Source organism: Martelella sp. FLE1502 (assembly GCF_053484255.1).
This window is the reverse complement of record NZ_JBAKFQ010000018.1, coordinates 1-101986: the sequence shown is the minus strand read 5'-3', so window position 1 is coordinate 101986 and position 101986 is coordinate 1. Positions and strand designations below refer to the sequence as shown.

Annotated in this window: 88 protein-coding genes and 1 tRNA gene; 39 read left to right on the top strand and 50 right to left on the bottom strand. The window is 63.2% G+C overall.

All coding sequences use genetic code 11. From position 1 onward, the window contains the following. Nucleotides 1-288 precede the first annotated feature (288 nt). The 6 genes from V6767_RS15700 to V6767_RS15675 form a co-directional block, all read right to left on the bottom strand. Nucleotides 289-828, bottom strand: a complete 540-nt coding sequence (locus V6767_RS15700; RefSeq protein ID WP_448427335.1) for an adenine phosphoribosyltransferase — start codon at nucleotides 826-828, stop codon at nucleotides 289-291. A gap of 88 nt (nucleotides 829-916) precedes the next feature. After that, the gene (locus tag V6767_RS15695; RefSeq protein WP_448474343.1) at nucleotides 917-1777 is read right to left on the bottom strand and encodes a cytochrome c1; all 861 of its coding nucleotides are present in this window, start codon (nucleotides 1775-1777) and stop codon (nucleotides 917-919) included. Between the two features lie 17 nt (nucleotides 1778-1794). Continuing rightward, entirely contained in the window at nucleotides 1795-3072 is a 1278-nt protein-coding gene (locus V6767_RS15690) for a cytochrome b (protein ID WP_448427334.1), read from the bottom strand. A gap of 17 nt (nucleotides 3073-3089) precedes the next feature. Beyond that, on the bottom strand, nucleotides 3090-3668 hold the full coding sequence (gene petA / locus V6767_RS15685) for a ubiquinol-cytochrome c reductase iron-sulfur subunit (RefSeq protein ID WP_448474342.1): 579 nt from the start codon (nucleotides 3666-3668) through the stop codon (nucleotides 3090-3092). A gap of 222 nt (nucleotides 3669-3890) precedes the next feature. After that, on the bottom strand, nucleotides 3891-5813 hold the full coding sequence (locus V6767_RS15680) for an ABC transporter ATP-binding protein (protein WP_448474341.1): 1923 nt from the start codon (nucleotides 5811-5813) through the stop codon (nucleotides 3891-3893). A 95-nt stretch (nucleotides 5814-5908) separates the two neighbouring features. Further along, nucleotides 5909-7768, bottom strand: coding sequence for an ABC transporter ATP-binding protein (locus V6767_RS15675; RefSeq protein ID WP_448474340.1), 1860 nt, complete (start codon nucleotides 7766-7768; stop codon nucleotides 5909-5911). Between the two features lie 446 nt (nucleotides 7769-8214). Between V6767_RS15675 and V6767_RS15670 the strand changes: the two genes are divergently transcribed. Next, nucleotides 8215-10104, top strand: coding sequence for an FUSC family protein (locus tag V6767_RS15670; protein WP_448474339.1), 1890 nt, complete (start codon nucleotides 8215-8217; stop codon nucleotides 10102-10104). Between the two features lie 12 nt (nucleotides 10105-10116). Here V6767_RS15670 and V6767_RS15665 read toward each other — a convergent pair whose 3' ends face one another. Further along, a complete protein-coding gene (locus tag V6767_RS15665; protein ID WP_448474338.1) occupies nucleotides 10117-10935 on the bottom strand; it encodes an AraC family transcriptional regulator in 819 nt (272 codons plus the stop codon). A gap of 65 nt (nucleotides 10936-11000) precedes the next feature. Here V6767_RS15665 and V6767_RS15660 point away from each other — a divergent pair, with 65 nt between their 5' ends. Both V6767_RS15660 and V6767_RS15655 read left to right on the top strand, forming a co-directional pair. After that, on the top strand, nucleotides 11001-12380 hold the full coding sequence (locus tag V6767_RS15660) for an SLC13 family permease (RefSeq protein ID WP_448474337.1): 1380 nt from the start codon (nucleotides 11001-11003) through the stop codon (nucleotides 12378-12380). Nucleotides 12381-12418: 38 nt separating this feature from the next. Next, entirely contained in the window at nucleotides 12419-12889 is a 471-nt protein-coding gene (locus tag V6767_RS15655) for a tRNA (cytidine(34)-2'-O)-methyltransferase (protein ID WP_448474336.1), read from the top strand. A gap of 6 nt (nucleotides 12890-12895) precedes the next feature. Here V6767_RS15655 and V6767_RS15650 read toward each other — a convergent pair whose 3' ends face one another. After that, nucleotides 12896-13147 (bottom strand): hypothetical protein, encoded by a 252-nt coding sequence (locus V6767_RS15650; RefSeq protein ID WP_230722005.1) that lies wholly within the window; start codon nucleotides 13145-13147, stop codon nucleotides 12896-12898. Nucleotides 13148-13254: 107 nt separating this feature from the next. On the opposite strand from V6767_RS15650, the gene hemF reads away from it, so the two are divergent. The 3 genes from hemF to V6767_RS15635 all read left to right on the top strand — a co-directional run bounded on the left by hemF (nucleotide 13255) and on the right by V6767_RS15635 (nucleotide 14750). Further along, on the top strand, nucleotides 13255-14166 hold the full coding sequence (gene hemF, locus V6767_RS15645; RefSeq protein ID WP_448474335.1) for an oxygen-dependent coproporphyrinogen oxidase: 912 nt from the start codon (nucleotides 13255-13257) through the stop codon (nucleotides 14164-14166). A gap of 120 nt (nucleotides 14167-14286) precedes the next feature. Continuing rightward, nucleotides 14287-14457 (top strand): hypothetical protein, encoded by a 171-nt coding sequence (locus V6767_RS15640; RefSeq protein WP_448474334.1) that lies wholly within the window; start codon nucleotides 14287-14289, stop codon nucleotides 14455-14457. A 110-nt stretch (nucleotides 14458-14567) separates the two neighbouring features. Then, complete coding sequence (locus V6767_RS15635) at nucleotides 14568-14750, top strand: DUF1059 domain-containing protein (protein WP_230722002.1); 183 nt, start codon at nucleotides 14568-14570, stop codon at nucleotides 14748-14750. Here the strand turns inward: V6767_RS15635 and V6767_RS15630 are convergent. Genes V6767_RS15630 through V6767_RS15620 form a run of 3 tightly spaced genes read right to left on the bottom strand, consistent with a single transcriptional unit; the run spans nucleotide 14747 to nucleotide 17258 of the window. Continuing rightward, the gene (locus tag V6767_RS15630; protein WP_448474333.1) at nucleotides 14747-16012 is read right to left on the bottom strand and encodes a CCA tRNA nucleotidyltransferase; all 1266 of its coding nucleotides are present in this window, start codon (nucleotides 16010-16012) and stop codon (nucleotides 14747-14749) included. The two genes, V6767_RS15635 and V6767_RS15630, sit on opposite strands and share 4 nt — an antisense overlap. Next, complete coding sequence (locus V6767_RS15625; protein ID WP_448474332.1) at nucleotides 16009-16653, bottom strand: NUDIX hydrolase; 645 nt, start codon at nucleotides 16651-16653, stop codon at nucleotides 16009-16011. Before V6767_RS15625 ends, V6767_RS15630 begins: the two co-directional genes overlap by 4 nt. Next, nucleotides 16650-17258 carry a DUF1285 domain-containing protein gene (locus tag V6767_RS15620; RefSeq protein ID WP_448474331.1) on the bottom strand — a complete coding sequence of 203 codons (609 nt, stop codon included), beginning with the start codon at nucleotides 17256-17258 and terminating at the stop codon, nucleotides 16650-16652. Before V6767_RS15620 ends, V6767_RS15625 begins: the two co-directional genes overlap by 4 nt. 161 nt (nucleotides 17259-17419) lie before the next feature. Here V6767_RS15620 and V6767_RS15615 point away from each other — a divergent pair, with 161 nt between their 5' ends. The 4 genes from V6767_RS15615 to V6767_RS15600 are packed head-to-tail and all read left to right on the top strand — an operon-like array spanning nucleotide 17420 to nucleotide 24187. Next, entirely contained in the window at nucleotides 17420-18421 is a 1002-nt protein-coding gene (locus V6767_RS15615) for an AAA family ATPase (RefSeq protein ID WP_448474330.1), read from the top strand. 11 nt (nucleotides 18422-18432) lie between these two features. After that, nucleotides 18433-19341, top strand: coding sequence for a DUF58 domain-containing protein (locus V6767_RS15610; RefSeq protein WP_448474329.1), 909 nt, complete (start codon nucleotides 18433-18435; stop codon nucleotides 19339-19341). Continuing rightward, nucleotides 19341-22121: a DUF4159 domain-containing protein gene (locus V6767_RS15605; RefSeq protein ID WP_448474328.1), complete on the top strand. Its 2781-nt coding sequence runs from the start codon at nucleotides 19341-19343 to the stop codon at nucleotides 22119-22121. The genes V6767_RS15610 and V6767_RS15605 overlap by 1 nt, the downstream gene beginning before the upstream one ends. Next, the gene (locus V6767_RS15600) at nucleotides 22121-24187 is read left to right on the top strand and encodes a hypothetical protein (protein ID WP_448474327.1); all 2067 of its coding nucleotides are present in this window, start codon (nucleotides 22121-22123) and stop codon (nucleotides 24185-24187) included. Before V6767_RS15605 ends, V6767_RS15600 begins: the two co-directional genes overlap by 1 nt. A gap of 238 nt (nucleotides 24188-24425) precedes the next feature. Here the strand turns inward: V6767_RS15600 and V6767_RS15595 are convergent, their stop codons facing one another. Continuing rightward, a complete protein-coding gene (locus tag V6767_RS15595) occupies nucleotides 24426-24923 on the bottom strand; it encodes a GNAT family N-acetyltransferase (RefSeq protein ID WP_448474326.1) in 498 nt (165 codons plus the stop codon). Nucleotides 24924-25193: 270 nt separating this feature from the next. Between V6767_RS15595 and V6767_RS15590 the strand changes: the two genes are divergently transcribed. Together V6767_RS15590 and V6767_RS15585 are read left to right on the top strand one after the other, a co-directional pair. Beyond that, complete coding sequence (locus tag V6767_RS15590; RefSeq protein ID WP_448474325.1) at nucleotides 25194-26165, top strand: glutathione S-transferase family protein; 972 nt, start codon at nucleotides 25194-25196, stop codon at nucleotides 26163-26165. Nucleotides 26166-26211: 46 nt separating this feature from the next. After that, the gene (locus tag V6767_RS15585; protein ID WP_448474324.1) at nucleotides 26212-27129 is read left to right on the top strand and encodes a metallophosphoesterase family protein; all 918 of its coding nucleotides are present in this window, start codon (nucleotides 26212-26214) and stop codon (nucleotides 27127-27129) included. A 12-nt stretch (nucleotides 27130-27141) separates the two neighbouring features. On the opposite strand, the gene V6767_RS15580 is transcribed toward V6767_RS15585, so the two are convergent. After that, nucleotides 27142-27831: a CerR family C-terminal domain-containing protein gene (locus V6767_RS15580; RefSeq protein ID WP_448474323.1), complete on the bottom strand. Its 690-nt coding sequence runs from the start codon at nucleotides 27829-27831 to the stop codon at nucleotides 27142-27144. Between the two features lie 275 nt (nucleotides 27832-28106). On the opposite strand from V6767_RS15580, the gene V6767_RS15575 reads away from it, so the two are divergent. After that, a complete protein-coding gene (locus tag V6767_RS15575; protein ID WP_448474322.1) occupies nucleotides 28107-28754 on the top strand; it encodes a hypothetical protein in 648 nt (215 codons plus the stop codon). A 59-nt stretch (nucleotides 28755-28813) separates the two neighbouring features. Here the strand turns inward: V6767_RS15575 and leuA are convergent, their stop codons facing one another. The 3 genes from leuA to glyS all read right to left on the bottom strand — a co-directional run bounded on the left by leuA (nucleotide 28814) and on the right by glyS (nucleotide 34593). Further along, a complete protein-coding gene (gene leuA, locus V6767_RS15570) occupies nucleotides 28814-30514 on the bottom strand; it encodes a 2-isopropylmalate synthase (protein WP_448474321.1) in 1701 nt (566 codons plus the stop codon). 292 nt (nucleotides 30515-30806) lie between these two features. After that, nucleotides 30807-32000, bottom strand: a complete 1194-nt coding sequence (locus tag V6767_RS15565; protein WP_448474320.1) for a benzoate/H(+) symporter BenE family transporter — start codon at nucleotides 31998-32000, stop codon at nucleotides 30807-30809. A 478-nt stretch (nucleotides 32001-32478) separates the two neighbouring features. Further along, nucleotides 32479-34593 carry a glycine--tRNA ligase subunit beta gene (gene glyS, locus V6767_RS15560; RefSeq protein WP_448474319.1) on the bottom strand — a complete coding sequence of 705 codons (2115 nt, stop codon included), beginning with the start codon at nucleotides 34591-34593 and terminating at the stop codon, nucleotides 32479-32481. A 295-nt stretch (nucleotides 34594-34888) separates the two neighbouring features. On the opposite strand from glyS, the gene V6767_RS15555 reads away from it, so the two are divergent. Continuing rightward, nucleotides 34889-35473 carry a hypothetical protein gene (locus tag V6767_RS15555; protein WP_448474318.1) on the top strand — a complete coding sequence of 195 codons (585 nt, stop codon included), beginning with the start codon at nucleotides 34889-34891 and terminating at the stop codon, nucleotides 35471-35473. 5 nt (nucleotides 35474-35478) lie between these two features. Here the strand turns inward: V6767_RS15555 and V6767_RS15550 are convergent, their stop codons facing one another. The 9 genes from V6767_RS15550 to V6767_RS15510 form a co-directional block, all read right to left on the bottom strand. Beyond that, on the bottom strand, nucleotides 35479-37437 hold the full coding sequence (locus V6767_RS15550; RefSeq protein ID WP_448474317.1) for a DUF2207 domain-containing protein: 1959 nt from the start codon (nucleotides 37435-37437) through the stop codon (nucleotides 35479-35481). A 323-nt stretch (nucleotides 37438-37760) separates the two neighbouring features. After that, a complete protein-coding gene (locus V6767_RS15545) occupies nucleotides 37761-39008 on the bottom strand; it encodes a 3-phosphoshikimate 1-carboxyvinyltransferase (protein ID WP_448474316.1) in 1248 nt (415 codons plus the stop codon). Nucleotides 39009-39051: 43 nt separating this feature from the next. Then, a complete protein-coding gene (locus tag V6767_RS15540; RefSeq protein WP_448474315.1) occupies nucleotides 39052-39612 on the bottom strand; it encodes a LemA family protein in 561 nt (186 codons plus the stop codon). A gap of 50 nt (nucleotides 39613-39662) precedes the next feature. Then, a complete protein-coding gene (locus V6767_RS15535; RefSeq protein ID WP_448463095.1) occupies nucleotides 39663-40613 on the bottom strand; it encodes a glycine--tRNA ligase subunit alpha in 951 nt (316 codons plus the stop codon). Nucleotides 40614-40717: 104 nt separating this feature from the next. Beyond that, nucleotides 40718-42205 (bottom strand): sodium/proline symporter PutP, encoded by a 1488-nt coding sequence (gene putP, locus V6767_RS15530; protein ID WP_448463093.1) that lies wholly within the window; start codon nucleotides 42203-42205, stop codon nucleotides 40718-40720. Between the two features lie 384 nt (nucleotides 42206-42589). Further along, complete coding sequence (locus V6767_RS15525; RefSeq protein WP_448474314.1) at nucleotides 42590-42778, bottom strand: hypothetical protein; 189 nt, start codon at nucleotides 42776-42778, stop codon at nucleotides 42590-42592. An 18-nt stretch (nucleotides 42779-42796) separates the two neighbouring features. After that, nucleotides 42797-43663 (bottom strand): S49 family peptidase, encoded by an 867-nt coding sequence (locus V6767_RS15520; protein WP_448474313.1) that lies wholly within the window; start codon nucleotides 43661-43663, stop codon nucleotides 42797-42799. Between the two features lie 87 nt (nucleotides 43664-43750). After that, on the bottom strand, nucleotides 43751-44557 hold the full coding sequence (locus V6767_RS15515) for a tRNA1(Val) (adenine(37)-N6)-methyltransferase (RefSeq protein ID WP_448474312.1): 807 nt from the start codon (nucleotides 44555-44557) through the stop codon (nucleotides 43751-43753). Then, nucleotides 44554-44784 (bottom strand): putative signal transducing protein, encoded by a 231-nt coding sequence (locus V6767_RS15510; protein ID WP_448474311.1) that lies wholly within the window; start codon nucleotides 44782-44784, stop codon nucleotides 44554-44556. The genes V6767_RS15515 and V6767_RS15510 overlap by 4 nt, the downstream gene beginning before the upstream one ends. 102 nt (nucleotides 44785-44886) lie before the next feature. On the opposite strand from V6767_RS15510, the gene V6767_RS15505 reads away from it, so the two are divergent. Genes V6767_RS15505 through moaB form a run of 4 tightly spaced genes read left to right on the top strand, consistent with a single transcriptional unit; the run spans nucleotide 44887 to nucleotide 49176 of the window. Then, entirely contained in the window at nucleotides 44887-45903 is a 1017-nt protein-coding gene (locus tag V6767_RS15505; RefSeq protein WP_448474310.1) for a polyprenyl synthetase family protein, read from the top strand. A gap of 53 nt (nucleotides 45904-45956) precedes the next feature. Continuing rightward, on the top strand, nucleotides 45957-47744 hold the full coding sequence (locus V6767_RS15500; protein ID WP_448474309.1) for a tetratricopeptide repeat protein: 1788 nt from the start codon (nucleotides 45957-45959) through the stop codon (nucleotides 47742-47744). Then, nucleotides 47741-48646, top strand: coding sequence for a 4-(cytidine 5'-diphospho)-2-C-methyl-D-erythritol kinase (locus tag V6767_RS15495; RefSeq protein ID WP_448474308.1), 906 nt, complete (start codon nucleotides 47741-47743; stop codon nucleotides 48644-48646). The genes V6767_RS15500 and V6767_RS15495 overlap by 4 nt, the downstream gene beginning before the upstream one ends. Continuing rightward, nucleotides 48643-49176: a molybdenum cofactor biosynthesis protein B gene (gene moaB / locus V6767_RS15490; RefSeq protein WP_448474307.1), complete on the top strand. Its 534-nt coding sequence runs from the start codon at nucleotides 48643-48645 to the stop codon at nucleotides 49174-49176. Before V6767_RS15495 ends, moaB begins: the two co-directional genes overlap by 4 nt. A gap of 26 nt (nucleotides 49177-49202) precedes the next feature. On the opposite strand, the gene V6767_RS15485 is transcribed toward moaB, so the two are convergent. Then, on the bottom strand, nucleotides 49203-49721 hold the full coding sequence (locus V6767_RS15485) for a glycosyl transferase (RefSeq protein ID WP_448474306.1): 519 nt from the start codon (nucleotides 49719-49721) through the stop codon (nucleotides 49203-49205). A 181-nt stretch (nucleotides 49722-49902) separates the two neighbouring features. Here V6767_RS15485 and V6767_RS15480 point away from each other — a divergent pair, with 181 nt between their 5' ends. Further along, complete coding sequence (locus tag V6767_RS15480) at nucleotides 49903-51015, top strand: PA0069 family radical SAM protein (RefSeq protein WP_448474345.1); 1113 nt, start codon at nucleotides 49903-49905, stop codon at nucleotides 51013-51015. Nucleotides 51016-51143: 128 nt separating this feature from the next. After that, complete coding sequence (locus V6767_RS15475; protein WP_448474305.1) at nucleotides 51144-51800, top strand: ribonuclease HII; 657 nt, start codon at nucleotides 51144-51146, stop codon at nucleotides 51798-51800. Between the two features lie 46 nt (nucleotides 51801-51846). Here V6767_RS15475 and V6767_RS15470 read toward each other — a convergent pair. From V6767_RS15470 to V6767_RS15445, 6 genes are all read right to left on the bottom strand, one after another. Next, nucleotides 51847-51923, bottom strand: a tRNA-Pro gene (locus tag V6767_RS15470). Nucleotides 51924-52090: 167 nt separating this feature from the next. Next, nucleotides 52091-52906, bottom strand: coding sequence for a 5-deoxy-glucuronate isomerase (iolB, locus tag V6767_RS15465; RefSeq protein WP_448474304.1), 816 nt, complete (start codon nucleotides 52904-52906; stop codon nucleotides 52091-52093). Between the two features lie 30 nt (nucleotides 52907-52936). Next, nucleotides 52937-53839, bottom strand: coding sequence for a myo-inosose-2 dehydratase (gene iolE / locus V6767_RS15460; protein WP_448474303.1), 903 nt, complete (start codon nucleotides 53837-53839; stop codon nucleotides 52937-52939). Nucleotides 53840-53841: 2 nt separating this feature from the next. After that, nucleotides 53842-55665, bottom strand: coding sequence for a 3D-(3,5/4)-trihydroxycyclohexane-1,2-dione acylhydrolase (decyclizing) (gene iolD / locus V6767_RS15455; protein WP_448474302.1), 1824 nt, complete (start codon nucleotides 55663-55665; stop codon nucleotides 53842-53844). Further along, nucleotides 55662-57572 carry a bifunctional 5-dehydro-2-deoxygluconokinase/5-dehydro-2-deoxyphosphogluconate aldolase gene (locus tag V6767_RS15450; RefSeq protein WP_448474301.1) on the bottom strand — a complete coding sequence of 637 codons (1911 nt, stop codon included), beginning with the start codon at nucleotides 57570-57572 and terminating at the stop codon, nucleotides 55662-55664. Before V6767_RS15450 ends, iolD begins: the two co-directional genes overlap by 4 nt. Nucleotides 57573-57700: 128 nt before the next feature. Then, nucleotides 57701-58510, bottom strand: coding sequence for a MurR/RpiR family transcriptional regulator (locus V6767_RS15445; protein ID WP_448474300.1), 810 nt, complete (start codon nucleotides 58508-58510; stop codon nucleotides 57701-57703). A gap of 110 nt (nucleotides 58511-58620) precedes the next feature. Between V6767_RS15445 and iolG the strand changes: the two genes are divergently transcribed. Together iolG and V6767_RS15435 are read left to right on the top strand one after the other, a co-directional pair. Then, nucleotides 58621-59613 carry an inositol 2-dehydrogenase gene (iolG, locus tag V6767_RS15440; RefSeq protein WP_448474299.1) on the top strand — a complete coding sequence of 331 codons (993 nt, stop codon included), beginning with the start codon at nucleotides 58621-58623 and terminating at the stop codon, nucleotides 59611-59613. A 177-nt stretch (nucleotides 59614-59790) separates the two neighbouring features. Beyond that, nucleotides 59791-60798, top strand: coding sequence for a LacI family DNA-binding transcriptional regulator (locus V6767_RS15435; RefSeq protein ID WP_448474298.1), 1008 nt, complete (start codon nucleotides 59791-59793; stop codon nucleotides 60796-60798). 7 nt (nucleotides 60799-60805) lie between these two features. Here V6767_RS15435 and V6767_RS15430 read toward each other — a convergent pair whose 3' ends face one another. Continuing rightward, on the bottom strand, nucleotides 60806-61282 hold the full coding sequence (locus V6767_RS15430; RefSeq protein ID WP_448474297.1) for an Lrp/AsnC family transcriptional regulator: 477 nt from the start codon (nucleotides 61280-61282) through the stop codon (nucleotides 60806-60808). Between the two features lie 105 nt (nucleotides 61283-61387). On the opposite strand from V6767_RS15430, the gene putA reads away from it, so the two are divergent. Next, nucleotides 61388-64816 carry a bifunctional proline dehydrogenase/L-glutamate gamma-semialdehyde dehydrogenase PutA gene (gene putA / locus V6767_RS15425; RefSeq protein WP_448474296.1) on the top strand — a complete coding sequence of 1143 codons (3429 nt, stop codon included), beginning with the start codon at nucleotides 61388-61390 and terminating at the stop codon, nucleotides 64814-64816. A gap of 14 nt (nucleotides 64817-64830) precedes the next feature. Here putA and V6767_RS15420 read toward each other — a convergent pair whose 3' ends face one another. The 6 genes from V6767_RS15420 to V6767_RS15395 all read right to left on the bottom strand — a co-directional run bounded on the left by V6767_RS15420 (nucleotide 64831) and on the right by V6767_RS15395 (nucleotide 72441). Next, nucleotides 64831-65472 carry a nucleoside triphosphate hydrolase gene (locus V6767_RS15420; RefSeq protein ID WP_448474295.1) on the bottom strand — a complete coding sequence of 214 codons (642 nt, stop codon included), beginning with the start codon at nucleotides 65470-65472 and terminating at the stop codon, nucleotides 64831-64833. Nucleotides 65473-65692: 220 nt separating this feature from the next. Beyond that, entirely contained in the window at nucleotides 65693-67684 is a 1992-nt protein-coding gene (locus tag V6767_RS15415) for a TRAP transporter permease (RefSeq protein ID WP_448474294.1), read from the bottom strand. Between the two features lie 13 nt (nucleotides 67685-67697). Next, nucleotides 67698-68831: a TAXI family TRAP transporter solute-binding subunit gene (locus tag V6767_RS15410; RefSeq protein ID WP_448474293.1), complete on the bottom strand. Its 1134-nt coding sequence runs from the start codon at nucleotides 68829-68831 to the stop codon at nucleotides 67698-67700. Between the two features lie 242 nt (nucleotides 68832-69073). Further along, entirely contained in the window at nucleotides 69074-69937 is an 864-nt protein-coding gene (locus tag V6767_RS15405; protein ID WP_448474292.1) for a helix-turn-helix domain-containing protein, read from the bottom strand. Between the two features lie 157 nt (nucleotides 69938-70094). After that, nucleotides 70095-70502, bottom strand: a complete 408-nt coding sequence (locus V6767_RS15400) for a lipocalin-like domain-containing protein (protein ID WP_448474291.1) — start codon at nucleotides 70500-70502, stop codon at nucleotides 70095-70097. A 1-nt stretch (nucleotide 70503) separates the two neighbouring features. Further along, nucleotides 70504-72441 (bottom strand): flavin-containing monooxygenase, encoded by a 1938-nt coding sequence (locus V6767_RS15395; protein ID WP_448474290.1) that lies wholly within the window; start codon nucleotides 72439-72441, stop codon nucleotides 70504-70506. A 157-nt stretch (nucleotides 72442-72598) separates the two neighbouring features. On the opposite strand from V6767_RS15395, the gene V6767_RS15390 reads away from it, so the two are divergent. After that, entirely contained in the window at nucleotides 72599-73528 is a 930-nt protein-coding gene (locus V6767_RS15390) for a DUF6282 family protein (protein ID WP_448474289.1), read from the top strand. Then, complete coding sequence (locus V6767_RS15385) at nucleotides 73525-74421, top strand: DUF6282 family protein (RefSeq protein WP_448474288.1); 897 nt, start codon at nucleotides 73525-73527, stop codon at nucleotides 74419-74421. The genes V6767_RS15390 and V6767_RS15385 overlap by 4 nt, the downstream gene beginning before the upstream one ends. A gap of 87 nt (nucleotides 74422-74508) precedes the next feature. Here the strand turns inward: V6767_RS15385 and V6767_RS15380 are convergent, their stop codons facing one another. From V6767_RS15380 to V6767_RS15370, 3 genes are read right to left on the bottom strand one after another with little or no spacing between them, the layout of a single operon-like run. Beyond that, nucleotides 74509-75426: a DUF6282 family protein gene (locus V6767_RS15380; RefSeq protein WP_448474287.1), complete on the bottom strand. Its 918-nt coding sequence runs from the start codon at nucleotides 75424-75426 to the stop codon at nucleotides 74509-74511. Nucleotides 75427-75437: 11 nt separating this feature from the next. Further along, nucleotides 75438-76352 (bottom strand): hypothetical protein, encoded by a 915-nt coding sequence (locus V6767_RS15375; RefSeq protein WP_448474286.1) that lies wholly within the window; start codon nucleotides 76350-76352, stop codon nucleotides 75438-75440. A gap of 11 nt (nucleotides 76353-76363) precedes the next feature. Beyond that, nucleotides 76364-77149 (bottom strand): HpcH/HpaI aldolase family protein, encoded by a 786-nt coding sequence (locus tag V6767_RS15370; RefSeq protein ID WP_448474285.1) that lies wholly within the window; start codon nucleotides 77147-77149, stop codon nucleotides 76364-76366. 179 nt (nucleotides 77150-77328) lie between these two features. Between V6767_RS15370 and V6767_RS15365 the strand changes: the two genes are divergently transcribed. From V6767_RS15365 to V6767_RS15355, 3 genes are all read left to right on the top strand, one after another. After that, nucleotides 77329-78072, top strand: a complete 744-nt coding sequence (locus tag V6767_RS15365; protein ID WP_448474284.1) for an SDR family NAD(P)-dependent oxidoreductase — start codon at nucleotides 77329-77331, stop codon at nucleotides 78070-78072. Nucleotides 78073-78104: 32 nt separating this feature from the next. Continuing rightward, nucleotides 78105-79100, top strand: a complete 996-nt coding sequence (locus tag V6767_RS15360) for an alpha/beta hydrolase (RefSeq protein WP_448474283.1) — start codon at nucleotides 78105-78107, stop codon at nucleotides 79098-79100. A gap of 256 nt (nucleotides 79101-79356) precedes the next feature. Next, nucleotides 79357-80034 (top strand): ceramidase domain-containing protein, encoded by a 678-nt coding sequence (locus V6767_RS15355; protein WP_448474282.1) that lies wholly within the window; start codon nucleotides 79357-79359, stop codon nucleotides 80032-80034. Nucleotides 80035-80403: 369 nt separating this feature from the next. Here V6767_RS15355 and xth read toward each other — a convergent pair whose 3' ends face one another. From xth to purD, 4 genes are all read right to left on the bottom strand, one after another. After that, nucleotides 80404-81216 (bottom strand): exodeoxyribonuclease III, encoded by an 813-nt coding sequence (gene xth / locus V6767_RS15350; protein ID WP_448463121.1) that lies wholly within the window; start codon nucleotides 81214-81216, stop codon nucleotides 80404-80406. An 83-nt stretch (nucleotides 81217-81299) separates the two neighbouring features. Beyond that, a complete protein-coding gene (locus tag V6767_RS15345) occupies nucleotides 81300-82025 on the bottom strand; it encodes an outer membrane lipoprotein carrier protein LolA (protein WP_448474281.1) in 726 nt (241 codons plus the stop codon). A 99-nt stretch (nucleotides 82026-82124) separates the two neighbouring features. Then, nucleotides 82125-84797, bottom strand: a complete 2673-nt coding sequence (locus V6767_RS15340) for a DNA translocase FtsK 4TM domain-containing protein (RefSeq protein ID WP_448474280.1) — start codon at nucleotides 84795-84797, stop codon at nucleotides 82125-82127. Nucleotides 84798-84973: 176 nt separating this feature from the next. Continuing rightward, nucleotides 84974-86245 (bottom strand): phosphoribosylamine--glycine ligase, encoded by a 1272-nt coding sequence (gene purD / locus V6767_RS15335; protein ID WP_448474279.1) that lies wholly within the window; start codon nucleotides 86243-86245, stop codon nucleotides 84974-84976. A 181-nt stretch (nucleotides 86246-86426) separates the two neighbouring features. Here purD and V6767_RS15330 point away from each other — a divergent pair, with 181 nt between their 5' ends. From V6767_RS15330 to ubiA, 3 genes are all read left to right on the top strand, one after another. Then, entirely contained in the window at nucleotides 86427-88712 is a 2286-nt protein-coding gene (locus V6767_RS15330; RefSeq protein ID WP_448474278.1) for a Tex family protein, read from the top strand. Nucleotides 88713-88990: 278 nt separating this feature from the next. Then, the gene (locus V6767_RS15325; protein WP_448474277.1) at nucleotides 88991-90253 is read left to right on the top strand and encodes a class I SAM-dependent methyltransferase; all 1263 of its coding nucleotides are present in this window, start codon (nucleotides 88991-88993) and stop codon (nucleotides 90251-90253) included. Nucleotides 90254-90277: 24 nt separating this feature from the next. Further along, entirely contained in the window at nucleotides 90278-91231 is a 954-nt protein-coding gene (ubiA, locus tag V6767_RS15320) for a 4-hydroxybenzoate octaprenyltransferase (RefSeq protein ID WP_448474276.1), read from the top strand. A 3-nt stretch (nucleotides 91232-91234) separates the two neighbouring features. Here the strand turns inward: ubiA and V6767_RS15315 are convergent, their stop codons facing one another. Then, entirely contained in the window at nucleotides 91235-91795 is a 561-nt protein-coding gene (locus V6767_RS15315; protein ID WP_448474275.1) for a DUF6101 family protein, read from the bottom strand. Nucleotides 91796-92011: 216 nt separating this feature from the next. On the opposite strand from V6767_RS15315, the gene V6767_RS15310 reads away from it, so the two are divergent. Continuing rightward, the gene (locus tag V6767_RS15310) at nucleotides 92012-92179 is read left to right on the top strand and encodes a hypothetical protein (RefSeq protein ID WP_448474274.1); all 168 of its coding nucleotides are present in this window, start codon (nucleotides 92012-92014) and stop codon (nucleotides 92177-92179) included. A gap of 58 nt (nucleotides 92180-92237) precedes the next feature. Here the strand turns inward: V6767_RS15310 and lepA are convergent, their stop codons facing one another. Beyond that, nucleotides 92238-94064 carry a translation elongation factor 4 gene (gene lepA / locus V6767_RS15305; protein ID WP_448474273.1) on the bottom strand — a complete coding sequence of 609 codons (1827 nt, stop codon included), beginning with the start codon at nucleotides 94062-94064 and terminating at the stop codon, nucleotides 92238-92240. A gap of 289 nt (nucleotides 94065-94353) precedes the next feature. Between lepA and V6767_RS15300 the strand changes: the two genes are divergently transcribed. The 6 genes from V6767_RS15300 to V6767_RS15275 all read left to right on the top strand — a co-directional run bounded on the left by V6767_RS15300 (nucleotide 94354) and on the right by V6767_RS15275 (nucleotide 98717). Continuing rightward, nucleotides 94354-94929, top strand: coding sequence for a helix-turn-helix domain-containing protein (locus tag V6767_RS15300; protein ID WP_448474272.1), 576 nt, complete (start codon nucleotides 94354-94356; stop codon nucleotides 94927-94929). 8 nt (nucleotides 94930-94937) lie between these two features. After that, complete coding sequence (locus V6767_RS15295) at nucleotides 94938-95468, top strand: N-acetyltransferase family protein (RefSeq protein WP_448474271.1); 531 nt, start codon at nucleotides 94938-94940, stop codon at nucleotides 95466-95468. Between the two features lie 81 nt (nucleotides 95469-95549). Then, on the top strand, nucleotides 95550-95999 hold the full coding sequence (locus V6767_RS15290; RefSeq protein ID WP_448474270.1) for a carboxymuconolactone decarboxylase family protein: 450 nt from the start codon (nucleotides 95550-95552) through the stop codon (nucleotides 95997-95999). Next, on the top strand, nucleotides 95996-96865 hold the full coding sequence (sigJ, locus tag V6767_RS15285) for an RNA polymerase sigma factor SigJ (RefSeq protein ID WP_448474269.1): 870 nt from the start codon (nucleotides 95996-95998) through the stop codon (nucleotides 96863-96865). The genes V6767_RS15290 and sigJ overlap by 4 nt, the downstream gene beginning before the upstream one ends. Before the next feature lie 60 nt (nucleotides 96866-96925). Continuing rightward, nucleotides 96926-97957, top strand: a complete 1032-nt coding sequence (locus V6767_RS15280) for a histone deacetylase family protein (RefSeq protein ID WP_448474344.1) — start codon at nucleotides 96926-96928, stop codon at nucleotides 97955-97957. A 112-nt stretch (nucleotides 97958-98069) separates the two neighbouring features. Beyond that, nucleotides 98070-98717, top strand: a complete 648-nt coding sequence (locus tag V6767_RS15275) for a BA14K family protein (protein ID WP_448474268.1) — start codon at nucleotides 98070-98072, stop codon at nucleotides 98715-98717. A gap of 69 nt (nucleotides 98718-98786) precedes the next feature. On the opposite strand, the gene V6767_RS15270 is transcribed toward V6767_RS15275, so the two are convergent. After that, nucleotides 98787-99272, bottom strand: coding sequence for an acyl-CoA thioesterase (locus V6767_RS15270; RefSeq protein ID WP_448462809.1), 486 nt, complete (start codon nucleotides 99270-99272; stop codon nucleotides 98787-98789). Between the two features lie 210 nt (nucleotides 99273-99482). Between V6767_RS15270 and clcA the strand changes: the two genes are divergently transcribed. After that, nucleotides 99483-100835, top strand: coding sequence for a H(+)/Cl(-) exchange transporter ClcA (gene clcA, locus V6767_RS15265; RefSeq protein WP_448474267.1), 1353 nt, complete (start codon nucleotides 99483-99485; stop codon nucleotides 100833-100835). A gap of 10 nt (nucleotides 100836-100845) precedes the next feature. On the opposite strand, the gene V6767_RS15260 is transcribed toward clcA, so the two are convergent. After that, on the bottom strand, nucleotides 100846-101790 hold the full coding sequence (locus V6767_RS15260; RefSeq protein ID WP_448474266.1) for a formylglycine-generating enzyme family protein: 945 nt from the start codon (nucleotides 101788-101790) through the stop codon (nucleotides 100846-100848). Nucleotides 101791-101986: the final 196 nt, after the last annotated feature.

Sequence of the window (101986 nt, the reverse complement as noted above, 5' to 3'; positions counted from 1 at the left end):
TGGAACTACTTCAAATCAACAGCATGCGTTGCAGACTAATCGCCCGATGCTCTAATCCCGCATCGACACGAGCGGTGTTCGCGGGCAACAAGACACTGATCGCCACTCGCTCTCTGCCTCAAGCGCCAGTCGTTTTGAAAGGTGCTTAGACCCTCGGGACAAGCCCGAGGGTGACGGAGAACGTGGGGAGAAGCAGTCAGACCGATCTGTTGGGCTTTATGCGTCGGGCCGAACCGGCGGTGACGCCAGCCCCGCCAAGCGTTCCTCAAAAAGGAAGCGCAACCGGCCTCAGTGCCCCTCATACTCCACGAGCGAGCGCACTTCGACGTCCATCGCTTCGAGTTTCTTGCGGCCCGGCAGGTCCTTCAGGTCGATGATGAAGCAGGCCGAGACGATTTCGGCGCCCATCTGGCGCAACAGCTTGACCGCGCCTTCCGCAGTGCCGCCGGTGGCGATCAGGTCGTCGCACAGGATCACCTTCTCGCCGGGCTTGATGGCGTCGACGTGCATCTCCATCGTATCCTCGCCATATTCGAGCTGATAGGCCATGGAGACGGTCTTGTCGGGCAGCTTGCCCTTCTTGCGGATCGGCACGAAACCGGCCGAAAGCTGGTGCGCCAGTGCGCCGCCTAGAATGAAGCCGCGCGCCTCGATGCCGGCGATCTTGTCGATCTTCATCCCGACATAGGGCTGCACCAGTTCATCCACGGCACGCCGAAACGCGCGGGCATCGCCCAGCAACGTCGTGATATCGCGAAAGATGATGCCGGGCTTGGGATAATCCGGGATCGAACGGATGGCGGCGGCCAGTTCGGGGTTCGATTTCATTTTCAGGGGTCCTTTCGTCGTACCAGACCGAACACATTAAAAAGGCGGCTGCCGCCGCCTTTTCCTGCTTATTCAAACCATCAAGAAATCAATGCGGCTTGCGCGCGTAGATCGATTTCTTCGTCAGGTAGACCAGAACCGTCAGGATCACAAGAAAGACCATGACCGTAAGGCCGGTCTGCTTGCGCGCCTCGAGCTTCGGCTCCGCCGTCCACATCAGGAATGCCGATATATCCTTGGCATACTGATCAAGCGTTTCCGGCGCGCCGTCATCATAGGTGACAATCCCGTCGGAAAGCGGCGGGGCCATGGCGAGCGCCGCGGCATTGGCGAAGTACGGGTTGTAATGGCCGCCCGCCGGAATCTCGACGCCTTCCGGCGCTTCCTCATAACCGGTCAGCAGCGAGTAGATATAGTCCGGTCCGCCTTCCTGATACTGCGTGAACATGTCGAACACGAAGGTCGGGAAGCCGCGGGTAATGCCGCGCGCCTTCGCCATCAGCGAAAGGTCGGGCGGGGCCGCGCCATTGTTGGAGGCGGCCGCCTGTTCGGCATTCTCGAACGGGGCCGGGAAATAGTCCGACGGGATGCCCGGCCGCATATACATGTTGCCGTCATTATCCGGCCCGGCCTCGATCTCGTAATCGGCGGCGAAGGTCTTTACCTGATCTTCGGAATAGCCGAGATCGGTCAGCGTGCGGAAGGCCACGAGGTCCAGCGAGTGGCAGGCCGAACAGACTTCCTTGTAGACCTTAAGCCCACGCTGAAGCTGGGCGCGATCATAATTGCCAAGCGGGCCGGAGAAGCTCCACTCCATGTTGTGCGGATGCTTCAGCGGATAATGCGGCGTGCCGCCTTCGTGTCCCTCTTCCTCGGCCGCCATGGCGCCCGTCAGACAGACGGGCGACATCAGCGCGACGAGCAGGATGCGGGTAACAAGTTTCTTCATGATATTTCCCCCGCCCTTCACACGCCGGAACCGGCTGGCTTTTTCCGGGCGGCTTCCTTTTCAAGCACCGCCTCGGTGATGGAATTCGGTATCCTTGTCGGCTTCTCGATGAGACCCAGAACCGGCATGATGACGAGGAAGAACCCGAAATAGTAGAGCGTGCCGAGCTGCGACAGCACCACGAAAATGCCTTCGGCAGCCTGCGAGCCGAGCCAGCCGAGCATGATCGCGTTGGCGACGAACACCCAGAAGAACAGCTTGTACCACGGACGGTAGGCGGCGGAACGCACCTTGGACGTATCCAGCCAGGGCAGGAAGAACAGGATCAGGATCGAGCCGAACATCACCAGCACGCCGCCGAGTTTGGAGTCAATCGGGCCGATATTGAAGGTGATGGCGCGCAGCATCGCGTAGAACGGCAGGTAGTACCATTCCGGAACGATATGCGACGGGGTCTTCATCGAATCGGCCGGAATGTAGTTGTCCGGATGACCGAGGAAGTTCGGCATGTAGAAGATGAACCAGGCATAGACGATCAGGAACACGGTCACACCGAGCGCATCCTTGACGGTCGCATAGGGCGTGAAGGCGACGGTGTCGCTCTTCTGCTTGACCTCGATCCCGGTCGGGTTGGTCTGCCCGGTCACGTGCAGCGCCCAGATATGCAGGATCACAACGCCGGCGATCATGAACGGCAGCAGGTAGTGCAGCGCGAAGAAGCGCTGCAGCGTCGGCTCGCCAACGGCAAAACCGCCAAGGAGGAGCTGCTGCACCCAGTCGCCGATCAACGGGAAGGCGGTGAAGAAGCCGGTGATGACGGTGGCGCCCCAGAACGACATCTGCCCCCAGGGCAGAACATAGCCCATGAAGCCGGTGGCCATCATCAGCAGATAGATCACCACGCCGAGCATCCAGAGGATTTCGCGCGGCGCCTTGTAGGAACCGTAATAGAGCCCGCGCGCGATGTGCAGGTAAACGGCGATGAAGAAGAACGACGCGCCATTGGCATGCATGTAGCGCAGCAGCCAGCCGTAATTGACGTCGCGCATGATCTTCTCGACCGAGAGGAAGGCGGCGCCGGTGGAGGCGGTATAATGCATGGCCAGCACGACGCCGGTGGCGATCTGCACGATCAGCATCACCGACAGCATGGCGCCGAATGTGTAGGCGTAGTTCAGATTACGCGGTACCGGATAGGAAACGAAGCTGTCGTAAAGCATGCGGGGCAGCGGCAGACGCGAATCCACCCATTTCGACACGCCGTTCGACGGCACATAGCTTGAGTGTCCACTCATGAAACAGTCTCTCCCCCTCAACCGATCCTGATCACGGTATCGGCCGTAAATTCGTATAGCGGAATGGCGAGGTTCTGCGGCGCAGGCCCCTTACGGATACGGCCGGCCGTATCGTAATGCGAGCCATGACAGGGACAGAACCATCCGCCGAAGTCTCCGGCCTGGCCGAGCGGTATGCAGCCGAGATGGGTGCAGGAACCGATCATCACGATCCAGTTTTCCTTGGATTCTCCAGCCGAGCGATCGACGTCGGTCGCGGGCGAGCCTGAGGGCAGGTTCTCGTTGCGCGCTTCCGGATCCTTCAGGTCGGAAAGCGGGACGGCCTTGGCCTCCTCGATTTCCTTCTCCGTGCGATTGCGGATGAAAACCGGCTTGCCGCGCCACTTCACCGTCAGCGACATGCCGGGTTCGAGGCTCGATACATCCACTTCCACGGTCGATAGCGCAAGGGTCGACGCGTCGGGTCGCATCTGGTCGATAAACGGCCAGGCGACCGCCGCGGCCCCGACGGCTGCGGCCATTCCGGTAGTCAGATAAAGAAAATCGCGCCGGGTCGGTTCGCCGGAATGATCCGTCGAAACAATCTCGTCTTGCACCGCTGTCCCTCCATAGCTGATGCCGCTGCCACCGAGGTCCGTCCGTCCTCCGCATGTCTACCAGCGAAGGCGCGTGGCAGCGTCCATTTGATCCGCCAAGTTTTATGCATGTTCATCAACGATGTCCAGTGTTTGACAGATTTCAATCACAAGCAAAAGGACAAGCCTTCGCGCGCCCCCAAAATGCGAGCGGCAAAGACGCGACTGACGCGCCCCGAAGCATCACTCCTCCGTTTCGAACGATGGCAGAAACCCGCCGGACTGCCGGTCCCACAGCGAGGCGTAAAGCCCTTTTTTCTCGATCAGTTCGCCATGGGTGCCCTGTTCGACGATGCGGCCCTTGTCCATCACGATCAGCCGGTCCAGCGCCGCGATCGTCGACAGCCGATGGGCGATCGCCAGCACGGTCTTGCCCTCCATCAGCTTCATCAGATTGGACTGGATCGCCGCCTCCACCTCCGAATCAAGCGCCGATGTGGCCTCGTCGAGCACCAGGATCGGCGCGTTCTTCAGCATCACGCGCGAAATCGCGATGCGCTGACGCTGGCCGCCGGAGAGCTTGACCCCGCGCTCGCCGACATGGGCGTCGAGCCCCTTGCGGCCGCGCAGGTCGGAAAGATCGGCGATGAAGCTGTCCGCCTCGGCCCGCTCCGCCGCCTCCCACAGCCTGTCATCATCGGCCTCCTCGCGGCCGAAGCGGATATTGTCGCGGATTGCGCGGTGCAGGAGGCCCGTGTCCTGCGTCACCATGCCGATCTGGGCGCGCAGGCTTTCCTGGGTGACATCGGCGATATTCTGGCCATCGATAAGGATGCGGCCGCCATCGACATCGTAGAACCGCAGCAACAGGTTCACCAGCGTCGACTTGCCGGCGCCGGAGCGCCCGACAATGCCGACCTTCTCTCCGGCCCCGATCGTGAGCGACAGATTGCGGATCACCGGCCCGGCCCCGTCATAGCCGAAGGCCACGTTCTCGAAGCGGATTTCGGGATGGCTGACCGTCAGCGCTTTCGCATCGGGCCTGTCCGTCAGCCCGATCGGCTGGGCGATCATCTCGGCGGAGTTCTGCACCGTCCCGATCGCGCGCATGATGCCGTTCAACTGCATCATCAACCGCCCGAGCAGCATCGAGAGCCTCAGCGCTAGGCCGAGCGTGAAGGCGACCGCGCCGGAGGAAATATCACTGGTGAACCAGAGCTGCACCGAAAGCGCTGCAATCGCGGTGATCATCACCCCGGAAAGCAGGTTGAGAGCCGCCCGCACCCCGGTGATCAGTCGGGTGAACTTCTGGATCTGCGCGATCAGCCGGAGGAAGCCCTGGCGGATATAGGTGTCATTGCCCTCATCGCTGCCGAACAGTTTCAGCGTCAGGATGTTGGAAAACGAATCGACAAGCCGGCCCGACATCATCGAGTTGACCTCGGCCAGTTCCTTCGCGTTGTGACGAATGCGCGGCACGAAATAGCGGGCAAGCAGTGCAAAGATCGCGATCCAGAGTGCAATCAGCGCGGCCAGCCGCCAGTCGAGCGAGGCCACCAGCGCCATGGTCGAGATCGTGTAGATCGCCATGAACCAGACCACCTGCAACAGCGACGACATCAGGTCGCCGATCGACTGGCCGGCGGCCGAGACCTTGGTGACGATCCGGCCGGCGAAATCATTCTGGAAGAAGGTCAGCGACTGGCGCGCCACATAGCGATAAGACTGCCAGCGCACCATGTTCTGGAAGCCGGGCGTGATCGTCTGTTCCTCCACCAGCATGGACGCCGAGAGCAACGTCACGCGCACCACGATCATGGTGAAGGCCATGCCGATCAGCGCCCAGCCATGGGCCGCCATCAGACCCGACCAGCCGGCCTCGCGCGAGGTTTCGTCGAGAATGTTGATCAGCACGCCCATGAACCAGAACGACGCCGTCTCCATCAGCGCGGTGCCGCCGCCAAGCACCAGCATGGCGAAGAACGGCCATTTCGCCTGCCGCAGATAGAACCAGATGAAACCGAGCAGCGTGGCCGGCGGCTGTTCCACCGGCCGGTCGGCAAGCGGATCGATCCAGTTTTCGAAGATGCGGGCGATGCGACGGAAGATCATGATGCAGCCATACACGGATTCGGGGCGGCGCGGAAACGTGCGTTTATCAAACATGTGTGGCTGTCAGCCTGCATGACCGTTTTCTTCCAGGCGACCGGCGTGGAGGCTCATAAAAAACCAGGCCCGCCTTTCAGCGGGCCCGGTTCATCTTATTCAGCGGCGGTGTCGGCAATGAGGTCTTCGTCACCGCCGAGGAAGCCGCCGGACTGGCGGCGCCACAGGTCGGCGTAGATGCCATGGCCATTGGCGAGTTCCTCATGGGTGCCCATCTCGACGATATCGCCCTTGTCGAGCACGACCAGCCGGTCCATCTCGGTGAGCGTCGACAGCCGGTGGGCGATCGCGATCACCGTCTTGCCTTCCATCAGCCCGAACAGGCTTTCCTGGATGGCGGCCTCGACTTCCGAATCGAGTGCCGAGGTCGCCTCGTCCAGCACCAGGATCGGCGCATCCTTCAGGAACACGCGCGCGATCGCGATGCGCTGGCGCTGGCCGCCGGAAAGCTTGACGCCGCGTTCGCCGACATGGGCATCGAGCCCGGTCCGGCCATGCATGTCGCTCAAGCCCTGGATGAAGTCCCAGGCATTGGCGCGCTTGGCCGCCGCAATCACCGCCTCGTCGCTCGCGCCGGGGCGGCTATAGGCGATGTTGTCGCGGATCGAGCGGTGCAGCAGCGAGGTATCCTGCGTCACGACGCCGATATTCTCCCTGAGGCTGTCCTGCGCCACCTTCGACACATCCTGGCCATCGATGGTGATCCGCCCGCTCTCCAGATCGAAGAAGCGGAGCAGCAGGTTCATCATCGTGGTCTTGCCCGCCCCGGAGCGGCCGACGAGACCGACCTTTTCGCCCGGCTTGATGGTCAGCGACAGACCTTCGATCACCCCGCCCTTCTTGCCGTAATGGAAGGAGATATCGTCATAGACGATCTCGCCTTTGGTAACGGTCAGGGCCGGCGCGTTCTCGACATCGGTCAGCTCGTGCTTCTTGGTCATCATCTGCATGCCGTCATAGACGGTGCCGATGTTTTCAAAAAGCCCGGTCACTTCCCACATGATCCACTGCGACATGCCGCCGATGCGCATGACCAGACCGAGCGTCAGGGCAATGGCGCCGACGGTGATCGTGTCCTGCATCCAGAAATGGATCGCAAGCGCGCCGACGGAGAACAGGGCGATGGCGTTGTTGATATAGACGAGGATCTGGAACTGGGTCACCCGGCGCATCTGCCGGTAGACGGTATCCAGAAAGCCGTCCATGCCTTCCTTCGAGAACTGCTCCTCGCGGCCCGCATGGGAAAACAGCTTTACCGTGGCGATATTGGTGTAGCTGTCGACCACGCGGCCGGTCATCAGCGAACGGGCATCGGCCTGCTCCGCCGAGATCCTTCTGAGCCGGGGGATGAAGTACCACAGCAATATGCCGTAGATCACCAGCCAGACCAGAAGCGGAATCACCAGACGTCCATCGGCCGCCGCGACGACAAAGATCATCGACCCGAAATAGCTCACCACATAGACGAACATGTCGAGCGTCTTCATCACCGTTTCGCGAACGGCAAGCGAGGTCTGCATTACCTTCTGCGATACCCGTCCGGCGAACTCGTTGGCGTAGAAGTTCATCGAATGGCGCAGAACATAGCGATGCATCTGCCAGCGGCCGATCATCGGCAGGTTGGGCATCAGCGACTGATGGATCAACAGCGAACCGAATGCCGTGAGCAGGGGCAATCCCACGAGCACCAGCGCGCCCATGAAGAAAAGATGCCAGCCCTCATCCGCCAGAAAGGTCTCGCGGTCGGCCGTCGACAGCCAGTTGACGATGTCGCCGAGAAACTGGAACAGATAGACTTCGGCAAAGGCAATCGTGGCCGCAACCACCGACATCAGAATAAGCCAGGGCGCTGCCGGCTTGGAATAATGCCACAGAAACGGGAACAGACCCTTGGGCGGCGTATCGGGCAATTCCGCAGGATACGGATTCAGGCGGGTTTCAAACCAGCGAAACATGATCGGACTCCAATATGTCTCCTCGAACCCCAAACGGCGGCACACAGGCGCACAGACACGGGACGAGACGGAGACTGGAACAGCGGCCAAACGATGAGGACCGCAACAGTTGGGATTGATTATCTAGGAATTATAAGAGGCGTGTGAAAGGTCACGCGAGCCGGCGTGGTGGGACGCGGAGCAACACACTGCTGCAGATATTCATCATGCTGTCGCTCCTCTTCCGGCGTTGAAAACGGAGCCGCTTATACGCCCGGCACAGGAATTTGACCAGCCTCAAACGGCTTTCGAGAGATCGTTTACACGCTGGTGTTGCCGCCGGGCAACGCAGGTGATCGCACCTATCAGCTCTGGTTGTGAATGGCAGGCGCTTGAAAGTTACGGTTCCAAATAAGCAGAACCCCGGCAATAATCGCCCAACCGTCACGTCGCGAAGAAAGACTTGCATGCAGGGTTTGAAAACCGATTGGCACCATAAGCTCGGGCTTTTGGCCTATGCGCCCTACAAACCGTGGCATCATTGCCTGCGCATTTCTCTCGGCACCGGCCTGCCGCTTCTTGCCGGCGTTCTTTCCGGCAACATCGCGCCGTTTCTCTATGCCGCCCTCGGCGCGTTCCTGACCGAGGTCACGATCCGGCTCGGCCCCTATCGCGAACGGTTCCGGATGATCGCGATCTCCACGGCAATCGGCGCGGCCGGGTGCCTGATCGGACCGGCAATAGCCGGTCACGGCTTGGTCACCTTGATTGTCCTTGTGCTTGTCGGCTTCGCATCCGGCATCATCAGCAGCTATGGCGCCGCGTTTTCCACCGGCGCGCTTTACATGCTGGTGCTCGCCATCGTTCACGCTAGCACGCCAGGCGCGATGCCCGCATGGGCGGTCGGCGTCTGTTTTGCCGCGGGCGCCGCCCTTGTCACGGCCATGCTCGCCATCGACGCCCTTGCCGACCACGACAGACCCGAACGCATAGTGCGCGCAAACCTCATCCGCGCGCTGGCGGATCTGGCCCGCGCCAGGGACCGTGCCGCTGCCGAGACCGCCCGCCGCGCCGTGACCGACCAGACCAAGGCCGCTTATGACATGCTGATCGAAAAGCGCAGTCACGACGCCGGCCGCACGCGGGACATGGAACGGAGCGCCAACATGCTGTCGCTTTCCCACCAGTTGACCATGGCGATCATCGGTGCGCACCGCGACCGCGAGGATCGGCAGACCGCAGCCAACATGCTCGACGCCGTGGCAGACGCGCACGAGGCTAAGGCGCGCCAACCCTCGCTTAAGGGCGATGGCGAACTTGCGCGGCTTTGCCGCCAGCTTTCCGATACGCTCTGGCGAACGAACACCGCCGAACACGGGCCTGGCGATGTGACCCGCCGCCACGCGCTGCGTCTCTCTCGCGCCGCCTTGCAGACCGGCCTCCGCAAGCTGGTGGTCGGGCGCGAGGTCATCGACGCCGCGCTGCGGCTGGCGCTTTGCATCGGCATTGCGGAGATCGCCGGGGGCTTCATCCCCGGCGATCATGCCTATTGGGTGCCGATCACCGTCGCCATCATCATGAAGCCCGATTTCGGATCGGTGTTCGTGCGCGCCGTCCACCGCAGCATCGGCACCGTCATCGGCGTGCTGATCGGGATGGCGCTGATCAAGCTGATCCCCGACCGGCTCGGGCTGGTCGCCGCCATCGCCGTGCTTGCCGCGCTCCAGCCATTCGCGGCATTGCGCAGCTATGCTGCGAAGGTCGTGCTGCTGACCCCCGTGGTCCTGCTCATGATCGAGATCGCGGTCCCCGCGGCGCCGTTTCATTATGGCCTGCAGCGGCTTGACGACACCCTGGTCGGCGCGGCGATCGTGCTCGTTTTCGGCTATCTCATCTGGCCCCGCTCCCAAAATGTCACGCTGGCGAGCGCCTTTGCCGCATCAAACGGGGCCGTCGCGGCGTTTCTCGCCGCAGCCTCTGGCAACCCCACGGAAGGCGTTGGCGAAGATATCGGAGAGAGGGAGTTTGCCGCCTATCGCAAGCTCTCCGACCTGCGCACACAGCTTCAGAAATTCAGCGCCGAACCGCCGCCGGCGGGCCGCGAGGCTGCTTCATGGTTTCCCGCCGTCGTTGGCGCGGAACGCCTATGCGATGCCATTGCCGCCTATGCCGAAGGGCAAAGGCTCGGCGATCCGCCGCCGGACCCGGAACGGATCACGCGCGCCGCACAGGCGATGGCCGACCTGAATGCCCACGTGCCGCAAACAAGGCACACCGAGAAAACCGACCGATTCACCGCCGTGGAAGCCGAAATCGACTGGCTTGCCGACTATCTGCGCAACCTGCCCTCAGCCTGATCGTTTCGCCGGTCAGAAGTGGCCGTCCTTCATGTAAGATTGCGGCGGCACACCGAAATGGCGGCGGAAGGCGGCAACGAAGGCGCTTACGCTTTGATAGCCGAGCCGCCCGGCGATCTCCGTGCTGCTTCTTCCGTGGCCGAGGTCGTTGACCGCCTCCATCAATCTGAGCCGGCTGCGCCATTCGGAAAAGCTGAACCCGGTCTCGCGGCGGAACAGACGCTCGAGCGTACGCACGCCCGCGCCCGAAGAGCGCGCCAGTTCCTCCAGGCTAGCGTGATCGTCCGGACTTTCAAGCAGGCGCCCGGTGACGCGCTTGAGGCGCGGATCGCTGCCGGCGGGCAGGCTGAGGGGCGCGGATGGCAGTGTCGCCAGTTCATCAATGATGACCTCCGACAGCCGCGAAAGCCGTTCGCTGTCGGCCGCTTCCTCCAGCGCAAGCGCGCGAAACTTGAGGATCAGATGCCGCATCAGCGCGGTCATGTGCAGAACCTCGCAGGCGCTCTTGTCGACGCGGGTCACGGAGGGGTCGATGTAAATGAAGCAGGCCGCGACATCGGTTTCCATCGCCACCGCATGCACGACCCCGCCCGGTATCCAGACGCAGTGGCTGGAGGGCGCGAGCCAGTGCGTGCCGCCGGAGCGCACCCGCAATATCCCCTCCTCCGCCCACAAAAGCTGGCCGCGCGGATGAGAATGCGATTCGCGGCCGACCTCGCCCGCCTTCCAGCGCCGCACCCGCGCCATGACGGGGCGCTCGGGGTCGAGGACCGAGCCCGGCGCCTCATCCTCGAGGAAAATTGTCGGAAACGCGATATCGTTTGGCATCATGTAGCAGTTCCGCAGTTCTTTCCGATCTCATACACTGACCGAAAGAACAATCCAAAGGCTCAATCATGCCGACCTACAAGAAACTTATCGTCGCGGGCATCGCCATACTGGCGATCATATTCGCATTTTTCCCCGTCTCCTTCATGACCCCGGATCAGGCCCGCACACTTGGCCTGGTGCTGGTGACGCTCAGCCTCTGGGCAACCGGCCTGGTGCCGCCCTATCTGGCAAGCCTGCTGTTCTTCGTCATCGCCCTGGTGCTGAAACTCGCGCCGCCCGACGTCGTGTTCTCGGGCTTCCATTCGGCCGCCATGTGGCTGGTGTTCTCGGGACTGCTGATCGCCGCGGCCATCAAGAGTTCCGGTCTCAGCCAGCGGATCGGCGGGGCGCTACTCGGACGCCTTTCGGGAAGCTATGTTGTCCTGATATCCGGCATATTCGCGATCTCCATCGTGCTGACCTTCGTCATGCCGTCGTCTCTCGGACGGTTCTTCCTGCTGTGGCCGATCGCCGTCGCGCTTGCCGACAGCCTCGGCTTCGAAAAGGGGACGACGGGCCGCACCGCGATTGCCATCGCCGTGACCTTCGCCTGCCATATTCCGGGCTTCGCGCTGCTGCCATCCAACGTGCCGAACCTCATTCTCGCCGGCGCGGCCCAGACGATCTACGGCATCGATCTCACCTATGCCTATTACATGGTGCTGCATTTCCCGCTTCTGGGCGTGGTGAAAAGCATCATCATGATCGCGCTGATCGTGCGTATCTTTCCCGATACGCCGCGCCCGCAGAGCGCAGGCAAGGCCGAGGCGGTTTCCACGCCGCTTGGCTGGCGTCAATGGTATGTGGTCGGCATTCTGGTCACGACGCTCGCCTTCTGGATGACCGACACGTTCCACGGCATCAATCCCGCCTGGGTCGGCATTGTCGCCTCCGTCGCGCTGCTGTGGCCCGGCGTCGGACCGGTCGGGCCTGCCGAATTCGACAAGCATGTGAATTTCAGCGTGCTGCTGTTCATGGGCGGGTTTCTGGCGCTCGGCGCGGTCGTCAACTATACCGGGCTCGGCATCGTGATCGCCCACGGCATGGAACATATCCTGCCGCTGGAGCCGGGGCGCGATTTCCTGAACTTCATGTCGCTGTCGCTGATCGCCTTCGTGGTCGGGGTGATCTCGATCCTGCCCGGCGTGCCGGCCGTTCTGACCCCGATGGCGGGCGAACTCGCGGAACTGACCGGCTTCAGCGTGATGGCGGTTTTGATGACGCAGGTGATCGGCTTTTCGACGATGCTGTTTCCCTACCAGTCCGGCCCGCTGATGGTCGGCATGCAGGTCACGGAGCAGCCGGTTGCCAAGCTGATGAAGATACTGGCGCCGCTGACCGCGATCACCGCGCTGGTGCTGATCCCGCTCGACTTTCTGTGGTGGAAGCTGCTCGGGGTCATCTGAGGCTTGAGGCAGGAAGCGTTCCGACATAGACAACGCCCATGACCCTGCGCATTGCCCTCTACCAGCCGGATATCGCCGGCAATACCGGCACGATCCTCAGGCTTGCCGCCTGCCTCGGCCTCGCCGTCGATATCATCGAGCCGGCGGGCTTTGCGCTGTCCGACAGGAACCTCAAGCGGGCGGGACTGGATTACATCGCCGCCGCCGTAATGACCCGGCATGTCGACTGGGAGGCCTTCGAGGCCTTCCGGAGCGAAAGCGGCCGGCGTCTCGTTCTGGCCTCCACCAAGGCAAGCGTCGGCCATACAGAAGTCGCCTATCGTCCGGACGATATCCTGCTGTTCGGCCGCGAGAGCGCTGGCGTGCCGGACCATGTCCATGAAGCCGCCGACCATCGGGTGCGGATCCTGATGGCAGAGGGGCAACGGTCTATCAATCTCGCAGTGTCGGCGGGCATCGTCGCGGCCGAGGCGATGCGCCAGACCGGCGGCTTCGCACAGCTTTCCTGATAGCGCTCAGTCAGCGGAGGAGAGCCGCCGCATGGTGAACTCGATCCGGTCGTCGCCGGTCACGCGCCAGCTTTCGACCTCGGTCCAGTATGCGGCCTTGGGATAGCTCTGAAACCACTCGCGCGCCTTGGCGCGGGCATCCTCGCGGGCAAGGCAATAACGTTCGCGCACGAACCCGTCGCTCTTTTCCTGCGCCCGGTGCTCCCGGATGCGCTTTTTAAGCCCCGCCATTGAAGGCGGCTTTGGAACATTGGCCATCACGCTATCCTTCATTCTTCAAAGAAGATAAGGTTTTCATCTGAAGTTTGCGAGTCAAATCAAAAGCCCGGGTCAACGGGCGTTTCAGTTTTGAGTGGAGTGCATCTATGGAACGGCCGCAATTGCCCGTGGGTCTGCCGGACGACATCGAAGAGAAAAAAGCCGCCTCGAAAGCCTGGTTCGAAAGCCTCCGGGATACGATCTGCGCCGGCTTCGAGGCGCTGGAGCGGGAACTGACCGGACCGATGAGCGATCTGGAGCCCGGCCGTTTCGAGGTCAAGGACTGGACCCGCGAGAACGGCGAAGGCGGCGGCCGGATGTCGACCATGCATGGCCGCGTGTTCGAGAAGGCGGCGGTCCATACCTCCACCGTCGAGGGCACGTTTTCGCCGGAGATGGCCGCCAATATGCCAGGCGTCGATGAGGAGACGCGCTATTGGGCGAGCGGCATTTCGCTGATCGCCCATCCCGTCAACCCGCATGTGCCGGCCGTGCATATGAACACCCGCATGATCGTCACCAAGAGCTGGTGGTTCGGCGGCGGCGCGGATCTGACGCCGGTGCTTTCCCGCAGGCGCAAGCAGGAAGACCCCGACAGCATGCTGTTTCATCGCGCCATGGAGATCGCCTGCAACCGCCATCAGGCGGTGATCGACTACAAGAAACTCAAGTCTTGGTGCGACGAATATTTCTACCTGCCCCACCGCAAGGAAGCGCGCGGCATTGGCGGGGTGTTCTTCGACTGGCAGCATTCGGCGGATGACAAGGGCGGGCTCGATGCCGATTTCGCCTTCGTTCAGGATATCGGCCGGGCGTTCAATCTGGTCTATCCGCGGATCGTGCGCTCCAACTTCAATCACGAATGGACGTCGGAAGATCGCGACGAGCAGTTGATCCGCCGCGGGCGCTATGTCGAGTTCAACCTGCTCTACGATCGCGGCACCGTTTTCGGGCTGAAAACCGGTGGCAATATCGAGGCAATCCTGTCCTCGCTGCCGCCCGTCACGAGATGGCCTTGATTTAAATCGTTACAGTTAATTTTTCATCAAACAATCGCCTTGTTCACCTTGCATTCATAGGGTCGTTGCACCACGTTTCTATAAGACTTGATTGTAAGCTTGTTCGGGAGGAGCTGAACAATGACGAAGAAAGTCGACATCAAGGAATACAGGCATAAACAGCACGACCAGAAGCCGAAACCGCGCAAGGTTACGGCGCCTGAGGAGAATGCACGTCCGGGCCATGTGGCCCACGGGCACCGTCGGCCCTGCGAGGGTTCGGCCGTGTTCGAAACCTGGGCCCAGCATTGACATGAGGAGCCGTCAATGACGGCTTCGATCGGGCCAGCCGCGATCGTGCGGCACTCTGCAAAGACCTCCCGGTCCTTGCCGGCTGGGAGGCCAACCACAAGGAGGAAACAATGAAACGCTTTGATTGCGGTTCACTCGTACCCGGTTGCACCTTTCATGCCAGTGCGGACGAGGAGGCGGAAGTCGTTCGTCGCGCCGTCGAGCATATGAGGACAACCCACGGCGAGACCATTATTCGCGAGAACATGGTCGAAAACATCAAGGCGCGCATCAAGGACGAGGAAAAGGTTTAGGCCTTGTCTTTACGAAGCGCATCAAGCCGGGCGGCCAGCGCTGCCCGGTCAGCCTTGAAGTCGCCTTCGATCCACCAATCTTCCAGCTTTTTCATATAATCGCCGACCGTCGGTCCCGCCGGCACCCCGGCCGCCACGATATCGCCGCCCGAAAACGGCATTTGCGGCTTTTCCCACCTCTCCGCCAGATCAACCAGTTGCCCGAGCTTGCCGGCCTCGCCCGCCGCGTTGAGATCGCCCGCGCCGGCCTTGCCGCGCGCGACCGCCAGCGCCAGTTTCAGCCTGATGAAAATGCCACCCCTGCCATTGCGGTAAAGCAGCTTGCGCAATGCCGGCGCGGTGGTCGCGCCGCTGATGGCGGGCGCGGTCGCGAAGGCGAGGAAGAGCGCGCGCTCCGCATTGGAGAATTTCAGCCGGTCGGCGAGTTCCGTGACGCGGACGTCATAGGGCGGGATGATTGCGGCGAGGCGCAGATAAGGGTCCGGCTGCCAGCCAAGCGCGGCTTCGCAATCGATCAGAGCGGGAACGGCGTCGATCCCCCATTTCTCGCTTTCCGGCACGATGGCGGTCAAAATCCCGGTCTGGCGCATCCACAACAGCGCGCGCGAGGGATCGCGGGCGGCAAGCAGTTTCTTGGTCTCCGCCCAGACCCGCTCGGCCGAAAGCGAGGCGAGACCCTCGCGCGCGCGGACCGAGGCGCGCAGCCCGTCCGCATCCGGCCTGCCGCCGCCATACCAGGCGAAGAACCGGAAGAACCGCAGGATCCTGAGGTAATCCTCCCGGATCCGCGTTTCCGCCTCGCCGATGAACCGCACCGTCTTCGTCTCGATATCGGCAAGCCCGCCGACCGGGTCATGGATATTGCCGTCGGCATCGGCATAGAGCGCGTTGATGGTGAAGTCGCGCCGCGCGGCGTCCTCGGCCCAGTCGGTGCCGAAGCGCACGGTCGCGTGGCGGCCAAAGGTCTCGACGTCGGCGCGCAGCGTGGTCGTCTCGAAGGGCTTGCCATCGCAGACCACGGTGACAGTGCCATGATCGATCCCGGTCGGGATCGCCTTCATGCCGGCGCCCTTCGCCCGGGCCATGACGGCGTCGGGCAAAAGCGTCGTCGCAAGGTCGATATCGCCGACCGGCTGGCCCATCAGCGCATTGCGCACCGCGCCGCCGACGATGCGGGTTTCGCCGCCCTCGCCGTTCAGGATTTCAAGAACTCTCTTCAGCCGATCGTCTTCGAACCAGTCCTGATCGCAGAGCTTGGTCAAGCGTAAAGCCTTTCGTAAATTGTCCTGACGATGCCGGCGGTGATGCCCCATATCCGGTGATCGCCGAACTTGATTTCGTAATATTGCCGCACCTTGCCGCCCAGCATGGCGGAGCCGCGAGCATGGTTGGCGGGGTCCATGATGAAGCCGAGCGGAACCTCGAACACCGCGTCGACCTCGTCCGGGTTGATCTTCAGCGAAAAGCCGGGCCGCACCACCGAAAGCACCGGCGTGATCCGGAAACCGCTGCCCGCAAGATAATCCGGCAGCCGCGCGACCGGCTGGACGAAATGGCGGGCCAGCCCGATTTCCTCCTCGCTTTCGCGCAAGGCCGCATCCTCCGGCGAGCGATCGTCCGGATCGATCGAGCCTCCCGGAAAGGCGATCTGGCCGGAATGCTTGCGCAGCTTGGTGGTGCGCCGGGTAAAGATCACCCGCGCCTCGTCGCCATAATCGACCACCGGCACCAGCACGGCGGCGGCGCGCATGTCGAGGTCCTCGTAATAGGCGAACAGGTCGGGATTGAGCTTGTGATCGCCATGATCGCGTATGGCGTGCTCCCGCGGCCGCCCGCGCTGGCTGAGCGCGCGCTCTCGGAAAGCGCCTGCGGCAAAGGGCGTTTCCTTGACGGTTTCCCTCACAGGCGCTTCTCCAGTTCCGCCATCGCCATCACCGGAAATGCCGCGCCGCCGGCGCGGATCGCGAACATGGCCTTGCCGTCGATCTCGATCTCCTCGCCCAACGCCATCAGATCATAGGTCAGCGCCCGCGAAAACAGCGCCTCGAGACGCCCGCGCACCAGCACATAGGGTCTCAGCCCGTCATCACCGTCGCCGACGGCAAAGCGTAGGGGATGATCGGGACCGGCCTCGACCACGTCACCCATATTGGTGCGAATCACGAGCGTCCGGCCGTCGCCCTCCCCCTCGATTTCCATGCCGACGGCGATGAACGGCGCATCCTCCACCCTGATCCTGAGCTTTTCCACCGGCGTCACCAGATAGGTCTCGCCGTCCTCATCCTTGCGCAAGACCGTCGAAAAAAGCTGGGCCATGGCCGCGCGGCCGATGGGACTGCCCTGATAGAACCAGGTCCCGTCCGCCTTGATTTCCATGTCGATGTCGCCGCAAAAGTCCGGTTCCCAACGGTCCACAGGCGCGGGATTGCGCAATTTGCCGCCATCAAGCTGGCGCGTAATGGCCGAAGCCAGCCCGCCGACATCGCCCGCCATATTGCCTTGCGTCATTTTTCCGTCTCACTTTCAGCGCCAAAATGGCCACCTCTCGAAATAGTCATTTCAAACCGGCTTGTCAGCCGCCCGCAGGTGATTATCCTTTCCCGACAGGCAGCGTTCCACCTTTTCGCCGCCTGAGACCCGAACCGGCCATGGGCCTTGGAGACATGTAAATGGGCGCGATTGACACGAAGGAAACGCACGAGATCGTGGCGGAGGCCGAAAAGGCGCTCGCCGACATCAAGATCGTGCGCGAGGAAGTGTCGAAAGTCATCTACGGGCAGGAAAGCGTTGTCGAAAACGTGCTGCTTTCGATCCTGTCCGGCGGCCACGCGCTGCTGGTCGGCGTGCCCGGCCTTGCCAAGACCAAGCTTGTCGCAACGCTCGGCACCGTGCTCGGCCTTGACGGCAACCGCATCCAGTTCACCCCCGACCTGATGCCCTCCGATATTCTCGGCTCGGAAGTGCTGGAGGAAAGCGAGGCCGGCCGCCGCGCCTTCCGCTTCATCAAGGGGCCGGTGTTCGCGCAATTGCTGATGGCCGACGAGATCAACCGCGCCTCGCCGCGCACCCAGTCGGCGCTGCTGCAGTCGATGCAGGAATATGCCGTCACCATTGCCGGCCAGCATTACGATCTGCCGCGCCCGTTCCATGTGCTAGCCACCCAGAACCCGCTGGAGCAGGAAGGCACCTATCCGCTGCCGGAAGCCCAGCTCGACCGGTTCCTGCTGCAGGTCAATGTCGATTATCCCGACATCGCATCCGAACGCCGCATTCTGCTGGAAACCACCGGCGCGGATGAGGGAACCGCAAGCCCGATGCTGAGCGCCGCGCGGCTGATGGAAATCCAGACGCTGATCCGCAAGATGCCGGTGAGCGAAAGCGTGCTGGAGGCAATCCTTGCGCTGGTGCGCGCGGCACGCCCCGGCGAAGGCCACGCCGATACCGACCGCGACGTCGCCTGGGGCCCCGGCCCGCGCGCCGGCCAGTCGCTGATGCTGACGGCCCGCGCCCGCGCGCTTTACCAGGGCCGGCTTGCGCCGTCGGTCGACGATGTGCGCGCCCTTGCCGGTCCCGTGCTGCAGCACCGCATGGCGCTGACCTTCGCAGCCCGCGCCGAAGGAAAGACCGTGACCGACGTCATTGCCGCAATCGCCCAGCGCGATTTCAACTGACAGGCTTGCCATTGGCTGCAATCGGACAAACGACATCGCCGACCGCCCGCAATTCGGCCCTTGCCGAGGGCCGGCGACGCGCGGCCCTGCTGCCGGATTGCCTGATCGAGGCAAGACGGATCGCCAATACGGTGATCACCGGCTGGCATGGGCGCAGGCGGCGGGGTCCGGGCGAGAATTTCTGGCAGTTCAGGCCCTATTCGCAGGGCGAATCGATGGCGCGCATCGACTGGCGGCGCTCGGCGCGCGACGATCACACCTATGTCCGCGACATGGAATGGGAGGCGGCGCATACCGTCTGGCTGTTCGCCGATCTCAGCCCGTCCATGCATTTCCGCTCCGAGCTTGCGCCGGTTTCCAAGGAACACCGCGCGCTGGTGATCCTGCTTGCGCTTGCCGAGACCCTGCTGCGCTCCGGCGAACGCGTCGGCTATCCCGGCCTTATGGAGCCGGTCTCCAACCGCAATGGCGCGGAAAGGCTTGCCCATGCGCTCGCATCGGCCACCGATCTGCCGATGGAATTGCCGCAGACCCGGATGATGCGCGGCCCGTCGGAACTGGTGATGATCGGCGATTTTCTGGACGCCCCGGACGCCCTGTTTTCGCAAATCATGCCGCTTTCGGAGCGCGGGCTCAGGGCACATCTCATCGAGGTGGCGGACCCGGCGGAGGAGAGCTTCCCCTATAGCGGCCGCACCGCATTCGCCGATCCCGAAACCGGCCGCGAACTGACGCTCGGCCGGGCCGAAAGCCTGAGGGACGCCTATCTCGCCGAATATCATGCCCGCCGGGCGGTACTCGCTGATACCGCGCGCCATGCCGGCTGGTCGTTCGTGACCCATCATACCGACCATCCCGCCTCCGAAGCGCTGACCGCGATCCATACGCGCCTTGCAGGTCCTGGCAGAGGGGTGCGGTGATGGAGTTTGCAAGCCCCCTCATCCTGGCCGCGCTTGTGGTTCTGCCGGCAATCTGGTGGCTTTTGAAGCTCACGCCGCCGCGCCCGCGCCGCGAGGTGTTTCCGCCGCTGGCGATCCTGCTCAGGCTTGCCAAGCGTGACGAGACGCCGGCCAAAAGCCCGTGGTGGCTGACATTGCTGCGCATGACGCTGGCCGCGCTGGTGATCCTCGCGATCGCCAATCCGGTGATCGACCCCGAACGCACCACGATCGCGACCGGCGGCCCGCTGGCGCTGATGATCGACAATGGCTGGGCCAGCGCCGAGGACTGGCGGGCGCGCACCCGCGCGGCCGAAAATCTCATCGATGCCGCCGCCGATGCCGACCAACCGATCATGATGGCGTTCACCGCCGAGACCGTGAATGATCCGACCCCGGTTTCCGCGACCGAGGCGCGCCAGCGCCTTGCCGCCGCCGAACCGCGCGCCGCGCGCCCCGACCGGCTCGCCGCCGCGACCGCGCTTTCCGAAGCCTTCGGCGAGACCCCGCCGGCAACCGTCGCCTTCATTAGCGATGGTCTCGCGGGCCCGGATGACGTGGCGGCCTTCTCTATGCTGTCCTCTGTCGAGGACAATATCGTGCTGAGCGCCCCGCGCGCCCTGCCCGCGGCCCTCACCGATGTCGAGAATGACGCAACCGCGAGCCGCATCACCGCAAGCCGCGCGGAAGCCGCTTCGCCGGCGGAAATGACGGTCAACGCCTACGACCTCCAGGGCCGGGTGATCGCCTCCGCCCCGCTGGTCTTCGAGGCCGGCGCCGGGGCCGCGTCCGCCGAAATCCGCGCGCCGTTCGAGGTCCGCAATGATTTCGCCCGGGTCGCGATCGACGGCGCGGCCAATGCCGGCGCGGTCCATCTGCTCGACGACGGCTTCAAGCGGCGGCGGGTGGGGCTGATATCGGGCAGCCCGGCGAATGATGCCCAGCCGCTTCTCTCCTCCGGCTACTACCTGCAGCAGGCGCTCTCGCCCTATGCCGACCTGATTACGAGCGACGCGGCGACGCTGCCCGAAGAGATCGCGGCACTCACCGACCGCAACCCCTCGGTGCTGATCCTGAGCGATGTCGGCACCCTGCCCGAAGACGCCCATGCAGCACTTCAGCAATGGGTCGAGGCTGGCGGCACGTTGATACGCTTTGCCGGCCCGCGCCTTGCCGCTGCTTCAGGCGATGACAGCCTTCTGCCGGTGCGGCTGCGCTCCGGCGCGCGCGCCTTTGGCGGCGCGATGAGCTGGAGCGAGCCGCAGCCGCTGGCGCCGTTTCCGCCCGAAAGCCCGTTCTACGGCCTGCCGGTTCCAGAGGACATCACCGTCACCCGCCAGGTGCTGGCCGAGCCCGCGCCGACGCTTTCCGAGCACACCTGGGCCAGCCTTGCCGACGGCACGCCGCTTGTGACGGAAGGGACGCTCGGCGAGGGCCGGATCGTGCTGTTTCATACCTCCGCCGATCCCAACTGGTCGAACCTGCCGATCTCCGGCTATTTCGTCGAGATGCTGCGCCGGATCGTCAACCTGTCGCGCGCGGGACAGGCCGAAGAAGGGGATGCGGTTTCGCTGCTGTCGCCCTATCGCCTGCTCGCCGCCAACGGCACGCTCACCAGCGATGTAGCCGACGCCAAGCCGCTTGCCGTTCCGGGCGGACCGAGCGCGGCAACGGCGGAACACCCGCCCGGCCTCTATGGCTCGCCGGATGGCTTCACGGCGCTGAACCTGTTTGCGGCAGGCGACCAGCTTGCGCCGGTCGATATTTCGAACTTTGGCGATGGGGTCAGGACCGTGCAGATCGGCGATGCCCGCGCCTTCAGCCTCAAGCCTTGGCTGCTGGCGGCCGCGATGGCGCTCCTGATCATCGACGGCATCATCATGCTGGCCATGAACGGCGCGTTCCGGGGCTTGCGCCCGCGCCGCCCCGCGATGTCGGCCGCCATCCTCGCCGCCTGCGCCCTCGCGATCCCGCTTTATCTCGGCTCAGCGCCGCCGGTTCACGCACAGATGGACGATGCGGCGATCGCCGATCTGCTCTACGAAACCCACCTCGCCTATGTCGTCACCGGCGAGGAGGAGGTTGACCGTATTTCCGAACGCGGTCTGAAGGGTCTGTCCGACTACATCTCCTACCGCACGGCGCTGGAGCCCGGCGATCCCATCGGCGTCGATCCGGCGAGCGAGGAGCTGGCCTTCTATCCCCTGATCTACTGGCCGATCTCCGCCACGGCGCCGATGCCGTCGGAAGAGGCGATTGCCGGGATCGAGGCCTATATGCGCAATGGCGGCACCGTGCTTTTCGACACCCGCGACCAGTATTCGCCGCTCGGCCAGAGCGCCGTCAGCGCCAACACCGAGCGGCTGCGCCAGATCCTCGACAATATCGACGTGCCGCCGCTGGAACCCGTGCCGGAAGACCACGTGCTGACGCGCTCGTTCTACCTGCTCTCCGATTTTCCCGGCCGCTATGACGGCTCGCCGCTCTGGGTCGAGGCGCGCGCGGGCGAGGATGCGGCCGGTAATATCGTCACCAGCGGCGGCGACGGCGTTTCGCCGATCCTGATCACCGGCAATGATTTCGCCGGCGCCTGGGCCACCAATCCCGATTCGACGCCGATGCTGCCGACCGTGCCGGAAAGCCCGATGCAGCGCCAATATGCCTACCGCACCGGCGTCAACATTGTGATGTACATGCTGACCGGCAACTACAAGGCCGACCAGGTGCACGTGCCTGCCCTGCTGGAAAGGCTGGGGCAATAATGGCGCTGACCTTTTCACCGCTGCTGCCGCTCTGGGCGATCTTCATCGCGCTCGCCCTCGTGCTCGCGCTGATGGCCGCCGGCTACCTCACCCGCATGCGGGCAACCACGCTACGGGCCGCCGCCGGCGTGCTGCTGGTAACCGCACTTGCCAATCCGACCATCAGCAACGAGGAGCGCTCGGCGCTGACCACCATCGTGCCGATCGTGGTCGACCGCAGCCAGAGCCAGTTGACCGGCGAGCGCCAGAGCCAGACCGACGAGGCCTTGGCCGCCCTTCAGGCGCGGCTCGCCGACGACCCGATGGTGGAGCCCCGGGTGGTTGACGTCGCTACCGCAGACGAGAACGACCGCGCCGAAACGCTTGCCTTCCAAGCCCTCTCCGAGGCCGTGCGCGATGTGCCGCCGAGCCGGCTGGGCGCGGCCTTCCTGATCACCGATGGCCAGATCCACGACCTGCCTGAGGATGCCGGCGGTCTTCCCGGCGCTATGCCGCTCAATGCCTTGGTGACCGGAACCGACAGCGAATATGACCGCCGGATCGAAATCAACGAGGCACCGCGTTTCGGCCTCGTCGGCGACAGCCTGCCGGTGGAATTCACCGTGGTCGATGACGGGCCGGTGGACGAACACACAAGCGGACCGGCCAAGGTGACGGCGCGCATCAACGGCCAGGTTGCGGCCGAGATGTTGGTCGGCACCAACCTGCCGACACGCTATGTCTTCGACATCGAAAATGGCGGCGAGAACATTCTCGAGCTCTCGGTCGCGCCGGTCGATGGCGAGTTGACCACCATCAACAACCGCGCCGTCCAGATCGTCGAGGGCATCCGCGAGAACCTGCGCGTGCTGCTGGTCTCGGGCTCGCCGCATTCGGGCGAGCGCACCTGGCGCAACCTCTTGAAATCCGACGCCTCCGTCGATCTCGTGCATTTCACCATTTTGCGCCCGCCGGAAAAACAGGACGGAACGCCGATCAACGAGCTTTCGCTGATCGCCTTTCCAACCCGCGAACTGTTCGTCGACAAGATCGACGATTTCGACCTGATCATCTTCGACCGCTACCAGAACCGCGGCGTGCTGCCACTGCTCTATTACGACAACATCGCCCAGTATGTGCTGAATGGCGGCGCGCTGCTGGTGGCGGCCGGACCTGAAATCGCGGGCCCAGAATCGATCGCAGACACGCCGCTTTCCGCCGTGCTGCCGGCGATCCCGACCGGCGATCTTGCCGAGGGCGGCTACTATCCCGAAATCTCCGAGACCGGCGAGCGCCATCCGGTCACCCGCGACCTGCCCGGCAGCGGCTCCGAGCCGCCGGCCTGGGGGCGCTGGTTCCGCTCGATCCCGGTCGGCCCGGCGCGCGGCGAAACCGTGATGACGGCTGCCGACGGCGCGCCGCTGCTGGTGCTCTCACGGGAAGGTGAAGGTCGGGTCGCCGAATTTCTCTCCGACCAGGGCTGGCTCTGGGCGCGCGGCTTCGAGGGCGGCGGTCCCTACGTTCCGCTCTACCGCCGCATCGCCCACTGGCTGATGAAGGAGCCGGCGCTGGAGGAGGAAACGCTTTCCGCAGCCGTCGACGGCGAGACGCTGACGATCACCCGCCAGACGATGGAAGACGGCGCGCCGGACGCGACCGTAATCACGCCGTCGGGCCAGACCATCACCGTCCCGCTCACCGAAGCGGAGCCCGGTCTCTTTCGCGGTGAAACCCGGGTCGATGAGATGGGGCTGTTCACCGTCGAAAACGGCGATCTTCAGCGCCTCGTCAATATCGGCGATCCGGATGCGCCGGAGTTCAAGGGCATGATCTCGACCACCGACACCCTCGCCCCGCTTTCAGCGGAAACCGGCGGACTGACCCAGCGCATCGCCGACGGCATGCCGCCGATCCGCCTCGTCAGCGGCCCGGTCCGACCCGGCAATGACAGCTATATGCCGATTGTCGAAACCGCCGACACAAGGCTCGAAAGTATCCGCTCCCTGCCCCTCTTCAACGGCCTCCTCGGCCTCGCAGCCCTCCTCGCCCTGATCTCCGCCACTTGGTGGCGCGAGGGGCGGAGCTGAGCTGTGCAGAAAGCGAAAGGGCCGCTTCGGGAAGCTGGCCTCGCAGCCCACAATCTCTCCCCTTGAGGGAAATGCACCGACAGGGGCAGAGAGGGGTGAAACCTGCCCGAGAATTCTGAGTTCGCGGTTTATGCCCATTACCCCTCTCTGTCGCTTTCGCGACATCTCCCCTCAAGGGGAGAGATTGAGGCCCGGAGGCTGTCGCAAACCGGCAAATAGCTGAGAAAGCGAAAAAGCCCTACCCACGAAACCGCATCATGCCGACGAGCTTTGCTTCCACGCCCTCGACCAGCGGCGCGGCCAGGACGCGGCGGGGATCGACGGGGCCGGGCAGTTGCAGCGTGGGCGGGACGATCGGGAGGAAGCCGAGCGGGCTGTAATAGGGCGGATCGCCGACCAGGATCACGACTTCCGACCCGGCATCGCGCGCCGCCTGAACGGCGACCTTGACCAGATGGCGGCCGATGCCGCGGTTCTTGTGCGACGGCTTGACGGCGAGCGGCCCCAGCATATGCCCCTCGGCCATGCCGGCGAAAACCGGCGTCATCCGCACCGAGGCAATAACCTCGTCGCCATCGAGACAGACGAAGGACAGCGCAGGGTCATGCGGCCCCTGTTCGCGGATGCGGGCGGCGGCGCGCACGAAACGGGCGGGGCCGAAGGCTTCGGCGTTGATGTCTTCGATGGCAGCGTCGTGGGAGGCCTCTTCGGGGAGGTAACGCAATTCACTCGTCATTGATGTCTGAACCTGTCTGGAGAACGCATGATGTCGGGGCCGGAGAAAATCCGGTCTGAACTTCCAATCAGCGTCGTCGCAGGTTCCGCATGACATTTTCCAAATTTGCGTTTCGTCGGCCACTAGCAGGAAATGCAGCAGCCGTCCAGCCTGTGGGAAGCGAAAACGGCGAGGCTCGACGGCATGCAACACACTGTCAATGGTTTCGGGGGTGGCAAAGCTGGAGGCGCGCCGTATGTAAATAGGCAAGACGAATGAAAGGAGCAGGCCATGGGTATGCTGGTAGACGGCGTCTGGAAGGACGTCTGGTACGACACCGACAAGACGGGCGGCAAGTTCAAGCGCGAAAGCTCGAAATTCAGGAATTGGATCACCGCCGACGGCAGCGCCGGGCCGGAAGGCGATGGCGGCTTTGAGGCCGAAAAGGGCCGCTACCACCTCTATGTGGCCCTTGCCTGTCCCTGGGCGCACCGCACGCTGATCTTCCGCAAGCTGAAGGGGCTCGAGGACTATATCGACGTCTCGATCGTCGACCCGCTGATGCTGGAAAACGGCTGGGAGTTCAAGAACCGTGACGGCGGTACGGCCGACAAGGTCAACGGCGCCGACTATCTCTGGCAGGTCTATACCAAGGCCGACCCGGATTACACCGGCCGCGTGACCGTGCCGGTCGTCTGGGACAAGAAGCGCGAGACCATCGTCTCCAACGAATCGGCGGAAATCATCCGCATGTTCAACAGCGCCTTCGACCACCTCACCGGCAATGATGTCGATTTCTATCCCGAGGATCTGCGCGAAGGGATCGAGGAGATCAACGCTGTGGTCTACGACACCGTCAACAACGGCGTCTACAAGGCCGGTTTCGCGACCACGCAGGAGGCCTATTCGGAAAATGTGTTAAAGCTGTTCGAAACGCTCGACATGCTGGAAAAGCGCCTCGGCGAAAACCGCTATCTGATGGGCGATCGGCTAACCGAGGCCGACTGGCGGCTGTTCACCACGCTGGTGCGCTTTGACCCGGTCTATGTCGGCCACTTCAAGTGCAATCTCAGGCGGATTGCCGACTATCCCAATCTCTCGGGTTATTTGCGCGAACTTTATCAGGTCCCGGGCGTTAAGGAGACAGTCAATATCGACCACATCAAGCGCCACTATTACGGCTCGCACAAGACGATCAACCCGACCGGCATCGTGCCCGAAGGCCCTCTGTTCGATCTCGACGCGCCGCACGGGCGCGGCTGAAAAGGCGGCGCTTGTCCGGCGGGCGTCGGAAAGCTAAGAAGACTGCATGTACACAATCGCCCATATTTCCGATGTCCATCTCGGGCCACTGCCGCAACTCTCGCCGAAGGAGCTGTTTTCCAAACGGATCACCGGCTTCTTCAATTGGCATCGCAACCGCCGCAAGCATCTCGGCAAGGATACGCTGGAGAACCTGCTGCTGGCGATCGCGGACGAGAATCCGGATCATCTGGCAATCACCGGCGATCTGGTCAATCTCGCCACCACCAAGGAAATCGATATCGCCGCCGACTGGCTGAAAAGCGTCGGCCCCGCGCATGAGGTATCGCTGGTGCCAGGCAATCACGATGCCTATGTCGGCGGCGCCTACGCCAAGATCGCCAGGGCCTGGGGCGACTACATGCAGGGCGATGATCACGAGGGCGCGCATCTCGGCAAGATGACCTTCCCCTATCTCCGCAGGCGCGGCCCGGTCGCCATCATCGGCTGCTCATCGGCCATTCCGTCACCGCCATTCCTGGCGATCGGCTCGTTCGAGGCGAAACAGGCGCGCAGGACCGCCGAGCTTTTGCGCCAGGCCGGCGAGGAAGGGCTGTTCCGGGTCCTGATGATCCATCATCCGCCCGTGCGCAACGCGGCTGCCCGTCACAAACGGCTGATCGGGATTCGCCGGTTCAAGGCAACGATTGCCACCGGCGGCTGCGAACTGGTGCTGCACGGCCATACCCACCTCAACACCGTGAACTTCATTGAGACGCGGCACGGAAAGACGCCGGTGATCGGCATCGCCGCCGCGGGCCAGGGCGCAGGCGGCAAGAAGCCGCCGTCCGGCTTTAATCTTATCTCGGTCTGGGGCAGGTCCGGCTCATATGAAATGCAATGCCGCCGCCACGCTTTGAGCGCGGCGAGCGGCCTCATAGAACCGGAAAGCGAATTCAGCTTCTCTTACACCGACGACCGGTAACTGGCCTCGGCGCTACACCGCGTCCTCGTGCACGAGGGGCCGGCGCAAAGCCGGGGTAGCGCTGGCATCAACGATCGCGTTGACGTTGAACCGGACTGCATTGCGCAATTTCAGGCACTCATTCTGGCCTATGCCGTCCCAATCAAGGCTGCGCTGGACGATGTGGCGACAGATCTTGAAATACTGCGCCTGGCCGAGCAGCGTGAAGGTCAGGATCGCCAGATCCTCGGCATTCTCGTCCCGTCCGGTGGCCCGCGCCAGCAATTGCCGCAAGTGCTTGTGCAGCGGCTCGATAAACTCGTTGAAGAGAAGATCGAAGGCTTCGCTTGGAAGCGAGATATAGCGCATGATGAAGGCCGAAATCTCGTCCTCGTCGTAATTGGGCGTCAGGGGCTGCACCAGAAGCACCATGAGCTCCACCAGTTCTTCCCGCGCCTCGGCCGGCGTCATCTTCGCCGATATCGGCTCCAGCATCGCGCCGCCGATGTTGTTCTTGGCAATATCGATCACGTAAAGCGCACAGGCGCGCATCAACCCTGGCTTGCCGCCGAAATGATAGGCGATACTGCCGATATTCGCGCCCGACAATTCCGCGATTTTACGTGTGGAAACAGCGTTATAACCATATTCTCCAAAAAGCCGGAGGGCCGCGGAGATAATCGCCTGCCTCGTTGCTGCTGCACCGCTTTGATTTTCGATCATGGCTCTTTTTATTACTCTGTTTTTGGCCAAACGTTGATCATAGAATAAATCCTCCCCGTCATTCTATTTTCTCGTTGGCATGCAAGATAAAGCAACGTGCCCGCAAGCGCCAGCCATATTTCAGCCATATTTTCCGAGCTGCACGGCTGGATCGACTGCAACAGACGGTTGCGATCCAAGTAAATTAGCTTTCCGGCTGGGGAAACGCTGCACGCCCCTTGTTTCCGCCATTTACACAAGGCAATATCGCGCCGGCATGCTGGCCGGCGAAGGGGTTGACCGGCCATTATTATATCGCGTATGCGATCGAGAGTTTCAAGGTCGTCATGGATTCCGCAGTCATCAAGAGCAGACCGAAAAGGGCAGTCGACCGTCGCCGCTGGATGGCGGGAGCGGCCTGCGCGGTATTTCTCGGCATCGGCGTGGCCGTCGGCGCCAGCCTGTCGCGGGATACCGGCGCCTCCCAGATTGTCGATCTTTCGCTCGACCAGTCAAACGACTGGATCGATGATGTTTGCGCGAATTTCAGGGTTTTCGGCCGGAAGTATCAGCCCCTGGTGGATGTCGGCCCGGGCGAAGACGCTGCCTTTGCCGAACTTGTGCAGCGCACGATCGGCATCGACATGACGGTCCCCACTTTCGATGAAGGCGCTTCGATCTTCGAGGGCGCCAGGGTCGTCGCGATCGACCGCGCGCCGGGCATCGAGCTGTTCTACCGCAACACGGCCGGCGACCTGCTGTCCGTGTTCGTGCTGGCCCGCCCCGCTTCGCCCGACAACCAGGTGACGGACGTGCAGGAGACAATTCGCGACGATCTCATCGTCTCGTGGTGGCAGGGCGAACGCACGCTGGTCGCCGTCGTCGGCCCGTCTTCCGATGCCAACATGCCCGACCTTGCCCAGGCCGCCTATCTCAAGCTTTGAGAAAACGAAAGCCGGCCGCGTTGAGCGCGACCGGCCTTCTTCACAGTCGTAAGGCGGCGTTACCGCGCCGCCAGGATCTGGTTCGCCGCCGATACGATCGCTTCCAGCGATGCGGCAACGATATTGGTGTTGATGCCGACGCCATAGATCTTGCCGCCGTCATAGGCGACCTCGACATAGGCAATCGCCTTGGCGTCGGACCCGTGGTTCAGCGAGTGCTCGGAATAGTCCTCGACCGACAGCGCAATGCCGAGATAGTCGGACAGCGCGTTGATGAACCCGTCAACAGGTCCGTTGCCCTTGGCCTCGATCCGTTTGGAAACGCCATTGTCCTCGATCTCCGCCGTTACCACGCGCTGGCCCTTGGCCTGGCCCTGCGGATAGGTCTGGTGATCGACGAATTTGATGCGGCCATTGGGCTGCTCGACATATTTCTCCATGAACACGTCGTAGATCCGCTTCGAAGGGAGCTCACGCCCCTCTTCATCGGTGATCTTCTGCACGTGCTCGCGGAAGGCGACCTGCAGGGCGCGCGGCATGTTGATGCCGTAGTCGGACTGCATGATATAGGCGATGCCGCCCTTGCCGGACTGTGAGTTGATGCGGATGATCGCCTCATAGGTGCGCCCGACATCCTGCGGGTCGATCGGCAGATAGGGCACTTCCCACTGCGGCTTGTTGGCGACCTTGATCGCCTTCATGCCCTTGTTGATCGCATCCTGATGCGAGCCGGAGAAGGCGGTGTAGACCAGTTCGCCGACATAGGGGTGACGCTCGGGAATGACCATCTGGTTGGAATACTCGTAGACCGCCTTGATCCGCTCGATATCCGAGCAGTCCAGCTCCGGATCGACGCCTTGGGTGAACATGTTCAGCGCCAGCGTGACAATATCGACATTGCCGGTGCGCTCGCCATTGCCGAACAGCGTGCCCTCGATCCGGTCCGCTCCGGCCAGAACGCCCATTTCGGCAGCGGCAATGCCCGTGCCGCGGTCGTTATGCGGATGGACGGAGACGATCAGGTTCTCGCGATTGTCGAGATTGCGGCACATCCACTCGATCTGGTCGGCATAGATGTTGGGCGTCGACATTTCCACCGTCGAAGGCAGGTTGATGATCAGCTTGTTGTCGGCGGTGGGCTTGACCACCTCGATCACCGCGTTGCAGATCTCCAGCGCAACGTCCAGCTCGGTGCCGGTAAAGCTTTCCGGCGAATATTCGAAACGGTAGCCGCCGCCGGCCTTTTCCGCCATGTCGGTGATCATCTTAGCGGCATCGACGGCGATCTGGCGGATGCCCGCCACGTCCTTGCCGAACACGACGCGGCGCTGCAACTCGCTGGTGGAATTATAGAAATGCACGATCGGGCGGTGCGCGCCCTCCAGCGCCTCGAAGGTGCGGGTGATCAGCTCCGGGCGGCACTGAACCAGCACCTGCAGCGAGACATCGTCGCCGACATTACCGTTTTCGACGCACCATCGGGCGAAGTCGAAATCCGTCTGCGATGCGGAGGGAAAGCCGATCTCGATTTCCTTGAAGCCCATGTCCAGCAGCAGCTGGAACATGCGCGCCTTGCGATCATGACCCATCGGATCGACCAGCGCCTGGTTGCCGTCGCGCAGATCGACCGAGCACCAGATCGGCGCCTTCTCGATGCGTTTCGACGGCCATTGCCGGTCTGTCAGATTGATCTGCTGATAGGCCTGGTATTTCTGAGCCGCGAACGGCATGCCCTTGTTGGCTGTGGTTTTCACGTCCATTTTTCCTCACTCCGGCGCGCATCCGTGTTCCATGCGATGGCCGCCTTGATCTTCAATTTCAGGGATGTTTCAGGAGCGCTTGTGCCAGACGGCTTTCCGGCCGCCGGGCGCTCCTCAAAGGACCCGGCAACCGCCGTTAAGGCCGAGAAGAAGAAGCGAGTTTAGGTCGCGCAGGACGGACGCCGCGGCAGTGGCACCGCGCGTGGACTTCGCCTGAAAAGTGGTCGCAAACCTGATCATGAGCGTTCCTTAGCGGCATCGGCGGCAAATTGCAATCTCAAATAGCGCCTCCTCATGCCGGCTTACGGGCGCGGCCCGCCGCCCATGACTTGATGCCGTGCACCAGCAGACCCGCGAGCAACCCCCAGAAGGCCCCGGAAACGCCGAAAAAGCCGACCCCGGAAGCTGCGACCAGAAACGTAATCGCCGCCGCCTCGCGCGCGTCCGGCTCCTTGAACGCGCCAAGCACCGCGCCGCCGAAAGCGCCGATCAGCGCAAGGCCGGCAACGGCCTCGATCAGCACTGGCGGCGCCAGCGAGACGGTTGCCACGACGAGGCCGCTGAACAGGCCGAGCACGATATAGCCGATCCCAGCGATGATCGCCGACCAGTAGCGCCGTTTCGGATCGGGATGGGCATCCGGGCCCGCGCACATCGCCGCCGTGATCGCCGCCAGATTGACCCCGTGCCCGCCGAAGGGTGCGGTAAACAGCGTGGCGAGACCGGTTACCGAGAACATCCGACCGGCCGAGGGGCGGTAATTGTTGATATTGAGGATCGCCACGCCCGGAATATTCTGCGAGGCCATGGTGACGATGAACAGCGGCAGCGCCATCGAGACCGCGCCCTGTAGCGAGAAATGCGGCGTCACCCAGACCGGCGCGGCAAAGGCATTGCGAAATACGCCGGACCACGCACCCGATTCGATATCGACGCCGAAGATCAGCACCGCCACGAAGGCAAGAAAGGCGGCCGGCACCGCCATCAGCCGGTTAAACGCTCCGACGATCACCCAGGTCGCCACGATCGGCAGCGCCAGCAGCGGCGAAAACTTCACCGCCTCCACCGGCGCGAAACAGAGCGCCAGCAGCACGCCGGCAAGCATCGCATTGGCCAGCGGCGCGGGAATGGCGGAAATCGCCCGCCCAACCGGCTTGACCATGCCGGCGAGGATGATCAGCACCGCTGAAATTATGAACGCGCCAACCGCCGCGTTGAAGCCCCCCGGCAAGGCGCCGCTGGTGGCCATCAGCGCCGCGCCCGGCGTAGACCATGCCACGCTTACCGGCATGCGCGTGACCACCGAAATGACGATGCCGCACACACCCATACCGATCGAAAGCGCCATCAGCCCCGAGGCCGATTGCGCATGGCTGGCGCCAGCGCCTTCCAGTCCCTGAAGCACGACCGAAAACGAGCTCGCAAAACCGACAAAGGCAACCAGAAGCCCCATGAACAGGCTCTGCAGTGAGAACTCCCGCAGCATCACATATTCCCTCATCAACGCCAGCCCGCGCCCTGCCCCGGCGGCATCAAGCGTTTGCAGCGTAAATGAAGGGTCCAGTCAAGGGCGAAGACCGACCGCTCGGTTCGACGCTGGACGAAGACTTTCCGCTTTGCGCAGGTGGTCACCGAATCCTATGGCTGGGTCGACCGGGGCGCGAAGGGCGGAGACAGCGTGAACGGCGTGGTGAGGGGGGTAGCCGCAACGAACATGGGCTTGGGAAGCGATGCGGAACCGCTCCAAACAATCTCTCCCTTTGAGGGATGCCCCGACAGGGGCAGAGAGGGGTGAAACATTTCGGCAAAATCGGAGTTTGCGGCCTATGCCCATTACCCCTCTCTGTCGCTTTCGCGACATCTCCCCCTCAAGGGGGGAGATTGATGGCCGCAGGCGCTTTCAGAGTATCCGAGGTATGGTCGACAGGTGAGGCAGAGCGCCGAAGCCACAGCGCCCGACGCCCTCAACCCGAAATCTTCGAGAAATCCGCAACCGTACCGGTGGCCTCGCGGATCATCGCCAGCAGCGCCAGGCGGTTGGCGCGCACGGCCTCGTCTTCGGCGTTGACCAGCACATCCTCGAAGAATGTGTCGACCGGCGCCCGCAGCGCCGAAAGCGCTTCCATGGCGGAGAAATAGTCTTCCTTGGCGGAAGCGGCCTTCGCCTTCTGGACGGCGTCCTGAATGGCCGCATAAAGAGCCTTCTCGGCTTCGAGTTCGAACAACGCCGGGTCAACCTTGTCGGCAATCCGCGTCTTCTTCTTTTCTTCCGCAGCGAGAAGCTGCCCTGCCCGCTTCTCGCCCGCCAGAAGGTTCTGGCCGTCTTCCGAGTCGAGAAACTTCGTCAGCGCCTCGACCCGGCGGGCGACGACTTCGAGGTCGTCGGCATCAGGCCCCAGCACCGCGTCGATCAGGTCATGCCGCGCGCCCATGTCGCGGAGGTAGACCTTGAAGCGGTCGTGGAAGAAGGAGAGGAGATCACGGTCATCAAAGATCGACAGCAGCGGCAGGCGTACGCCACGTTCCAAAATGATGCGAATAACGCCCAGCGCTGCACGGCGGAGCGCATAGGGGTCGCCGGAGCCGGTGGGCCTTTCGTCGATGGACCAGAAGCCGGTCAGCGTGTCGAGCTTGTCGGCGAGCGCCACCGTCAGTGACACCTTGCCGCGCGGCACCACATCGGAGGGGCCGAGGGGCTTGTAGTGTTCCTCGATGGCCGCCGCGACATCTTCGTTTTCGCCCTGAAGAACCGCATATTTGCGGCCCATCGCGCCCTGGAGCTCGGGGAATTCGCCGACGGCCTCGGTGCGAAGGTCGGCCTTGGCCAGCACCACGGCGCGGTCCACCGCGGCCGGATCAGCGCCGACGATGGGCGCCAGCTTTGCCGCAAGCGCCCGGATGCGGGCGACGCGGTCGCCCTGGCTGCCGAGCTTGGCGTGGAAGGTGACGTTCAGCGCGTCGAGCTTGGCCATGCGCTGGTCGAGCGGCTTGTTCAGGTCGAGGCCGAATTTCTCGGCTGATGCCGCAAGCGTTCCAAGGTCCGGCAGGTCGCGCTGGTCGATATGCCAGAAGTGCAGCGCATCGGAGAGACGCGCGCGCACGACCTTGCCATTGCCGTAACGGATTTCCTGGCCGCCGTCGGTGGCGGCGATGTTCGCGACCAGGATGAACTTGTTGGTGAGGCTGTCCTCGCCATGCTTCCTGACGACGAAGCATTTCTGGTTGGTCTTGATCGTCAGCCGGATGATCTCGTCCGGGATTTCGAGGAAGGCCTCCTCGAATTCGCCGAGCAGCACCTGCGGATATTCGACAAGGCCGGCGACCTCGTCCAAGAGCCCCTCATCCTCGACAACGTCGAGCCCGTTGGCAAAGGCGAGATTGGCGGCGTCGTCGCGAATGATGTCCTTGCGGCGCTCGGCATCGAGCACCACGCAGGCCTTCTCCAGCCCGGCGGCGTAATCGGAGAAGCGCTTGACGGTGAAAGGCTCCGGCGCGTGGAAACGATGGCCATAGGTGACATCGGAGGCGACGATGCCGTCGATCTCGAAATCGATGACCTTCGTCTCCTCGATTTCCGTGCCGAAGGTGCACACGATCGACTGCAGCGGCCGCACCCAGCGCAGGCTTCCGGGCTCTGCCGAGGCAGCGCCCCAGCGCATCGATTTCGGCCACGGGAAGTTGCGGATGATGCCGGGCATCACGTCGCGGATGATCTCCTCGGCATCGCGGCCGGGCTTTTCGATAACGGCGACATAGAAGTCGCCCTTCTTCGGGTCCGACTGAACCTTCGCCTCGGAAATATCGGAAAGCCCCGCGCCGCGCAGAAACCCTTCGACCGCCTTTTCCGGCGCGCCCACGCGCGGGCCCTTGCGCTCCTCGCGCACATCGGCGGAGCGCGCCGTCAGCCCGTGAATGTCCAGCGTCAGCCGGCGCGGCGTGAAATACTCGCGCGCGCCCTCATAGGTCAGACCCGCATCCACCAGCGCATCGGTGACGCGCTTTTTCAGCTCGCCCGCCGCCCGGCGCTGCATGCTGGCAGGGATTTCCTCGGATCGAAGTTCAAGCAGGAGATCAGGCATTTGTGCACTCCGCAGCCAGCATGGTTTTCGATGTCTTGCTCGTCCTCGCGCTCTCGCGCTGCGGTCGAGCGGGCTTGGCGGGGATTTCCTCTGAGCGAAGTTCAAGCAAAAGGTCTGGCATCGGAAAGGGCTTCTATCATTGTCAGGAACTTGGGTGTGGCGGTGTTAGCAAGCTCCGTGAAAAAAGTCATCCGGCAATACCGATTTTCGAAGCGCGGCCGGAAAAGAACCGTTTTTGCGCCCGCTTTGGGCCGAATTGCGCGTTATTCTGCGCGTACACACAGGAGAACTGAACGTGCACACCTTGTCGCTTTTGCCGCTTGTCATTCTGGCAAGCAATGCCATACCCGTTTCCGCAGAGCCGCTTATGCCCCAGGGCAATTTTCGCACCGAATGCCTCGAGATCGGCAAGGATGGTCGCCACGGGCTGATCGCGGAAGTATCAATCGAGGGCGACGTGATTTCGGCCAGCGCGCAGACCTATGCGCATAATGATTGCGATATCCCGACCGTGCGTGCCGATTATCGCGGCATCATTACCGATATCCGGGCAAATGGCGACCGCATCGAATTCACGCAGGAAACGGGCCCGTTTCTATACACTCTGCTCTCCGATGACGTGACCACCTATTACAATGCCAATGCGGAATCCGCCGGCTGTGGGCTCACCGGCTGGCAGACCGGCGTGCCGCGCGATGCGGCGGGCAAAACCTGCGCGCCCTACACCTTTCCCGAAATCGGAACGGAGCTGAAGGACAGCGTCTGGGAGAACCGGAACGGCATCGAGTTCGCACGCCTGCCGCTTATATGGGACAGCGCGCCGGAAGCCGGCTACCCCGAACAGCCGTCCGGCATCCTCTTCACCCGCGTGGCCGACTGAGCGGCCTACCAGCCGCCACCGCCGCCACCGCCGCCGCCGCCGCCGGAAAACCCGCCGCCGCCCGAAAAGCCGGAGGACGAGGTGTTCTGCGTCGGCATCGACGACGACATGGTGGACGCCATCGACGAGGAGAAGCTGCCGATCTGGTCGGAGAGGTTCTGGTGGCGGAAATCGCCGGCATACCAGTAGGGCGAATAATAGCTGGCCGTGCCAGCCGCGATAGCCGCCACAAGCCATTTGTCGAAGGCGCGCGACCACGGCTTTTCGACGCCGAGCGCCACGGCATAGGGCAGCAGCGTCTCGAAATGCTGCGGTGACATTTCCGGCGCGCCGGCCATGTTCATGCGATTGGCTTCGGCGAGCGTCAGATACTGCTTCAGCCCGGCGATCTCGTCCATCTTCTTGCGGCCTGCCGTCGTCGGCGCGCCCATGATGAAGGCAAAGATCAGGTTGGTGAGCACGAGCCCGCCGCAGGCAACGATCACCGCCCAATCCGCGGCATCGATACTGTCGCTGAGAAGCGTGACCGCCATGCCGCCGATGGCCTGCAGCAGGAAGAACCCGACAAATCCGGCGGCGACCAGGGTGCCGATCGCCGAGGACATCGACCCGCCCCGCCGCCGGAACGACTTGGCGATCATCGATGAAAACAGGCCGATGAACACGGAAATGAACACCGAGAAGAACAGCACCGGAATGACGGCGTTCGAGATCGTGCCGAACACCATCAGCAGCAGACCCGCAAGCGCGGAAAGCGCAATGCCGCCCACGAGATACCCGATATTGCGGACAAAGAACTCGCCGCGATGCTCACTGGTGATCGCCGAGGTGAAGGCGCTGGCCATGGACGACACTTTCGAGCCGTGCGCCTTGTCGACGATGAACACGCCGCCGGCGTCGTCGACCGATTTCAGCAAGGCCTTCTGCCCCGCCGGCAGGGCCGGGTCATAGGGCTTCGACGTGCGCTTCAGCGTCATACCCTTCTTCGGCTCGTCGATGATCAGGAAGCCTTTCACCGCAAGGTCAATCGCGGTGGCGGCAATCGCATCGAAACGGCTTGAACCAAAACCCTGGTTCTGGACATAGGCGACAAGCGCCGGCGACAGGCCCTCCGGCGGTTCCCAGCGCGGCACCACGACGCCGGCCGGCGGATCGCGCCCGACCTTGCGCCATGACAGGAGGTAATAGAGGAAGACCAGCAGCAGGCCGCCGAAGCCGATGAAGTAATTGCGGTAATCGCTCAGGAACCACGATGCGCTTTCCGACGTGGTCGGCGCGTCGATCGCGCCCTTCGGCACCGCGACGACGACCGAGAGCCCTTCCTTGGGGCCAAGCGGCGCCGTGGTCTCGAAGGTCACCACATTGCCGTTGGTCGTCTCCCGGGCATTTTGTTCGCGCGAGCCGTAGGCGCCGGTGTAGAAGGTGGTCCGCGTCGGCGTCACGCCCTCCGGCAACGTGATCGTCGCGGTCGCCTGCTCGATCGGGAAGGCCCAGAAATTGCCGGTGGCGTTCCAGTAAATCTCGTCGTGGTCGTCGAAATAGCGCACCTGCCGGTCGGTCTCGTAAGTGAGCTGATAGGTGTGGTTGCCGGGCGGCAGCACCGTGTCGGCCGAGCCGATATAGATGCGGATGCCGTTGGTGATGCTTTCGGTGTGGTGGTCCACGGGCTCACCGTCAAGCGTCACGGATTTGAGGTCGAAGGTCACGTCGCCGGTGCGGCCGCTGTCGGTTTCAAAGCGCAGCGGAAAATCGCGGAAAATGCCGCGCCTGATCTGGTCGCCCTCGGCATGGACGGCAATGGTTTCGGTGACGTCGTAAACCCCGGATTTCTCCACGGTGACATCGGAGGTGAAACTGTTGATGACCTCGGCGGCGTGGACCGGAACGGCGGCAAGGAGGAGCGTTGTGAGAAGCACGGCGATGCCGCGCGCGCCCCAATCTCCCCCCTTGAGGCAAGTCGGCAATGCTCGATCTTGAGGCTTGCACACAATATTCTCTCCCGCTTGCGGGAGAGATGCCCCGAAAGGGGCAGTGAGGGTGAAGCAGCTTTTCAGATTCGTGAGAGCTTTCGTGATGAGGGTCTCCCCCCTCACTGTCGCTGTCGCGACATCTCTCCCCTCCGGGACGAGAAGACTTGCGGGCTCTGCGGCAAAGCCACCCGCACACCTTCCCTCAAGGGGGGAGATTGATGGGAGTACCGCCGCAAAGGCAGTCCGTATCCTTGAAATCCATCGCATGGCTACCTCGCGCGAGACTGACAGTGTCCGGTTCGCCATGGTGCTTCTCCTCAAGTTTCGTATTTAACGCCCAGCGAGGCCAGCGCATCCCAGTAGCCCGGATAGGTCTTGCCGACGCAGAGCGGGTCCAAAATGGTGATGCCGGAGATCTTCAGGCCGGCCAGCGCAAAACTCATGGCAATGCGGTGATCGGCAAAGGTGTCGATTTCGGCAGGCAGGTGCTGGCCGTCAAGGCCCGGATCGGCATGGACGATCAGGTCGTCGCCGTCTTCCTCCGCAAGGCCGTCTCGGATCGCGTTGAGGCCGAGCGACAGCGCGCGGGTGCGGTCGCATTCCTTGACGCGCAGGTTCTCGATGCCGGTGAAGCGCACCGGCGTCTCGTTGAAGGCGGCGAGCACGGCGAGCGTCGGCACGGCGTCCTGCATCTGGCTGCCGTCGATCTCGCCCGGCATATGCGGGAAGGCGGCCATCACCGCGTAAGATTTCGCATCCGGCTGGGTGAAGCTTTCCGCGCGCGTGCCGATATCGATCTTTCCGCCGGTCAGAAGCTCGGCGGCCCACAGATAGGTGGCGGCCGAGGCGTCGGGCTCGATATGGAAATCGGTGGCCTGATAATGACCCGGCTGTACTTCCCAGGTGGCCTCATCCACCTGTTCGGCCGTCGCGCCGAAGGCGGCCATGGCGTCGAGCGTCAGCCGGATATAGCCGCGCGCGCCGATTTCCGTGCCGGTGAGCGCGATGGTGACCGGCGCGGGGGCAAGGGGGGCCGCCATCAGCAGGGCGGAAACATACTGGCTGGAAAGCCCGGCATCGATCTCGATTCGGCCGGAGCCGAAACGGCCATTGCCGGTAATCGTCACCGGCGGGCAGCCGGTTGGGGCCTCGGCCTTGATGCAGAGCCGCTGCAGAGCCTCGACCAGAGGGCCGATCGGGCGCTTGCGCATATGCTCGTCGCCATCGACGATGACGGTGCCATCAACACTCGCCGCAGCCGCCGTCAGGAACCGGGTGGCGGTGCCCGCATTGCCGAGAAACAACGGGCCGGAGGGCGCTTCAAGCCGGCCCGACCCGGTGACCACGAAGCTGGTTTCATCGGGCTCGTCCACGGAAACGCCCATCGCCCGGAGCGCATTCGCCATATGCTTGGTATCGGCGCTTTTCAGCGCGCCGGTGAGCCGGCTCCTGCCCTTGGCGAGGCCGGCGAGCAGCAGCGCCCGGTTGGTGATCGATTTCGATCCGGGCGGGCTGACATGGCCCGAAAGCGCGCGGCCGGGCGGAATGATGGTGAGCTTGTCCATGCGAGGGCACTTTCATCAGGCCGCCTGTTGCGGCGGCGAACGGTCAGAACGAGACGTTGGGCACGGCGCGATCGCCGGGTTCCTCGATCTCGAAATAGTCGCGCTTCTGGAATCCGAACTGGCCGGCGATGATATTGCTCGGGAAGCTCTCGACCTTGATGTTCAGGTCGCGGGCAGCGCCGTTATAATAACGCCGGGCCATCTGGATTTCGCTTTCGGTCTTTTCCAGCGAAGCCTGAAGATCGGCAAAATTCTGGTTGGCCTTGAGGTCCGGATAGGCTTCCGAAAGCGCGAACAGCCGGCCGAGCGCCTGGCTGAGTTCGCCTTCGGCCTGGGCGCGGCCGGCCACGTCGTTGGCTGCGACGCTCTGGGCCTTGTTGCGCTTTTCGACCACCTCTTCCAGCGTGCCGCGCTCGTGGCTGGCATAGCCCTTCACGGTTTCCACCAGATTGGGGATCAGGTCGGCGCGGCGCTTCAACTGCACGTCGATGCCGGACCAGGCTTCCTCCGCCGTCTGGCGGGCGCGCACCAGGGCGTTGTAGAGCGAGATGACGAAGCCGATCAGGGCTCCGATGATGACGATGATAACGATCAGGGTGATCATGCGTATTCCTTCCCGCTCTGGTCGCTCAATCGCCGGTCGAATGGCCGCCTTCAGGCCGCCTTGGCTTCAAAGCCCCCGGCATCGGTCAGAAGATAGGCCTCGCCGCAGGCTTTGGCCAGTGTCCGCACGCGCAGGATATAGCTCTGCCGCTCGGTCACGGAAATCACGCCGCGGGCATCGAGCAGGTTGAAGATGTGCGAGGCCTTGATGCACTGGTCATAGGCCGGGAACACGCATTTGTGCAGCATGCCCGGTTCGCCGGGCGATCCGGCCGCGAGCAGCGCCTTGCATTCGGCTTCGGCATCAAGGAAATGTCGGTGCAGCATCTCGGTGTTGGCGTATTCGAAATTGTGGCGCGAATATTCCTGCTCGGTCTGCAGGAAGACGTCGCCATAGGTGACCTTCTCGTCGCCCTCGCGGCCGTTGAAATTGAGGTCGTAGACGCTGTCGACGCCCTGCACATACATGGCAATGCGCTCGAGCCCATAGGTCAGTTCGCCGGCGACCGGCGCGCATTCGATGCCGCAGACCTGTTGAAAATAGGTGAACTGCGAGACTTCCATGCCATCGCACCAGCATTCCCAGCCAAGCCCCCAGGAGCCTGTGGTCGGGTTTTCCCAGTCGTCCTCGACAAAGCGAACGTCATGCAGCAACGGATCGAGCCCGATCGCCTTCAGCGAGCCGAGATAGAGCTCCTGCAGGTCCGGCGGCGACGGCTTCAGCAGCACCTGATACTGGTAATAGTGCTGCAGCCGGTTCGGGTTTTCGCCGTAGCGGCCGTCGGCCGGGCGGCGGGAGGGCTGGACATAGGCAACGTTCCAGCGCTTCGGCCCGAGTGCCCTCAGCGTCGTCGAGGGATGCAGCGTGCCGGCGCCGACTTCCATGTCGTAGGGCTGCAGGATGGCGCAGCCCTTGTCGGCCCAATAGGCCTGCAATGTCAGGATCAGCCCCTGAAAGGAGCGGGTCGGGTGCATATGGGGCGGTATCGTCGCTTCGGACATGGCAGAAGGTTTCCGTCATTCTTGAATGAGCGGTGAGTGCCACTAAAGCAGGTAAGGGTCAAGGGTCGGGTGGCCGCGCTTAAGCCCGGCCACCCGATTGGCGTTTATTCCGCCGCAAGCGGACGGAACTCATCCTTTGTCGGCGTTGCCAGGCTCACCAGCCAGATTGCAAGCCAGGCGACGATGAAGCCCGGGATGATTTCATAGATGCCCGGGCCGCCCATGAAACTCTGGTCGAGACCAAGGGAAATCCAGACGATGACGGTCGCTGCACCCGCCACGAGGCCCGCTACCGCGCCCGCGCCCGACATGCCCCGCCATGTCAGCGACAGGATGATCAGCGGGCCGAAGGCTGCGCCGAAGCCCGCCCAGGCGTGGGAGACGAGACCAAGCACTTCAGAATCGGGATTGTGGGCGATGAGAGCAGCGACGATCGCCACCGCCAGCACAAACAACCGGCCGATATTGACGATTTCCCGTTCGCTGGCATGGCGACGCAGGAACAGCCGATAGAAATCCTCCGTCAGCGAGGAAGACGCCACAAGAAGCTGGCTCGAAATCGTGCTCATCACGGCCGCCAGCAGCGCGGCCAGCAGGAAGCCGGTGATCAGCGGAATGAAGAGCTGGTTGGCGAGAATGATGAAGATCGTTTCGGGATCGGGAACGTTGATATCGTTGCCGACGGTGTAGGAACGCCCGAAAATGCCGACGCCGACCGCGCCCGCAAGCGAGATAATCATCCACGTCATGCCGATATTGCGCGCGGCCGGAACATCCTTGACCGAACGCACAGCCATAAAGCGCACGATGATGTGCGGCTGGCCGAAATAGCCGAGCCCCCAGGCAACGGCCGACAGGAAGCCGATCACGGTCAGGCCGTGGAACATCGACAGGAAATTCGGATCCACGCTCATCATCCGCGCCTCGGAGACGCCGAAACCGCCGGCCTTGATAAGGACAACGATCGGCATGATCACCAGCGCCAGCATCATGATGCAGCCCTGGATGAAATCGGTGAGGCTGACGGCCAGAAACCCGCCGATCATGGTGTAGATCAGCACGATGCCGAGGGTGAGATAGATGCCGGTCTGATAGGCACTCATGCCGCCGATATGGATCAGATCGGGAAAGGCGGTGTCGAACAGCTTGCCGCCCGCCACCAGCCCGGAGGCGGTGTAGACCGAGAAGAAAATCACGATCACGATCGCCGAAACGCTTCTCAGCGACAGCGCCTTGCTTGGAAAACGCTTGGACAGGAATTCGGGGATGGTGAGGCTGTTGTCATAGCGCTCGGTTTGTTCGCGCAGCCGCGGCGCGACGATGATCCAGTTGAAGAACGCGCCGACGACGAGGCCGATGCCGATCCAGCTCTGGGTCAAGCCCGAGACGAACAGAGCGCCCGGGAGCCCCATCAGCAGCCATCCGCTCATGTCGGAGGCGCCCGCGGAAAGGGCCGCAACACCCGGCGAGAGCTGTCGGCCGCCGAGCAAATATTCTTCGGAATTCGATGTGGATTTGCGCCAGGCGTAAATGCCGATGCCGATCATCAGCAGAAAATACGCCGTAAGGCTGATCGTGATACCAAGACTCATGGCCATCTCCTTCGCTTGGTTTCCCCTAAAGGAAATCGCGAAAGCCGATGGCCGCCGCGTCTTTCCTGTGGCGAGGAGCAGGCCTTGAAACGGCGCACAGCCCTACTCCGGCTGAACGGCGTCGCGTCTTCAGCGCGAATCCCCGGTTACCGCTCAGGGAGAAACTGTAGCACCGGGAAGAAAGTCGGAGCAAGCGGATTGCAAAACGTCAACTTTTGAACGGATTAAGCGTAGGGGAGAAGCGCGATGGTGGAACGGCTCCCTAGCACATGAAGTGCGGGCACGTGATCATCCGAGGACGTCACAAAGGAGCTCGTTCCGATGATCATTGAACGCTCGGAAACGAAAAAAATCAAGCCTTTCTTGATGTCGGCTGGCGACAGGCTAATCCGCGTTCTTCACCCGATATTCGCCGGTCACCGGGTCCTGCACCAGCGTGCCGGTGGCGCCGCTTTTCTGTTCGGCGCGCTTCTGCTCGCCGCGGGCGGAAAGCGCCTCGGCGTCGTTGACGAACTTGCGGTAGAGCATGTAGCCGCCGCCGGCAATGGCTGCCAGAAACATCAGTCGTCCCATTTCATGCTCCTCCGTCGTCTACAGACCGTAACGGCCCCATAATGCCCGCTCTTCGGCGGTTTCGGCAAGCCCTGACGCAAAGCCTGCGGCAATTTCCGCACCGTTGAGCTCGCCGGCAACGACTCCAGGCAGCTTGCGCCCGAGGAAATTGGTCGGGCCGGTCACGAGTTTCAGTTCCACCTTGTCGCCATAGCGGCTCTTGAGCGTGGCGCGCATATCGCCGATGCCATCGACCAGACCGCGCTCGACGCCGCCATTGCCGCTCCAGAACAGGCCGGAAAACAGCTCCGGATCATCGGCAAGCTTTGCCCCGCGCCTGTCCTTCACCATCTGGATGAAGACCTGATGAATCTCGTTCTGCAAGCCCTTCAGGAACTCGACGTCCTTTTCCTTTTCGGGCTGGAAGGGGTCGAGCATCACCTTGTTCTCGCCCGAGGTGTAGACCCGGCGCTCGACGCCAATCTTGCCGATCATTTCGGTAAAGCCGAAGCCGCCGGACACCACGCCGATCGAGCCGACGATCGATGTCGGATCGACGAAGATCTCGTCGCCCGCCAGCGCGATCATGTAGCCGCCGGAGGCTGCGACATCCTCCACGAAGATCAGCACCTTCTTCTGCTTTTCCTCGGCAAGCGCGCGGATACGCTGGTAGATCAGGCGCGACTGAACGGGAGAACCGCCGGGCGAATTGAGCGAGATCGCGACGCAAGGCGCCTGCTTCATCGAAAACGCCTTTTCAAGCGCAGGCGCCGCCGAGGCGAGATTCAGGTTGCGCCGCCCGGGCGAACTGCTGGCCATGATCGTGCCGGCGAGCCGGACGACGGGGATGATCGTCTTGTCCTTGCGGAACCTCTTGGGAACAAGCCCGGCGACCAGGTTTTTCATGGCGTCCTCTGCGTTTCAATGCGATTGACCGCATGTATGCGCGATCCCGCCGAAGACAAGGTCTCATGAGAAGAATAAGCCCGAAAATCAGGCGGTTTTGCCCGCCTTGCGCCGCGCATAGCATGCCCGGCCATTATTGAGATCATCGACATCGGGCAGGAAGGCGTGGCCGTCGCCGCCATGCATGATGATTGGCGGACGGAGCGCCAGCCGCGCGCGCGAACCCTTGATGGCGCTCGCCAGGATGCGGAAGGCATCCTCTCCGGCGCGGGCATGCACCGGCGTGATCTCGATCCCGCCGAAGCGTCTGCCGCAGGCGGCGATGATTTCGGCAAGCGATTGCGGTCGTGCGATCAGCGAAAGCTGGCCACTAGGTTTCAGGATCGCGCCGGCGGTGCGGATCCATGCCTCGAACAGCCCCTCCTCCATCGCGTGGGCAACCTGCTTCAGCCGGTCCGGCGTCTTGCGGTCACCGGCCGCGTTGAAGGGCGGGTTCATGATGACGTGGTCGAAGGCGTCGTCCGCAAGGCCTGCGGCATTTCGGCGCGCGCCGGTGAGTGTAACATCGGCCTCGAAGACCTTCATGCGGGCGTGGAACGCAGCGTTTTCCGCAAGCGCCAGCGAGCGGCGGGCGAAATCCGCCATCTCCGGCGAAAGCTCGAACAGCGAGACCTCCGCCTCGGGAATGCGGGCGGCAACGGCAAAACCGGCAGCCCCGGCGCCAGCGCCGAGATCGGCGACGCGTAGTCCCCGCCCGCCCCTTGCGGCCTTCGGATCGACCATAGCGGCAAGCAGCATGGCATCCATGCCGGCGCGGTGCCCCCTGCCCTTCGGCTGCACGAGATGGAATCGCCCGCGATGAAATGCATCGACGGTAAAGGCGTCGGCCGTCATTCCGGCTCCAGCTCCTTGCCGAGCCCGGCATCGACCAGCAGAGCACGGGCTTCCGCCTCAGCGCTTTCCTCGACCATCAGCCGGCGCGGCAGAAGACCGAGCGAGCCCTCCATCACGCTCATCGAGCGATCCGCCACGAAATGGTGGATTCCGGCTTCCTTCAGGAGGCTTTCGGCTAGGCCCAGCACCACGGCGTCATTGGTCCGCAACAGATTGACAAGGGCCATTCATCACTCCTGAAATTCGCGTGAAAGGAGCACATTGCCCCTTGTCGCTGCTTATGCCGCTCCCTATTGTCGGCATGAATGCATGAAAAGGAGCGAGCTCACTTGGGTTCCGTCGCACCACTGGTTAAAGAGAACAAAACATCCGGCTCGGTCAAGCCCATCGTGGATATGACCCGTTCCGACATGGAGCGCGTGAACGCGCTGATCCTGTCGAAGGCGGGCTCCGATGTCGAAATGATTCCGGAAGTCGCCAATCACCTGATTTCCTCCGGCGGCAAACGGCTGCGGCCGATGCTGACGCTCGCGACCGCCGCCCTGTTCGGCTATCGCGGCGAGCACCATATCCGGCTGGCAACCAGCGTAGAATTCATGCACACCGCCACGCTGCTGCACGACGACGTTGTGGACGAAAGCGACCTGAGACGTGGCAAGTCCAGCGCCCGGATGATCTGGGGCAACCAGGCGAGCGTTCTGGTCGGCGATTTCCTTCTCGGCCAGGCCTTCCGGATGATGGTGGAAACCGGCTCCATGGACGCGCTCTCGGTGCTCTCCGATGCCGCCGCCGTGATCGCCGAAGGCGAAGTGCTTCAGCTTTCGGTCTCCAAGAAGATGGAAACCACCGAGGACGATTACATTGCCGTTATCCGCGGCAAGACGGCCGAGCTTTTCGCCGCCGCCGCCGAAGTCGGCCCGATCATCGCCGGCGCGTCCGATGCCGACCGCAAGGCCTTGCGCGATTACGGCATGGCGCTCGGCATCGCCTTCCAGCTTGTTGATGATGTGCTCGATTATGGCGGCGACAGCGCCGATCTCGGCAAGAATGTCGGCGACGATTTCCGCGAGGGCAAGGTGACGCTGCCGATCATCCTCGCCTATCAGCGCGGCAACGACGACGAAAAAGCGTTCTGGCGCAACGCCATCGAAGGCGGCGAGAACGACGATGCCGCCCTCGAAAAAGCCCGATTCCTCCTTGAAAAATATGCGGCGCTCGCCGATTCCGTAGATCGTGCCCTATCTTATGGTGAGGCGGCGCGCGCGGCACTGTCCGGTCTGCCGCATTCCGAAGGCCGTCACGCCCTTGAGGAAGTGATCGACTTCTGCATCGCGCGGATCAACTGACCGACCGGCGCCGCCCGGACAGCCAATGCCGGACCGTCAATGAAAGGGAGCGGATGACCAGCCTGAACAAACGTCGCCTGAAAACCATGCTTTTTGCCGCCGCGCTCGCCTTGCCGATGACGGCGGGCGCCAAGGACGCGACGGTGAACGACCCGGCCTATGATGCCCAGGGCGCGTTGAGCTTTGCCGGGGCGCTGCTGGCCGGCCAGACCGCTGCCGTGGATAACGACCTGGACCGGGCGATCGCCTATTTCCGCCGAGCGTTGCAGCACGAACCTTATGACAGCGGCACCAACAACCAGCTGTTCGTCACCCTGATCTTCAACGGCGATCTGAAAGCCGCCGAGGCGCAGGCGGACAAGACATCCGACGAACCGCAACTCGTGCCGGTGCGCGAACTGGCGCTGGGGCTTGCGGCCCTTCAGGACGGACGCTTCGCGGAAGCGATCCCCCGTTTCGAAGCCTATGGCGGCGCACCGCTCAACGACCTGGTTTCCGGTCTGCTTCAAGCCTGGGCGCTTTATGGCGAGGGCAAGAGCGATGAAGCGCTGGAAAAGGTCGACGCACTTTCCGGTCCGCCCTGGTACGATCTTTTCACCAATTACAATGCCGGCGCGATCGCTGCCGCTTCCGGCGACACCGCCAAGGCCCGCAGCTATTTCAACGATGCCCTGCTCGACCGCCAGGGTTCGGCAACCTCGCCCGACACGATGCTGAAGACCGTCATCGCGCTTTCGGCGATCGAGGCCGAAGCCGGCAATACTCGCAAGGCGCTCGATACGGTCTCGACCGTAGAGACCTACGGCCTCAACCCGGCCGTGCTCAATCCTGTGCGCGAACGCATCGAGGCCGGCGAGCCCATACAGTCGCTGCCGGAAACCGCGGCCGAAGGCGCCAGCGGCGCGCTGTTCGAAGTCGCGGCGGCGCTTAACCAGGGCGGCAGCGATGACATTGTTACGCTCTATCTGGCACTCGCCGAGGCGCTGACGCCGGATGATTCCGACGTGCTTTACCTGCGTGGCGTGGTTGCCGCCGCCAATGATGAGCCGGAGCGCGCGCTTGGCTATTTCTCGCGCATTCCCGAGGATGCCCCGCAATATCGCCTCGCCGAACTGCAGCAAGGCCTTGCGCTTGCCGGCCTCGATCGCTTTGACGAGGCGCGCGACCACCTGACCGCGCTGATCGAGGAGGCGCCGGATGACCGCCGCGCCTATCTGGCGCTGTCGGGTGTTTATTCGGAACAAAAGGATTTCCAGGCGATGGCCGATCTGCTGGACCAGGCGGTGGCGCGCATCGGTCCGGTCGCGTCGGCGGAGGACTGGAGCATTTTCTACCGCCGGGGCATCGCCTATGAGCGACTGAAGGAGTGGGACAAGGCCGAGCCCGATTTCAAACGGGCGCTCGAACTTTATCCGAATCAACCGCAGGTGCTGAACTATCTCGGCTATTCCTGGATCGACCAGGGCATCAATCTGGAGGAAGGTCTCGACCTGATCCAGCAGGCCGTCGATCAGCGCCCCGATGATGGCTATATCGTCGATTCGCTCGGCTGGGCCTATTTCCGGCTCGGACGCTATGACGACGCGGTGCGCGAGCTTGAGCGCGCGGTGGTGCTCGATACCGGCGACCCGACGATCAACGCCCATCTCGGCGATGCCTATTGGCAGGTCGGCCGCAAGCTTGAGGCGATCTACCAGTGGAAGAAGGCGCTTTCCGACGACCCGCCGGAGGATCTGGTGCCCGAGCTCAACGACAAGATCGCCAACGGGCTGACGCTTGAAGACGACAAGACGCCGCTTGCCAAGGCCGAGGGAGACGGAGACGCCGTCAAGACGCCGTGACCACGGCTGACGGCGCGGCCATTGCGGTCGACGCCCGTGCCAAGATCAATCTCGCGCTCCATGTCACCGGCCGGCGCGGCGATGGCTACCACCTGCTCGACACGCTGGTGACCTTCGCCGCCTTCGGCGACCGGCTGACCTTCGCGGAAGCTGAGGCCGATCTTTTCACGCTTTCCGGCCCGTTTGGCGACGCGGTTCCGCGCGGCGATGATGCCGAGCGCGGCAATCTTGTGCTGAAGGCCCGCAATCTGTTGCGCGAACATGCCGAGGCAGAAGGGCTTTCGGCGACGCCTGTGCATATCCATCTGGAAAAGCAATTGCCGCCCGCATCCGGCATCGGCGGCGGCTCAGCGGATGCAGCCGCGACCTTGCGCGGCCTTGCGCGGTTCTGGCGGCTGCCCGGCGAAGTGCCCGCATCGCTCGCGCTTTCGCTTGGCGCCGACGTGCCGATGTGTCTTGCCGGAAAGCCGCTGTTTGCCCGGGGGATCGGCGATACGATAACGCCGATAGCCGGGTTTCCGAGGCTCTTCCTCGTGCTTGCAAACCCCTTGCACCAAGTCTCTACGCCCGAGGTTTTCAGAGCGCTCGAACATCGCGATAACTCACCAATTCTGGACGGCGATATGCCACGCCGGGCCGAGGACTGGCTTGCCCTCATCAAGCGCGCCCGCAACGATCTGCAATTTCCCGCAAGCCGGATCGCGCCGGTGATCCACGCCGTGACCGATGCGCTGGCGGCGACCGGGACCGAGCTTGTCCGCATGTCGGGATCGGGCGCGACCTGTTTCGGTCTCTACCTCGATCTTGCGAGCGCCGAGATTGCGGCGCGTAACCTTGCGGCGGCCTATCCCGACTGGTTTGTCGTTGCCACGCCCACACTTGCCGCAGGAGATGCCGCATGAGCGATCGCCCCTTCATTCCCGTGCGCTTTGCCGTTCTCACCGTTTCCGACAGCCGGACGTTGGCCGACGACCGTTCCGGCGATACGCTGGCCGCGCGGATCGAGACCGCGGGTCATGTTCTGGCCGATCGCCGCATCGTCGGCGACGACCGGGCGCAAATTGCAGAGACAGTGAAGGCGTGGTGCGACGATGACGGGATTGATGTGGTGGTGACCACCGGCGGAACCGGCTTTACCGGCCGCGATGTGACGCCGGAGGCGATCGAGCCGCTGTTCGACAAGCGGATGGAGGGCTTCTCAGCAATCTTCCACCGGATTTCGTTCGAGAAGATCGGCACCTCGACGGTGCAGTCGCGCGCGACCGCCGGGCTTGTCGGGAAAACCTTCGTCTTCGTGCTGCCGGGCTCGCCCGGCGCCTGCAAGGATGGCTGGGACGGGATCATCGCCCAGCAGTTCGACTACCGCCACATGCCCTGCAATTTCGTGGAAATCATGCCTCGGCTCGATGAGCACCTGAAGCGGAACGCGTAAAACGCCGGCATCGCGCCTGATTCGGGTCAGGTGCGAATCATCGCCCAGGCCGGAATGATCTCGCAGGAAAGCCGCCGCGTCATCTGCCGGCGGGCGAGCATGAAGGGCGAATCACCGCCAGTGCTGGCCTTTTCCAGGGCCATTGGCTTTGGCAAAAGCACGCCGACTTCCAGCGGGCACCGTTTCGCAAAAAGCCGTTGCCAGAGCGAACGGCGGTGCCTTTTCGAGCGCGAGAACCGCGCAGGGCTGTTTTCCAGCGCGATATGATCGGACACCGCCTCCACCCAGCCGGAAAGCGGCCGCGCGCCGGGCTCCAGAACGAGCACCCAGTCGCCGCGCGACTGGCGGATGACGTCGGGCAGATCCCAGCTGCGCATGAACCGGCAGCCGGCGGCATCGGCCACGCGTTCGACGCCCTCGCCGCCGCCGTGTTCGAGAACAATGACATCGCTGACAAGCCCCTCGACGGCGCCTGCCACCAGGGCCGAGAGCGTGTGCGCAAGCTCGGCTTCCTGATTTCTGCTTTCGATCAGAACGCTTAACATGCCGTTATTTAGGCAATTTGCAGGGCTCTTGCCAAGGGCCAAGGCCCATGTGAACGGAAGGCGCGCCATATGTTCTTGCTTTGTTCTAAAAGTTAACCTATATTTTCCCTCAGTGTTGCGAACGGACACGAAGATCCGTCGGCGCAACAGACGGGAGATGATCATGGAAGACGCTTTCGATATGGACATCGCCGGCTTCACGCCGCCTCCGACCCGACATTTCGAGCCGGTCGAGACCGGCCGCAGGCGCGGCCGCGCGGCGACCGCCAACCCGTCCGGCCGGTTCGAGCCGGTAAGCCGCGAGCGCTTTGACGACGGCTGGCATCTGGAGGAGGACCTGCCGGCCTTTTCCACCGAGGTGCAGGTCGAGAAGGTGAAGTCGATCATCACCCGCAACACCTCGCCGGACGTGCCGTTCGAACGCTCGATCAACCCCTATCGCGGCTGCGAACATGGCTGCATCTACTGCTTTGCGCGGCCTACCCACGGCTTCATGGGGCTCTCTGCCGGGCTCGATTTCGAGACCCGGCTGTTTGCCAAGCCCGATGCGCCGCGCCAGCTTGCCCGCGAGCTTTCCAAACCCGGATACCACGCCAAGACCATCGCGATCGGCACCAATACCGATCCCTATCAGCCGGTGGAAAAGGAATGGCGGATCATGCGCCAGGTGCTGGAAGTGCTTGCCGATGCCAACCATCCGGTTTCCATCACCACCAAATCCGCGCTGATCCTGCGCGATATCGACATCCTGTCGCAGATGGCGGAAAAGCATCTGGTCAAGGTTTCGATGTCGGTGACCACGCTCGACCGCAAGCTTTCCCGCAGCATGGAGCCGCGCGCCGCCACGCCGCCGCGCCGGCTGGAGACGATCCGCGCGCTTGCAGGCGCCGGCATACCCGTCGGCATTTCCGTGGCGCCGATCATTCCGGTGCTGACCGATCACGAGCTGGAGCGCATTCTCGACAGCGGCGCTGCCGCCGGGGCGAGCGAGGCGAGCTATATTCTGCTGCGTCTGCCGCTTGAAGTCGCGCCGCTGTTCAAGGACTGGCTGCTGGAGCATCACCCGGACCGCTATCGCCATGTGATGAGCCTGATCCGCTCGATGCGCGGCGGCAAGGATTATGATGCCGAATTCGGCAAGCGGATGAAGGGCAGCGGTCCCTATGCCTGGCAGATCGCCCGCCGATTCGAAATTGCCGTCAAGCGGCTGAAGCTCACCCGCCGCAGCACGACCCTGCGGGAAGACCTGTTCACCCCGCCCGATGGCGGAGGCGCGCAGCTCAACCTGTTCTAATTCCTTTCCGGCCGGGAGAGCCCTTGGACCCGGCCGAGGAAGTCCCCTTCACTGCCGCACATGAGCAGTTTTCAGAATTGCTCCGAAGGGGACTTGCGGGAGATCGGAAGGCGGTGTGAAATGACGCAATGTCATCCGCGCTTCCTTCCGATTCTCCTGCCCTTTTCGATCTGCCGCCGGCGGTGCCCGATTTTTCGCTGGAAAGCGCGGCGCGTTTGCGCGGGTTATGGCCCGTGGCCGGCTGCGACGAGGCCGGCCGTGGCCCGCTTGCCGGCCCGGTGGTGGCGGCGGCCGTGATCCTCGATCCGGAGAATATTCCCGAAGGCCTCAACGATTCGAAGAAGCTCACGGCAAAGGCCCGCGAGGCCCTGTTCGAGACGATCTTCGATTCGGCGCTGGTATCGGTCGCCTCCAGCAGTCCCGGCCGGATCGACCGCATCAACATCTTGAGAGCCTCGCTCGATGCAATGCGGCGCTCCGTGCTGGGCCTTGCGCTGCCGCCGGCCCTGGTGCTTGCCGATGGCCGCGACCAGCCGCCCGGAATCCCGTGCCGCTCGCAGGCCGTGATCAAGGGCGATGCCCGGTCGGTTTCGATCGCCGCCGCCTCGATCATCGCCAAGGTCACCCGCGACCGGATGATGGCGCAAGCCGCGACCATCTATCCCGCCTACGGGTTTGACGGCCATGTCGGCTATGGCACAGCGGTCCATCGCGCGGCGATCATCGACACTGGCCCCTGCCCGCTTCACCGCATGAGCTTCCGCCCGCTACGCGAAGTCGAATAGCCGCCTCAAGGCGCAAATTTTTCAGGAATTTTTCGGGAAATTGCGATGGTCGGAGTGGCAAGATTCGAACTTGCGACCCCCTCGTCCCGAACGAGGTGCGCTACCAGGCTGCGCTACACTCCGTGACCAGCGGCTGCTCTATAAAACAGCCTGCCTGCTTCGGCAAGCGCCCCGCGACATTTTTTTGACGCGAGGCCTGAGGTTATGAACCGCCGAGGGCTTCGGGGCCGAAGACTGCATAAAAAACCGTCTCCGGATCGCCGACGCGGGCCTTCTCCCGAAGGCCGATCTTACTCGGATTTGGCGTCGCGCTGGTAGATCCAGTCGTGATCCGGATGGTTTTCAAATCGCCACTTGCGCAGCGGGCCGGCCATGACGTTGAGGTAGTAGAGTTCATAGCCATAGGGCGCACCGCAAGGGTGGTGGCCCTTCGGCACCAGCACCACATCGCCATCCGACACCGCCATGGTCTCGTCCAGCGAACCATCCTCGGTGAAGACTCGCTGGAAGGCGAAGCCCTGTGCGGGGTTCAGGCGATGGTAATAGCTTTCCTCCAGATAGGTCATATCGGGGAAACGGTCCTCGTCATGGCGGTGTGGCGGATAGGAGGACCAGTTGCCGGAAGGCGTGAACACCTCCGTCACCAACAGACTGTCGGCGACATCGCGCTCTTCCATCGCAATCGGATAGATATAGCGCGTGTTGGCCCCTTTGCCGCGTTCGTTCAGCGCGATGCCTGCCGGCCCGATCACCTGCGCTTCGCGACCGGGCTTTGCCGGGGCGGTGCAAACGGCGAGCGTGCACTCAGTCGTGGCGGTGGCTGACCATTCGCTGCCCGCCGGAATATAGACGCAATGCGGCGGCAGGCGTTCGAACACGCTCATGCGTTCCCCCAGCTCACCGAAGGAAGAATCACCCGATGCGATTTCTGCCTTGCCTTCGACAAGCACCAGAATCACCTCTGTATCGCCGGTATTCTCGCGGGCGCTCTCGCCTGGCTTCAGGCGGTAGAGCCCGAACCCGACATAGCCCCAGTTCGCGCTTTCCGACGTGATGTCGTGCACCTTGCCGGAGGAGGCCGTGGGTTTCCTGAGAAGATTGCCCATCGTTTGTTTTCCCTTTTTCTGTCTTCAGCCTCAGGCGGCGGTGTCGAGACCCGCCGCCTTCGCCATCGCCTTAAGGCTTTTCAGGCCGAGCGACTGATACTCGAACGGATTGCGCACATCCGGATCCTGCTCGGCCTCGATCACCAGCCACCCCTGATAACCGGCATCGGCCGCGACCTTCAGCACGGGCGCGAAATCGACGCCGCCCTCGGCATCGCCCGGCACGGTGAACACGCCGCGGCGCACGCCTTCGAGGAAGGAGAGGTTTTCATCGCGTACATGCCGGGCGATCGCGGGCCGCACATTCTTGGCGTGGATATGGCCGACGCGGCCGATATGTTTCGACGCCAGCCGCTCCGGGTTGCCACCGCCGAACAGGCAATGGCCGGTATCGAACAGCAGCCTTGTCGCCGGCCCGGTGTTTTCCATCAGCCTGTCGATCTCGTCCTCAGTTTCAACGATCGTGCCCATATGGTGATGGTAGACCAGCGCAATGCCCTGTTCGGCGGCATGTTGCGCCAGGGCCTCGACGCCCGCGCCGAAATCGGCCCATTGATCATCAGCAAGCTTCGGCCTTTCGTTGACGGGTCTGCCGTCATCGCCATGGATCGCATTCGAGGTTTCGCACACGATGATCACCTTCGCGCCCATCGCCTTCAAGAGATCGAGCGCGGGCTGCATCGCCTTCTTCTCGTCTTCGACCGAATGCGTGAGCAGGTTCAGCGAATGCCAGCCGGAGACATATTTCAGGCCGCGCGGCTCCAGCACCGCTTTCAGGCCCTCGGGGTCCTGCGGGAACTTGTGGCCCTTCTCGATGCCGTCGAAACCGATCTTGGCGGTCTCGTCCAGGCATTGCTCAAGGCTGATATGGGCGCCGAGGCTGCGGTCGTCATCATTGGTCCAGGCAATCGGATTTGTGCCGTAGAGGATCATGCTCAGCTTCTCTTCTTGAGCGCGGCTTCATAACCGGCGCGCGCTTCGTTGACTTCGTTCCGTTCGGAGACTTCCGGCACCGCCACATCCCACCAGTGGCCGCCTTCATCCGGCGTCGGGTATGGATCGGTGTCGATCACGATCACGCTCACCGCGCTCGCGTCCCGCGCCGCCGCCAGCGCCTCGTCAAGCTCCGCAATCGAGGCGACCTTGGTGGCGTTCGCGCCCATCGCTGCGGCATGGGCGGCGAAATCGATGGCGATCGGATTATCATGGTTGGAATGGGCGTAAAGATTGTTGAACTCGGCCCCGCCGGTCGCCATCTGCAGCCGGTTGATGCAGCCATAGCCGCGATTGTCGGTGATCACGACGGTGATCTTGACGCCCATGGCGACGGCGCTTGCAAGCTCGGAATTCGCCATCATGTAGGAGCCGTCGCCGACCATGACGATCACGTCGCGCTCCGGCTCAGCCATCTTGATGCCAAGCCCGCCGGCGATCTCGTAACCCATGGTCGAGAAGCCGTACTCCATGTGGTAGGAGAGCGGCAGCTTCGCCTTCCAGAGCTGATGCAGCTCGCCCGGCATGGTGCCGGCGGCGCACATCACCACGGTGTTGTCGCGCGCCGCGCGCTGGACGGAGCCGATCACCTGCATGTCGGTCGGCAGCGCGTTGGTATCCTCGGGCTTCGCGGTATAGGCGTCGGCCCTGGCGAACCATTTGGCCTTCAGCTTCGCGTCGGGCGCCGCAAAGCGTTTGTCGCCCAGCGCCGCGCTCAGCTTTTCGAGCCCGACGCGGGCATCGGCCACCAGCGGGATGGCGTCGTGCTTGGCGCTGTCGAACGGCTGCACGTTCAGCGCCAGGATCCGGCGCTCGGGATGGCTGAACAGCGACCACGAGCCGGTGGTGAAATCCTGAAACCGCGTGCCCACGCCGATCACCAGATCGGCCTTTTCGGCAACCGCATTGGCGCTTGCCGTGCCGGTGACGCCGACCGCGCCGAAATTCAGCTCATGGTCCCAGGCAAGCGCGGACTTGCCGGCCTGCGTCTCGACCACCGGGATGCTGTGCCGCTCGACGAATTTGGCGAGCGTCTCCGTCGCACCGGAAAAATGCACCCCGCCGCCGGCAACGATCACCGGGTTGTTGACCGCCTGAATGGCCGCGACGGCGGCTTCGAACTCGGCCGCGTCCGGCTCAGGGCGGCGCTGGCGCCAGACTTTCTTCTCGAACAGTTTCTCCGGAAAATCAAAGGCTTCCGCCTGCACGTCCTGGCACAGCGACAGCGTCACCGGCCCGCACTCGGCGGGATCGGTCAGCACCCGCATGGCGCGCGGCAGTGCGGTGATCAGCTGTTCGGGCCGCATGATGCGGTCGAAATAGCGGCTGACGGGACGGAAGCAGTCATTGACGGTCATGGTGCCGTCGCCGAAATCCTCAAGCTGCTGGAGCACCGGATCGGGGCCGCGATTGGCGAACACATCGCTCGGCAGCAACAGCACCGGCAGGCGGTTGACATGGGCAAGAGCTGCGGCCGTGATCATGTTGAGCGCGCCCGGACCGATGGAGGAGGTGACCGCCATCGCGCGCCGGCGGCGCAGCTGCTTGGCATAGGCGATCGCCGCGTGGGCCATGGTCTGCTCGTTCTGGCCGCGATAGGTCGGCAGCGTGTCGCGAATGCCGTAAAGCGCCTCGCCGAGCCCCGCGACATTGCCGTGGCCGAAGATCGCCCAGACGCCGGCGATGAAGGGGTCGTCATCCTCGTTATACTGGTTCGCGAGATAGCGCACCGTCGCCTGCGCCGCTGTGAGCCGGATGGTTTTCATGCTGCGTACTCCTTGCGCGCGCGGTCCCAGACTGCGGCGAGGCCGCGATATTTTTCCGCCATCTCGGCAATGGCGGTATCATCGTCGATCCGGCCGGCCAGCCATTTGCGCGCGGTTTCTCCGAATATGGTGCGGCCGACGGCGAAACCCTTGACCAGATCGAATTTTGCCGCCGTGGCGAAGCTTTCCTCCAGCTCGGCGGCCGGGGCATCGAGCCCCAGCACGACGATGCCGCGCACATAAGGGTCGTGGCTGGTGATCGCGGAACAGGCCTTTTCCCAGGCCTCTGCCGATTTCATCGGCTCCAGCTTCCACCAGTCGGGATAGACGCCGATCTCATAAAAGCGGTTGATGATGGCGGCCGTGGTGCCGTCATCAATGGCGGCGACCTTGGACGGGATCACCTCCAGCAGGAATTCCAGCCCGTTGCGGCGCGCGGCGGAAAAAAGGCGCGACACCGTCGCCTCCTGATCGGCCCGCAAGGCGGCGTCATCATCGGGGTGATAGAAGCAGAGCACCTTCACGACACTGTCCACCGGCCATTCGCCAAGCCCGCCGAAATCCGGGCCGATCTCGGCCTCGGTTTCAAGCGGGCGCGAACCGGGCAGCTCTACCGGGCGACCGATCCAGAGCCCCGTACCGGTGGCGGCATAGAGCGCATCGCGCCCGAGCCGGCCATCGCACAGAATGCCATAGCCCGGCCTGCCATCGGCAACGCGGAGCGCCGCCTTCAGGCAGAGTTCCTTAAACGGGCCGAGCCGCTCATGGGAAACGCCCGCCTCGTCCGCCATCTCCTCAAGCTGGATGCGGTGGTCGAAGGCGAAGACGCGCATTTCCGGCCAATCGCCCATGCGGTTGGTCGACCAGTGCACCTGCTCCAGCGCCTTGTCCTTGCGCAACGCCTTGTCGCGGATGCCGGTGCGGAAGAAATACTGCAACTCCTCCCAGCTCGGATAGGCCGGCGTGCAGCCGTGGCGCGATACCGCGAAGGCCCCGCAGGCATTGGCGTATTTCAGGCTGGTCGGCCAGTCCTCGCCGGTCAGCCAGCCCTTCAGCAGGCCGGACATGAAGCCGTCGCCGGCGCCGAGCACGTTGAACACCTCGATCGGAAAGCCCTCGCCGGTCTGTCCGTCATCGAGGCTTGCCGGAATATCGCCGTCGAACACCACAGCGCCCATCGGGCCGCGTTTGCACACCAGCGTCGCCTTCGAGACCTTCCGCACCGCCTTCAGCGCCTCAAGCGTATCGGTGCTGCCGCCGGCGATGTGGAATTCCTCTTCCGTGCCGACGATCAGATCGAACAGGCCGAGCGTGGATTGCAGCTTGGCGGTGACGGCGTCCGATTCGATATAGCGGCTTTCGCCCGCGCCGTGGCCGGCAAGGCCCCACAGATTGGGGCGGTAGTCGATGTCGAGCGCGGTCCGCGCGCCGTTTTTGCGCGCCAGCTTGAGCGCCTTCAGCACGGCGGCCTCGGTACGGGGATGGGAAAGATGGGTGCCGGTGGCGCAGACGCAGCGCGCCTCGGCGATATAGGCGGGGTCGATATCATCTTCCGAAAGCGCCATGTCAGCGCAGTTTTCGCGGTAGAAGATCAGCGGAAACTGCTCCTGGTCGCGGATGCCGAGCAGAACCAGCGCCGTCAGCCGCTCCGGATCCGTCTTGACGCCGCGCACATCGACGCCCTCGCGCACGAGCTGCTCGCGGATGAAGCGGCCCATATGCTCGTCGCCTACGCGGGTCAGCAGGCCGGATTTCAGACCGAGACGCGCGGTGCCCGCGGCGATGTTCGTGGGCGAGCCGCCGATATATTTGTTGAAGGAGGCCATGTCCTCCAGCCGCCCGCCAACCTGCGCGCCATAAAGATCGACCGAAGACCGGCCGATGGTGATCAGGTCAAGTGACGACAATGATGCCTCCCTGCCGGACACGTTCGCCGGCCTATGCGCCGCGCGGATTCGCGGCGTCTGTCGATTTCAATTTTGGATTATAAATTCTATTTTTCTTCGTTTCAATAAAATTATTCGGATTTCAAGGCTCACGAACCGTTACGCGCCGTGCCGACGGCGACCGTCAAGGCGATGGCCAGACCGAGCGTGGCGGAGAGCGAACGGAAGGCCCCGAAATCGACCTCGGTGACCGAAAGCGTGGCGGCGGAAAACGGCCGCAGGGGGCTGACGACCGTATCGGTGATGCCGACCACCGGAATGTCGTTTTCCGCCGCCTGTTCGGCAAACGCCACCGTTTCGGCGGTATAGGGCGCGAAGCTGATGGCGATCACCACATCGCCTGGCCGCACGGCCTGATAATTGGCGAGCCCGCCGACAGCGCCATGCAGCATGGCCGGCACATTCATCCGCTCGAAGGCATAGGCGATATAGGTCGCCACCGAAAACGCCCGTCTGAGGCCAATGATATGGATCATCTTCGCTTCTGAAAGCAGCCGCACCGACTTCTCAAGCTCCGCCGGTTCCACCGTTTTCAGCAGACCCTCAAGCGAAGTCCGCCCCGCATCGGTGAATTCGGCAAGCAGCGCCACCGGGCTACCCGCCGCAGTCTCGCGCAGATGCTGGAGCCGGGTGCGATAATCCGGCCAGCCGCCGACATAGGAATCGCGAAACAGTTTCTGCATCTCCGAAAAGCCGGAAAAGCCGATGATCTGGCAGAACCGCATGAAGGCCGAGGGCTGCACGCCTGCGCCATCGGCCATTTCCGCCACGGTCGAAACGGCGATCCTGTCCTGGTTGGCGGCCACGAAATCCGCGCATTGGCGCAGCCTCTTGGGCATTGTGCCGGCGAGATCCGCCAGCCGTTCCTCGAATTCCCTGATCGTGGCCGGCGCCGTCATGCGTTCCCCTCTAAATGATATTGACATGAACCATGCTACAAACTAGCAAAATGGAATATATATTCCAACAAGATTGTCGCCGCCCAGGCGACGCTCACCGGGAGGATAACATGGTCACGACGATAGCGCTTCTGGGCGCAGGCCGCATCGGCAAGGTACATGCAAAGGCGATCGCCGAGGACAAGCGCGCCCGGCTGGTTGCGGTCGCCGACGCGATGGCGCCGGCCGCCGCCGCGATCGCCGAGGCGACCGGCTCCAAGGTGATGACCATCAATGAAATCGAGGCCGATGGCAGCATCGACGCGGTGATCATCTGCACCCCCACCAACACCCATGCCGACCTGATCGAGCGTTTTGCCCGCGCAGGCAAGGCAATCTTCTGCGAAAAGCCGGTGGATCTCGATGTCGCCCGCGCCCGCGCCTGTGCCGATGTGGTGAAAGAGGTCGGCGGGCGCGTCATGCTCGGCTTCAACCGCCGCTTCGATCCGCATTTCCTGGCGGTGCGCAAGGCAATCGATGACGGCCGGATCGGCGATGTCGAGATGGTGACGATCGTGAGCCGCGACCCCGGCCCGCCGCCGGCGGAATATATCAAGGTCTCCGGCGGCATGTTCCGCGACATGACCATTCATGATTTCGATATGGCCCGCTTCCTGCTCGGCGAGGAGATCGCGACCGTTTCCGGCACGGCGTCCGTGCTGGTGAACCCGGAAATCGGCGAACTCGGCGATTACGACAGCGCAAGTCTGGTGCTCGCCACGGCAAGCGGCCGCCAGTGCGTGATTTCGAATTCGCGCCGTGCCGCCTATGGCTATGACCAGCGCATCGAGGTGCTGGGCTCGCTCGGCTCGGTCACGGCCGAAAACCAGCGCCCGGTCTCGATCGAGATCGCCAACAAGGATGGCTACACCCGCCCGCCGCTGCATGATTTCTTCATGACCCGCTACACTGCAGCCTATGCCGCCGAAATCTCCGCTTTCATCGACAGCATCGAAAACGGCACCGCGCCCTCCCCCTCGATCGAGGACGGACTGATGGCGCTCGCCCTTGCCGATGCGGCTGTGCGGGCCGTGAAGGAGCAGAAGACGATCGCGGTCGGCTGAACGCCGGGCGCTCCGCACTGCCGCTATCGAGCAGGGAATACTGCGCACGTCGCTGCAAAGGCGTGCACATGCGCCTTGTCCGCTCTCGAAAGTCAACGCTCTGTCTCAAAAACTTCATAAAGGCTTTGTTGCACAACAGTGCATTCCAAAGCAGAATGAGGTTGTCGAGGGGGAACGATGGCCGAGAAAGAATTTGTCAGCGCGCAGGAAGTCGCTCGCCGCGCCGGTGTTTCCCGCTCCGCCGTCTCGCGCACCTTCACGCCGGGCGCCAGCGTCTCGGCGGAAACGCGCCGCAAGGTGATGGCGGCCGCCGAGGAACTCGGCTACCACGTCAACCATCTCGCCCGCGGCCTGATGCGCAATGAAAGCGGGATCGTCTGCCTGATCGCCTCCGAGGTCGCCACCCCCTACCGCTCGGCGCTCGTCAGCGCCATTACCCAGAAGCTGCAGGATCGCGGCAAGATCGCCATGCTGGTCAACACCGACCGTTCCGACGGCAGCGCCGACAAGGCGTTGCGCCAGGCGATCAGCTACCGGGCGGATGCCTCCATCATTCTCTCGGGCCTGCCGGACAAGTCGATCGTGCAGCTCTGTCTGCGCAACGGCCAGCGTCTGGTTCTCATCAACCGCGATGATGACCAGGAAGGCCCGCTGAGAATCAATTTCGACAATGACGAGGCGGCGCGGCGGATCCTGACGGCCTTTCTGCGCGCCGGATGCCGCCGCCTCGCCTTCGCCAATTCGGCCTCGATGACGCCGAGCCTGTTGGCGCGCGAGCGCGGCTTCCTGGCCGCCGGGCAGGCCGAGGGCATCGAGGTGATCGTCGAGCGCTACGGCCAGACGGCCTATGCTTCAGGCCGCACGCTCGCCCAGCGCCTGCTCACCCGAAAGGACCGGCCGGACGGGGTGTTCTGCGCCACGGACCTGCTCGCCTGCGGCTTCATGGATGCGGCGCGCAACCAGTTTTCGCTGTCGGTTCCCGAGCAGCTTTGCGTCGCGGGCTTCGACAACATCGAACAGGCCGGCTGGGAATCTTACGATCTCACGACCTTCGACCAGCCGGTGGACCAGATCGCCCAACAGGCGGTCGACTGGCTCTCCGCCCCGCTTTCCGTGCCCCCTGCCGAACCGACCGTGACGCTGCATGCCGAACTCGTGTGGCGCTCGTCGATCCGCGGCGGATAGAGCGCTGTCAGCCGTCCTCCGAAATGCCGTTTTCCTTGATCGACTGCATCGCCATATAGGTCGAGGTCGAGGCCACATGCGGGAGAGTCGAAATCCGCTCGGCCAGCACCCGGCGATAGGAGCGCATTGAGGCGGTGCGGATCTTCAGTAGGTAATCGAAGCGTCCCGCGATCATGTGCACCTGCTCGACCTCCACGAGCCCGACCACCGCCTTGTTGAATTCCGACAGCGCCTTTTCGCGCGTATCCGACAGCTTCACCTCGACAAAGGCGACATAGTCGAGACCCAGTTGAATGGGATCGAGAACCGCGCGATAGCCCCTGATGATGCCCGCCTCCTCCAGATGGCGCACCCGCGCCTGGGTCGGCGATTTCGACAGGCCGATGCGTTTGGCGAGATCGGTGATCGAGATGCGGCCGTTCTCGGCCAGCGTACTCATGATTGCGCGGTCGAATCGATCGAGATCGGCACTGCTCTCATTCACTGAAAAACTCCTCAAATTCAGTCAAAACGACAATATCTTTCATATCAATCAGGCAAAACGCCTGCCGTCTACCGATTATAATAGGGTAATCCAGAGGGAATTGTCATGACAGAAAACACTGAGGCAGACCTGCGCAACGCTATCGACGCGGGCACCTATGCCGACGAATCGCAGCTGATCGAGCGGCTCACCGATGAGGCCCGGCTCTCCGCCGAGGATCGCGCCCGCATTTCGGAAAACGCGGCCGATCTGGTGCGCGCCATCCGCAATCATGCCAAGCCGGGCATGATGGAGGTGTTTCTCGCCGAATACGGCCTCTCCACCGATGAGGGCATCGCGCTGATGTGTCTCGCCGAGGCGCTGCTTCGGGTGCCGGATGCCGAAACCATCGACGCGCTGATTGAAGACAAGATCGCGCCGTCGGACTGGGGCCGGCATATGGGCCATTCCACCTCGCCGCTCGTCAATGCCTCAACCTGGGCGCTGATGCTGACCGGCCGGGTTCTCAAGGAAGACAACAAGGGCGTGGTGAGTACGCTGCGCGGCGCGGTCAAGCGCCTCGGCGAACCGGTGATCCGCACCGCCGTCGGTCGCGCGATGCGCGAGATGGGCTCGCAATTCGTGCTCGGCGAGACGATCGCATCCGCCCTCAAGCGCGCCTCCAACATGGAGGCGAAGGGCTACACCTACAGCTACGACATGCTGGGCGAGGCCGCCCGCACCGAGGGTGACGCCAGACGCTATCACCTCGCCTATTCCCGGGCGATCGGCGCGATCTCCGAGGCCGCGACCGCCGACGATATCCGCAACAACCCCGGCATATCGGTCAAGCTTTCAGCGCTTCATCCGCGCTACGAAGAAGCCCAGCACGACACGGTGATGGACCATGTCGTGCCGCGTCTGCGCACGCTTGCCCAGCTCGCCCGCTCCGCCGGCATCGGGCTCAATGTCGACGCCGAGGAGGCCAACCGGCTCAGCCTGTCGCTGGACGTGATCGAGGCCGTGCTGTCTGAACCGTCGCTTGCCGGCTGGGACGGGTTCGGCGTGGTGGTGCAGGCCTATGGCAAGCGCGCCGGGCCAACCATCGACTGGCTTTACGACCTTGCGACGCGGCTCGACCGCAAGATCATGGTGCGGCTCGTCAAGGGCGCCTATTGGGACACCGAGATCAAGCTTGCGCAGGTCGAGGGCATCGACAGCTTCCCGGTGTTCACCGCCAAGCCCGCCACCGACATTTCCTATATCGCCAATGCCCGCAAGCTCTTGGGCATGACCGACCGGATCTATCCGCAGTTCGCCACCCACAACGCCCATAGCTGCGCGGCGATCCTGGATATGGCCGGCGACAGCCAGGCCTGGGAGTTCCAGCGCCTCCACGGCATGGGCGAGGCGCTGCACTCGATCCTGAAGGAGCGCCACAACACCCATTGCCGGATCTACGCCCCGGTCGGCGCGCATCGCGACCTTCTGGCCTATCTCGTCCGCCGCCTGCTGGAAAACGGCGCCAACTCCTCCTTCGTCAACCAGATCGTGGATGAGGACGTGCCGCCGGAAACGGTGGCCGCCGATCCGTTCGACAAGGTCAAGCCGACGAAGCTTCGCACCGGCACGACCCTTTTTGCGCCGGAGCGTCAGAACTCCACCGGCTTCGACCTTGCCCACCGCCCGACGCTGGCGATGATCGATGAGGCCCGCGGCCGGTTTGAAAGCCATCGCTGGAAGGCCGGACCGATTATTGCCGCAGAGGCCCCCGCCGGCGAAACCGCGGAGATAAGCAATCCGGCGCGCCAGCACGACGTCGTCGGAACGGTGAGCTGGGCCTCAGTTGAAACGGTTGACGCCGCCTGCGCCGCTGCCCGCCCCTGGGAGGCCGATGCCGCGACCCGCCGCAAGGTGCTGGAAAAGGCCGCCGATCTCTACGAGCAGAATTTCGGCGAGATTTTCGCGCTCGTCGCCCGCGAGGCCGGCAAGACGCTGCCGGACGCGGTTGCCGAACTGCGTGAGGCCGTCGATTTCCTGCGTTACTATGCCGCTCAGGCCGAGGGCGCGCCGCCGATCGGCGTGTTTGCCTGCATCAGCCCGTGGAACTTTCCGCTGGCGATATTCACCGGCCAGATCGCGGCCGCCCTTGCCGCCGGCAACGCCGTGCTTGCCAAGCCCGCCGAGCAGACGCCGCTGATCGCTTGGCGCGCCTGCCAGCTTCTCCATGAGGCTGGCGTGCCCGAAACCGCGCTGCAGCTCCTGCCCGGCGCCGGCGATGTCGGCAAGGCGCTGACCTCCAACCCGGCCATCGGCGGCGTCGCCTTTACCGGATCGACGGAGACGGCACAGATCATCCACCGCGCCATGGCCGAGAACCTCGCGCCCGGCGCGCCGTTCATCGCGGAGACCGGCGGTCTCAACGCGATGATCGTCGACAGCACCGCGCTGCCAGAACAGGCGGTCGCGGCGATCGTCCAGTCGGCGTTCCAGTCGGCCGGCCAGCGCTGCTCGGCGCTGCGCTGCCTCTATGTCCAGAAGGACATTGCCGAGCACTTCCTGCGCATGCTGACCGGCGCGATGGATACGCTGCGTATCGGAAGGCCGTGGCAGATTTCCACCGATGTCGGTCCGGTCATCGATGCCGAGGCCAAGGCGGGTATTGCCGAATATCTCGCCGTCGCCGAGGACGAGGGACGCATCCTCAAGACGACGACGACGCCGGATACCGGCCATTTCATCGCCCCGACCCTGATCAGAATCGGCGGCATTGCGGATATGGAGCGCGAAATCTTCGGCCCGGTCCTGCATGTCGCGACCTTCGAGGCGGACGAGATCGACGCGGTGATCGATGCCATCAACGGCTCCGGCTACGGGCTCACCTTCGGCCTCCAGACCCGCATCGACGACCGCGTGCAGCACGTCTCCGACCGCATCCAGGCCGGCAATATCTATATCAACCGCAACCAGATCGGTGCGATTGTCGGCAGCCAGCCCTTCGGCGGCGAAGGCCTGTCCGGCACCGGCCCGAAGGCGGGCGGCCCGCGCTATCTCGACCGTTTCCGCAAGCATGCGGCCGAGAGCGCCGGGGAAGCCTGGGACAAGGAAATGTCGGCTTCGGCGCTCAGGGACGAAATTGCGCGCGCGGCCACCGAGACGGGTCGCGTGTTCCGTGACACGCTGCCGGGACCGACGGGCGAATCGAACGTGCTCACAGCGCTGCCCCGCGCGCCGCTGCTTTGCCTCGGCCCGGGCAAGGAGGCCGCCAGAAAGCAGGCGATCATGGTCGGCGCGCAGGGCGGGCGGCCCGCCGTTGCAACCGGTTCGATCGCGCCGGAAAACCTTGCCGATCTGGAAGGCGTTTCAGCCGTTCTCTGGTGGGGCGACGAGGAGACCGCACGGGCGCTGCGCAAGGCGCTCGCCAACCGCAAGGGCCCGATCCTGCCGCTGGTGACGGGCGCGCCCGATGCCGGCCACGCGCTGAAGGAACGCCATGTCTGCGTCGACACCACTGCGGCCGGCGGCAACGCCAAGCTGCTCGGCGGCACAAGCTAAGGCGCGACTGACTGTCAGCCGACCGGCCGGAAGATGATGTCCGCCGGGCGGCTGCGGTCAATGACGGTCTTCGCATTGGGAAGGTCGTTTTCATAGGCCTTGGCATGCGCCGCTTCCGGCGCAAACCCCATATCCGTCCAGCGCTGCAGCAGCCGGCCCTCCAGAACCTCGAACGGCACATCCAGACTGATGGTCAGATCGAAAATGGCGCGAAGATCGCGCCAGCCGGACTCATCCAGCAACAGATAATTGCCCTCGACCACCAGCAGCGGTATCGAAGCAGGAACGACGCGCGCGCCCGCCCGCGAGATTTCAAGCGTCCTGTCGAACAACGGAACGATGACTTCGTCTTCCGTATTTTCGCTGAGGCGACGCAGCATCACCGCGAGACCGCCGACATCGAACGTATGGGGCGCGCCCTTGCGCGACAGCGCCCCGCGCGCCTCCAGCAACCCATCATCGAGATGAAACCCGTCCATCGGAATGACGGCGGCCGAGCCCGGCTTCCGCCGGTTGAGACGATCGACAACTTCGTCCGCGAGCGTGGACTTGCCGCTACCGGGCGCCCCGGCGATCGCCACCAGCCGGCGGGCGCCGGCGGGCAAGGCTGAAAGGGTTTCGAGAAGGTCTTCAAGCTTCGTTATTGTCTTCGGCATCGGCCCCTCCCATGGCACGCCTGCTGCGGCGCGCATGTTTCCCGTCCGAAGCTCTTACCGCGTCGCATTCTCTTCCACAATGTTCGGGATGGACAGCCGGACAGATCGCTGTCGGATCAGTCCTTCTGAAGGCGACAGGGTTCAGCGCCGCCGAAGCTAAAGTCCAATCCGGGATTTACGGCCGGCAGGAGTTATCCGATCAAGCCTCGTTCCCCCGCCATCAGGCCGCGGCGACAGCCGTCCTGCGATTTGCGATGAAGGCAGCGGTGAGGATCGGGGCGATCAGGACGAGACCGGCAATGAGCAGTTCAATATCGCTGATCCCCGGGATCGCCTCGCCCGGCAGGGCGATCAGCACCGCGCCCACCAGCACCGGCAACCGCAGCAATAGGCCCGCCGGATTGCGTGTAAACAGCGGTCCGATCCCCGCCAGATAACCCTGGATCGCGCCGGCGAAGATGTAGACGCCGAATACGGCAAGCGCGCTCGAGAACACGATATTCTGCCAGTGGCCGACCAGAACCAGACCCGGATCGAGCACGAAGAAGAACGGGATGAAATAGATCACCGAGCCGATCTTCATCGATTCGTAACCGGTCTGCATAGGCGGCGTCTTGGCGACCGAAGCGGCCGCGAAAGCGCCAAGCGCAAGCGGCGGGGTGATGTAGCTCAGCATGCCCCAGTAGAAGATGAACAGATGCACCGCGATCGGCTCCAGCCCGGCCTGGATCAGCGCCGGCGCCAGCATGATGGCGAGGAAGATGTAGCAGGCCGTGGACGGCATGCCGACGCCGAGCACAAGGCTGGTGACCGCGCCCATGATCAGCAGCACATAAGGGTTGCCGCCGGCGATGAACAGCAGGTCGTTCACCAGCGTGCCGGCAAGTCCTGTCATCGACAGCCCGCCGACGATCATGCCAACGCCGGCAAGGATCGCCGCGAGGTTAGAGAACAGATGCGCACTGCCATCAATGAAGGCCAGCACCTCTTTTTTCCCCCAGCGCCCGTCCTTCGAGACGATCTGGTTGATGATCAGCAGGATCGCTGTCGCATAATAGGGCGCGAGCGATTCCTGGCGCATGACCAGCAGCATGAAGACCAGCAGAATGATCGCGAAGCTGTGGTGCCAGCCTTCCTTCAGCGTTTGCTTCAGATCGGGCAGATCAGCCTCAGGCAAGCCTTTGAGACCATCACGGGCGGCGCGCGCATCGATCTGCACGAACAGGCCGAAGAAATAGAGCAGCGCCGGTATAGCCGCGGCAAGCGCGATCGTCGAATAGGACACCTGCAGGAAGCTCGCCATCACGAAGGCGGCGGCGCCCATGACCGGCGGCATCAGCACGCCGCCGGTGGAGGCGCAGGTTTCGATCGCGGCCGCCGTGACGCCCTTCATGCCCGAGCGCTTCATCGCCGGGATCGTCATGACGCCGGTGGTCAGCACATTGGTCACGACGCTGCCCGAGAGCGAGCCCATCAGCCCGCTCGACATGATCGCCACCTTGGCCGGGCCGCCGCGCACGTGGCCAAGCAGGGCGAAGGCGAGATTGATGAAGAACCGCCCTGCCCCGGTATGTTCCAGCGCCACGCCGAACAGGATGAAGCCGAAGACAAGATTGGCAAAGGCGCGAAGCGGTATCCCCATCATGCTTTCAAGCGACATGGCGTGATAGGCCGCGACATATTCGAACGGCGAGGCAAAGGCCGAGATCGGCCCGGGCAGCTTGTCGGCGAACAGCGGATAGGCGGAGAAGAACAGCACGATGACGGCGAGCACCATGCCGCCGGCCCGCCGCGCCGCCTCGATGACCAGCACCCACAGCACCGCGCCGACCACCACCGTGTTCAGCGGGGGCATCATCTCCCAGCCATAGCGGATGATCGAATAGGCGTAGTAGATGAAGAACACGAAGCAGGCGGCAGAGAGGCCGGCGAGAACCCAGTCGATGATCGTCGGCCCTCGCCTTGCCTGGCTGGCGCGCATCGGAAACAGCAGGAAGGCGACGGGTATGGTCAGGAACAGCACGGTGTAGAGATATTGCTGCTCGATCAGCGTGTATCCCATCCGCGAACTGATGTTGAAGGCCTGATTGATCGACAGCACGATCAACGCAACCGTTGCCAGCCGGGCTATCCAGCGCGCGACGCCGCCGAGGTTTCTGGCGGAGACTGCGTCCCCGCCGGAAATATCCTTGTTGACTGAAATGTCGGACATGTCACGCTTTCGTCTACTCGAAATAGGCCGGCATACCCGCCGCCTGAAGGGTTTCCGCGCGGATCTTCATCCACTTCTGCTGGAAGTCGGGATCGTCGCGCATGCCCTCGGTCTGCGCCCACGCATCGGCCAGCACGGCGGCGCGTGCCAGAAGCGCGTCGTTGTGAGCGTCGAGTTCATCGGTCCAGGCGCCCGCCTCCCTGTAGGCCTTGATAGAAGCCTCGTGATAGGGAACGGTCCACTCAAACATCTGCTTGTCGGCGGCAAAGCCGGCCGTGCTCGGATCGGCCTCGGAATAGACATCGACCTGCTCGATCAGCGCCCGCGTGAAATTGTAGACGAGGTCGTCATCCTCGGAATAGGTGATGACGTCGGGATAGGGTACGCCAATGCATTCCAGCGGCTCCTTCAGGCCGCCTGCGGCCTGGGTTGCGACCCGCTTGGCGAAATGCGGATTGACCGCGCGCATCCGCTCCCAGCCCTCAGCATCATCATGCGGATAGGCAACATATTTCACGCCGCGCGGACCGGCCACCGCCTTTTCGACAAGCCCGCCAGTGCTGACCGTGGTCACGCCATCCACCTGGCCGTTGATCATGGCGTCGATCGCCGCGCCATAGCTCGGCATTTCGACAAGAACGACATCGTCGATCGTCAGCCCGCCAAAGGCCAGCATCGCCTTGGCATTGGCCTGAAGCGGGCTGGAGCCGACGACCCAGGGGATGCGCTTGCCCTTGAAATCCGCCATGGTTTCGATGCCGGCATCGCCCGCCACGATATAGGTCAGGCAGTTGTCGCCGCCGACGAGGCTGACGGCGCGCAGATCCTGCGGCCCCCAATCCGGCGAGGCATAGTCATCCACCCCCTCAAACGCGAAGAACACATCGCTGCCAGCGATCGAGAACGGCATGCGGCCCTCGCGCACCGGCGCCACCTTGGCCTGCGGGTTGCCGGTGCCGACAACGCGCAGCGAAACGCCGTAAGCGTCCTGCAGCGCCTTGCCGATGGCGATCGCCTGGTTATAGGACGTTCCGCCGACATCGGCCGCGGTGACGGCAATCGTGCTCGGCAGCGTGATCTCATCAGCCGCGGCGGCCGAAACCGGCAGCAAGGCCAGGCCGGCGATGATCGAAAGCTTCTGAAACATTTTTTCTCCTCCTGCGGCCCGCGACAAACGGACCTGTTCCTCCGAATGCAATCGCCCGTTCTTTTTGCTTCGTGACCATCGTTGCGCTTTTGAGAACTGGAAGCGCATTAAGGCTTCCCGGGGCGCGCCGGATGCGGGCTTGAAAGAGAACAGTAGAGCAAGGAGAAAGGCGCGCCAGCCGCCGGGCCAGACATTTCACGCCATGAAACTGCAGCGCTCTTCGCGCCGCACTCCGATACGGATCAGGCGTGCGCCGCGACGGCTTCCCTGTCGCCGTTTCGCGGGGGGACATCCGCCGACCATTCCGGCCTTTCGGCATCAAGCGCGTTGCTCATGCGCTTGATGCTCTCTGTGATCGCAGCGGAGGCGGCCTTCAGCTGCGGCACGTAGCGCTTCAGCACATCCTCGCGACACACCGCCCTTGTGTAATAGGTCATCCCGATCGTGGCGAGAATCTTGCCCTCGTCATGCCCGTAGATCGGCACGGCAACGCTGGATGAGGGCTCCGAGGCCTTGACGCCGATGCGTTCGGCAAACCGCATCTTCTGGGTCACGCGGATCACATGATCGACCATGTCGGAAAGTTCCATGATCTCGCTGTCGGGATGCTCGGAATTCTTCAGCAACTGCATCGTCAGCCGGCGCTCCTCCGGTGGGCAGAAGGCGAGATAGGCACGGCCGAGCGCGGTCGTCACCAGCCCCATGCGTTTGTAGATCAGCGCGTGATAGGGCGCCATCGGACTTTCTCCGCAGGTTGTGTCGCAGACCATGACGGCATTGCCGTTGGGCACGGCGATCGCGACCGGCCATTTGTGCACGCGGGTCAACTCCTGGGCCCAGGGGCGCCCCGCCTCCACCGCCAGCGGCGCGCCGTGAAAACCGCAGCTCAGCGCTGCCACCTGCGAGGTGACGCGATAGCCCTTGTCGCTTTCCCGTTTCGAAACATAGCCCGCCTCGATCAGCGTCTCCAGAAGCCGCACCACGGTCGGTTTCGGCAGACCAGATACCCGGTGGATATGATCGACGGACGAAACCCGCTGGCGATTGAGGATCTTCAGAACCTCAAGCGAACGAAGAACGGAATTGACCGGCAGATAAGAGTTCATGTTTTCCTCCCTTGAACCCCGCTCGCATTCTCAGCCGCACCCGCTCGCGGGAACCGGATGCCGATCGCCACGCGTCCTCCAACGCGGTGCGGCGATCCATTGCCCTGAGAATGCGCGTGCATCGATGGCGGAGCATTCCGATCTTTCCGCCATCGGGCTAGTGTATCTTCTCCCAGGTGAGATTACGATAGTTAACAACGCCGTCGAATGTGGCGGGCGGCGCGGTCAGCACCAGCCGCATGCCCTCGAAGCGCGCCGGGCGCACCTGGTCGGTGTCCATCCGGTCGGGCACGGTCGAGCAATCGACGCGCGTCACCAGCGTCTCGCCATCGAAACGGTAGGTTCCGGCATAGGACGAATATTCGCGCGGCCTTTTGGACGGACGGTGCTCGCGGCCGTCCTGGATCACGACCATCATGCGATGATCGTCATTGAAGCTGATAAGCCCCATCTTTTTAGGGCCGTAGGAGGAGCGCAGGAGATTGCCGTCGGCATCGCGGTTTTCGATGTTCACCAGTTTCCAGGTGCCTATGAGCATATAGGACTTGTCGAGTTGTTGCTGCATGTCAGGCGTCCTCGCCAATAAATCTGAAGGCTTCCGGGTCGGGTTTGCGCGTCAGTTCCCAGTACTCCACAAGCTTCCAGGGGGAATTGGTGGTCACGCGACCGCGCTTGTTCTGATACCAGTTGGTGACCCCCTCATTGGTCCAGACCATCCGGCTCAGGATCGCGTCCAGTTTCTCGTTATAGGCGTCGTGTGCCGCCTTCGTGCATTCCATCGCCGCATCGCCGCGCTCCAGCAGCATTTCCAGGCACTCGACGATGTAGTGCACCTGGCACTCGGCCTGAAAGATGATGCTGCCGCCATGGGCGAGATTGGTATTGGGCCCGTAGGTCATGAAGAAATTCGGGAAATCCGGCACGCAGATGCCGAGATAGGCGCGCGGATCGTCATCGCCCCAGAGTTCGCGCAGAGATTTTCCGTGCGCGCCGACAACCTCCATCGGATAGATCATCCGGCTGGCATGGAACCCGGTCGCCCAGATGATCGCGTCCACCGGCGTGCGCCTGCCCGCCTTGTCGACGATTGCGTCGGCCTTGATATGGTCGATGCCGTCATTGTTGAGCGCGACATTGTCGCGCTTCAAGGTCTCGAACCAGCCATTGTCGCGCAGCGACCGCTTGCCGAAGGGGGCGTAATCCGGCAGCACCTTGGCGCGCAGATCCGGCCGGTCGGCCATCACCTCGTCGATATATTTCGTCCATTCCTTGCGGATATCCGCGGAGCGCTGAGAGATTGCATCCTTGCGGCCCCTCCACGCCGGATCGCGCACCAGCGCATCGTGGATGCCGTCGCCATAGGCCCAGAACAGCAGGAACCGGTACCAGGCGGCATAATGGGGCACGTTGGCGAGCACCCATTTGACGTTTTCGGTGACGAGGTTGTGATAATTGTGCCGCGGAATGACCCAGGGGGCCGCGCGCTGATAGATCGTCAGATGCTTCGCGATCCTGGCCGTTGCGGGGCCGGCCTGCATGCCGCTTGCGCCGGTGCCGACCATGGCGACGTTCTTGCCCGTGAAATCATAGTCGTGATTCCAGCGCGCGGTGTGCATCTGCTCGCCCTGAAATGTCTTGAGCCCCTTGATCTCGGGGATCATCGGCTGGTTCAATTGCCCGACGGAACTGATGACGGCATGGGTGCTCGCGGTGCGCTCGCCGCCATCGGGCATGCGGATCACAGCATGCCAGAGCTTGTCCGTCGTGTCATATCTGAGCGAGAGTACTTCCTGTCGGAAGCGGACATGTTCCAGAACGCCATAGCGCGTTGCGCAGTCGCGAAGATAGGATTTCAGTTCCTCCTGCCGAACATAATAGCGCGACCAGTTGTGATTGAGCGCGAAGGAATAGCAATAGAGGTGGTTGGCGCTGTCGACCCCGCAATCGGGATAGGTGTTTTCGTGCCAGACGCCGCCGACATCCTCATTGCGCTCGATAATCTCGTAGGGGATGCCGGCCTCGTTCAGCTTGATGCCGGCATTGATGCCTGACGCACCCGCCCCGATCACCAGAACGTTGAACTTTTCGGCGCGGGCCCTGGCCTTGGGACTGGCATTCTCGAAATGCGCCGGCGTCGGCTTGAAGCCGAGATCCTCGAACAGCATCGGCAGATAGCGCGCCGAGACCTCCTCGCGGCAGAACATGGTCATCATCCGGTGCAGTTGGTCCGACGTGATGTCAGGCTCCACATGGAGCGGATCGAGCAGGACATCGGCAAGCCGGTCGAGCAGCGCCTGCATGTCGCCAGCGGGAATGCTGTGCTCGAATGCGCCCGGCTTGGAGAGCATCGGCCCGTAGTGATCGAGCAGCGACATGTCACCGGTGAGCTGCACGAGAACCATCACCAGCGCGGATGGGTCGGCATCCGACAACCGCTCGACCAGGACATCGTGGCGCTCGGCCATGGCTGTGGGGTCGTTGGCAAGAGGGTGGAGTGTATTCATTCTGGTTATCCTCCCGAAATCTTCAGAAAGGCTAGCCAAGTCTTCGGCGATGCGGTCTTGCTCGTTCCCGGGATTTCATATTGTGAAACGCGATTTAATTGGCGGTGTCGTCGCCCATGCCCTCTGTTTCCCTGTCGGCAAGCCTGGGAGGATTGAAATGGGCGACCAGAAATACGCGACCGGATCGCGCGCTGAAATCGTGGACGGCCTGCTGCGCGGGGCCGTCGACCTGCACTGCCACAGCGGACCCTCGATCATGGAGCGCAAGCTTGACCATATGGAGGAGATCCGGGATGCGGAGGCAGCGGGGCTTCACGCCGTGCTGTTCAAGGATCATTTCTATTCCAACACACCCGTGATGCAGGTGCTCCAGCGTTTCCGGGAGGGCAATGCCAACCTCACACTGCTCTCCGGCGTGCCGCTCAACAACCAGCTCGGCGGGCTGAACCCGTTTGCGGTCGAACACGGGCTGATGCTCGGCGCGCGACTGGTCTGGATGCCGACCCTGTGTGCGCATAACCACCTCACGACCGCCTTCCGCTACGACCTGCATGGCCGCCTCGGGCTTCGCGAACCGACCCGCCTTTCGGTGCTGGACGAACGGGGCCGGCTGAAACCGGAGGTCAAGGATATTCTCGATATCATCGCCGAGCACGACGCTGTTCTGTGCGGTGGGCATCTGCATGTCAGCGAGATGTTTCCTCTGTTCACCGAGGCCCGCGCGCGCGGCGTCACGCGCATGCTGGTCAGCCACCCGACCTACTGGATCGAGGCCAAGGTCGAGGACCTGAAGGAGCTCGCAGCGCTCGGCGTCTATCTTGAACACTGCGCCTGCATGCTGATCGAGGGGCCATCGCGCAAGTTCCCGTTCGAGGCGCTGCGCGGCTATGTCGATGCCGCCGGCCTCGATCACACCATCATCGGTTCCGATCTCGGCCAGACCTTCAACCCGAAACCGGTTCCGGGCTTTCGCGCGGTCATCGAACTCTGCCTTGAGCTCGGTTTCACGGTCCAGGAAATTCGGGCCATGACCTCGACCAATGCCTGCCGCCTGATCGGCATCGACCCGCCGGATGATCCGTTATGACCAAGACCATTGACGATATCGACCATCTCCTGACCGGCGCAATCGACCTCGACTGCCGCACCGGCCCTTCACTGGAGCCGCGGCATTTCACCCATGACTACGCCGCCGAGGAAGCCGCCGCCGCCGGCATGACTGCCGTGGCGTTTCGCGACGATTTCTACCCCACCACGCCGGTCGCCGCGATTCTCGAAAAGACGGTCTACGCCGACCTGCCGCTGAAACTGCTGTCTGGCGTGACACTCAACAACTATGTCGGGGGGCTCAACCCCTATGCGGTCGAACACGAACTGATGCTCGGCGGACGCATCATCTGGATGCCGACGATCTCGGCCGCCAATCACCTGCGCATGGCCTATCGCAGTAACGACGACGTACCCGCCATGCGTCCCCGCGAGGCGCTGAGCGTGCTCGACGCCAAAGGCGCGATCACCGAAGCGACACGCGAAATACTCGAAATCATCGCCGAATATGATGCGGTGCTTGCCTCCGGCCATCTGCATGTCAGCGAAACCCTGCCGCTGTTTCAGGCGGCGCGGGCGGCGGGTGTCAGACGCCTGCTCGTCAATCAGCCGCAGCACTATGCCGGCGCGACGCTTGCCGATATCGAGGAACTGGGACGGAATGGCGCATTCATCGAACTGACCGCCGCCGCCTACATCAACGGGCCGGATCGCCGCCACGCGCACGGCGTCCTGACATCGGTTATCGCGGCGGCAAGCCCCGAACGCGTCATCTTCAGTTCGGGCCTCGGTCACACACGCAACCTCAAGCCCGTCGAAGGCCTGCGCGCGCTTATCAGGTTATGCCTGCAGCACGGCGTTGACGAGGATGACATGAAGATGATGCTGGCAAAAAACGCCGCGAAACTGGTGGGGCTTGCGCCGGGACGCTGAGTAACTGGCTGTTTGAACATGGGCGGCTGACATTGGGACAGCCGCCCGGCTTGTTGGCAAAGCCATCCCAGCTTTCGCCCTGCCGTCTCAATCGAGATTCAGCAACTTCGCGGCATTGCGGCCGCACATGGTCTGGATATCCTCCTCGGAGTAACCGGCATCAAGCAGCTCGGCGATCATGATGCGGAAGCCGTCCACCGGGCGCGCGGCGCCCTTGAGGCCGAGGTCTGAGCCGAACACCGTGTTCGCCACGCCCGCCGCCTCGATCAGCGGAATGACGGCCTGTGGCGGGCTCTTCTGGCCGCGGCCGGGAATGAACTGGGTGATGGAATGCTCCATCGTCACCCCCATGCCGGCAAGCTGGCGGATATGGGTCTCGTTGCAGCCGATCAGATAGGTCGGGTGATTGACGAGCATCTTGCGCACGCCGCGCGCCTTGGCCTCCTCGAACATGATGAACTGTTCGTCGACGCCAAGGTGCCCGCCCGCCAAGATGATGTCGCCGGCGGCGATGATATCGAGCACATGCCTGGTCTCATCCGTCAGCTTGCCGTTGGCATCCAGCACCGTAAGCGGGATCGGATCGGGGGCGCCTGCGACTTTGGGAAAGCCCTTGGCTTCGGTCGAGACCTTGTTGATGTGGTTGGCCGCCGAGAGCGTCGGCATCCACACGATCTTGCCGCCGAGCCGCACGGCATGATCGACCGCATGCGGATTGATGCCGCCCGAGGCATTGTTGAGCGCGATGCCCGAGAAGAAACGCACCCCCGTTTCCGGAAACAGCTTTTCCAGAATGATAGCGTGCGAGGTGCCGAGATAATAGTGATCCTTGGTGACCACGGCCTTGAACCTGGCCTCGCCGGCCTCCATCAGTTGCTCGTGATGGTCGAGAATGCGCGGCATCGCGGCGGGGCCGCTGTGGCAATGCAGATCGACCGATCCCGCGAGCAGCTTTTCCACCCGCGCATTGTATTCCGGTCGCGGCGGCGCTTCGAATTCAGCCATTCAGTGTCTCCTCAGGTCTCATTGGCGGGGGCGGGATAATCATCGGCGTTGAGCACCCAGCCGGTCTGTCTGGAAAAATCCCGGCGGGGCGGGCAGAAGACGTCCACAAGCTGGTTGGTTCCCTCGCCAACCGCTTCCGACGTGTGCAGGGCGCCCGCCGGAATGATGGCGATCGACGGGGCGCCGATGGTCACATGGTCGTCGTCGCGCCACAGATTGGCATCCGTTTCCCACGGCCAGCGCAGGTGGTGGACATAGGTGCCGGCAAGGCACAGCGAGCATTGCTGGAAATCGCCATGCTTGTGCGGCGAGAGCTGGGTGCGATCGCGCGGCCCCTGCCGCGGATAGACGAAATTGATCATGAAATTGGTGGAGCGGAAGATGCGCCCGAAGCGGCCCTCCTCCTGAGGCACGTCCAGCGAATAGGCCCGCACCTTGAAGCCGCCGACAGGATCGGGCCAGGGCTCGAGTGGCGGTACGTTGCGATCCGGCTCATGCGCTGGAAGCAGGGCCTCGCAGCGCGCGACGATATCGGCGGCCTTTCGGGTGAAGAAGCAGATCGCCGGCCCGCCGGCCTCGAACGCAATCGTGCTCGGCCCGCCCGGCACCACGACCACCGAATAACCCTCCACCGGCGTCTTGACGCCGTTCCAGGAAACGACGACCCGCGTTTCCTTCTCAGGCAGGACGACGACATATTCGTCCTCCTGACGCTCGCGGACGATCCGGCTGCCGGCGGGCTGGTCGGCATAGGTCGCGACAAAGTTCTGCGCCTGCGCATACCATGTCCGGACGCCGCCGTTTTCGTCTGAGGGCTTGCTGTCGTCGAACATGAAATAGCCGGCGGCGGCGACCGGGGCCGCATCCGGTTTTTCCGCGCTCTCGGCCTTGGCCAGTTTCGACCTCGGGTCGGAGGCAACATACATGATCTGATCCTCTATGCTTTGATTGTCTGGTCAACGGCGCGACAGGCGGAAAGCGCCTGGGCAGCGGCGCGGCGGAGAAACGCCTGGTCCGAGCCTGTCAGGAAGGCGGTGACGCCGAGCCGCATCAATGCGGCCTGATCGTCTTCGCCGGTGGCTAGCATCAGAACCGGCTTCCCCGCCTTGCGGCCCGCCGCGATCACTTTTTCCGAGGCGGCTTGAACGGCCGGCGAGGTCTGGCTCGCCTCGCCCATGGCAACCGAAAGATCGCCGCGCCCCACAAACAGGGCGGCGATCCCGTCCACGCCGGCGATGGCATCGATCACGTCGATCGCTTCCGGGTCCTCGATCATCGGGATGCAGAGCGTAATGGCATCCTGCTCGGCGAGGTGCCGGCCGGTTGCGACCGCGCCATAGTCCCCGGCCCTTCCGGTGCGCGAAAAGCCGCGCCGGCCGCCCCTGTAGCGGCAGGCCGCGGCAACCCGCTCTGCCTTCTCCACCGAATTGACATGCGGTATGAAGACCCCTGCCGCCCCTGCGTCGAGTTGCGCCATCAGATTGAAATCCGTCGGTTCGCCGACCCGCACCAGCGCGGCAACGCCGCGCGCCCGTGCGGCGAGAATCATTGCCTCGATCGACTCGCGATTGATCGGCGCATGTTCTTCATCGATGACAATGAAATCATAGCCAATCGAGCCGAGAATTTCGGTGGCGTGAAATGTCGGCGTCTTGACGAATGTGCCGAAAAGCGGCTCGCCTCCCCGCAACCGCGCCGCAAAGCCGGTTTGTTCCGCTGCCATGGTCCGGTCTGTCCCTCTCGTTTCCTCAGCGAGAAACTAGAGCCGCACATAATCCTCGAGACACCCGGGATTCGCCGGGTTTCACACTATGAAACACGGCCAGGAACCGGTCGACCGCAGCACCCCGGAAATGATGATTTTACCGGCAAAGAGACAGCACTTGGCAGGAGGCGCAGAGGATGAAACGGCTGGAAGGCAAACGGGCATTTGTAACGGGGGCCGGCCGCGGCATCGGCAAGGCAATCGCGAGCGGCCTTGCCGCGGCCGGCGCCGAAGTCGCGATTGCCGATATCGATCCCGAGACCGCAGAGGCCGCCGCGCGCGAAATCCCAAACGCCACGCCCGTCGTCGTCGATGTCTCCGACCGCAAGGCGGTATTCGAGGCAATCGACGGCTACGCTGCTGATGGCGGCTTGCATATTCTGGTGCCCAACGCGGTCTATTTCAATTACGCGCCGCTGGTGGACATGCCCGAGGACGTGGTCGACAGGATGCTCGATATCGGCATCAAGGGCACGTTCTGGGCGGTGGCGGCCGCAACGCCGCATATCGCGAAATCCGGCGGCGGATCGATCATCACGCTGTCATCGATCGCGGTTTCGATCGCCATCCCCCGCGCCGCCGTCTACACCTCCATCAAGGGCGCGATCGACGCCTTCACCCGGCAGCAGGCGATCGAACTCGCGCCGCTCGGCATCCGCGTCAACGCGCTGGCGCCCGGAACGGTGCCGACGCCAGGCGTCGCGAGCATCGCCGACGAGGCCGCGCTTGAGCGCCGCAAGGCGTTGTCGCCGTTCAACCGGCTGGTGCAGGCCGAAGAGATCGCCGACGGCGCGGTCTTTCTCGCCTCCGAAGATGCTCGGTCGATCACCGGCATCACCCTCAAGATCGACGCCGCCCAGACCATTTCCGGCCCGAGATAGGCCGCGACCCGTCGCAACAAGGAACAAGCAATATGTCAGATGTCGTGCGAAAGGATTTCCACGTCAAAACGGTCGACGGCTATTCGGTCGCGATCCGCGAGGTCCGCTCGGACAAGACCGACCGCGTTCCCATGATCCTGCTGCATGGCACGCGGATACCGGGCCTTTCCGAGTTCGACCTCGCGGTGGAGCACGGCTCGCTCGCTGCTGATCTCGCGGCCAAGGGCCATGTGGTCTATATCCTCGATGCCCGCGGTTTCGGCCGTTCCCAGCGCCCGACCGCCATGGACGAGCCGCCGGTTCCCGGCGCCGATCCGCTGGTCCGCACCATCGAGATCACTCGCGATGTCGATGCCGCGGTCGACCATCTCAGGACTGCGACCGGGCGCGACGAAGTCGGTCTGTTCGGCTGGGGCGTGGGCGGCACCTGCTGCGGCATGTATGCCGCGCTCTGGCCGGAAAAAATCAGCCATATCGTGCTCTATACCGTGATCTATGGAGGCGCCGGCGACCAGCCGAGTTTCCAGATCGGCTCGATCTGGGACGACCCGGAAAATCCGGGTCATTTCAACCAGAAGCGCTTCGGCAACTACACCTTCAATTCGCTCGAGGTTCTGGACAAGCACTGGAACGAGCAGATCCCGATCGAGGACAAAGACGCCTGGCGCGACCCGGCGATGTTCGAGGCGTTCCGGCAGGCGCTGATCGACGGCGACCCGACCGCGATGGACCGCGACCCGCCGAGCTACCGTAGCCCCAACGGCATGCTGGAAGACCTCTACCGGATGGGCTGCAATGCCCAGAAGCTGTTCCACGCCAGCCAGATCTATTGCAAGGTCATGATCGTGAAGCCGGAATTCGACACGCTCTGCACCCCGGCCGATCTCGAAGCGCTGGTCACCGATCTGGAACATGCCGAAGCGGTCGATGTGTGGGCCGAAAAAAACACAACCCATTACGTCCTGCTCGACCGCCCGGAACGCGGCCGCGACAATCTTCTGGCGCGGATGGATGCGTTTCTGCGGTAAACGGAATTCCGCCGAAGGAAAAGGCCGGGACGGATCATCGCTTCCGGCCTTTCTTCTTGTCCGGATCGTTGGGCTCAAGCACTCAGGCCGCTATTCTTCCGCTTCATCCGTCATGTCCGTTCAAGGCCGGCATGAAGGAAAGTCAGTAAGGACCTTGAGAACGGTCTGCGCCAAAAAATGCCCGCTGCCCCTTGCATGAGGGCGCAAATAAGGGAAACCATCCGGGACGTTCAGGCACAACGATCCGGTGAAAACGATGGACCCCGTCCCCTATATCGACATCTATTGCGAACGTACTGCCGCCGGCTTCTGGGCCGAGCCGCTGAACGCGCTCACCAACCTGGCCTTCATCATCGCGGCCCTCATTGCCTGGCCCGCCGCCTGGCGCAGACCCGCGCGGAGCCCGCTGGAACTGACAGTCATCGCGCTGGTCGGGGTGATCGGCGTCGGGTCGTTCCTGTTCCACACGCTCGCCACGCCATTGTCGGCGGCGCTCGACGTGATCCCGATCTGGCTGTTCTTCTTTCTCTACATCCTGCTGCTGTTCGTCCGGGTGGCCGACGGCAAGACCTTCGATATCATCGGCTACATGATCGCGACCATCATGGGCTTTGCGCTCGTCGTCTATCTGGTCGGTCTTCTCTCGCGCGGCGGTGAGGCGCCGCTCAACGGCTCGCTGCAATACGCCCCTGCCCTCATCGCCATGGCGGTCGCTTCAGTGATTGCGGCATGGCGCGATCATCCGGTCTGGCGCTATTTCGCCGGCGCCACCGCGATCTTCATCATGTCGCTGACATTCCGCAGTCTCGACCAGTCCACCTGCATGGCGACGGCGGGGATCGGCACCCACTTCCTCTGGCACATCCTCAACGCCACTGTGCTCGGCATATTGCTGATGGGCGCAGTGAGGGAGCTGCCGCCTTCCACAAGGTAATAAACCCTTGAGTAGGCACAGTATTCACTTGAATAAAGTCATAATAAATGCTACAATGAATCCAGAAACGCACCCAATAATCAAGTCATTAAGGTTATGCATTATGAATAAAAATAATATGAAAACAAAAAATGAAACGAGACAAAAAACTATTAATAGAGAAAAAGACAAAAAAATCGACATAAATTCATTTGAATTTAATTCAAATCTTAAAAATTTCTGTAATTTTCTAAAAAAATCAAGTAAAAAGCGCACCGTATCAGGGCTATGCCGGCTTCGCCGGCATAGCCCTGATACGGTGCAATTATACATCCCTCTATAGGATTTTATACTAGTTTTATTAGAAATGTCAACGCTTAATTAGTCTCGCTAGGATATACCTAGGTTGAAATACGCCGTTACCGGCACGTGGTCGGACGGCTTTTCCCAGCCGCGCGCTTCCGTCAGGATATCGAAGCGCTGGAAAGCCGGGACGAGGTCGGGTGAGGTCCAGATATGGTCGAGGCGGCGGCCGCGATTGGCGGCCTGCCAGTCCTTGGCGCGATAGCTCCACCAGGTGTAGAGCTTCTCGTCTTCCGGCGTGACGTGGCGCATCAGGTCCACCCAGCCGCCCTTGGCGATCAGGTCCTTCATGCCCTCAGTCTCGACCGGCGTATGGCTGACGACCTTCAGAAGCTGCTTGTGCGACCAGACATCGTTTTCCATCGGCGCGATATTGAGATCGCCGACCAGGATCGAGCCGATGCCATCGCCCTGATCGGCCTTCAGCACCTTCATCTCTTCGAGGAAATCGAGCTTGTGGCGGAATTTCGGATTGATCTCGGGATCGGGCTCGTCGCCGCCGGCCGGCACATAGAAATTATGCAGCCTGATCTTCCTGCCGCCGGCATCAAACACGGCGCAGATATGGCGGGTATCGCCCATGGCGCAGTAGTCCGTCGAGAACCCCTCGCCGAGCGGAATGCGGGAGACGATCGCGACCCCGTGATAGCCCTTCTGGCCGTGCACCTCGATATGCTCGTAGCCGAGTTCGCGCAGCGGCTTGTAGGGGAACTGGTCGTTCAGGCATTTGATTTCCTGAAGGCAGAGAATATCGGGCTGATAGTCCTTCAGAAAGCGTTCGACGATCGGCAGGCGCAGGCGCACCGAATTGATGTTCCAGGTCGTAAGTCTCAATTCCACCGGCAATCGCCTTCCTTGCTGAACGGGGCATCAGCATTAGGCGATTCGCCGGGCGACCGGAAGGGCGCCCTCCCCTTGACCCGTCAGTTGTTGCTGCCGGGGCTTGCCATGATCTGGTCGTAGGGAATGCGGAACACCGAGCGTGCGAACTTCACCCCGGTGCGCACATTGGAAAGGATCACCGTGGTGTCCTTGCCCTGGGCATCCGTAATGGTCCACTGGCGCAGGTCGAAGGTCTTGCTGTCGAACATCATCGTGATCACCTGATCGCCGAAGATCGACTTGTCGCCGAGCACGATCACCGTCAGCCCGTTCTGCTCGCGCACATCGCGCACCATGCGATGCTGGAGGTCGATCTGGTCGGCAAGCAGCAGCGACAGCGGCGTGCGCGACAGCGGATAGAAATCCCAGGTGTCGAGATCGCCATTGCCGACGGCGACGTTGCGACCGTCCGCGATCACCTTCAGCGTCGAGGGCGGGTCATAGTCGAAGCGCAGCTTGCCGGGGCGTTCCAGATAGAACTTGCCGCCGGACTGCTCGCCGCGCGGGCCGAACTGCATGAACTCGCCGGTCATCGACTTGACGGATGAAAAGTGGTCGGCGACCCGCTGGGCCGCTACGCCGGACGAAGCGGATGTTGCCTGCGCCACCTGCACGGAGCCGTCGCGCTTGGTCGGCGTCGGCACATTGCTTCCCGACGGCAGGGCCTGCGCGAATGCCGGCAGGCCGATCAGCAGCGCCGCACCGCCAACGACACCGCCGAGAAACTGACGACGAACCAGGGACGAAGTGTTTTTAGACTTGCTCATATATCCGATCCTGAAAACTGATTGCGGCCCGGTTGCGCCGCCAAAGAGGCGTTTTCGGGGCGGCTCGGCCTGAATGTTTCTGCCGGCAAAGATGGGGCGTCAGCGCGGGCCTTCAATGATGTCCTGCTCCGTCGGCACCAGAATCTCGCGTTTGCCGGCATGGTTGGCCGGGCCGATCACGCCTTCCTGCTCCATACGCTCGATCAGGCTCGCGGCGCGGTTATAGCCGATGCCAAGGCGGCGCTGGACGTAGGAGGTCGACGCCTTACCGTCGCGCAGCACGATCGCCACGGCCTGATCATAGGGATCATCCGACTTCGCCATGTTGCCGGCGCTGCCGCCGTCGCCGTCATAGCCGCCATCGCCGTCCTCATCCTCGTCGGCGGTGATCGCGTCGAGATATTCCGGCGTGCCCTGGGTCTTCAGATAGGCGACGATATCCTCGACCTCGGGGTCCGAGACGAACGGGCCGTGGACGCGCTGGATGCGCCCGCCGCCGGCCATGTGCAGCATGTCGCCCTGGCCGAGAAGCTGTTCGGCCCCCTGCTCGCCGAGGATTGTGCGGCTGTCGATCTTGGAGGTCACCTGGAACGAGATGCGGGTCGGGAAGTTCGCCTTGATCGTGCCGGTGATGACGTCGACCGACGGGCGCTGGGTGGCCATGATCACGTGGATGCCCGCCGCGCGCGCCATCTGCGCCAGACGCTGGACCGCGCCCTCGATATCCTTGCCGGCGACCATCATCAGGTCGGCCATCTCGTCGATGATCACGACGATATAGGGCATCGGCTCGAGATCGAATTCCTCGGTCTCGTAGATCGCCTCGCCGGTCTCGCGGTCGAAGCCGGTCTGCACGGTGCGCGACAGCGTCTCGCCCTTTTCGGCCGCCTGCGCCACGCGGCTGTTGAAGCCATCGATATTGCGCACGCCGAGTTTGGCCATGTTCTTGTAGCGCTCTTCCATCTCGCGCACGGTCCATTTCAGCGCGACGACCGCCTTTTTGGGATCGGTGACGACCGGCGACAGCAAATGCGGAATGCCGTCATAGACGGAGAGTTCGAGCATTTTCGGATCGATCATGATCAGGCGGCACTGCTCGGGCGAGAGCCGGTAGAGCAGCGACAGGATCATGGTGTTGACCGCGACCGACTTACCGGAACCGGTGGTGCCGGCGATCAAGAGATGCGGCATCTTGGCAAGGTCGACCGTGACCGATTCGCCCCCGATCGTCTTGCCGAGCGCCATGGCGAGCTTGGCCTTGGAGTTCTGGAAATCCTGGCTGGCGATGATCTCACGCAGGAATACCGTCTCGCGGTGCGGATTGGGCAGTTCGATGCCGATCGCGTTGCGGCCGGGAATGACGGCCACACGCGCCGAGATCGCCGCCATCGAGCGGGCGATATCGTCTGCAAGGCCGATGACGCGCGAGGACTTGATGCCGGGCGCCGGCTCCAGTTCGTAAAGCGTGACCACCGGGCCGGGGCGGACATGGATGATCTCGCCTTTCACCCCGAAATCGTCGAGCACCTTTTCCAGCGTGCGGGCATTGTCCTCCAGCACCTCTTTCGACAGCGCCTTGTCGCGGGCAAGGCCCTTGGGCTCGGCCAAGAGGGCTGCGGACGGCAGTTCGAAACCGCGCGGGGAAATCGACCCGTGGGAAGGCCGGCGCACGGTTTCCGCGCTCACCGGCTTGGGCGGCGGCGCGGGCGCTGCCACCACCGGCGCGCGCGGCGTCTGGCGCGTAACGCGCGGCTCGGACGAGCCGAAATCGGCGCTCAGCACGCCCTCGGGCAGATCGTCATCATCGTCGAAATCGTCGCCCATCTGCCCGTCATAGTCGAAGGGCGGCGGGTCGGCAGGGCGGTAGCCCGTCTCGCGCGGACGGTCGGGATCGACAAGACTTGGCTCACCGCTGCGCCGCCATGATGACGGATAGGCCGGCTCGTCATCGTCCAACCGGTCGAAACTGTCCTCGTTGAAATCATAGGGCGCGTCGAAATCCTCGTCCTCGTCACGCCGGCGGCCGAAGATCTTGTTGAAGCGGGCGCGCGAAATGTACCAGGTATGGGCGGCATAGCCGATCAGCGGCGCAAGCGAGAACCAGCCTTCGCGCTCCTCCGACAGATCGGAAACGGTCGGCGCACCGGGATCGCTCGAATGGCGTTTTGCGGCCGGCTTTTCGGGAACGACCTTCGGCTGGCGAATGATCAGCCCGGCGGCGTAGAGCTGCAGGAACAGCGCCGGCAGCGCGAAAATGCCGCCCACGATCATCGCGGCCAGCCCCGAAGGATATTGCCCGATAAACAGCGCCGGGAAACGCAGGATCAGATCTCCGGAAACCCCGCCGAGACCGTTTGGCAGCGGCCATGTCGGCGGCGGCGGCACGCAGCCGAGCACCGCGGCGGTGACAATCGCAGCGCCGATCCAGGCGAAGAAGCGCGAGGGTTTGCGATAGATCCGCTTTCCCGCCATCATCGCGAGCGACCAGGAAAGCACCGGCAAGAGCGCGAACACGCTGGCGAGCCCGAAGGCCTGCATCACGATGTCGGCGAAATCGGCGCCGGGATAGCCGAGAATATTGGTCGGCAGGCGGCCGGTGGCGTGGAGTTTGCTCGGATCATCGACATTCCACGTCGCCATCGCCGCGATCGCAAGGCAGAGCGCCACGAACAGCGCGAAGCCGAAAAGCGCTGCCACATAGCGGCGGACAAATCCGATAAGCGAGAACTCGCCGCCGCTTCTGTCTTCAAACCGCTCTGCCCGTGCAGCCATGACAAATACCCTCATACCTTCAACCGAACGCTCCGCCCGGAAACAAGGCGTCTCCCGGCAGATTCGCAGCCGAGGCTAACAGCGATGGGTTAAAGCCTCTTTAACCATCGCCGGGTCGTGTCGCAGCCGGGCCTTTTCCACCGATCGTTTTCGGGTATTTGCCTGCGGTTTTCCGCTCAGCCCTCTTCGCGGGCAACAGCGCGCCAGCCGATATCGCGGCGGCAGAAGCCTTCGGGCCAGTCGATGCTCTCGATCAGCTCATAGGCGCGGGTCTGGGCCTCGGTGACGTTGGGTCCGAGCGCGGTGACGTTCAGCACCCGGCCGCCATTGGCGACGAGCTTGCCATCCTTGATCGCCGTGCCGGCATGGAAGGTCCGCGCGGTTGCGCCATCGGCGGGCAGCGCCTTGATCTCGCTGCCCTTCTTGTAGGCCCCGGGATAGCCCCTGGCCGCCATCACCACTGTCAGCGCCGTCTGCTCGCTCCAGTCGGCGCCAACCGAATCGAGCCTGCCCTCGGCGCAGGCAACGAGGATCGGCAGCAGATCGCTTTTCAGCCGCATCATCATCACCTGGCATTCCGGATCGCCGAAACGGGCATTGTATTCGATCAGCTCGGGCCCCTTTTCGGTGATCATCAGGCCGGCGTAAAGCACGCCCTGGAACGGGTGGCCCATCTCCGCCATGCCCCGGATCGTCGGCTCGATGATCTCCTTCATCGTGCGCTCGATCATCGCGGCATCCATCACGGGCGCCGGCGAATAGGCGCCCATGCCGCCGGTATTCGGCCCGGTGTCGCCATCGCCCACGGCCTTGTGATCCTGGGCGGTGGCGAGCGGCAGGGCGTGTTTTCCATCGGACAGGCAGAAGAAGCTCGCTTCCTCGCCCACCAGAAATTCCTCGACCACCACTTCCGCGCCGGCCGCCCCGAACGTGCCGGAGAAGCAGTCGTCGATCGCGGCAAGCGCCTCGTCATTGGTGCGGGCGACGGTAACGCCCTTGCCGGCGGCAAGGCCATCTGCCTTGATCACGATCGGCGCGCCGATCTCCAGCACATAGGCCTTCGCGGCCTCGGCATTGTCGAACCGCTGATAGGCGCCGGTCGGGATATTGTAGCGGGCGCACAGATCCTTGGTGAAGCCCTTGGAGCCCTCAAGCTGCGCCGCCGCTTTGGTGGGGCCGAACACCTTCAGCCCTGCGGCCTGCAGATCATCCGCGAGCCCGGCGACCAGCGGGGCCTCGGGACCGACGACCACGAGGTCGATCGCCTTCTCGCGGCAGAACGCGACCACGGCCGCATGGTCGGTGACATCGAGCGCCACACAGACCGCATGGGCGGCAATGCCCGGGTTGCCGGGAGCGGCATAGAATTCGCCGATTTCGGGGGATTGCGCGAGTTTCCAGGCCAGCGCATGCTCGCGCCCGCCCGAACCGATCAGAAGGACATTCATGGGTCCGCTCCGTTTGTCACCTGCTGCGTTTGGGTAAGCAGGCCGGCGGCAAAGGTCAAGGCCGGGGCGCGTTAACATCCGGGGCAATATTGTGGAAGGCCGCAAGCGCCCGCGCCAAAGCCATTGTTTCGGCGCGATGAACGCCTAAATTCGCGTCTCCGTGAAAGATGGAACGAGATTGATGGCCGCAGAAAAAATCGCCCGCATCGTCGCAGAGGAAATCAAGGCCCGCCCGGAACAGGTGGATGCCGCTCTGAAGCTTCTGGATGAGGGCGCGACCGTGCCCTTCGTCGCGCGTTACCGCAAGGAGGCGACCGGCGGGCTGGATGACGGCCAGTTGCGCACGCTCGCCGAGCGCATCACCTATCTGCGCGAACTGGAGGCCCGGCGCGCCACCATCGTCGAATCGATCACCAGCCAGGGCAAGATGACGGATGAGCTTTCCGGCAAGATCGCTGCTGTGACCACCAAATCCGAACTGGAAGACCTCTACCTCCCCTACAAGCCGAAGCGCCGTACCCGCGCGATGATCGCCCGCGAGAACGGGCTCCAGCCGCTGGCCGACGCGATCTTCGGCGACCGCAGCTCGGACCCGGAAAAACTCGCCGAGGCCTATGTCAACGACAAGGTCGCCGACATCCGCGCAGCCCTCGACGGCGTGCGCGATATCCTGTCGGAGGAGTTTGCGGAGAATGCCGAACTCGTCGGCAGGCTCAGGCAATATATGCGCGACAACGCGATGCTTTACGCCACCGTGGTGCCCGGCAAGGAAGAGGCCGGCCAGAAATTCTCCGACTATTTCGAACACGCCGAGAAATTCGCGACCGCGCCCGGCCATCGGGTTCTCGCCATGCTGCGCGGCTTCAACGAGGAAGTGCTGTCGGTCGCGATCGAGGCCGACCGCGACAACCCCTCCCCGGTCAAGCCCGCCCAGCAAATGATTGCGCGCTTCTTCGACATTGACGGAGAAGGCAAGGCCAACGCCTTCCTGATGCAGGTCGCCGGCTGGTGCTGGCGGGTGAAGCTCTCCACCTCGCTCTCGCTCGACCTGATGCGGGAAATGCGCGAGCGCGCCGAGGACGAGGCGATCAACGTGTTCGCCCGCAATCTGAAGGACCTGCTGCTGGCCGCCCCCGCCGGCTCCCGCGTCACGCTCGGCCTCGATCCGGGCATCCGCACCGGCGTCAAGGTCGCCGCCGTCGATGGCACCGGCAAGCTGCTCGACACCGCCACCATCTACCCGTTCCAGCCGCGCAATGATGTTCAGGGCGCCATGGCCGCACTGAAGGCGCTGATCGCGCGCCACAACGTCTCGCTAATCGCGATCGGCAACGGCACGGCCAGCCGCGAGACCGAAAAACTTGTCGCCGACGTGCTGAAGGCGGTGCCCGACCCGAAGCCGATGAAGGTGATCGTGTCTGAGGCTGGCGCCTCGGTCTATTCGGCTTCCGAGACGGCGGCGAAGGAATTTCCGGACCTCGACGTCTCGCTGCGCGGCGCGGTTTCCATCGCCCGCCGCCTGCAGGATCCGCTGGCCGAACTCGTCAAGATCGAGCCGAAATCGATCGGCGTTGGCCAGTACCAGCACGATGTCGACCAGATGAAGCTGTCGCGCTCGCTCGACGCCGTGGTCGAGGATGCGGTCAACGGCGTCGGCGTCGACCTCAACACCGCTTCCGCGCCGCTGCTTGCGCGCGTGTCCGGCCTCGGTCCCTCGATTGCCGAGCAGATCGTGCTGCACCGCGATGCCAATGGCGCGTTCAAGAGCCGCAAGGAATTGCTGAAGGTCGCCCGCCTAGGGCCCCGCGCCTTCGAGCAGAGCGCCGGCTTCCTGCGCATCCGCGATGGCATCGAGCCGCTGGATTCATCCGCCGTCCATCCGGAAGCCTATGACGTGGCGAAGAAGATCGTCGCCGCCTGCGGGCGGGATCTCCGCGCGTTGATGGGCGACAGCGCCGCACTGAAGGCCATCGATCCACGCGCCTTCGTCGATGACCGCTTCGGCCTGCCGACCGTGCGCGACATTCTGGCGGAGCTCGAAAAGCCCGGCCGCGACCCGCGCCCGGAGTTCAAGACCGCGAGCTTTGCCGATGGCATTGACGAGATTTCCGACCTCAAGCCCGGCATGGTGCTGGAAGGCACCGTGACCAATGTCGCCGCCTTCGGTGCTTTCATCGATATCGGCGTGCATCAGGACGGGCTCGTCCACGTCTCACAGCTCGCCGACCGCTTCGTCAAGGACCCGCATGAGGTGGTCAAGGCCGGCGATGTGGTGAAGGTTCGCGTGGTCGATGTCGACGTAAAACGCAAGCGCATCGGCCTGTCGATGAAGAGAGACGACGGCGCGCCCCCCGCCCGCGGCCCCCGCAACGATCGGCCGCGCGAGCGCGGCAATGACCGGCGCGACAAGCCGCAGTCGCAGGGCGCGTTCGGCGCAGCACTTGCGGATGCGATGCGGAAGAAGTGAAGCGGGAGCTCTGCTCTCGTCCCTACAATAGAGAATCAGACGACCCGGAACTGGTCTCCTCTCACGTTCGGCGACCGGCCATGCCTGTCTGTGCTGCCTGCGCAAACCGCGCTGGTTGCATTGAACGACAGGCATCCCACAACCCAGAACTGCCAAAGCGGCACATTGTGCCCGGAAACGTGTCGATCGGGGATCGGACGCCCGCCTTGTTTCTTGCGCCAGAATGAATAATGTGCGTGAAATAATATGTGACATAAGCAGGCATTCGGGGGATTGCGATGGCTTCTCAGCTGTTCAACCTGGTCGAAAAGATCATTAAAACAGGCACTTTGAGGATAAAGGACGCAACAGGGACGGTAACGACTTTCGGGGATGGCACCGGTGATCCGGTCGCGATCCGGTTCACCGACAAGGAAGCCGAAAAGCTGGTGGCGACAGACCCGGCGCTTACCCTCGGCGAAATGTACATGCAGGGCCGCTTCCAGATGGAAGAAGGCAATATCTACGACTTCCTGTCGCTGGTGCGCCGCAACACCCTGGAAATCGTATTCTCGCCGATGATGGCGGCAAGGGTGTTCTGGCGTATCGGACTTGCCCAGTTACAGACGCGGTTGCCGATCAACCACAACCGCAAGAATGTCTCCCATCATTACGATCTGACGCCGCCGCTGTTCAGCCTGTTTCTGGATGAGGACTGGCAGTATTCCTGTGCCTATTTCGACCCGCCGGACATCTCGCTCGACGAGGCGCAGCTTGCCAAGAAGCGCCACATCGCCGCCAAGCTGCGGCTGAACGAGGGCCAGCGCGTTCTGGAAATCGGCTCGGGCTGGGGCGGGCTCAGCATGTATCTGGCCGAAATGGCCGGGGTCGACTGCACCGGCATTACGCTGTCGCACGAGCAGCATGCGATTTCCTCCGACCGCGCGGCAAAACGCGGACTTTCGGACAGGGTGCGCTTCGAGCTGCAGGACTACCGGACCATGAAGGCCAAGCCCTTCGACCGGATCGTCTCCGTCGGCATGTTCGAACATGTCGGCATTGGCCGCTACCGGAATTTCTTCGACAAATGCTTCGAGCTTCTGGACGATGACGGCGTGATGCTGCTGCATTCGATCGGTCGCGATGTCCCGGGCCATGGCCATACCAACCCGTTCATCGAGAAATACATCTTCCCCGGCGGCTATATTCCCTCGCTGTCGGAGGTTCTGCCGGCGGTCGAGAAATCCGGCCTGCTGGTGCGCGACATCGAAATCCTGCAGATGCACTATGCCTATACGCTGAGAGCGTGGCGCGAGCGCTTCGTGGCGCGCAAGGAAGAGGCAATCAAGCTCTATGACGAGCAGTTCTTCCGGATGTGGGAATTCTATCTCGCCGGCTCGGAAATGGCGTTCGAGTGGGACAAGATGTTCATCTTCCAGATGCAGCTTTCAAAGAGCCAGTTTGCCACGCCCAATAACCGCCGCTATATGTTCGAGGCGGAAGACAAACTGAAAGCCGCGGAAGCGAACCGGGCGCCGCTGGAGCCTGTCGAGTTTCCCTGATCCGGCTTTGTTCAGGGCAGACAGATGAGCAATATTTTCGAGGATAACGGTCGCGTGGTTGACGCGCCGTCGGATAATTTCGTCTACCGGCTGCTGCCGCCTTCGCTGTGGCCCTATGCACAGCTTGCCCGCTGGGACCGGCCGATCGGCTGGCAGCTATTGCTGTGGCCCTGCCTGTGGTCGGCGGCGATGGCGGCCGGCGTGACGGCGGATGCCAATGCCTTCCGGCCCGGCCAGTTCATTACCCATTGTCTGCTGTTCTGGCTCGGCGCTGTGGCCATGCGCGGGGCGGGCTGCACCTATAATGACCTTGTCGATCACGACATCGACAACCAGGTGGCGAGAACCCGCTCGCGACCCCTGCCCTCCGGCCGGGTCACCCGTCGCCAGGCGAAGATCTTCATCCTGCTGCAGGCGCTGACGGGACTGGCCGTCCTGCTCTGCTTCAACCTCTTCACGATCGTGCTGGCGATCTCGTCGCTGGTGATCGTCGCGATCTATCCCTTTGCCAAACGTTTCACCGACTGGCCGCAATTCGTGCTGGGGCTCGCCTTTTCCTGGGGGGCGCTGGTGGGATGGGCGGCGGTGTTCGGGGCGCTGTCGGGGCCTGCAGTGCTGGTCTATATCGCCGCGGTGCTCTGGACCATCGGCTACGACACGATCTACGCGCATCAGGACAAGGAGGATGACGCCCTCATCGGGGTGCGCTCCACCGCGCGTCTGTTCGGCGACAACACCAAGCCGTGGCTGATCGGCTTTTACGGCGCAATGCTGGTGCTGATGGCGCTTGCCTTCCGCCTGGCGGGCCTTGGGTGGCCTTCATTCGCCGGGCTGATCATCGCCGGCGGGATGCTGCTCCGCCAGATCGCGGTGCTGAATATCGATAACGGCGATCAGTGCCTGCGGCTGTTCAAATCCAACCACCATGTCGGCATCGCGATCTTCGCCGGGCTGGTGGTCTCGATCTTCATCAGTTGATCTTCAGGCCGCGACCGCGCGGCCTGCGAGTTTCAGGGCAACGCCGAGCTTGCCGTCTTCCATCCGCACCGTCAGACGCGGGACCGGCCGGGTGGCCTTGCGGCGGCGCGGGCCTGCCTCGTCATTGGCGGCACTCACCCGATGCGGCTGAAAATCGACAGCGCGGGCGGCGCCATCGGCCTCGACCATCAGCATCGGAATATCGTAGAGCAGCGCCCATTCCTGCCAGTCGGCGACGATCGCCTCGAGATCATGGGCGACGAGCAGCGGGATGCACAGTTCCGGATCGGCGTGATGCAGTTCCAGCGTCACCGTGATCGCGCCGTCGACATGAGCCACCGCGCGGGCGGCAACGCCCTTGAAGGCCCGGCCCGGAAGCGCGATCGAGAACGGCAGATTGCTCGACGGCAAGTTACGGCGGACAACAGCGCCGCGGGTATCGAGCTTGACGGCGATGCGGGCATCGGTGCCCTTGGCCGTGTAGGAAAACTTCTGCGGAAAATATGCGGGATCGATTCTCAGAACCGTGTCGTCCCGTCCCCTCAAAACTTGCGTATTCGTCATCTCGTCACCCTTGATTTCTGTCCCCGGTATCCGGCGCACATTCGCGAACTTTTCCGTTCGTCTGAGGGCGATCATAGGCGAGGTTGTTACCAGCCGCCTTAACAAGCACGGTTAAGAAATTCCAACGCACATCAATGGTTATCAAAATCCGATTTCGAAGGGTTGAGAGAGCGTGAACGGCCTGGTGACGGGGCGTTAACCGCGAGGGGTGCGGGCTTGGAAAACGGTGTGCGGGAAAACATCGCCAATCTCCCCGCCGTAAGAGCAGGCAGAAACCTCACCGCCGAGACAAGTCTTCTCGCCCCGGAGAGGAAAGAAGACTTGGCGCACTGCATCGGGCTTGCTGAAAAGCCGAAAGCCATTACCGACCTTGAGGACCAATGAAGGCGCTCGAACCCGCGATATTATCGCGGCTCATGCGCAAACGCTCGCCTGATATCGCCTACTCGTCGCTCATCTTCAGCGCGGCGATGAAGGCTTCCTGGGGGATTTCGACCTTGCCGAACTGGCGCATGCGCTTCTTGCCGGCCTTCTGCTTGTCGAGCAGCTTGCGCTTGCGCGAGGCATCGCCGCCGTAGCATTTGGCGGTCACGTCCTTGCGCAGCGCAGAGATGGTCTCGCGCGCGATCACATTGCCGCCGATCGCGGCCTGGATCGGGATCTTGAACATGTGCTTCGGGATCAGCTCCTTCAGCTTCTCGCACATGTCGCGGCCGCGCTTTTCGGCGGCCGTGCGGTGCACCAGCATCGACAGCGCATCGACCGGCTCGCCGTTGACGAGTATCGACATCTTGACGAGATTGCCGGCACGGTAATCGGCGAGATGATAGTCGAACGAGGCATAGCCCTTGGAAATCGACTTCAGCCGGTCGTAGAAATCGAACACCACCTCGTTGAGCGGCAGTTCATAGGCCAGCATCGCGCGGTTGCCCACATAGGTCAGGTCGGTCTGGATGCCGCGCCGGTCCTGGCAGAGCTTCAGAATACCGCCGAGATATTCATCCGGCGTCAGGATCGACGCCTTGATCCACGGCTCTCGGATTTCGGCGATCTTGACCACATCCGGCATGTCGGCGGGATTGTGGAGTTCGATTTCCTTGCCGTCGGTCATCGTCAGTTCGTAGACCACCGACGGCGCTGTCGCGATCAGGTCGAGATCGAATTCGCGCTCCAGCCGCTCCTGGATGATTTCCAGATGCAGCAGGCCGAGAAAGCCGCAGCGGAAGCCGAAGCCAAGCGCCGCCGAACTTTCCATTTCGAACGAGAACGACGCATCGTTGAGCCTGAGCTTGCCGACGGCGGCGCGCAGGTCCTCGAAATCATTGGCGTCGACCGGAAACAGGCCGCAGAACACCACTGGCTGCGCCGGCTTGAAGCCCGGCAGCATCTTCTCGGTCGGGCGTTTGTCCTCGGTGATCGTGTCGCCGACGCGGGTATCGGCCACTTCCTTGATCGAGGCGGTGATGACGCCGATCTCGCCGGGGCCGAGTTCGTCGACCACCAGCATTTTCGGGGTCAGCACGCCGACGCGGTCGACCGGATATTTGGCATCCGTGCCCATCATCCGAATGGTCTGACCCTTCTTCAGCACGCCGTCGATAACACGCACCAGAACCATGACGCCGAGATAGGTGTCGTACCAGCTATCCACCAGCAGCGCTTTAAGAGGCGCATTCTCGCCCTTTTCCGTCTTCGGCGGTGGCAGCTTGTGAACGATGGCTTCCAGAACATCCGGCACGCCCATGCCGGTCTTCGCGGAGATCAGAAGGGCATCGGACGCATCGATGCCGATCACGTCCTCGATCTGCTCCTTCACCCGTTCCGGGTCGGCTGCGGGCAGGTCGGCCTTGTTCAGCACGGTGACCAGCTCATGATCGTTGTCGATCGCCTGATAGACGTTTGCGAGCGTCTGCGCTTCGACGCCCTGGGAGGCGTCGACCACCAGAAGCGAGCCCTCGCAGGCCGAAAGCGAGCGCGAGACCTCATAGGCGAAGTCGACATGGCCGGGCGTGTCGATCAGGTTCAGCACATAGGTCTCGCCGTTATTCGCCTTGTAGTGCAGGCGCACGGTCTGGGCCTTGATGGTGATGCCGCGCTCGCGCTCGATATCCATATTATCGAGCACCTGCGCCGACATCTCGCGCTCGGCCAGCCCCCCGCAGGTCTGGATCAGCCGGTCGGCAAGCGTCGACTTGCCGTGGTCGATATGGGCCACGATGGAAAAGTTGCGGATATGGTCGAGTGGAACGCGATCTTCATTTGTGCTCATGCGCGCGCATATAGCAGCGCACGCGGCATCTTCAAAGCGAAATTGCGGGCGGGACCAAGAGATCAGCAGCCAAACGCCTGCTGGTCCCGGATATAGTGCTCGCGTTCAATGTTCGGGTCTGTGAGGCGATAGGCAATACTGATCTGCCACTTTTCATCCCGGCAGCTTTGAGGGTAAATTTCGTTTGCCGTCTAACGATTGTCCCGCCGTGCCGGCAATACCAGATCGCGAAACGAGTTCTCATATATTTGCCCTTGACTCCACAATAATAGAATTCCATGATCGCATCATGGAAAACCTCGATCTCACCTTCGACCACGCCATTGCCGTCAACCTCAAACGCCTGCGCAACGCCGGCGGCTTTACGCTGGATGGGCTTGCGGAAGCCTCGGGCGTCAGCCGTGCGATGATCTCACGGATCGAGCGGGCGGAGGCCTCGCCGTCGGCGCTCATTCTGGCAAAGCTCTGCGCCGCGCTCGGCACCACGTTGTCGGCGTTCTTCGCCGATGCCGACCGGCCCGTCGATCCGCTGTCGCGCCGGGTCGACCAGCCGGTGTGGCGCGATCCGGAAACTGGCTATTCGCGCCGTTCGATCTCGCCATCCGGCACCGGCTCCGGGGTCGATATCGTGCTGATCCGCTTTCCGGTCGGCGGCGGCATCTCCTATCCGCCCAAACACGGCGCTGACGGGCTGAGCCAGCATATCTGGATCATGAGCGGCGCCTTGAAGGTCGATATCGGCGAGGAGACCCATCTCCTTTTCAAGGGAGACTGCCTCTATATGCCGGTCGCCGATCCACACAGCTTTTCCAATGCCGGCGATACCGACGTGCTCTACGCCGTCATCATCGAGCGAACGCGATAAGGAGCGTCATGACGACCATCAGATTTCTATCCGCCGAGGAAGCCGTCGCCGCAATCCCGGCGCTCAGCGAGCTCCTGCGCGACAGTATCGAGGACAATGCCTCGATGGGCTTCATGGCGCCCTACGATCCGGCAGAGGCCCGCGCCTTCTGGCAGGGCGTCGCCGAAGGTGTGGCGGATGGCTTTACAGTGCTCGCCGTGGCGGCGGACGGAGACGATATCGTCGGCACGGTGCAGGCCGGCTTTGCGCGCAAGACCAACCAGCCGCATCGCGGCGATGTGATGAAGCTGATCGTGCGCCGCGACATGCGCGGCCGGGGCATCGCCCGCCAGTTGATGGAGCGGCTGGAGGCAGAATGCCTGAAGCGCGACCGCTGGCTGATGGTGCTCGACACCGCGACCGGAAGCGCCGCCGAAGCGATCTATCCCCGTCTCGGCTGGCAGCGCGTCGGTGTGGTGCCGGAATACGCGCTCTACCCCGATGGGGATTATTGCGGCACGACGTTTTTCTACAAGCGATTGGTCGACAACCGCATGTGAGCCGGTTTTTCTTTTGGCGGGATGTCACATTTGGCGAATCCCGCTCGTCATGGAGATGCAACACATCAAAAGAGGTTTTCCATGACTGCACGCATCGACTTCTACGCCGCCGGCCCCGAACTGGCGCGCCAGTGGCACGCCTTGTCCAACGACGTCAGCGGCCGGCTTGAGCATAGCCTGCTGGAGCTTGTCAAAATCCGCGCCTCGCAGATCAATGGCTGCGCCAACTGCATCAACATGCACACGATCGACGCCCGCCAGGCCGGCGAGAGCGAGCAGCGCATCTACCTTCTTTCTGCATGGCAGGAGGCGCCGTGCTACACAGAACGCGAGCGCGCGGCGCTCGCCTGGACCGATGCCCTGACACGGATTTCACAGGCGCCGATCCCCGCGGACGTCTATGATGAACTCGCCCGCCATTTCAGCGCGGAGGAACAGGTGAGCCTGACCATGGCAATCAATGTGATCAATGGCTGGAACCGCATCGCAGTCGGTTTTCAGATGTGGTTCGAGCCAAAGGTCGCGGCATGACGCGCGGTGACGCCAGTGCGGCGGAGCGGTTCGAACCGTTCCGTCCCCTCATGCGTCGCATCGCCTACCGCATGCTCGGCTCCCACGCCGACGCAGAGGACATGGTTCAGGAGGCCTTCATCCGCTGGATGAGCGTTGATCACGACATCGTGCGCTCGGACGAGGCATTCCTGCGTCGCATGATTGCCCGGCTCTGCCTCGACCAGCTGAAATCGGCGCGCACGCGACGCGAGACCTATATCGGTCCCTGGCTGCCCGAGCCCGCGATCGAGGAAGAACCGGAGGTCGATTTCACCCTGCCGCTAATGCTGGCGCTCGAAAGGCTGTCGCCGCTGGAACGGGCGGCCTTCCTGCTGCATGACGTGTTCGGTATGGATTTTGCAGCCGTCGGCGATGCGCTGGAGCGCAGCCCCGAGGCGGCCCGAAAGCTTGCCGCCCGCGCCCGCGACCACGTTCGCGAGGAAGCGCCGCGCTTCCCGGTTGAACCCCAGTTGGGGCTCGATGTCGCCCGCGCCTTTCACGCCGCCTCGCGCAGCGGCGATATCGAAGCCTTGCGCGACATGCTGGCCGCCGATGCCGCCTTCCACTCCGATGGCGGCGGCAAGCGTTCCGCCGCATTCCGGGTTGTCACCGGCGTCGAGGATATCATCACCATTCACAAAAGACTTGCCGAGATCGCCTGGAAACAGGGCTGCGCGCTGGTGCGGCTATGCTATGTCAACGGCCTGCCGGGTTTCATCACGCGGGAAGCGGACGGCGCGCTTCAGGTTACCGCCCTACTGCCCCGCGACGGCAAGATCGCCGCGATTTACGTGATGCGCAATCCCGACAAGCTCAGGCACCTCGATCCCCGCATGATGCATTGAAAGCAATTCCCGTTTGCCTCCCGATACGGTAAGGAAGAACGAACAGGAAAGGCTTTGACGATGCGCATACTCTATTCCGAGGACCACAAGTTTCGCGATGCCAAAACGGAGCTGCATGGCGGCGAACTGGTGAAGCCGTTCGAGGGGCCGTTCCGGGCGGTATGGATATTGGCGGCGCTGAAAGAGAACGGGTTTTCGGACATTGTCGCGCCCGAGGCGCACGGTCTTTCGGTCGCGGGCAAGCTTCACGATGCCGGCTATCTCGAGTTTCTGGAAACCATATGGGAGCGGTGGGTGGCGGCCGGCTTCACCAGCGAGGCAATCCCGATTTCGCTGCCGGTGCGCCGCTCCTACCACGCCCGCCCGCCGAAGAATATCGACGGGTTGCTCGGCTATTATGCCAACTCGGTGGAGACCTCGATCACCGACGGCACCTACCGGGCGGCCGTCGCCGCCAATGACTGCGCGATTTCGGCGACCGACCATGTCACGGCCAGTCATCGCCATGCCTTCGCGCTCTGCCGCCCACCGGGCCACCATGCCGGCATCGATCTGTTCGGCGGCTACTGCTTCCTGAACAATGCCGCGATCGCCGCCCAGCGGCTGATCGATCACGGCGCAGCAAAGGTTGCGATCCTCGACGTCGATTTCCACCACGGCAACGGCACGCAGGACATCACCTATGAGCGCGACGATATCTTCTTCGCCTCGATCCACGGCGATCCGGACGATGCCTTCCCCTATTTCTGGGGCCATGCGGAGGAAACCGGCAAAGGCAGGGGCGAAGGCTTCAACGCCAACTTCCCGCTGCCCCGCAACACGCCGTGGAGCGCCTATAGCGCGGCGCTGGAAAGTGCGATGAAACGGATCGCAGATTTCGGGGCGGAGGCGCTGGTGGTTTCGCTCGGTGTCGACACGTTCGAAAAGGATCCGATCTCCTTCTTCCGGCTGACCACGCCCGATTTCCGGCGCATGGGCGCAGTGCTGGCGGCATCGGGCCTGCCGATCGTCACCGTCATGGAAGGCGGCTACGGCGTCACCGAGATCGGCCACAATGTCGCGAATGTGCTGCTCGGCATGGAGGACGGCTGAGAAGCCCGCCCGAAAAATGCCGGATTATTCAGCTTGCGTTCAGCAAACCGATGCTACCTGCGGTTTAGAATTATCGCGTGGCGGTTTTTGTTCGAGATGCAGGAGGAATGCGATGTTCGGACTTGCACGCAGTAAACTGGTGGCCGTCGCGGCGGCGGCAGCGCTTGCCCTTTCGCCGATGGCGGCGCTTGCCCACCCGGCAGGCGGCTTCCACGGCGGTGGTTTTCATGGCGGTTTTCATGGTGGCGGGTTTGCCCCGCATGGCCCGGCCTTTCACGGCGGCGGCAATCCGCACTGGCAGGGCCCTCCGCCCTACTGGCACAATGGCCCGCATGGCGGCGGCCCGCGCGGGCCCGGCCCGGTTCGCGCGCCCCATGGTCAGCCCTGGCATGGCGGCCCGCCGCCACACTGGCACGGCCCGCCGCCGCCGCACTGGCATGGTCCGCCACCGCCCAATTGGGGCCCCTATTACGGACCGGCAGCGCTTGGCCCCTATTGGTACGGCCCGCCCTACGGTCCCTATGGACCGGGCTGGGGCTGGAACGGTACCGCCTGGGTTCCCTTTGCGGCAGGCGCGCTGATCGGCGGCGGCGTCGTGGCGGCAACCAACAACGGCACGGTCAACACGGCGACCACGCCGACGATCAATCCGAAGCACTATCAGTGGTGCGAGGATCACTACAAGTCCTACCGCGTCTCGGACAATACCTACCAGCCCTATCACGGGCCGCGGCAGCAGTGCGTTTCGCCGTATTACTGAGGGAGAGGAGATGCCCCGCGCCGGCTCCATGCCGTCGCGGAGCATTGTTGCGCCAGAGCCGGAAGGGCTCTATTCCGCCTTCAATTCCTTGAACCGGCTTTCATATTCGCGACGGAGCTGGTGACGCATCTGCGCCTCCTTGAAGCGGCGCTCCTTGTCCGGGGTGCTGAGATCGAGCTTGGGGATCGGCGTCGGCTTGCCATGTTCGTCCACGGCAACCATCGTGAAATAACAGGAATTGGTGTGACGGCGGTGGCCGCTGCGCACCTCCTCCGCCTCGACCCTGATGCCAATCTCCATCGAGGTGCGACCGGTATAATTCACCGAGGCCCGAAAGGTGACGAGTTCGCCGACATTGATCGGCTCGCGAAACGTCACCTGATCCACCGACAGCGTCACCGCATAATCCTGTGAATAGCGCGCCGCGCAGGAATAGGCCACGCGATCGAGCAGGTTCAACAGCGCGCCGCCATGCACCTTGCCGGAGAAATTCGCCATGTCCGGCGTCATCAGCACCACCATTTCAAGCTGGCTGGGATCGTGTTCGCGGTCCATTCATGTCCCCTCTTTGCAGGCCGTTTGCGATCGGGCCGGAGTCTTGCCCGAAAGCCGAATGCAATCAACAGCAAACTATGTCGCTGGATCAGGACGCGTGCTGCTGGCGGCGCTCTGGACAAGACATTTTCAGTCTGCATAGTGCAATCAGAAAGAGGGGCCATCCATGCACAGACCAACTTCGGCGCGCCTCATAGCGGTGCGAGCCTGATGAGCGAACAGGAAGACGCAGCGCTTGAGCAGCGCGACCGGCGCGCGGAGAACCGCTTTATCGTCATGGCCGCCGTGACCGGCATTGTCACGGGCACAATCGGCTCGTTTTTCCACCTTGCGATCGACCGGCTATCGACATGGCCGCAGGCGCTGGGACGTCTGCTGCAGGGGCCCTGGCTCGTCCTGGCGGCGGCGCTGATCACCATGATCGTCACCGTCGCCATGGTCGCCGTGGTACGCCGCTATGCGCCGGAGGCCGCCGGCAGCGGCGTGCAGGAAATCGAAGGCGCGATGAGCAATCTGCGCAATGTGCGCTGGCGCCGGGTTCTGCCGGTGAAGTTCCTCACCGGCATCGGCGCGCTGTCATCCGGCCTTGTGCTCGGGCGCGAGGGGCCAACGATCCATATCGGCGCGTCGATCGCGGCGGCCACCACGGATTTCTTCAAGGTCTCTGATACCGAAAGGCGCGGCCTGCTGGGCGCGGGCGCTGCCGCCGGCCTTGCCTGCGCCTTCAACGCCCCGCTCGCCGCCGTGCTGTTCATCATCGAGGAAACCCACAACCAGTTTCCCTATAACTTCCGCAGCTATATGGGCGTCATCGTCGCCGCCTTCTTCTCGACCGTGATGACGGAGGTGATCGGCGGCACCGCGCCGGATTTCTCCATGTCGGTCGCGACACCGGCGCTGGCCCTGCTGCCCGCCTTCATCGTTCTCGGCGCGCTGCTCGGCTTCGTCGGGGTGGCGCTCAATGCCAGCCTGATGAGCGTTTCCGGCTTCGCCATGGCGATGCACAAGCGCATTCCCTACCTGATGCCGGCGCTGATCGGGCTTGCGATCGGGGCGCTGTTCATCCTGTTTCCGCGCGCGGTCACCGGCGGCGAAAATGTCATCGTCGCGCTTGCCCGCGATCATGTCGTGCTGAGCGCGCTTCTGATGCTTGCGGTGTTGCGGTTCGCCACCATGGTGGTGAGCTATTCCGCCGGCACGCCGGGCGGCATCTTCGCGCCCATGCTGGCGCTGGCGATCGCGGTCGGCCTCGCCTTCGGCACGATCCTGGAAGGCCTGCTGCCGCAAGGCGCCGCCATCCCCCTCGCCTTCGGCATCGCCGCCATGGGCGGACTGTTCTCGGCTTCGGTGCGCGCGCCGGTGGTCGGCGTTGCGCTGACGCTGGAACTGACGGGCGCCTACACCATGACGCTGCCGCTGATCGCAACCTGCGTCACCGCCAATATCGCGGCCCGCTGGCTTGGCGGACAGCCGATCTACGAGCAATTGCTGGAACGGACTTTGAAACAGGCGGGCGTTCACCCGGAACGCATGCCGCACCGGCCCGAAAGCGAACTCGGCTGATGCCAGCGTCTCAAGCGTCGTAGGCGACGCGGAAGCCGACATTGCTGGCGGCGCTATCCGGCGTCAACGCCATGCGCGCTGCAATCCGGTAGCGATAGCAATAGCTGTAATGGCAGAGGAACGAGCCGCCCTTGAGCAGGCGCTCGTCGGCGGCCACGGCGGCGGCGTTGCGCTGCTTGGCGTGGCGCGAAAGCGAGCGGATGCGATAGGGATCGGCGGTCCACTCCCAGACATTGCCGGCCATGTTGTAGAACCCGCCCTCATTCGGCTCGAAGGATTGCGCCGGCGCGGTGCCCATGTAGCCATCGGCCATGGTGTTGTGATCGGGAAACCGCCCCTGCCAGATATTGCAGAAGATCTTGGTATCGGTCGGCTCCTCATCGCCCCAGACGAATTTGCGGCCGACGACGCCGCCATGGGCCGCCCGCTCCCACTCGGCCTCGCTTGGCAGCCTGCCGCCGACCCAGGTGGCGAATGCCACGGCATCGGCGTGGGAAACCTGGGTGACGGGGTGATCCAGCCTGTCCTCGACGCTGCTGCCCGGCCCTTCGGGATGAGCCCAGTCCGCGCCGTCGATCTTCCACCACCAGGGCGTATCCGGGGCATTGCCCGTGACCTCGGTCTCTTTCGACACCAAGCCAGCAAACACCGCCGACCAGCCGAAGCGCTCGGCCTCGCTGACATAGCCGGTCGCCTCGACGAATTCGGCGAAGCGGCGGTTGGTCACGGTCTGAGCCTCAAGGGCGAAGGGATTGAGCTTGACGAAGCGCGCCGGGCCCTCGCCATCCTGCGGGATTGCGGGATTATCAATGCCCACATGGCTGCGCCCGCCGGGAAGGGCAATCGCGTTGGAACGTTCACCGCCGGCGGTGGTGATGACCGGAGCCGCATCATCTGCCGGCCTTTCGCTGTTGCGCGATACCGCACAGCAGCTCCCCTTGCCCTCAACGCTCATCGATCCGCTCCCAGTCCTGCTGTCGTCGTTTTACCACGCTCCCTGTATCAATTCCGGCCAGAAATTGCCAATGGCGTGATGTCGCAGCCCTCCAGCCGGGGGATGCAGGAAACGATCAAAATCGAGAAGAAAATTTCGGAGAAATGGTCGGGGTGGCGGGATTCGAACCCACGACCCCTTGACCCCCAGTCAAGAA

Coding starts and splice junctions, on each gene's coding strand:
- V6767_RS15660 (WP_448474337.1), top strand. CDS start 11,001: ATGCCGACCTACAAGAAACTTATCGTCGCGGGCATCGCCATACTGGCG.
- V6767_RS15525 (WP_448474314.1), bottom strand. CDS start 42,778: ATGGGACGACTGATGTTTCTGGCAGCCATTGCCGGCGGCGGCTACATG.
- V6767_RS15565 (WP_448474320.1), bottom strand. CDS start 32,000: ATGCTGCGGGAGTTCTCACTGCAGAGCCTGTTCATGGGGCTTCTGGTT.
- glyS (WP_448474319.1), bottom strand. CDS start 34,593: ATGCCTGATCTCCTGCTTGAACTTCGATCCGAGGAAATCCCTGCCAGC.
- V6767_RS15375 (WP_448474286.1), bottom strand. CDS start 76,352: ATGTATGTTGCCTCCGACCCGAGGTCGAAACTGGCCAAGGCCGAGAGC.
- iolG (WP_448474299.1), top strand. CDS start 58,621: ATGGTCACGACGATAGCGCTTCTGGGCGCAGGCCGCATCGGCAAGGTA.
- V6767_RS15520 (WP_448474313.1), bottom strand. CDS start 43,663: ATGAAAAACCTGGTCGCCGGGCTTGTTCCCAAGAGGTTCCGCAAGGAC.
- purD (WP_448474279.1), bottom strand. CDS start 86,245: ATGAATGTCCTTCTGATCGGTTCGGGCGGGCGCGAGCATGCGCTGGCC.
- V6767_RS15515 (WP_448474312.1), bottom strand. CDS start 44,557: ATGACGGCCGACGCCTTTACCGTCGATGCATTTCATCGCGGGCGATTC.
- V6767_RS15510 (WP_448474311.1), bottom strand. CDS start 44,784: ATGGCCCTTGTCAATCTGTTGCGGACCAATGACGCCGTGGTGCTGGGC.
- V6767_RS15400 (WP_448474291.1), bottom strand. CDS start 70,502: ATGCAGCAACAACTCGACAAGTCCTATATGCTCATAGGCACCTGGAAA.
- V6767_RS15295 (WP_448474271.1), top strand. CDS start 94,938: ATGACGACCATCAGATTTCTATCCGCCGAGGAAGCCGTCGCCGCAATC.
- V6767_RS15695 (WP_448474343.1), bottom strand. CDS start 1,777: ATGAAGAAACTTGTTACCCGCATCCTGCTCGTCGCGCTGATGTCGCCC.
- V6767_RS15420 (WP_448474295.1), bottom strand. CDS start 65,472: ATGCCGAAGACAATAACGAAGCTTGAAGACCTTCTCGAAACCCTTTCA.
- V6767_RS15615 (WP_448474330.1), top strand. CDS start 17,420: ATGGGCGCGATTGACACGAAGGAAACGCACGAGATCGTGGCGGAGGCC.
- lepA (WP_448474273.1), bottom strand. CDS start 94,064: ATGAGCACAAATGAAGATCGCGTTCCACTCGACCATATCCGCAACTTT.
- V6767_RS15605 (WP_448474328.1), top strand. CDS start 19,341: ATGGAGTTTGCAAGCCCCCTCATCCTGGCCGCGCTTGTGGTTCTGCCG.
- clcA (WP_448474267.1), top strand. CDS start 99,483: ATGAGCGAACAGGAAGACGCAGCGCTTGAGCAGCGCGACCGGCGCGCG.
- V6767_RS15445 (WP_448474300.1), bottom strand. CDS start 58,510: ATGACGGCGCCGGCCACGATCAGGGAATTCGAGGAACGGCTGGCGGAT.
- hemF (WP_448474335.1), top strand. CDS start 13,255: ATGGAACGGCCGCAATTGCCCGTGGGTCTGCCGGACGACATCGAAGAG.
- V6767_RS15385 (WP_448474288.1), top strand. CDS start 73,525: ATGACCAAGACCATTGACGATATCGACCATCTCCTGACCGGCGCAATC.
- V6767_RS15340 (WP_448474280.1), bottom strand. CDS start 84,797: ATGGCTGCACGGGCAGAGCGGTTTGAAGACAGAAGCGGCGGCGAGTTC.
- V6767_RS15655 (WP_448474336.1), top strand. CDS start 12,419: ATGACCCTGCGCATTGCCCTCTACCAGCCGGATATCGCCGGCAATACC.
- V6767_RS15540 (WP_448474315.1), bottom strand. CDS start 39,612: ATGATCACCCTGATCGTTATCATCGTCATCATCGGAGCCCTGATCGGC.
- moaB (WP_448474307.1), top strand. CDS start 48,643: ATGAGCGATCGCCCCTTCATTCCCGTGCGCTTTGCCGTTCTCACCGTT.
- leuA (WP_448474321.1), bottom strand. CDS start 30,514: ATGGACGTGAAAACCACAGCCAACAAGGGCATGCCGTTCGCGGCTCAG.
- V6767_RS15395 (WP_448474290.1), bottom strand. CDS start 72,441: ATGAATACACTCCACCCTCTTGCCAACGACCCCACAGCCATGGCCGAG.
- V6767_RS15670 (WP_448474339.1), top strand. CDS start 8,215: ATGCAGGGTTTGAAAACCGATTGGCACCATAAGCTCGGGCTTTTGGCC.
- V6767_RS15585 (WP_448474324.1), top strand. CDS start 26,212: ATGTACACAATCGCCCATATTTCCGATGTCCATCTCGGGCCACTGCCG.
- V6767_RS15380 (WP_448474287.1), bottom strand. CDS start 75,426: ATGGCTGAATTCGAAGCGCCGCCGCGACCGGAATACAATGCGCGGGTG.
- V6767_RS15640 (WP_448474334.1), top strand. CDS start 14,287: ATGACGAAGAAAGTCGACATCAAGGAATACAGGCATAAACAGCACGAC.
- V6767_RS15300 (WP_448474272.1), top strand. CDS start 94,354: ATGGAAAACCTCGATCTCACCTTCGACCACGCCATTGCCGTCAACCTC.
- V6767_RS15635 (WP_230722002.1), top strand. CDS start 14,568: ATGAAACGCTTTGATTGCGGTTCACTCGTACCCGGTTGCACCTTTCAT.
- putP (WP_448463093.1), bottom strand. CDS start 42,205: ATGAGTCTTGGTATCACGATCAGCCTTACGGCGTATTTTCTGCTGATG.
- V6767_RS15535 (WP_448463095.1), bottom strand. CDS start 40,613: ATGTCCGAAGCGACGATACCGCCCCATATGCACCCGACCCGCTCCTTT.
- V6767_RS15500 (WP_448474309.1), top strand. CDS start 45,957: ATGACCAGCCTGAACAAACGTCGCCTGAAAACCATGCTTTTTGCCGCC.
- V6767_RS15680 (WP_448474341.1), bottom strand. CDS start 5,813: ATGTTTGATAAACGCACGTTTCCGCGCCGCCCCGAATCCGTGTATGGC.
- V6767_RS15595 (WP_448474326.1), bottom strand. CDS start 24,923: ATGACGAGTGAATTGCGTTACCTCCCCGAAGAGGCCTCCCACGACGCT.
- V6767_RS15700 (WP_448427335.1), bottom strand. CDS start 828: ATGAAATCGAACCCCGAACTGGCCGCCGCCATCCGTTCGATCCCGGAT.
- V6767_RS15620 (WP_448474331.1), bottom strand. CDS start 17,258: ATGACGCAAGGCAATATGGCGGGCGATGTCGGCGGGCTGGCTTCGGCC.
- sigJ (WP_448474269.1), top strand. CDS start 95,996: ATGACGCGCGGTGACGCCAGTGCGGCGGAGCGGTTCGAACCGTTCCGT.
- V6767_RS15650 (WP_230722005.1), bottom strand. CDS start 13,147: ATGGCCAATGTTCCAAAGCCGCCTTCAATGGCGGGGCTTAAAAAGCGC.
- V6767_RS15290 (WP_448474270.1), top strand. CDS start 95,550: ATGACTGCACGCATCGACTTCTACGCCGCCGGCCCCGAACTGGCGCGC.
- V6767_RS15330 (WP_448474278.1), top strand. CDS start 86,427: ATGGCCGCAGAAAAAATCGCCCGCATCGTCGCAGAGGAAATCAAGGCC.
- putA (WP_448474296.1), top strand. CDS start 61,388: ATGACAGAAAACACTGAGGCAGACCTGCGCAACGCTATCGACGCGGGC.
- V6767_RS15690 (WP_448427334.1), bottom strand. CDS start 3,072: ATGAGTGGACACTCAAGCTATGTGCCGTCGAACGGCGTGTCGAAATGG.
- V6767_RS15580 (WP_448474323.1), bottom strand. CDS start 27,831: ATGATCGAAAATCAAAGCGGTGCAGCAGCAACGAGGCAGGCGATTATC.
- V6767_RS15675 (WP_448474340.1), bottom strand. CDS start 7,768: ATGTTTCGCTGGTTTGAAACCCGCCTGAATCCGTATCCTGCGGAATTG.
- V6767_RS15360 (WP_448474283.1), top strand. CDS start 78,105: ATGTCAGATGTCGTGCGAAAGGATTTCCACGTCAAAACGGTCGACGGC.
- V6767_RS15260 (WP_448474266.1), bottom strand. CDS start 101,790: ATGAGCGTTGAGGGCAAGGGGAGCTGCTGTGCGGTATCGCGCAACAGC.
- iolD (WP_448474302.1), bottom strand. CDS start 55,665: ATGAAAACCATCCGGCTCACAGCGGCGCAGGCGACGGTGCGCTATCTC.
- V6767_RS15415 (WP_448474294.1), bottom strand. CDS start 67,684: ATGTCCGACATTTCAGTCAACAAGGATATTTCCGGCGGGGACGCAGTC.
- V6767_RS15275 (WP_448474268.1), top strand. CDS start 98,070: ATGTTCGGACTTGCACGCAGTAAACTGGTGGCCGTCGCGGCGGCGGCA.
- V6767_RS15590 (WP_448474325.1), top strand. CDS start 25,194: ATGGGTATGCTGGTAGACGGCGTCTGGAAGGACGTCTGGTACGACACC.
- V6767_RS15390 (WP_448474289.1), top strand. CDS start 72,599: ATGGGCGACCAGAAATACGCGACCGGATCGCGCGCTGAAATCGTGGAC.
- V6767_RS15405 (WP_448474292.1), bottom strand. CDS start 69,937: ATGAACTCTTATCTGCCGGTCAATTCCGTTCTTCGTTCGCTTGAGGTT.
- V6767_RS15545 (WP_448474316.1), bottom strand. CDS start 39,008: ATGGACAAGCTCACCATCATTCCGCCCGGCCGCGCGCTTTCGGGCCAT.
- V6767_RS15665 (WP_448474338.1), bottom strand. CDS start 10,935: ATGATGCCAAACGATATCGCGTTTCCGACAATTTTCCTCGAGGATGAG.
- V6767_RS15370 (WP_448474285.1), bottom strand. CDS start 77,149: ATGGCAGCGGAACAAACCGGCTTTGCGGCGCGGTTGCGGGGAGGCGAG.
- V6767_RS15475 (WP_448474305.1), top strand. CDS start 51,144: ATGTCATCCGCGCTTCCTTCCGATTCTCCTGCCCTTTTCGATCTGCCG.
- iolE (WP_448474303.1), bottom strand. CDS start 53,839: ATGATCCTCTACGGCACAAATCCGATTGCCTGGACCAATGATGACGAC.
- V6767_RS15355 (WP_448474282.1), top strand. CDS start 79,357: ATGGACCCCGTCCCCTATATCGACATCTATTGCGAACGTACTGCCGCC.
- ubiA (WP_448474276.1), top strand. CDS start 90,278: ATGAGCAATATTTTCGAGGATAACGGTCGCGTGGTTGACGCGCCGTCG.
- V6767_RS15365 (WP_448474284.1), top strand. CDS start 77,329: ATGAAACGGCTGGAAGGCAAACGGGCATTTGTAACGGGGGCCGGCCGC.
- V6767_RS15435 (WP_448474298.1), top strand. CDS start 59,791: ATGGCCGAGAAAGAATTTGTCAGCGCGCAGGAAGTCGCTCGCCGCGCC.
- V6767_RS15325 (WP_448474277.1), top strand. CDS start 88,991: ATGGCTTCTCAGCTGTTCAACCTGGTCGAAAAGATCATTAAAACAGGC.
- V6767_RS15270 (WP_448462809.1), bottom strand. CDS start 99,272: ATGGACCGCGAACACGATCCCAGCCAGCTTGAAATGGTGGTGCTGATG.
- V6767_RS15280 (WP_448474344.1), top strand. CDS start 96,926: ATGCGCATACTCTATTCCGAGGACCACAAGTTTCGCGATGCCAAAACG.
- V6767_RS15600 (WP_448474327.1), top strand. CDS start 22,121: ATGGCGCTGACCTTTTCACCGCTGCTGCCGCTCTGGGCGATCTTCATC.
- V6767_RS15485 (WP_448474306.1), bottom strand. CDS start 49,721: ATGTTAAGCGTTCTGATCGAAAGCAGAAATCAGGAAGCCGAGCTTGCG.
- V6767_RS15315 (WP_448474275.1), bottom strand. CDS start 91,795: ATGACGAATACGCAAGTTTTGAGGGGACGGGACGACACGGTTCTGAGA.
- V6767_RS15410 (WP_448474293.1), bottom strand. CDS start 68,831: ATGTTTCAGAAGCTTTCGATCATCGCCGGCCTGGCCTTGCTGCCGGTT.
- V6767_RS15345 (WP_448474281.1), bottom strand. CDS start 82,025: ATGAGCAAGTCTAAAAACACTTCGTCCCTGGTTCGTCGTCAGTTTCTC.
- V6767_RS15480 (WP_448474345.1), top strand. CDS start 49,903: ATGGACATCGCCGGCTTCACGCCGCCTCCGACCCGACATTTCGAGCCG.
- iolB (WP_448474304.1), bottom strand. CDS start 52,906: ATGGGCAATCTTCTCAGGAAACCCACGGCCTCCTCCGGCAAGGTGCAC.